The 100526-nt window shown below is 42.0% G+C and carries 82 protein-coding genes and 1 pseudogene; 52 read left to right on the forward strand and 31 right to left on the reverse strand.

From position 1 onward, the window contains the following. Positions 1-87: 87 nt before the first annotated feature. Together F0227_RS11190 and F0227_RS11195 are read right to left on the reverse strand one after the other, a co-directional pair. Positions 88-369: a LysE family transporter gene (locus F0227_RS11190; protein WP_253822082.1), complete on the reverse strand. Its 282-nt coding sequence runs from the start codon at positions 367-369 to the stop codon at positions 88-90. Positions 370-449: 80 nt separating this feature from the next. Beyond that, positions 450-1649, reverse strand: a complete 1200-nt coding sequence (locus F0227_RS11195) for an NADH:flavin oxidoreductase/NADH oxidase family protein (RefSeq protein WP_171753291.1) — start codon at positions 1647-1649, stop codon at positions 450-452. Between the two features lie 123 nt (positions 1650-1772). On the opposite strand from F0227_RS11195, the gene F0227_RS11200 reads away from it, so the two are divergent. Next, positions 1773-2690, forward strand: a complete 918-nt coding sequence (locus F0227_RS11200) for a LysR family transcriptional regulator (protein WP_171753292.1) — start codon at positions 1773-1775, stop codon at positions 2688-2690. Positions 2691-2697: 7 nt separating this feature from the next. Here F0227_RS11200 and F0227_RS11205 read toward each other — a convergent pair whose 3' ends face one another. Further along, positions 2698-3366: a hypothetical protein gene (locus tag F0227_RS11205; protein ID WP_171753293.1), complete on the reverse strand. Its 669-nt coding sequence runs from the start codon at positions 3364-3366 to the stop codon at positions 2698-2700. Positions 3367-3383: 17 nt separating this feature from the next. Continuing rightward, the gene (locus tag F0227_RS11210) at positions 3384-4262 is read right to left on the reverse strand and encodes an ArgP/LysG family DNA-binding transcriptional regulator (RefSeq protein ID WP_171753294.1); all 879 of its coding nucleotides are present in this window, start codon (positions 4260-4262) and stop codon (positions 3384-3386) included. 149 nt (positions 4263-4411) lie between these two features. On the opposite strand from F0227_RS11210, the gene F0227_RS11215 reads away from it, so the two are divergent. Then, a complete protein-coding gene (locus F0227_RS11215; RefSeq protein ID WP_171753295.1) occupies positions 4412-5377 on the forward strand; it encodes an arginase family protein in 966 nt (321 codons plus the stop codon). Between the two features lie 170 nt (positions 5378-5547). Here F0227_RS11215 and F0227_RS11220 read toward each other — a convergent pair whose 3' ends face one another. The 7 genes from F0227_RS11220 to F0227_RS11250 form a co-directional block, all read right to left on the reverse strand. After that, a complete protein-coding gene (locus F0227_RS11220; protein WP_171753296.1) occupies positions 5548-5892 on the reverse strand; it encodes a RidA family protein in 345 nt (114 codons plus the stop codon). Positions 5893-6022: 130 nt separating this feature from the next. After that, entirely contained in the window at positions 6023-7129 is a 1107-nt protein-coding gene (locus F0227_RS11225; protein WP_171753297.1) for a GGDEF domain-containing protein, read from the reverse strand. Further along, complete coding sequence (locus F0227_RS11230) at positions 7122-7589, reverse strand: oxidoreductase (RefSeq protein ID WP_171753298.1); 468 nt, start codon at positions 7587-7589, stop codon at positions 7122-7124. The genes F0227_RS11225 and F0227_RS11230 overlap by 8 nt, the downstream gene beginning before the upstream one ends. Before the next feature lie 164 nt (positions 7590-7753). Further along, positions 7754-9052 carry a TRAP transporter large permease gene (locus tag F0227_RS11235; protein WP_171753299.1) on the reverse strand — a complete coding sequence of 433 codons (1299 nt, stop codon included), beginning with the start codon at positions 9050-9052 and terminating at the stop codon, positions 7754-7756. Next, positions 9049-9573, reverse strand: coding sequence for a TRAP transporter small permease (locus tag F0227_RS11240; protein WP_171753300.1), 525 nt, complete (start codon positions 9571-9573; stop codon positions 9049-9051). Before F0227_RS11240 ends, F0227_RS11235 begins: the two co-directional genes overlap by 4 nt. Before the next feature lie 5 nt (positions 9574-9578). Further along, a complete protein-coding gene (locus tag F0227_RS11245) occupies positions 9579-10604 on the reverse strand; it encodes a TRAP transporter substrate-binding protein (RefSeq protein ID WP_171753301.1) in 1026 nt (341 codons plus the stop codon). A 257-nt stretch (positions 10605-10861) separates the two neighbouring features. After that, the gene (locus F0227_RS11250) at positions 10862-12031 is read right to left on the reverse strand and encodes a p-hydroxyphenylacetate 3-hydroxylase oxygenase component (protein ID WP_171753302.1); all 1170 of its coding nucleotides are present in this window, start codon (positions 12029-12031) and stop codon (positions 10862-10864) included. A gap of 230 nt (positions 12032-12261) precedes the next feature. Between F0227_RS11250 and hpaA the strand changes: the two genes are divergently transcribed. The 10 genes from hpaA to nhaD all read left to right on the forward strand — a co-directional run bounded on the left by hpaA (position 12262) and on the right by nhaD (position 24228). Then, the gene (gene hpaA, locus F0227_RS11255; RefSeq protein ID WP_171753303.1) at positions 12262-13158 is read left to right on the forward strand and encodes a 4-hydroxyphenylacetate catabolism regulatory protein HpaA; all 897 of its coding nucleotides are present in this window, start codon (positions 12262-12264) and stop codon (positions 13156-13158) included. Positions 13159-13198: 40 nt separating this feature from the next. Beyond that, on the forward strand, positions 13199-13624 hold the full coding sequence (gene hpaR, locus F0227_RS11260; protein ID WP_171753304.1) for a homoprotocatechuate degradation operon regulator HpaR: 426 nt from the start codon (positions 13199-13201) through the stop codon (positions 13622-13624). A 433-nt stretch (positions 13625-14057) separates the two neighbouring features. Beyond that, on the forward strand, positions 14058-14768 hold the full coding sequence (gene deoD / locus F0227_RS11265; RefSeq protein ID WP_171753305.1) for a purine-nucleoside phosphorylase: 711 nt from the start codon (positions 14058-14060) through the stop codon (positions 14766-14768). A gap of 57 nt (positions 14769-14825) precedes the next feature. After that, positions 14826-16295 carry a lactate dehydrogenase gene (locus F0227_RS11270; protein ID WP_171753306.1) on the forward strand — a complete coding sequence of 490 codons (1470 nt, stop codon included), beginning with the start codon at positions 14826-14828 and terminating at the stop codon, positions 16293-16295. Positions 16296-16436: 141 nt separating this feature from the next. Continuing rightward, positions 16437-17918, forward strand: coding sequence for a hypothetical protein (locus tag F0227_RS11275; protein ID WP_171753307.1), 1482 nt, complete (start codon positions 16437-16439; stop codon positions 17916-17918). Continuing rightward, positions 17911-19494 (forward strand): GGDEF domain-containing protein, encoded by a 1584-nt coding sequence (locus F0227_RS11280; protein ID WP_171753308.1) that lies wholly within the window; start codon positions 17911-17913, stop codon positions 19492-19494. The genes F0227_RS11275 and F0227_RS11280 overlap by 8 nt, the downstream gene beginning before the upstream one ends. Before the next feature lie 208 nt (positions 19495-19702). Continuing rightward, positions 19703-20089, forward strand: a complete 387-nt coding sequence (locus tag F0227_RS11285) for a DUF3302 domain-containing protein (protein WP_171753309.1) — start codon at positions 19703-19705, stop codon at positions 20087-20089. Then, on the forward strand, positions 20089-21219 hold the full coding sequence (locus tag F0227_RS11290) for an HlyD family secretion protein (protein ID WP_171753310.1): 1131 nt from the start codon (positions 20089-20091) through the stop codon (positions 21217-21219). The genes F0227_RS11285 and F0227_RS11290 overlap by 1 nt, the downstream gene beginning before the upstream one ends. Before the next feature lie 234 nt (positions 21220-21453). Further along, positions 21454-22476 (forward strand): diguanylate cyclase, encoded by a 1023-nt coding sequence (locus F0227_RS11295; protein ID WP_171753311.1) that lies wholly within the window; start codon positions 21454-21456, stop codon positions 22474-22476. A 309-nt stretch (positions 22477-22785) separates the two neighbouring features. Beyond that, the gene (gene nhaD / locus F0227_RS11300; protein WP_171753312.1) at positions 22786-24228 is read left to right on the forward strand and encodes a sodium:proton antiporter NhaD; all 1443 of its coding nucleotides are present in this window, start codon (positions 22786-22788) and stop codon (positions 24226-24228) included. Positions 24229-24305: 77 nt separating this feature from the next. On the opposite strand, the gene F0227_RS11305 is transcribed toward nhaD, so the two are convergent. Next, positions 24306-24557: a DUF3081 domain-containing protein gene (locus F0227_RS11305; protein ID WP_171753313.1), complete on the reverse strand. Its 252-nt coding sequence runs from the start codon at positions 24555-24557 to the stop codon at positions 24306-24308. Positions 24558-24848: 291 nt separating this feature from the next. On the opposite strand from F0227_RS11305, the gene F0227_RS11310 reads away from it, so the two are divergent. After that, positions 24849-25706 carry a glycerol kinase gene (locus F0227_RS11310; RefSeq protein WP_171753314.1) on the forward strand — a complete coding sequence of 286 codons (858 nt, stop codon included), beginning with the start codon at positions 24849-24851 and terminating at the stop codon, positions 25704-25706. Between the two features lie 103 nt (positions 25707-25809). Here F0227_RS11310 and F0227_RS11315 read toward each other — a convergent pair whose 3' ends face one another. After that, a complete protein-coding gene (locus tag F0227_RS11315; protein ID WP_171753315.1) occupies positions 25810-26166 on the reverse strand; it encodes a YibL family ribosome-associated protein in 357 nt (118 codons plus the stop codon). Between the two features lie 272 nt (positions 26167-26438). Here F0227_RS11315 and F0227_RS11320 point away from each other — a divergent pair, with 272 nt between their 5' ends. Then, positions 26439-28103, forward strand: coding sequence for a methyl-accepting chemotaxis protein (locus tag F0227_RS11320; RefSeq protein ID WP_171753316.1), 1665 nt, complete (start codon positions 26439-26441; stop codon positions 28101-28103). Positions 28104-28824: 721 nt separating this feature from the next. Here F0227_RS11320 and putP read toward each other — a convergent pair. The 4 genes from putP to F0227_RS11340 all read right to left on the reverse strand — a co-directional run bounded on the left by putP (position 28825) and on the right by F0227_RS11340 (position 35185). After that, complete coding sequence (gene putP / locus F0227_RS11325; protein ID WP_171753317.1) at positions 28825-30318, reverse strand: sodium/proline symporter PutP; 1494 nt, start codon at positions 30316-30318, stop codon at positions 28825-28827. A 65-nt stretch (positions 30319-30383) separates the two neighbouring features. Beyond that, entirely contained in the window at positions 30384-31073 is a 690-nt protein-coding gene (locus F0227_RS11330; RefSeq protein ID WP_171753318.1) for a 1-pyrroline-5-carboxylate dehydrogenase, read from the reverse strand. Beyond that, positions 31073-34201 (reverse strand): bifunctional proline dehydrogenase/L-glutamate gamma-semialdehyde dehydrogenase PutA, encoded by a 3129-nt coding sequence (gene putA, locus F0227_RS11335; protein ID WP_171753319.1) that lies wholly within the window; start codon positions 34199-34201, stop codon positions 31073-31075. The genes F0227_RS11330 and putA overlap by 1 nt, the downstream gene beginning before the upstream one ends. A 174-nt stretch (positions 34202-34375) precedes the next feature. Beyond that, entirely contained in the window at positions 34376-35185 is an 810-nt protein-coding gene (locus F0227_RS11340) for an AraC family transcriptional regulator (protein WP_171753370.1), read from the reverse strand. A 341-nt stretch (positions 35186-35526) separates the two neighbouring features. On the opposite strand from F0227_RS11340, the gene F0227_RS11345 reads away from it, so the two are divergent. After that, positions 35527-36627 carry a PEGA domain-containing protein gene (locus F0227_RS11345; protein ID WP_171753320.1) on the forward strand — a complete coding sequence of 367 codons (1101 nt, stop codon included), beginning with the start codon at positions 35527-35529 and terminating at the stop codon, positions 36625-36627. A gap of 161 nt (positions 36628-36788) precedes the next feature. Further along, the gene (locus F0227_RS11350; protein WP_171753321.1) at positions 36789-38612 is read left to right on the forward strand and encodes an SUMF1/EgtB/PvdO family nonheme iron enzyme; all 1824 of its coding nucleotides are present in this window, start codon (positions 36789-36791) and stop codon (positions 38610-38612) included. Between the two features lie 66 nt (positions 38613-38678). Here F0227_RS11350 and pdxH read toward each other — a convergent pair whose 3' ends face one another. Beyond that, the gene (gene pdxH / locus F0227_RS11355) at positions 38679-39314 is read right to left on the reverse strand and encodes a pyridoxamine 5'-phosphate oxidase (protein WP_171753322.1); all 636 of its coding nucleotides are present in this window, start codon (positions 39312-39314) and stop codon (positions 38679-38681) included. Positions 39315-39891: 577 nt separating this feature from the next. Here pdxH and F0227_RS11360 point away from each other — a divergent pair. The 4 genes from F0227_RS11360 to F0227_RS11375 are packed head-to-tail and all read left to right on the forward strand — an operon-like array spanning position 39892 to position 46033. Then, on the forward strand, positions 39892-41283 hold the full coding sequence (locus tag F0227_RS11360; protein ID WP_171753323.1) for an HlyD family type I secretion periplasmic adaptor subunit: 1392 nt from the start codon (positions 39892-39894) through the stop codon (positions 41281-41283). Positions 41284-41325: 42 nt separating this feature from the next. Further along, complete coding sequence (locus tag F0227_RS11365) at positions 41326-41988, forward strand: transglutaminase-like cysteine peptidase (RefSeq protein WP_171753371.1); 663 nt, start codon at positions 41326-41328, stop codon at positions 41986-41988. Positions 41989-41993: 5 nt separating this feature from the next. Then, on the forward strand, positions 41994-43904 hold the full coding sequence (locus F0227_RS11370; RefSeq protein ID WP_171753324.1) for an EAL domain-containing protein: 1911 nt from the start codon (positions 41994-41996) through the stop codon (positions 43902-43904). Positions 43905-43918: 14 nt separating this feature from the next. After that, complete coding sequence (locus F0227_RS11375; protein WP_171753325.1) at positions 43919-46033, forward strand: type I secretion system permease/ATPase; 2115 nt, start codon at positions 43919-43921, stop codon at positions 46031-46033. A 112-nt stretch (positions 46034-46145) separates the two neighbouring features. Here the strand turns inward: F0227_RS11375 and F0227_RS11380 are convergent, their stop codons facing one another. From F0227_RS11380 to F0227_RS11395, 4 genes are all read right to left on the reverse strand, one after another. Continuing rightward, positions 46146-47837 (reverse strand): FapA family protein, encoded by a 1692-nt coding sequence (locus F0227_RS11380; protein WP_171753326.1) that lies wholly within the window; start codon positions 47835-47837, stop codon positions 46146-46148. A 183-nt stretch (positions 47838-48020) separates the two neighbouring features. Then, positions 48021-50066: a GNAT family N-acetyltransferase gene (locus F0227_RS11385; RefSeq protein WP_171753327.1), complete on the reverse strand. Its 2046-nt coding sequence runs from the start codon at positions 50064-50066 to the stop codon at positions 48021-48023. Between the two features lie 94 nt (positions 50067-50160). Continuing rightward, the gene (locus tag F0227_RS11390) at positions 50161-51132 is read right to left on the reverse strand and encodes a ParB/RepB/Spo0J family partition protein (protein ID WP_171753328.1); all 972 of its coding nucleotides are present in this window, start codon (positions 51130-51132) and stop codon (positions 50161-50163) included. Positions 51133-51138: 6 nt separating this feature from the next. Next, positions 51139-52356: a ParA family protein gene (locus tag F0227_RS11395; RefSeq protein ID WP_171753329.1), complete on the reverse strand. Its 1218-nt coding sequence runs from the start codon at positions 52354-52356 to the stop codon at positions 51139-51141. A 1166-nt stretch (positions 52357-53522) separates the two neighbouring features. Here F0227_RS11395 and F0227_RS11400 point away from each other — a divergent pair. The 5 genes from F0227_RS11400 to F0227_RS11420 all read left to right on the forward strand — a co-directional run bounded on the left by F0227_RS11400 (position 53523) and on the right by F0227_RS11420 (position 58467). Then, entirely contained in the window at positions 53523-55499 is a 1977-nt protein-coding gene (locus tag F0227_RS11400) for a replication initiator protein RctB domain-containing protein (protein WP_171753330.1), read from the forward strand. Between the two features lie 553 nt (positions 55500-56052). Next, positions 56053-56247, forward strand: a complete 195-nt coding sequence (locus F0227_RS11405) for a hypothetical protein (RefSeq protein WP_171753331.1) — start codon at positions 56053-56055, stop codon at positions 56245-56247. Between the two features lie 182 nt (positions 56248-56429). After that, positions 56430-56639 (forward strand): DUF3283 family protein, encoded by a 210-nt coding sequence (locus F0227_RS11410; protein ID WP_171753332.1) that lies wholly within the window; start codon positions 56430-56432, stop codon positions 56637-56639. Between the two features lie 82 nt (positions 56640-56721). After that, a complete protein-coding gene (locus F0227_RS11415; RefSeq protein ID WP_171753333.1) occupies positions 56722-57438 on the forward strand; it encodes a YebC/PmpR family DNA-binding transcriptional regulator in 717 nt (238 codons plus the stop codon). 153 nt (positions 57439-57591) lie between these two features. Continuing rightward, on the forward strand, positions 57592-58467 hold the full coding sequence (locus F0227_RS11420; protein ID WP_171753334.1) for an NAD(P)-dependent oxidoreductase: 876 nt from the start codon (positions 57592-57594) through the stop codon (positions 58465-58467). Between the two features lie 99 nt (positions 58468-58566). On the opposite strand, the gene F0227_RS11425 is transcribed toward F0227_RS11420, so the two are convergent. Continuing rightward, positions 58567-59451, reverse strand: coding sequence for a dihydrodipicolinate synthase (locus tag F0227_RS11425; protein WP_171753335.1), 885 nt, complete (start codon positions 59449-59451; stop codon positions 58567-58569). A 185-nt stretch (positions 59452-59636) separates the two neighbouring features. On the opposite strand from F0227_RS11425, the gene F0227_RS11430 reads away from it, so the two are divergent. After that, positions 59637-60512 (forward strand): AraC family transcriptional regulator, encoded by an 876-nt coding sequence (locus tag F0227_RS11430; RefSeq protein WP_171753336.1) that lies wholly within the window; start codon positions 59637-59639, stop codon positions 60510-60512. A gap of 159 nt (positions 60513-60671) precedes the next feature. Here F0227_RS11430 and F0227_RS11435 read toward each other — a convergent pair whose 3' ends face one another. Continuing rightward, positions 60672-61553: a LysR family transcriptional regulator gene (locus F0227_RS11435; protein WP_171753337.1), complete on the reverse strand. Its 882-nt coding sequence runs from the start codon at positions 61551-61553 to the stop codon at positions 60672-60674. A 380-nt stretch (positions 61554-61933) separates the two neighbouring features. On the opposite strand from F0227_RS11435, the gene F0227_RS11440 reads away from it, so the two are divergent. From F0227_RS11440 to F0227_RS11505, 14 genes are all read left to right on the forward strand, one after another. Further along, positions 61934-63031: an alkene reductase gene (locus tag F0227_RS11440; RefSeq protein ID WP_171753338.1), complete on the forward strand. Its 1098-nt coding sequence runs from the start codon at positions 61934-61936 to the stop codon at positions 63029-63031. 16 nt (positions 63032-63047) lie between these two features. Further along, on the forward strand, positions 63048-64139 hold the full coding sequence (locus tag F0227_RS11445; RefSeq protein WP_171753339.1) for an alkene reductase: 1092 nt from the start codon (positions 63048-63050) through the stop codon (positions 64137-64139). A gap of 223 nt (positions 64140-64362) precedes the next feature. After that, the gene (locus F0227_RS11450) at positions 64363-66060 is read left to right on the forward strand and encodes an EAL domain-containing protein (protein ID WP_171753340.1); all 1698 of its coding nucleotides are present in this window, start codon (positions 64363-64365) and stop codon (positions 66058-66060) included. Between the two features lie 170 nt (positions 66061-66230). Further along, positions 66231-67118 carry a metal ABC transporter substrate-binding protein gene (locus F0227_RS11455; RefSeq protein WP_171753341.1) on the forward strand — a complete coding sequence of 296 codons (888 nt, stop codon included), beginning with the start codon at positions 66231-66233 and terminating at the stop codon, positions 67116-67118. Continuing rightward, positions 67115-67996: a metal ABC transporter ATP-binding protein gene (locus F0227_RS11460; protein ID WP_171753342.1), complete on the forward strand. Its 882-nt coding sequence runs from the start codon at positions 67115-67117 to the stop codon at positions 67994-67996. The genes F0227_RS11455 and F0227_RS11460 overlap by 4 nt, the downstream gene beginning before the upstream one ends. Positions 67997-68001: 5 nt before the next feature. Then, positions 68002-68874, forward strand: a complete 873-nt coding sequence (locus F0227_RS11465) for a metal ABC transporter permease (protein WP_171753343.1) — start codon at positions 68002-68004, stop codon at positions 68872-68874. Beyond that, positions 68874-69719 (forward strand): metal ABC transporter permease, encoded by an 846-nt coding sequence (locus F0227_RS11470; RefSeq protein WP_171753344.1) that lies wholly within the window; start codon positions 68874-68876, stop codon positions 69717-69719. Before F0227_RS11465 ends, F0227_RS11470 begins: the two co-directional genes overlap by 1 nt. A 70-nt stretch (positions 69720-69789) precedes the next feature. Next, complete coding sequence (locus F0227_RS11475; protein WP_171753345.1) at positions 69790-70137, forward strand: ribosome recycling factor family protein; 348 nt, start codon at positions 69790-69792, stop codon at positions 70135-70137. Positions 70138-70203: 66 nt separating this feature from the next. Beyond that, positions 70204-70557, forward strand: coding sequence for a tRNA-binding protein (locus F0227_RS11480; protein ID WP_171753346.1), 354 nt, complete (start codon positions 70204-70206; stop codon positions 70555-70557). A 272-nt stretch (positions 70558-70829) separates the two neighbouring features. Next, positions 70830-71651, forward strand: coding sequence for a phosphate ABC transporter substrate-binding protein (locus tag F0227_RS11485; RefSeq protein ID WP_171753347.1), 822 nt, complete (start codon positions 70830-70832; stop codon positions 71649-71651). 85 nt (positions 71652-71736) lie between these two features. Then, entirely contained in the window at positions 71737-72657 is a 921-nt protein-coding gene (gene pstC, locus F0227_RS11490; RefSeq protein ID WP_171753348.1) for a phosphate ABC transporter permease subunit PstC, read from the forward strand. Between the two features lies 1 nt (position 72658). Further along, complete coding sequence (gene pstA, locus F0227_RS11495) at positions 72659-73522, forward strand: phosphate ABC transporter permease PstA (RefSeq protein ID WP_171753349.1); 864 nt, start codon at positions 72659-72661, stop codon at positions 73520-73522. Positions 73523-73563: 41 nt separating this feature from the next. Further along, positions 73564-74313, forward strand: a complete 750-nt coding sequence (gene pstB / locus F0227_RS11500) for a phosphate ABC transporter ATP-binding protein PstB (protein ID WP_216613398.1) — start codon at positions 73564-73566, stop codon at positions 74311-74313. Positions 74314-74574: 261 nt separating this feature from the next. Then, positions 74575-74778, forward strand: coding sequence for a hypothetical protein (locus F0227_RS11505; protein ID WP_171753350.1), 204 nt, complete (start codon positions 74575-74577; stop codon positions 74776-74778). Positions 74779-74845: 67 nt separating this feature from the next. On the opposite strand, the gene ulaR is transcribed toward F0227_RS11505, so the two are convergent. Next, positions 74846-75622, reverse strand: a complete 777-nt coding sequence (gene ulaR / locus F0227_RS11510; protein WP_171753351.1) for an HTH-type transcriptional regulator UlaR — start codon at positions 75620-75622, stop codon at positions 74846-74848. A 215-nt stretch (positions 75623-75837) separates the two neighbouring features. Between ulaR and F0227_RS11515 the strand changes: the two genes are divergently transcribed. From F0227_RS11515 to F0227_RS11555, 9 genes are all read left to right on the forward strand, one after another. Continuing rightward, a complete protein-coding gene (locus F0227_RS11515; protein ID WP_171753352.1) occupies positions 75838-76674 on the forward strand; it encodes an HAD family hydrolase in 837 nt (278 codons plus the stop codon). A gap of 16 nt (positions 76675-76690) precedes the next feature. Beyond that, positions 76691-77404, forward strand: coding sequence for a pentose-5-phosphate 3-epimerase (locus tag F0227_RS11520; RefSeq protein ID WP_171753353.1), 714 nt, complete (start codon positions 76691-76693; stop codon positions 77402-77404). Positions 77405-77696: 292 nt separating this feature from the next. Next, positions 77697-78854 carry an iron-containing alcohol dehydrogenase gene (locus F0227_RS11525; protein WP_171753354.1) on the forward strand — a complete coding sequence of 386 codons (1158 nt, stop codon included), beginning with the start codon at positions 77697-77699 and terminating at the stop codon, positions 78852-78854. Between the two features lie 25 nt (positions 78855-78879). Beyond that, complete coding sequence (locus F0227_RS11530; protein ID WP_171753355.1) at positions 78880-79623, forward strand: HAD family phosphatase; 744 nt, start codon at positions 78880-78882, stop codon at positions 79621-79623. Next, positions 79620-80573: a transaldolase gene (gene tal / locus F0227_RS11535; protein ID WP_171753356.1), complete on the forward strand. Its 954-nt coding sequence runs from the start codon at positions 79620-79622 to the stop codon at positions 80571-80573. The genes F0227_RS11530 and tal overlap by 4 nt, the downstream gene beginning before the upstream one ends. Before the next feature lie 8 nt (positions 80574-80581). Continuing rightward, on the forward strand, positions 80582-82591 hold the full coding sequence (tkt, locus tag F0227_RS11540) for a transketolase (protein ID WP_171753357.1): 2010 nt from the start codon (positions 80582-80584) through the stop codon (positions 82589-82591). Continuing rightward, positions 82584-83288, forward strand: coding sequence for a ribose-5-phosphate isomerase RpiA (gene rpiA, locus F0227_RS11545; RefSeq protein ID WP_171753358.1), 705 nt, complete (start codon positions 82584-82586; stop codon positions 83286-83288). Before tkt ends, rpiA begins: the two co-directional genes overlap by 8 nt. Before the next feature lie 32 nt (positions 83289-83320). Continuing rightward, positions 83321-84724: a Sapep family Mn(2+)-dependent dipeptidase gene (locus F0227_RS11550; RefSeq protein ID WP_171753359.1), complete on the forward strand. Its 1404-nt coding sequence runs from the start codon at positions 83321-83323 to the stop codon at positions 84722-84724. 9 nt (positions 84725-84733) lie between these two features. Then, complete coding sequence (locus F0227_RS11555) at positions 84734-86314, forward strand: PTS transporter subunit EIIC (protein ID WP_171753360.1); 1581 nt, start codon at positions 84734-84736, stop codon at positions 86312-86314. 89 nt (positions 86315-86403) lie between these two features. On the opposite strand, the gene F0227_RS11560 is transcribed toward F0227_RS11555, so the two are convergent. Beyond that, positions 86404-87123: a GntR family transcriptional regulator gene (locus F0227_RS11560; protein WP_171753361.1), complete on the reverse strand. Its 720-nt coding sequence runs from the start codon at positions 87121-87123 to the stop codon at positions 86404-86406. A gap of 655 nt (positions 87124-87778) precedes the next feature. Between F0227_RS11560 and F0227_RS11565 the strand changes: the two genes are divergently transcribed. The 3 genes and pseudogenes from F0227_RS11565 to mngB all read left to right on the forward strand — a co-directional run bounded on the left by F0227_RS11565 (position 87779) and on the right by mngB (position 93236). Further along, positions 87779-89416, forward strand: coding sequence for a fructose-specific PTS transporter subunit EIIC (locus F0227_RS11565; protein WP_171753362.1), 1638 nt, complete (start codon positions 87779-87781; stop codon positions 89414-89416). A 363-nt stretch (positions 89417-89779) separates the two neighbouring features. Beyond that, positions 89780-90235, forward strand: a pseudogene (locus F0227_RS11570) (fructose PTS transporter subunit IIA); the annotation flags it as partial. Positions 90236-90581: 346 nt separating this feature from the next. Next, positions 90582-93236, forward strand: coding sequence for a mannosylglycerate hydrolase (gene mngB / locus F0227_RS11575; RefSeq protein WP_171753364.1), 2655 nt, complete (start codon positions 90582-90584; stop codon positions 93234-93236). 119 nt (positions 93237-93355) lie between these two features. Here the strand turns inward: mngB and F0227_RS11580 are convergent, their stop codons facing one another. From F0227_RS11580 to F0227_RS11600, 5 genes are all read right to left on the reverse strand, one after another. Then, positions 93356-95260 (reverse strand): methyl-accepting chemotaxis protein, encoded by a 1905-nt coding sequence (locus tag F0227_RS11580; RefSeq protein ID WP_171753365.1) that lies wholly within the window; start codon positions 95258-95260, stop codon positions 93356-93358. 409 nt (positions 95261-95669) lie between these two features. Further along, the gene (locus F0227_RS11585; protein WP_171753366.1) at positions 95670-97625 is read right to left on the reverse strand and encodes a methyl-accepting chemotaxis protein; all 1956 of its coding nucleotides are present in this window, start codon (positions 97623-97625) and stop codon (positions 95670-95672) included. Positions 97626-97750: 125 nt separating this feature from the next. After that, complete coding sequence (gene dpaL / locus F0227_RS11590; RefSeq protein WP_171753367.1) at positions 97751-98935, reverse strand: diaminopropionate ammonia-lyase; 1185 nt, start codon at positions 98933-98935, stop codon at positions 97751-97753. 61 nt (positions 98936-98996) lie between these two features. Then, positions 98997-99383 carry a RidA family protein gene (locus F0227_RS11595; protein WP_171753368.1) on the reverse strand — a complete coding sequence of 129 codons (387 nt, stop codon included), beginning with the start codon at positions 99381-99383 and terminating at the stop codon, positions 98997-98999. A gap of 24 nt (positions 99384-99407) precedes the next feature. Continuing rightward, positions 99408-100088: a PAS domain-containing protein gene (locus F0227_RS11600; protein ID WP_171753369.1), complete on the reverse strand. Its 681-nt coding sequence runs from the start codon at positions 100086-100088 to the stop codon at positions 99408-99410. Positions 100089-100526: the final 438 nt, after the last annotated feature.

Below are 100526 nucleotides of genomic sequence, written 5' to 3' on the forward strand. Positions count from 1 at the left end.
GCTTCACGAGCAAATGCTTCTAGAGCTTTCTTATCCATGTTGCTTATCCTTAGCCATGACTGGCTTAATTATAAGCAGATACACAAATTAAATTACAGTCTCTTTAAAGCCAATACCTAAATAAATCAAGTAACTGGCTCCAATTAACTGCACAACATTCATCAAACTTGAGTAGTTCTGCACTGCTTGACCTAAACCAAAGCCGATGATTAATGACTTGATAATAAAAACAAGATCGATTCCAGCCAAAAGTGGTAATGACTTTCTCACCCCAACTCTGGCACCTGATGCAGCAAAAACGATGTTTGCAGGGCCCGGACTGAATACCAGAGGAAACATCACACTTAACCAAATTAAAAACAGACTCATAGCTAACTCCTAATCAGTACTGGAGAAAGAGTGACTTATTAGTATTAAAGTTTCTTGCACAATATTGCATCCCATCAAAATCATTGATACTTAGCCAGCCACTTGCTAATACGAGCCTTATCGCGCTTATCGTAAGCCACCATTGCTGACAATAGATCTAGCGGAAATTCGCCTTCGCTGTCATTCGCTATTGCGGTGAGCAGCATGGTGTACCAAGCGGTGACACCACCTTGAGGCGGTGCGTCAAATTTAGGAAACTCAGGGACAACGTCCTGTCCACTTAGCCAGCTTTGTGCTAAGTCCGGATTGAGTGCCAATGCACGTCCCAACCCAATGAAATCAACTATCCCAGTAGATAAGTTCTCCACGGCCTGATCTCGGGTTTTAAATCCCCCCGTAACCACCAGCGGAATGCGAGTTAATGCCTTAGCCTTGTTGGCAAAATCAACGAAATATGGGCCACTTGACGCGCTGTCAGAACTCGGGGTCGCTCCCGGAAAATACGAACCTCCGCTTATCTCAATCAAATCAAGCGAAGTTTTATTCAAAATACCAATCACTTCTAAGGCTTCTTCTTGACTTAAGCCTCCCTCTAACTGATCAGAAGAATTGATCTTAATTCCGATAGGAAACGCACAGCCAACCGCACACCGAACTCTCTCAATAATATTTACAATGATTCGGCTACGAGCTTCTATAGAACCACCGTACGGATCTTTTCGACGATTAAATAACGGAGACAAAAACTGACTAAGAAGAAAGCCATGGCCGGCATGTATCTGCACACCAGTAAACCGAGCTTGCTTTGCCACTATTGCGGCTTTAGCGTATCTGTCTGTTAACTTAAGTATTTCTCCCACTGACATTTCCGAACATTGAAAGCTGCCGATATTTAACGCCGATGGTCCTGTAGGGTTGCTTAATGGCAAATAAGAGAGTCCACCTGCATGGCCGAGCTGAGGCCATATGTGAGCACCATTAACCGATGCCCGAGAGGTTAATCGCTGCAAATCCTTCAAGTTTGAATGAGCACCTAAAACTAAGTTTCCAGGTTTTTCTGGAAATCTGGGGTCAACTTGTACTTCGCCCACTACCGATAATCCAACGCCTCCTTCAGCCCATCGTTCATAAAGCCGAACCTGAGCATCAGTAGGATTTCCTGCACCATCCGCCAGTGAATCCGACATGGCTGATTTTACCAGTCGATTGTTAATAACAGCACCACATGGAAGCGTTAGTGGATGGTTAAGTATCTGAGCGGGAGCTTGCTGTTCAATCATATCTACCTCTTAAATATTGATATTTTTACGCGCAGTAACAAAAAGCGGTAGAGACATTATCGTTACTTTTTACTAAACTAAAAACACACTAATAATTTAAATACTATTAAAAATAATTTAATAATGAACATATCTGATCTAAAACTATTCATTCGCATTATAGAAACAGGAAGCATTACAGAAACGGCTAAGCAATTAAGTCTCACTCCTGCGGCAGTAAGCTCTGCCCTCAAAAGACTAGAACATCAGTTAGATGTACAACTGATTATCAGAACAACCAGACAGTTAAGGATCACCCCACAAGGGGAGCAGTTCTTGTTTCATTGTCGCCAAGCGTTAGAGAGTTTGGAACAAGGTCGAATAGCCGCTCATCAAACTCAAGGAACCGTCAGTGGAAAACTGCGTTTATCAGTGTCGTCCGACTTAGGGCGCAATACGCTTCTGCCTTGGATCGAAGAGTTGCTCGATCTGCATCCTTTACTGTCAATCGAGTTAACTGTTGGTGATTCCCTCTCTGACTTTTTTTTAGATCAAGTTGATATGGCGTTGCGCTATGGAAAGCCTGAAGACTCAACCATGATTTCATTTCATATTGCAACGATGAGTAGAATCACCTGTGCGTCTCCCGCCTATCTCTCTAAGTTCGGAGCACCTACACACCCTGAAGACTTAGTAGAACACAACTGCTTACTTCACCGATTAGCAGGGCGTTTATTTAACCATTGGCAGTACATGGATAGTTCAGAAACATACAAGATTAAAGTGGAGAGCAATCGAGTATGTAATGATACCGATATTGTTAGACGCTGGGCGGTTAATGGAAAAGGGATTGCGTACCGATCTCAGATAGACGTCTTTTCAGATCTAGCTAGCGGCAAACTGGTGCAAATTTTACCAGACTATCAATCCCCTCCTGTTGAGCTGCATTTAATTTGCCCGAGCAGAGAGCAAGTTAGCCCAGCAGTAATAGCATTTCGGGAGCTATTAAGGGAAAAAACCGCACAAATCGTGTCAAGTGAGAATAACGGCCAACCAATATGACTGGCAATTAATGATCAGCCATGGTTAAGCTCGTTGCAGACACCTTAATAAGCTGGTCAACGGCTTTATTCGCCCGTTCAGCCATACTCTGCCCTTCGCCATGCTCCAGATATCGCAAAGACAAACGAGAAGAGACATCAAAAGGTTCATCCGTTGCTAATGATTCAATGATAACTCTGTCACCGATAAACAGAGTGTCTAGCTGCTCCATACGCCATTGCTTGGTATTGAGATTAAACAGCCCCAAATAGTAGAAAACACCACTTCCCTGATTAGACACAGTAAAGGGCACCACAAACACCATCTGGTCATCACGGTTGCTCAAATTAAGTGGGGTTATTTTGCTATAGTCCACAGCGACCTGACCAACTTCTTCTCCATCTCGATAGTTTCCAATCGCAACAGGCAGCGCACTATCCTGACGAATATCCGTTAATGTAACCGCCACTTGAGATTGCGCTTGATAAGAATGCGGCAGCGTAATTCGCCATTGATTGTCTGTTTCGACACCAAATAACGTCAGCATCACCTTTTTATTATCAATGGCATCATACTTCACCACTTGACCGTCTGATTGCTCAACATAGATATCGTCATTGGTTACATTAAATCGATAAATGCCAGCGAGCACGACCGTTATCAATAATAGCAATACCAGCAAACCGAGCTTCTTCATAACACACCTTTATTTTTCTACGCTAGCAACTTTTCGGCTGCAACAGACAACAAAACATTCTCAACATCAGCAATAATATCAGACACTTGATCCCATGTGTTCCAATATAAATCAACATATAAAGGGGACTCTTCCATGACCACCAGTGAGCTACTATGTTTATTAAGTAGCCCACGAGGCAACATTGTCCAACCCAACCCCTTTATTGCCGCGTCCATCAACACATGAGAACTCGGGATATAGTGCGTTTTTTCAGGCTGAGCATCAATATTCCGCGAGGCAAGATAACGTTCAATTAAATGGTCGTCTCTATCATAAACCACCACAGGGGCCTTACTATATTGCGCCTTAGCCATACTTGAGTTGAAATAACGTTGATAGAACGAACGCGAGCAGACTGCCACATATTCCAGTTTACCCAGATAGCGCGTTTTGCATCCCGCTACTTGGCTATTACACGAGGTTATAGCGGCAACGACATCACCATTTTTTAACTGTTTTTGTGTATCCACCGTGTTAGACGTACGAACATCAAAAGAGAGGTGGGTGTTATCTTTCAGCCTATTTATTACCTCCAAAAACCAACAACTTAAAGAGTCATGGTTAACGGCGATAGTTAGCGGCAACGTACCTTCTTGCGCGTGGTGATGCAGAGCGATATCCATTTCGTTATAAATTAACAGCAAACGACGTGCGTAACTCAATACTTGCAAGCCTGTCGTCGTAGGCTTAGGAGGCGTACTCCGAATCAATACCGCACTGCCGATGCGGTTTTCTAATGATTTTATCCGTTGCGATACGGCCCCAGCAGAGACATTTAACTGACGAGCGGCATGGTCAAAACTCTGGCCATCAACAATTGCGACCAAGGTTTCCAGCTCTTTATGATCAAACATTTTCAATCCATGTTTAGTTTACCTAAAGATAGTTTAGTTTTTTTAGTTTTATTTAACAGCATTAGTTTCTTACTCTTTGAACCACTTCTTATTGCAACCATGGCTTCAACCTCTGCAAATCCACTACAACTATATTATTAGGATCAGATATGAGTAACCCTTTAACCCAAGCCCCGACAGCAACTCCTCAAACATTTCTTAACTTTCCATTACTGGACAACGTCGACAATCTGTCTGCTGACATCGCGATTTTAGGTGTGCCTTTTGGTATGTCTTATAGTGTTGATGGCCAAGCTAACGATCAAAGCACTGCACCTGATCATATAAGAAATTGGTCCACTTTCAGTGAAATAGAGATGACGCTCAATCATTACGATTTTGATTTGGGAGGCACTCTGCTAGACGGCAAAGAAATTCGAGTTGTTGATTGTGGCAATGTTAAAGCTAATTTGGCCAATCCAGAACAACATTATGATGATGCGGAGAAAATCGCTCGGTCTGTCTTTGCTTCTAACGCGACCTTAATTACCTTAGGAGGCGATCACGGTGTTCCCATTCCAATAATGAAAGCCCTAGACGTTCTACAAAAAGATATTGTGCTTATTCACATAGATGCCCACTTAGATTGGCGGGATAGTATCAACGGCGAAAAGAATGGCTACTCAAGTGTCATACGTCGAGCCTCAGAGCTTGATCACATCACTGCTATTCATCAAATTGGTTTACGCGGTATTGGCAGCGCCAAAACGGAAGAAGTGAATGATGCGATTGCGCACGGCTGTTCGATTACAACGGCTTATCAGCTACACGATCTCGGGATGGACGAAGTTCTTAAGTCCATACCTGATAACGCAACCTACTATCTCACGATTGATGCGGACGGTATTGACCCTACCATCATGCCTGCGGTTCTCGCGCAAACTCCGGGAGGTCTTAACTGGATTCAGCTGCACAAGTTAATACATGGCTTGGTAAACAAAGGACATGTCGTCGGTATGGATCTGGTTGAAATCACCCCGAGCTGCGACGTTGGGAATATCTCGATGATTCATGCAGAGCGACTTCTGTGTAACTTTATCGGGGCCACCGTTCGCGCCGGCTATTACCAAAAGTAACAGATACTTGCTTAATGGTACTCAAAAAGGCCGTTGTTGATTTAATTAGCAATTAGCACGACAGGACTTAAATTAACAACCCGCTATAAAAAAGCCTATCCAGTTATGGGATAGGCTCATTAAGCTTAGTACTGAGGAGTTATCCCCCAAAGCTGTTCTTGCTGCTTAATTTAAACCGCAGCAACGACTGAAATTTCGACTAACAGCTCTTCTCTCGCCATTTGTGCTTGTACACAAGCACGAGCAGGAGCGTGACCTTCTGGAACCCAGTTGTCCCACACTTCATTCATACCTGCAAAATCATCCATTGTTTTTACATAGATGGTTGCAGACAATAGTTTTTCGCGAGATGAACCAACACTTTCAAGTAGCTCGTCTACTTTCTCAAGCATGGTTTCAGTCTGCTCTTTAATGCCTTTGGTAGAATCTTTTGCAACCTGACCGCAAAAATAAACAGTGTTGTTATGAATAACAGCACGGCTCATGCGCTGTTTTGTTTCTCTTCTTTCAATCATTTTACTATTCCGTATTATCATGCACCCATTGATGCACTAAGGATCAAAGTGGCAAGCCACTGGTTTTGGCGGAATTTTAACGGTTAAGTCGCGTGGTTACCAGCATACTTTTGTGTGTTAATCGCTATTTTTAAGCTTGTTGAGATTCACGTTTCATTTGGTACATTCTTCTATCCGCTATCTGCACTAAATCATCGATGTTTTTACTGTCTTGAGGGAAGTTTGCACAACCGATACTGGCAGAAAAAGAGAGGTCAACATCATTGTGGTTAAATGACAGGCCAAACTGGTTGAGCACGTCGCAGCAAAACTGATCAATTTCTCCTTGCTGGCACACCGACTTTTTCAATACAAGTGCAAACTCATCACCGCCGATTCTAAACACCAAACACTGCTGCTGAAAATGGGACTGTAACCGACGAGCAACTTCAATAAGCACGGCATCACCCGCTTGATGACCAAAGTCATCATTGATCTGTTTAAAGCCATTAAGATCAAGTAAACATAGGGTGTAATCCTGAGCGTCGTTGTCATAGTTTTCTAGTAAGCTAAACAGTGCCAGACGATTAAATAAGCCTGTAAGCGGGTCGGTAAGTGCTAACTTCTTTATGTAAACAGACTCTTTATAGAGCACATAAAACAGTAAACATATGCACACCACAATACCCAACACTAAATAGAAGTCTGCGGTTGCTAATGCCCGCGCTTTTTTCCTCTGCTCTTCATACAATGGGCTGGCTACACGAAAGTTTTGATTAATATAATCGATCATTGAGATGTGCAAAGCATCTGCTCGTTGGTAAAATTCTTGAATCACTTGTTGGTTGCCATTAGCCACTTGCTCCATCATGGGTTCTAACTCTTGAAACTGAGTAAACAACTGACTAAAAAATTGTTTTGCATCGGCAATTTTCATAAAACTATCCGACTCTCGGTTATTTACCAACAGATCGAATCGGCTCCACGTTAACTCATACTTGAGCAGCACTTCATTAATATGGCTAGCGTCTTCATCCATATGATCCGAATGAGCCACCAGCTCAGAAAACTCCTTACTTAATTGAAATAGAAACCAAGTCGCTTGATTTTGTTGCTCTGTATAGGTTTTGGCGAGGCGATCCGTTTGAAAGTAGAGCATGATATCCAACACAAATAACACCACTGCAAATATCAACAGCAATGTTTTGGAGACTCTCAGATAAGGATGAGTCAGTTTGATTTTCTCAATATCAGTCATTATCAACTATTTTTATTGTCTCTATCTGCCATACCATTTGAGAATGATAATTGCTGTTATCAATAGATGGATGATCCTTTAATGAGTAAATCAACCAGTAGGGGCCTTTATCCCGAATTTTCATTCGTTTACCATCTTTTAAGTAGGCCAGTATAGGTTGATAAACCGTAATATCTTCCCCCTTAATATCGATGGCATAGTCGTTGAGTGCCCTAACGTTAACAGTCTTAGGCATACCTTGATTATGGTAACTCAAGATCAAGCTCTCTAAGCTCACCCCAGTAAACGTCTCTTCGCCAGTAAACCATGGCAAATGTGTCTTTACCGACTTACTCGGCAATGAGGAAATATACTCGAATGAGAGCTCATTTCGCTCTCCATTGGGCAATTCAATGACTAAGTTGCTGCCATAACAAAAAGTGGAAAACAGGGCAAACAACACCAAGAGGTAACGTCTCATCTACTCTCTCTACTTCAAATGTTAAATTATTGTTAATTTACATAAGTATAGTAAATATTTATATCCACGTCATAGTAAGGGATATAAAAAATGAGAGAGCAAAAACAAAAAAAGCTTTGGACCGAAGTCCAAAGCAACACTCAAACACGAACAAAGGGAATCATTTAATACATAAGACTCGGTAACAATAACGCCACCGCGGGGAATAGAACGACAATGGCTAAGCGCACCATATCCGCAACCCAAAATGGCAAGATACCTTTAAAAATAGTCCCTGTACTAATGTCCTTAACAAGTCCAGACAATACAAATACATTTAAGCCTACTGGCGGGGTAATCAAACTGATCTCTGTTACTACCACCACCACAATACCAAACCAAATCGGGTCAAAACCGAGTTCAACCACAACAGGGAAAAAGATTGGCACTGTTAATAGCATCATAGACATACTTTCAAATACACATCCTAAAATGATGTAAATAAGAAGAATAATGCCCATTGCCATCATAGGCGAAATATCACCAACTTGAATCAGTTCAATCAGTGCGGTTGGCAACCCTGCACGGTTAACAAAGTTCGACAGGATTAACGCACATATTACAACGGCAAATAGTGAAGCGGAGGTCTTCGCCGTATCGACTAAAATATCGCGTAACACATCGTAATTGAGTTTTCTTCGATATAAAGCGAGGAAAAATGCACCAGACGCGCCGATACCGGCCGCTTCTGTTGGTGTAAATACACCAGCATAGATACCACCCATCACCAAAACAAACAGCATTAATGTAGAGAAGATACCTTTTAGAGCAACAAAGCGCTCTTTCCAGTCCGCTCTCTCTCCCGGAGGCGCACTCTCAGGTGAACGAAATACAACCCAGCGAACCGTCAACAGATACAAGGTAATACCAAGTAATCCCGGTAAAAATCCAGCAGCGAACAGTTCACGAATACTGCTCTCGGTGAGTAGACCGTAAATTACCAGCATAACGCTTGGCGGAATTAAGATACCTAATGTTCCTCCCGCTGCAATGGAAGCGGCAGCCAGACCATCAGAGTAACCATATTTACGCATCGGCGGCATAGCCACTTTTGACATGGTCGCTGATGTCGCTAAGCTAGATCCACAGATAGCAGAAAAACCACCACAGGCTAAAATAGTCGACATTGATAGACCACCCCGACGGTGCCCCACAAACGCATTACACGCCCTATATAGCTCCGCGGATAAACCTGCTCTGGTAACAAAGTTACCCATCAAAATAAACAGTGGAATAACTGACAGACCATAGTCTTGTCCGGTATCTATAATTCGACGTGCAGCCATAGACATGGCCGCAGTCCAGTTATAATCATTGATATACCAAAACCCGACAAAGCCGACTACACCCATAGCAAACGCGAGTGGTAGTCGTAAGAACACCATTATGATCAGGACAGTAAAACCAATTATTGATTCAATCATTTACTACCCCTTTCTTCTGAAATTGGTGTTGCAGCGCGAAAAATTGGCAATCTTGCGCAATACACTATGGCGTTCATCAAGGTTAAGAAACCACCGGCAAAACCAGTAATAGAAATTAGATAGGTGACATAACCTAACGGAATTTCGAGGATCTCAGACACTTCTTCATATTCAAGTGAGCGGCCAGCTAACTTCCAGTTCATCATGGCCACTAAAACTAATGATACAGCACAAATAAGGTTGATAACTGCTTGGCGGAGGTCTATCCAACGATCAGGAAAATAGGCATCGAGTAAGTCTACGCAGATGTTTTCTTCTTTCCACGATACTAAAGGAAAAGCCATAAACACCATGACAGCAAGGAGAACCTCTATCATCTCTGTTGAACCATCAATCGGTGAATTTAGAAAATAGCGTCCGAAAACATCGATAAATGTAATACCCATCATTAAAAACAAGCTGAGCGCAGCAAGGGTCTCCAACCCTCGCCTCACAGCTATCGAAACATTCTCAGCTATCATAATAATTACAAGCCTTTATTGATTTGCTCTTGGTAATAATCAAACGCAGCAGGACCATCGACTTTGCGCTTCTTCGCAGTTTTATACCAATCTTCGATAATGCCCTTTGTCATTCCCTTCACTTCTGCAACTAACTCTGGAGAAGCATCGGTAAATACGTGACCATTCGCTTTTGCTTTGTTGTAAGCGTTGGTATCGTAATCATCCATCATTTTTCCGAATAAACGAGATAGTTTCTCACCAGATACGGCTTTAATCGCTTCTTGGTCTTTCTTAGAAAGGTCAGCTAGTGCATCGCGGTTCATTACAATCGCGAAGCTTCCGCGGTACAGACCACCAGGGAACATTAAGGTGTTGTTGGCCACTTCAGCTAAACGGAAGCTACTTAGTGATTCAACGGGTAAGTAGGTTCCTTCTACTACCCCTTGCGACAATGATTCGTACACTTTAGGCGTAGAAATAAACACAGGCGTTACTTTCATCCCTTTAGCGATATCAGAAATAACACCACCACCTACACGGATTTTTGTGCCTTTAACGTCACTTAACGTTTCAACTTTCTTTTTTGTTATCAACTGACCAGGACCATGCACACCAACCGCCATCACTTCAACACCGCGGTGCTCTTTACCTTGTTTTAGGTATTTTTCGTAGGTATTCCAGTACGCTTTTGAAGCTAACTCGGAGCTTACACCACCCTGGAATGTCGGGATTTCAGGCAGTTGAGTTAATTTAAAACGACCCGCTTTATGACCATGGAAAATCCAAGTAACATCGCCAATGCCATCAGTAACAACATCTATTTGAGATGGAGGTGGTGCCAAATCGTACTCAATTTTTACTTCAACACGACCTTCGGTGGCTTCTTTTATCCACTCACCCCACGTCGGCCATACAACTTTGTTAATACCGTGGTTTGGTGAAGCCCATGAGCTGATTTTTAGGACCTTCTCTGGCGCGGCATTAGCACTAGTAGAAGCAAGGAGAAGCAACCCGGCGCTAACAACCATAGAGATTTTTGATTTAATCATGACACATCCTTGTATTGCTGGTTTAATAATTGTTTATTTTGTTATGTTCCAGTTAAAACCGATAACATATTAACAATCTACCATTATCAATTTAGTTAATATGTTAAGAAGATCAAGTTTGTAACAATTCCATTACTTTTCTTTATTAGACATTAGTCTATAACCATGTCCATCGATGCAGTTAACCTATTAAAAAAGCTCTACTTTTTTAAAGAAGAGCTGTTCATGTTACCGCAAATAAATTGCTGTTCGCCCTACTAAACCATCGTTGGGTCAGGTTCTAATCCCATTAGACTACGGCCTAAAATCTGCTTACAAATATCATAATCGGTATAAGCATGAGCACCCGTCATGTGGGAATCACGGAACAGTCGTTGAGCTTCGTTGGTAGAGAACCAGCAGTTTCCGCCAATGGCGTCAAACAGACGGTCAACAGAGTCAATACACATCTTCACTGCATACGCTTGATTGGTTCGCCAGTAAGCCAATGTTTCCGCTGTTGGGTACTCTTTACGCTCGCCGTGCTCTTTATGATCTTGCCATGTTTTTTCTAACATCGCTCTGGCGGCAAATACCTGATGGGTTGATTCAGCCAGTCGCATCAATGCGGGTGTCGCAGCGCCAACGCGTGCGCCGGTATAAGCACGAACACGGTTTTGAGTAATGGTTTTGTATACCTCAAGCATACGCTCAGCGATACCCAAACCAATAGCCGCGAAACCACAGGCGAAATAAGGGCGGTAAGGTGTGTAAAAAATATCGCTGTCTGGATAGAGACCAAAACCAGCGGATTTACCTTCCATCATGCCTTTTGCTGTTTCAATACGGTGTTCTGGAATGAAAACATCTTTAATTGATAGGGTTTTTGTACCACTCGATTTCATACCAGCGGCATACCAATCATCAACAATTGTGTATTCATCTCTTGATACCACGCCAAAACAGTAGGTTTTGTTTCCATCTGCATCTTCGCGGTTGAATCCAAGGATGGCCCAGTCTCCATGGTCGCATCCACTACTCCATCGCATATCTCCGTTAAAGATAACGCCGCCTTCAGTCTCTTCTGTTTTTCCGAATGGTGCGATACTGCTGCTTGCTGTTGCATCTGGATTGTCTCCCCAAAATTCTTCTTGAGCTTGTTCTGAGAACATTGCCATTTGGTGACTATGAGTGGCCAACAGGCTTGCACCCCATGCTGTCCCCCCGCAAGCTCCTGCTAGTGCAGCAACACAGTCTGTAAATTCAGGTAGTGAAATCTCTAGACCACCATATTTTTTTGGTTGGAAAGCACGAAAGAATTTAATCTCTCTTAATAAACGGATGTTTTCTTCAGGTGGCATTCTATCGATTTCAGCTTGTGCAGCATTAGCAGCAATCGTAGGCAAAATTTCCTGTAACTTTTCTAATAGAGGGTTTGCTTGTTTCATGGTTACTTCCTTTTAATCATACGATCCTAGCCCTTATTGTTAACAGTATTGCTGGGGCTACCGAATGATTGTTATTATCATGTTAACATTCGGGCAATTAAATGGATTAAGCACGAGAACAATTGCACTTTTCACAGGATTCGTTAATATGTTAACTGTTTTGTGAAAATATTGTGAAGTTAGGCATATTTTTACATTAATGTTAACAAACCTGTGTAAAACAAGGAGCAATGCGGGTGGTTACGAAAATTCCAAACATCAATATTGGTCAAGTGTACGATCAGCGCTATGCTAATTCTGAGCTGCATTTTGAATACTTGGACAATCTAGCGAATTTTTTTGGTCGAAATATGCCAGTGCATTACCATGATCGATTTTATCAGATACATATAATACTTGATGGTAGCACTCACGTTCACTTAGATGAAAAACACTATACTAATGAAGGGATTACACTGTTTTTCACCCCTCCAGCAGTGCCTCACTCATTTGTCACTGAATCGAGCTCGTCAGGTTATGTGTTAACGATTCAGCAACAACTTGTTTGGCGATTATTGGACATGGAGTGCGGATTAAATAATATAATGGTCGATCAAATGAAGCCATTTTGTACTCAATTAGTACAAGATTGCCCTATTCTTTCATTAATACAGCACCTAAAAAGGGAGCTAGATTCGAGCGGTATGATGCAAGAAAAGGCAACCCAATCATTGCTGCAACTGGTGCTCATTGAAGTGATGCGATTAGGGATTCGAAATAAGTCGGAAAAAACCAATCGCAGTGTGGATATCACTCTTTTTCACAACTTCAACCACTTAGTGGAAACGCACTATATCGAGCACTGGGCATTAGGAGAATACGCGGAGAAGATAGGTATTTCTGTTTCACGACTGAATGATATATGCCGCAGGGTCAGTGGCCTATCATCGAAAAAGATCATAATAGATCGACAAATGCAGGAAGCACGCCGCTCACTTCAGTTTACCTCTAAGAGTGTCTCTGAAATCGGCTATGACCTTGGCTTTAGAGATCCTGCATATTTTGCTCGATTTTTTAGAAAGTATTCAGACATGACAGCATCAGAATACCGAAGTAAAGTCACCAAAAATGTAGAAAATAATTATTGATTTATCTCATCGCAAAAAGGAAAGGAAGGCGAAGGTATTTATGACGAAATTTAAAGACTCACTACCATTACAACTCATTAAAGCTAGAGACGTCACTCTTGATTTCTTTCGTCCAGTATTATCAGAATATGAAGTGACGGTACAACAATGGCGAGTAATGAGACTAATCCATGCTTATGATGAAATCGATTTTACAACGCTTTCCAAAGAGAGCTGCATCTTAAGCCCTAGCTTAACGGGCATAATTAACCGCCTAGAGAAACAAGATTATGTCTGCAAAATTAAATCTGACGTTGATCAACGACGAGTCAATATTCGGCTAACAGAGAAAGCAGAACTGCTGGTAAAAGAGATGCGTGTTGATATTGATAAACAGTACGAAAAACTAAAAGCAAGGTTTGGTGAAGATCGATACAACCAGTTATCCGAGTTACTTGAAGAGTTAATCGATATTCGAGATTTATAACTGCCAACACCTCTACTATACCCAAGTGACCTCTAAATCTTGATCCTGCATCTTGAGGTCACTTGAGTATACACACCTCTATTTAAGTTTTTTTTGCCTGTTAGAATCTTTATTTATTAAAAACATTTCGTTCGAGAGGTAAATTTATGTGATTTACCTCTCTTTTTTTGTGTCACTATTTTTTATTTCTTAGCAAAATATTTAACGCAATCTATTGCGTACATTTGGCAAATCGATTGCTTTCTCCGTTTAAACAGAAACAGTTATTAACAATTCCATAAAACAAGATCCAGAGTAATTTTGTGATCTTGATCTCTTAGTAACCGCAAAATAGCGACTAATATTGCCATTAAGCCCGTATAACCACATCAACATAATTGGTTATCGTTAGGCGTATACTTATCAAATTTGATACAACATTGGAGATATCAAAATGGCAACCCCTCATATTAATGCTCAACCAGGTGACTTCGCTGAAACTGTTTTAATGCCAGGTGACCCACTACGTGCTAAATATATTGCTGAGACATTCTTAGATGACGTTAAGCAAGTGTGTGATGTGAGAAATATGTTCGGTTACACAGGTACTTATAAAGGTAAAAAAGTATCCGTTATGGGCCACGGCATGGGTATCCCTTCTTGTTGTATCTATGTACATGAGCTTATTGCTGAGTACGGCGTTAAGAACGTTATCCGTGTTGGTAGCTGTGGCGCAGTACGTGACGACGTAAAACTAATGGACGTTGTTATTGGCATGGGTGCATCGACTGACTCTAAAGTAAACCGTATCCGCTTTAATGATCATGATTTCGCTGCTATCGCCGATTACGGCCTTCTTGAAGAAGCGGTTAAACAAGCTCGCATTCAAGATGTTCCTGTAAAAGTAGGTAACGTATTCTCTGCAGATCTTTTCTACACTCCTGAAGCTGACATTTTCGAAAAAATGGAAAAACTAGGCATTTTAGGTGTTGATATGGAAGCGGCTGGTATCTATGGCGTAGCGGCAGACCTAGGTGCTAAAGCACTGACTATCTTAACGGTATCTGACCACATCATTCGTGGTGAGAAACTGAGTTCAGAAGACCGCCAAAAATCATTCAATGACATGATGAAAGTTTCTTTAGAAACGGCTATTAACTTATAAGATTTTTGCAGCCAATAGCGATATTGGCTGCTCATATAAATTCCCGAGGGGGCGATCGTGTCAAATGGCAAATTGCCGAAGGACGTAGATGGATTACAACTCAACTTTTGTAAAACATTGGCGTGTGACAACTTTGGATTGAGCGATGCAGAACGTTATGTTCTTCAACACGTAAACCCTAAGCGTCCAGCGATGGTCTGCCGAGAGTGTGGTGCTTTCCCCCCCTTACTTAACAACCAAGAAGTTATAAACGAACTACATCGTTTACGTCGCGTGCATAGCGACGGTCTACCAACTTGTCGCAATACTGAGTGTGACAATTTTGGCCTATCGGTTCATACCCATAAAAACCTATACCATGCATTTGGTTACAGTGGTGATCGCCAGAGATACCGCTGCAAAAAATGCCAATCCACCTTTGTGGATAAATGGTCTGGTGCGAACAAAAAACTCAACTTTCAAGAAAACCTATTAGGATTGCTTTTTATGAGCTTCTCGGTACGAGAAGTGTGTCGAAAACTAGAGATCAATCCCAAGACGTTTTACGATCACGTCGATCATATCGCCAGTCGCTGCCGTCGTAAGCTTGCCATGTTTGATGCCCGCTGGGTTAACCATGAACATCATTATCATTTGGCTTCACACTTTATGCCGCTGCAGCCAAAAAGTAATAACGGGGTGCTATGGTTCGCTACTGGTGAAGCAAACTCCGGCTATATCTTGTCGCAACATATCAATTACTCTATTGATGAAGAGGCGCAAGGCTCTCTCGATCATGACCCCTACCAAACTCCTTCACGCTATGTTTCACGTCATTATCAGCCTGAAGCAAACAATGATATTTCGGTACAATCGTCCGATTTAAGAGAAAGAATTGATGAGAAATACCAAGTTATTCTCGCCAGAGGAAATGTTGAAGATCCTATGGGTAATATGACCTGCTTTAATTACCCATCTAAAGGCGCATTGATCCGAGCACCTTATACCTCATACGCCCATTTTCTGCATGTACTAGAAATGTGCGATATTGATAAACAGGTATCCATCTATTTACCTCAAGATCCCGTCTTACGTTCAGCGGCTTTAACTATCTGCTTGCCTAGAATTAAACGTCAAAATATTGACCTAATGTATGTCGAAGAAGATGCAGGTTGGGACAATAGTCAATTACCTGAAAAAGTTGATATTGTTCATATGGGATGGTGGAAAGATCGTTGGGCTATTTCTGAGCAACAAAATGTCAGCAAAGGCATCTGCTATCTAGCAGGCAATAACTCTTCTACAAAGCAGTGGTTACAGCAGGCAAGCGTACAAAACACCAAATTCTACCAAGATCGTTTTCAGCTCCTTTTCGGCAGCTTTATTAACGAACCTCGCCGAAAACTCAGACCAAGCGGAATCCTTCCTATGTTGGATATATTTCGAGCTTGGCACAATTTATGCTACCAAGATAAAGATGGGCTTACTCCGGCGCAGAGCTTAGGGTTAACAGACCAACCACTTACGCTTAAACAGCTATTGTCATAACGGATAATCCCACAGACTTTGTGAGTCGACACTAACTTTTATTGCTCTATATTCAATTTAGCTAATTATAGTTGGTGCTCTCAACGAAACTATTCATATAATGAATTGTTTGTTTATATGTCAACATCATGGACTTAGCCTTTGGACAAAGCTCACACATTACTCGAAAATGAATTAGAGCAGCTCGCTTCCCGTTATGAAGTGGAGCCTGAAACTGTTTTGGTTATTGCCAAGCAATGTTTAGGTAAAGCCGACCAAATACTTTATCCCGAAGGCGGAATTAAAGCCTGCATTATTATGTCTCGCTGTTACTGGCATATGATGGATTACTCTCAAGGGTTAAAATCCATCAAAGAAGCTCTAATTCGCCTCAACCGGTTAGACACCGATCTTTTTCTTCCTGAGATTTTGCATGTGCATGCGATGCAGTTTTGGGGACAAGCAAAATACTATTCCGCACAACAATTTTGGATCAATGCCCTTGAACAAGCTGCGCTTGTTGGCGAAACCATTATTGAAATTGAATGTTTGATTGGCCTTGGTAATGTTTGGCGAGTCACTCAGCAGCACAAATTGGCGATGTCCACACACAGCTTGGCCGTCAATGTTGCCAATAATGCCCGTATCGATTGGCTAGAAGGTAAAGCAAGTATCTACCTTGCTAAAGATTATTATCTTCTCAATAACTACATTGAAATGTACTCCACGTTAGACAGCGCAGAAGAAGTACTAAAACACAATTCCCATAAACAGTGGAAAGCGGAGATATGGGATCTTCGAGGTTTAGCATTACTCGGTTTAGAGCGTCTAGATGACGCAGAGATTGCCACCGTTAAAGCGTATAATCTGGCGATTGATAACGACCTGACTTGGATTAAGACACAAGCATTTATTAGCCGAGCTCGGTTAGAGCTTATCCGCAACAATCTCGACAACGCCAAACAGTTTTTAAGTGATGCGGAAGCTGCTGCAAAGACATTTAACGATGATGACCTACTGTCTCAAATCTGTTTCCAACAGTCAGCAGTGGCAGAAAAACAGGGCAACTTTGAAGGCGCACTCAAAGCGTTTAAAAAATACCGTCATCATTCCATTACCCAATTGAAAGAACAGACCAACAGATTAAGCCTAGATAAAGCACGAGCTTCAAAACGTCAACTTGATCAACGCGCCCGTAAGCTGATTAACCGCATACGTCGCCAAGTAGAATTTCATCACGGCGATATTGGTTACTCTAACCTTGTTTCTGAAACCTATTGGTGGGAACAGTTGGTTCTGTTCAAGAGTGAATTAACGGCATCTACACATGCTGTTATCTTGATTAAACATGCCAATCCAGCCTATTTAGAGGTCTGTTTGGAGCTCTCTCAATGCTTGTGTAATAGGGAAGATTTAATTTCGCGTATAAGTGAAGATAGAGTGGGACTATTGGTGGCGGTTAAAGATGAAAAAGCCAAACAGTTATACCAATTTATCAATCAAACGCTCAACAACTACCCATGGGAAAGACGTGGCTTAGCACAAGATAGACCGCTGGTTGAACTGCACGATATTCTTACTTTCCCATTCACTCTAGAGCAACTCGATGAGTTAAATCAACACGTGGATAGCGAACATGGATAAACTTCTCAGTAAAGTATCTGATGCGGGTCTCGACCCTTCTTCGGTTTCTGGAGAAGAAGCCATTATATTCTGGGATCACATACTGCAACACATTGCCACTTCACAGCGTGAGAAGGCATATTGTTACCTCATCAGTGCCGAATACCGCAGCCAACTAAACCAAAACAGCCAGTCCATCGATGAACTTAAAAAAGCGTTGGATTTACTTATACTGCCGGACAACGTAGAAGAGATTATTACTATACGTAGTAGCTTAAGCGCCCGACTGGTGGAGTCAGGACTCTACACCGAGGCGCTACAAGAGTTCGTTGATCTCTCTTCTTTAGCGGTAGAGTACAGCTTAATTGATGAATACGCCCAAGCGGTACTAGGTATGGGGAGTCTTTGCGATGCCTACGGTGACCATGCGAAAGCACTGCGCTACTATCAAAAAATTGACGGTATTGATCACGCTTTAACCAGCCGTTCTCTACGTCTCAACTACAAGTTAAATATGGTGGCGTGTCTCATCTCTTTAAATAGAGTGAATGCAGCCAGAGAACTGTTAGCTGAGTGCGAAGAGTTGAGTATTCTGGTCAGTGACAAAATTCTGGCAGGACAAATTGTTCTCTATCAAGCGCAGTTAGAACGACGAGAGAAAAATTACCATCAAGCATTAGTGACACTGACCAAAACCCACTATTTGGTCAACCGCCACCACGCTTATTGGCTTGCAAATATGCTGCGCTTAGAGCAAGCAAGAAACCTAACTGAAATTGGTAAAGTTGAGCTCGCCAGTATTATTTTACAGAGCACGACTAAGAAAATCCGTACCACTTCATCACCACTGCTGTTACAAAAACTGTACGATTCATTAAGCCGTGTGTTTATGAATCAAGGTCAGTTTCAGCAGGCTCTTACCTTTGAAAAAATGGGTTACAGAGTCTCAACGGATCTGATCAAGAGCATTCCTATTAGTGACCTCGGCGCTCATCAATTACGTAGACTTTCTAGATTTGAGTTACAACTTAAACTCATTATGTCTGAGCAAGAGAACAAAGAGCTAAAAGAGACCACAGAAAATCAAAAAGATACCGTGGCCAAACTGCAACAAGATGTCTTCACCGATCCTTTAACCTCACTACACAACCGTCGTTGGATGGAGGTGAAGCTAAAAGATCTGCTGTTGCATGATACGCCTTTTGCTTTCTTGGTTATCGATATTGACCACTTTAAATCCATCAATGACGAGCTTAGCCACTTGGTAGGAGATAAGGCGATTGTTAATGTCTCCCAAGAGCTGAAATCTCACTTCAAATTCAAAGGCGCATCCTGTGTCCGATTTGGTGGGGAAGAGTTCTTAGTGATACTGGAAAATGCCAACCTCGATCGAGCTCAAATGCACGCCGAACACTATCGGGAACGTATTTATCAATATGGCTGGAAAGAGGTGCTTGGTGAACGTGGATTAACCGTAAGTATTGGCGTAACAATGCATATGGACGGTGAAAATACTCAGCGTACCTTCTACCGGGCAGATAAAGCCTTATATCGCGCCAAAGCCAACGGACGAAATCAAGTCTGCGTTGAAGAGTAACGCTTCCCTAATCAGCTAAACAGCACTGAAAAGAACAACCGACACCACTCGTGCGGCAGACGACTTTATACCACTTGGCTATATTGTTTGCTAAACTGAAAATCATGGTTCGATTTAACGTGCTGTTTTAACATCACTCTTTCACCTTTATTTGTGAAATTGTCTTTGCTTTAGCGCACGCCCATCTACTTTAAGCAAGGATATGCTTATGTTTCTAGATTACGTTGCGCTTGGCCTTCTCATCTTTGTCGCACTGGTTATGTTTTATGGCATCATTGTTATACATGACATCCCATATGAAATATCTAAAGAACGCAATCACCCTCACCAAGACGCCATTCATGTTGCTGGATGGGTCAGCTTATTTACTTTACATGTATTGTGGCCATTTCTTTGGATTTGGGCGACTCTTTGGCGCTCAGACAGAGGTTGGGGGTTTCATAAGTTAGAAGAAGAACAGCTGGATACAAACCATAAAATCACGCTACTTTCAGAGCAAGTTTTGCAGTTGGAAAAAGAGGTGAACGCGTTAAAGTATCAAGTCAGCAAGCCATCAGATAACCGCGCTGAACCTTCAACAGAAGGAGACGCATAATGGAAACATTACTTGTCTTAACCTACACCGCGTTTTGTGTCGCCATTTTCAAAGTTTTTAAGATACCACTAAACAAATGGACGGTTCCTACCGCCGTACTTGGGGGAGTAGCTCTGGTTGGCTCAATGGTGCTTGTGATGAACTATAACCACCCTTTTACCCATATTGGTGGACAGATCTTTAACACCACTCCTATCGTCAGTAGTGTTAGGGGGAAAGTGGTTGAGGTTAATGTCGTTGCTAACCAGCCTTTAAAAAAGGGAGAGGTACTTTTCAAAATAGATCCCACCCCATTCGAAGCAGAAGTGGTCAACAGAACAGCGGCACTGGTTGCCTCGCAACAAAATGTATTACAGCTTGAGTCCGTTTATAAAGCCGCACAAGCTACCGCAATTAAAGCAACCGCGGAGAGAGACAAAGCTCAGCGAGAATATCAAAGGTACCAAAAAGGCTTTTCTAGAGGGGCATTTACTGAACAACAAGTCGATACCAAACAACAAAGTTACAAAGCCGCACAAGCCTCTTTGGAGGCAGCGCTTGCTAATCAAAATCAAGCTGAATTGGCGTATACATCAGAAATTAATGGTGAAAACACCTCTGTTGCTCGTGCCAAAGCGGCACTTACACAAGCGCAGTTCAACTTAGACGAAACTACCGTCTATGCGCCTACAGACGGTTACGTCTCTCAATTGGCTTTAAGGCCTGGGATGATGGCGGTTCCTTTGCCTTTGGCCCCAGTGATGACCTTTGTTCATACCGAAGACAAGTACTATGTGGGCGCATTTAGACAAAATGCCTCCCAGCGACTTAAACCTGGATTTGAGGCGGATTTCATCTTTCGTGCATTACCCGGTAAAACGTTTAAAGGAGAAGTGGTCGAGTTAATTCCAGCCATTGCAGAAGGACAAATACAAGCACGAGGAACCTTATTAGGAACTAACGCGCTTAACACTCAAGGTCGACTAATGGTTAAGTTACGTATCCTCGATGATATCTCATCATTTAACTTACCACTGGGTAGCGCAGCTGAAATCGCAGTGTACTCTCCGCATTTTGAACATGTTTCTGTCATGAGAAAAATACTTATTCGAATGAAAAGCTGGCAAAACTACCTTTATGTCGATCATTAATGCGACTAAGTAGTGAGCGAAAATGATGTTTCTAACGGCAGCCATGGCTGCCGTTGTTTAAAGCACCAGCAATCGGCTGCAAAAAAGGCCGCGAAAGGCCAACAGACCCTAGCAGTACCGAGCCAAATCAAAAAATATGCAAATTAATTGAAAACTAATAGGAAACTCTAGAATAAATTCGCTACCATTAAACAAGCACATAAAAAAACCATACACATAGACTCTGGTTACGTAATGACAAACGAAGATTTTCAGAAAGCAGCAGAAAACTTACGCAAAGCTGTTCCCCTAATGATAAAAAATCAGGTGCCAACGACGCCTGAAAATTATGCATTGTGGTACACCTACGTTGCAGAAACTCAACCTGAACTGAATCAAGAACTCAACAAAATTATCGAAGAGTATGGTTTGTGCCTGCCTAGTCATAGCGAAGGTTTATACAAAACCTACATAGCAAGCCAAACCGAAGCAGATGTTCAGGAACTACGAAATAATCTCGAGATCCTGATAAACGAAATTTTCATGTCAATGAAAGACACGTTGGCAGACACCAGTACTTTTCAGAACAATATTGAGAAAAGTCTTACCAATTTAGAAGCCATGGAAGAAGAAGGCATTACGTTTGATGAGCTGCTTTCACTGGTGAGAGGCTTTGTTGCACAATCAAAAGAGATTAAACACTCAACACAGTATTTTAATAACCAGCTAAGTACCGCCAGTGAAGAGATTTCAACGCTGAAAAAAGAGTTGGAAAAAGTGCAGCGTGATGCTCTGTACGATAGTTTATCTAGCTTATTAAACCGAGGAGCTTTTGATAGAGATATCGCTTCGTTTTGCAGCTCTGGTGAGTCCCACCCACTCTGTTTGATTTTAATTGATATCGATAGATTTAAAAATTTAAATGATCAGTATGGCCATGTATTTGGAGATATGGTGATCAAAGCTATTGCAAGAAGACTTCAGTTACACTGCCGAGATGGCATCGCAGCTTATCGTTACGGTGGCGAAGAGTTTGCATTGTTGGTTCCCAATAAATCACTTCGTATTGCACGCCAATTTGCCGAAACAGTACGTCGCTCCATTGAAAAAATTTCCGTTAAAGATAAGCGATCAGGAAAACAGGTAGAAAATATTTCAGCCTCTTTGGGTGTCGCTGAGTTTGTTGAGGAACAGAACCCTATTGCTCTTATTGATAGTGCCGATAAGCAACTATATAAAGCGAAGAGCTTAGGTCGAAATCGCGTCATGCCTTTATAGGACAACGCAACTTGATAGTTAATTAACGAGCGGCTTGCCGCTCGTTTTTATTTTCCCTTTCGTTTTTTTGCGTCAGATGCCCCATAAACCGATCATCAATTTTACAAATTATCAACAAATCTGCTCTACTATTAGCCAACAAGATAATAATGACCCGTTTTAAAATGAGCCCACCAAGCGTCAATGCCGCTGTCTGTTTACTAACATTTAAGCAAAGATATTAGCGTTACTTGGTGTAGTTCACACAACTTATAAATCGGGTTTACTAAAATAATGTTAAACGTCTATTTTCGAAGGATTGAAAATTACATGAAACTAACACGCTGTTTTTTAGCAATATTACTCAGTTTATTCTCTACTACCGTTTTTTCCTCAACCATTGACAATCTGCCCATCCCCGGACTGACTCAATCTACCATTGGTTACGCTTCTTTATTGGTCTTTACCCTGGCATACGGACTCGTTATGGCAGAAGAGTACCTCCAGTTAAGAAAGTCCAAACCGGTACTATTGGCCGCCGGCATTATTTGGATAATGATTGGCTATGTATACCAGCAACATGGTCAGACAGAAGTCGCCAAACAAGCTATCGAACACAATTTATTAGAATATGCAGAACTGTTGCTCTTCTTGCTGGTGGCAATGACTTACATCAGTGCTATGGAAGAGAGGCGAATCTTCGACTGTCTTAGAGCTTGGATGGTCGGTAAAGGGTTTAACCTTCGTTCACTATTTTGGATTACCGGCATTCTTTCATTTTTTATCTCTCCTATTGCTGACAATCTAACCACGGCACTATTGATGTGTGCGGTAGTTCTCAAGGTAGGAGGCAATAACGCCAAGTTTATTAATTTAGCCTGCATCAATATTGTTGTAGCGGCAAATGCGGGTGGGGCTTTCAGTCCATTTGGAGATATTACAACGCTAATGGTTTGGCAGGCAGGCTTAGTCTCATTTTCTCAATTTCTCTCCCTATTCGTGCCCTCTGTTGCTAACTATATTGTGCCAGCGATTATTATGTCGTTCTTTGTACCAAAAACTCAGCCAGAAGCCATACATGAGTACGTAGAAATGAAACGCGGTGGTAAGCGCATTATAGGGTTGTTTTTGTTAACCATCGCCACTGCGGTCTGCTTCCACGGCTACCTGCACTTCCCACCGGTTATCGGCATGATGATGGGATTGGCCTACTTGCAGTTTTTCGGCTTTTTCTTGCGTAAAACATTACCCGCATCTATTGCACGCAAAAGAGCAAAAGCTGTTGCCGCACACGATGAAGCGGCCCTAAAACGATTAGGGTCTATCATACCTTTTGATGTGTTTAGACGAGTCTCTCACGCGGAGTGGGATACCTTACTGTTCTTCTACGGCGTCGTTATGTGCGTAGGGGGGTTGAGTTTACTTGGCTATTTAAATCTAGTCTCTGAAGTGATGTACACACAATGGGATCCTATCTGGGCGAATATCGTTGTTGGTGTCCTTTCTGCCATTGTCGATAACATTCCGGTGATGTTTGCGGTACTCACTATGCAACCAGAGATGTCATTAGGTAACTGGCTACTGGTGACCTTAACGGCAGGTGTAGGGGGTAGCTTGCTCTCTATCGGTTCAGCCGCCGGAGTGGCATTGATGGGCGCAGCTCACGGCAAATACACCTTCTTTGGCCACCTAAAATGGATGCCAGTGATTGCGCTAGGTTACGCGCTCAGTATCGTTGTCCATCTGCTATTGAATCAGACGGCTTTTTTGTAGCGACAGGTCTTCCTTTCACAACGGAACATAAGTACTCATTCAATTGAGCTGGCACAGCCACAAAAAGTAGAGGTCGGTTATTTACTTAACGCCTCTACTTTTTTTAGAAAGCTATCCCGTAGATGTTCTTGGTCATACTCAAGGTGATAGGTGTTATGAAAACCCACTGTTAACTCCACACCATTGCCACGCATAAACACATTGTAGCCATCATAATCTGAGCACGCTTCTACACCTTCGTAGATCTTACCAAACTCTGTCGGTGTACCGTTATCCATCACCATTTCATAGGCTTTAAGGACTTTGCTTGGATCCAGTTCGTTCTTCATAATAGGCACCTTAGATGTATAATCTCACTATAAGTATGGTAACTATTAGCCAGTTGGCAAATGTAGCCTGACCATTGTTAAACGACAAATGGTAAAGTTATTCAAATAGCATCAAGGATGCGTGCTCAGGGAAGATTGCGAAATTCAATATAATCTGTGCTAGATTGGCGGTTAGGGTCAAATGATCATACTGCTAGCACACTTGTTCAGAGTCCCTTAAAAGCAACGTTTGTGAATGAATAGTCACCATATGCAATAGACTTCCGTATAGATAACAAAGAGCAAAACTCAATGACGGACAAAATTTCCACCACAGCATTAGCAAAGCAGAAAAACACCGATTCAAAAACTCTGTTTAGTCAACTCAATCAGTTGGGCTACATTGTTCGTCATAATGATAAGTGGCAACTGACCAATACAGGACTACGCTTTGGTGGTGATTATGTCGACCACAAAGAGTTTGGCTCCTTCATTGTTTGGCCAAGTAATTTGTTAATTGATACAAGCATCAGCGCAGGAGTGCGGTTAACTGCAACTCAAATTGGCGATAAATTGGGGTTAAATGCTAAAAAAATCAATCAAATACTCAATGAACTGGGCTGGATGAACAAAGAAGAGGATGGCTGGCACTTAACGGATCTTGGCGTGCAGGCAGGGGGAGAACCAAGAGAGCCCAAAAACGCCTCAAGCCAGTTTATAGTTTGGCATGACACCATTTTGCGTGACAAAAATTTTCGTCGTTCAGTCAGCGAATTTCTTGGTACAGATTCAGACACTGTATCCACAGATAAGTCATTTTCTAGTTTCCAGCAAAAATTCTCAGCGAAGCACCGAACTTCAGATGGTCATTATGTTTGTACTAAAGAAGAGATGCTCATCGATAACTGGTTATATATGGCGGGGTTAGTGCATGCTTACCAACGAAAACTCCCCATTGAAGAAGAGTTATACTGTAATTTTTATTTACCCTCTGGCCGTGTCTACATTCAACTATGGGACAAAACACAAACAGAGATAAGTAGAGAAGCGGTTTTAGCCATCTATCATCGCTATAACTTCAATATTATTGAACTAGAAAAGCATGATACCGACAACCTAGATAATATATTACCAAGCGCACTACGAACGTTTGGTGTTAAGGCATATTAATAAAAACTGAGCTGAGAGAGGGCTTCCTGCCCTATTTCACCTATTAGCCAGTGTCTCTCATCATGCTTATTGGTTTACATTACCCAAGCTAAGATAAATAGAATTAAAACGATTTTTCTGCGAAGCCTGTTACCACTTCTATCCGCAGTTCTTTACCCAGTTTAGTTAAAGGGTGAACCACAACCAATCCTTTTACTCTCTTTTTCAACTTACCTAAATCTGCTTGCTCTTCTTTAGTTAACGCTCTTTGGAACGCCATATCGGACAAGTTTTTGCGATCTTTATTTAGCTCATACTGCTGTTTGTGCTTTAGCTGATTGCGCTTTTTAGTTAGAGACTCAATCTCTTTTTCAAACTGACTAATAATAGCTCTGTCGTTTCTCGACATTGCTGCCGCCAACTTGCGCTGGTACTTGTCCAGACGATTATTAATCTGTTGAATCTCTTTGCTTATACTCATTATTTTTCACCTTATCAATTTGCCCCACATATCTACCATCAATTGCCAATAATTAACACTAATAATTGCAAATAACTGCAACAGCCGTTGAATAAATTGCAAAATCGCTCAGTGCACGCGATTCCGACCTCCACTCACAAAAACAGTAAAGATCTTATTGAAAATGCCGATACATATACATGCGATTAGTATAATGTACTAATTTTATAATCATTGTTTATTTATTGACTAAACTGATAATAAGATAACAAGTTAACTGTAGGTAAGATGTAATGAATTTAACAATAAAAGCAAGGCTCTATATTTTAGCCATACTCCCCCTACTGATTATTGCTGTAGGTACTATGTATTTCACTAATGCCGAGTTAAAAAGCTTAAACAATGCGCATATGAACTCGTCTCGTGACGGTATGATGCAGTCCAAGAAAGACGAGCTTAAATCTTATCTTGATATCGTTGATACTGTATTAACTCCTTTAAAAGCATCGAACGCTTCAAAAGAGAAAGTAATTGCTGAACTGGCAAACATCAAGTTTGGTGCCAACGGTTATATCTTTGGGTATGACTCACAAGGGGTTCGTGTATTGCTGGGGCAAAGTGATAGTGGTATCGGCAACAACTACTGGACACTTAAAGATGTAAACGGCTTCTTGTTAATTCAAGATATTGTTAAACAAGGTAAAAATGGCGGCGGCTATACGACCTATTACTTCCCTAAACCGGGCGAGGATGAGCCTTCACCTAAACTTGCTTACTCCATCTATTTGTCTCAATGGGATATTGTTGTCGGTACCGGTTTTTATATCGATGATGTAGAAACCACCCTATCAGCGATGGAAGCGGAATCGCGCTCTCTTGCAGATGGTGCGTTAGTTACTATCGCCATTGCTACCTTAGTTATTGTTATTATTGTTGCGATCTTTGCGGTAATCGTTAACCAAAGCATTATTCGTCCATTGAACGCTTTTGACCGCTCAATCGCTTCATTCGCTTCCGGTGATGCCGATCTAACTGCGCGTATGGAGGAGTTTTCTGTTCCTGAATTTACTAAGCTGGGGCACAACTTTAATCAGTTTGTAGCCAGCCTACAGTCTATTATCAAGAACGTCTCTCAAGTGAGTAGCGAAGTGGCCAATGAGACCACCAATATGTCAAGTAGAGCAGGTCAAGTAGACGGATTAGCATCTCAGCAGCGAGAAGAGACTGAGCAAGTTGCGACAGCGATGACAGAGATGACCACCACTGCGCATGAGATATCTAGCAATGCCACTCAAGCCGCAGAATCTGCCAAAGATGCTGAAGACAACTCTTCGGACGCTATGCGAATTGTTAACGCCGCGGCAAGCTCTGTTGAAGCACTTGCCGGTGATGTAGAGCAAGCCAACGAAGTGGTGTCACAGCTGGAAGGTGATGTTCAAAACATTTCCACCTCTCTTGAAGTGATTCAAGACATTGCAGAGCAAACCAACTTACTTGCTTTGAATGCAGCGATTGAAGCCGCTCGTGCCGGAGAGCAAGGGCGTGGATTTGCCGTTGTAGCAGATGAAGTTCGTAAACTGGCCAGCCGGACACAAGAGAGCACTCTTGAAATTCATAAGATGATCGAACAGTTGAAAGCGGCGTCAGACGCGGCGGTAAGCACAATGGATAAGAGTAAGTCCCGTAGTGTTCAAACCGTAGAAGAAGCAAACGCAGCAGCAACCGCTCTGGTTCAAATTCAAGAATCAATTAACGTGATTATGGATATGAACTCACTCATCGCAACCGCAACCGAAGAACAAAGCCAAGTGGGCAAAGAGATATCTGAAAGAATTGTGGTTATTTCTGATAAGAGTAGCGAATCTGCTGAGTTGGCAAATGAGAACCGTAATGGCAGTAAACAACTGAACAGTAAAGCTCAAGAGTTATCTGAACTGGTAGGTCGCTTTACAGTGTAAACCCGTATTAAGGAGTGTCTGAAAAGGCACTCCTTACATTCTCTATAGCCGTTTCGACCCTTCAGCTCTTTTCCCTTTACTTCACTAAATCTCACATCGTCATTGGCTATTAGGCTGGCACGCTTATTCTATCTAACACATCTATCCGTCTCTATTCGACCATTAACAATGGATTAGCAGTAATACGTTTTTGATAGCCTAAATGTAAAAAATCCAGATATAAATATCTGGATTTTAAAAGAGAGAATAATAAATAATAGTGTTTTTAAACGACGCCGATCTGAGTAGAGGTCGTCATTGGTTTCACGGGAGCTTCCTGCTTTATGTTCTGAGAGTTGCAACCTCGGCAAAAATACCTAGGTTCCATATCATAGTAATGATTCCCTTTGGCCACGTGACTGAAAAACTGACTGAATTTTTGCACAATTGAACTAGGAACGTCTTGGCGTCGGCACATAAGTGACTTATGTGGTGTCATCTTTTTACAATTGTCGCAAAATATATCTGGCATAAGAAATCCCTTATCACTCACTACACTATTTAGACGATTTGTCGAAAATCTGGCCAATAATAATATGATTTACATAAAAGTCTGCTATCGATCCCAAATAACCCAATAAAACTTTAACACTATTTTTCAAATATCCGAGTAACCTCACAAAAAAAGGGTGCGGCTTACGCCAACACCCTAATTTATAAGACAGTTTCTTTGACAGAACTATCAGTCTAATTCAACAAGCAGTTTCTCATACTTCTTATGTTGTTCTGCCACTTTCGTATCAACATCTTTAGAAAGTAAGCTAATGCCAACAATTGCAATGGTAGAGAAAATGATTCCCGGTACGATTTCGTAAACGTCGAACCAACCACCAGAGAGTTGTTTCCAAACAACAATGGTAATGCCACCGACCACAATACCCGCTAAAGCACCGTTACGGGTCATACGTGACCAGTACAGACTCAACAGGATTGCAGGGCCAAATGCCGCACCAAACCCAGCCCATGCATAAGAAACCAATCCTAGAACTGAACTGTCAGGATTAATCGCTAGTACCAAGGCAAAAATAGAGATCAGTACCACACCGATACGACCAATCTTAACCACCTCTTCTGATGATGCATCAGGTCTGAAGACTTGTTTATAGAAATCCTCAGCCAACGCAGACGAAGAGACCAGAAGCTGAGAATCAGCCGTACTCATGATTGCAGCCAGAATCGCCGCTAACAAAATACCGGCGATAACTGGGTGGAACATCGCGTTAACCAGCACCATAAAGATCTTCTCACCATCAGCAAGTTGACCACCTTGAGTATTGGTTACGTAAACTAAACCGACCAAACCGACTAGCATCGCACCTGCCATAGAAAGTGCAGACCAGATTACCGCGATACGACGTGCGGTTGCTAAATCTTTATTGCTTCTTGACGCTTTGAAACGAGCTAATATATGAGGTTGACCAAAATAGCCTAATCCCCACGCCACTAAGGAGATAATGGCAATAGCAGACAATGGCTCACCTTTTGAATCATCCCAAAATGTCATCAAATCAGGGTTGATAGCAATAAGATCAGATTCTAGTTGGCTAAAGCCTCCATTCATAGCAGCAATTGGTACTATCATTAGCGCCGCAGCCATTAATAGACCTTGCACTAAATCCGTCCAAGATACCGCTAAAAAGCCACCAAATAAGGTATAGGAAACCACACATACTGCGCCAATAATCACCGCAATGCTGTAGTCTAAGCCAAACACTGTTTCGAACAATTTACCGCCTGCAACTAGACCAGAACTGGTATAGAAAAGGAAGAACAACAATATGAAGAAAGCAGAGATTGTTTGAATTAGCTTAGAGTTGTCATTAAATCGACGAGCTAAAAATTCAGGAATGGTTAGCGAGTCCGTAGCGATACTGTACGTTCTTAAACGCTTAGCACTAAATAACCAGTTAGCCCATGTTCCAATTAGCAATCCACCAGCTAACCAAAATGCTTCAATACCTGCCGCATAAGCGTAACCTGGAAGTCCAAGTAATAGCCAACCACTCATATCCGACGCACCAGCAGATAACGCTGAAGGCCATGGACCTAGTGAACGGCCACCAAGAAAATAATCACTAGAACTCGACGTCCTTAAAAATGCGACATATCCAATTGCCAGCATCATGATTAGATAAGCAACAAACGTTGCTGTAATAGCAAAGCTATTCTCGATCATTAAAAATATCCTCTATATTTATCATTTTCCTTTCCCCAAATCCTTTGAGGAAAGGAATATATGGCTTAGTGCCCATCACTACCCAATTCGAGCAGAGTGGCATTTCCACCTACCGCAGTAATATTAATGGTGCGGGTACGTTCCGTAATAAAACGAAGCACCAACTTAGGGTCTTGAGATTGCGGTAACGCCTCAAGATCCGTTTCAGAAACCAGCGCAGTAATTGCACCAGAACGTAATGCAAGCTTCTTGTTATAACCAAGAACATCTTGCTCACTACCAACAAAGGCAAAGTTACGAATATCTTCTTCCAGCAAATCATTTCCGCATTCAAAAGAAACACATTGCACTAAGTTAGTTGGTAAATTTGCTTGATCTAATGCCGTCGACAGAGTCTCAAGTAAAGAGGGGTTGTCGCAGCAAACAATAATACTGTTTCCCGCGGCCAACATAGCAGCAAGCAGAGCGCCGACCGCTTTCTCACTGTTTTCGTGCTCAGAGTCAACAACCAATACCGCAACGCCTCGACCTGCGGTATACAGTTCATTTGTCTCCCCGGTAGGGCCGGGCAAGTTATGTACATAACCTACTGTTTGCTTACTGCACACCATCTGATATTGAAATGCATCTTGAAAGCCACCCTTCAATTTGGATTCCAGAGAAAGTAAATACTCACTTTTTTCATCAAATGACAAAAGATTCCACTCTTCCCATACAGAAAAAGCGTTAGAGAAATAAGGTTTAGTCATGCTCATTACGCTTGTCCTCTTTGATAACTAGCTTGAGTAAATCTATACAGATAGTGTGGTCCGCCTGCTTTTGGCCCGGTACCAGATAAACCCTGTCCACCGAATGGTTGAACACCTACAACAGCACCAACTTGATCTCGGTTGATATAGCAGTTACCAACTCGGGCTGTTTTTTCGATCTGACGGTAGGTCGTTTCGTTTCGGCTATGAACGCCCATCGTTAACCCATAGCCAGTACGATTAATTTGCTCGATCACATCAGATAATTGTGAAGCTTTGAATCTCACGATGTGCAATATCGGCCCAAAATGCTCTTGCTCAAGAACCGAAATATCACTTATTTCAAATGCCGTTGGTGGAACAAAGTCCCCCTTCTGACACTCTTCATCTAGCGGCAATGTTTTTATTAATGTCTGACTTGAACTCATCCGTTCAATATGAGCCAGCAACTTCTGCTTTGCAGCCTTGTCAATGACTGGCCCAACATCGGTTTTATGCAAATAAGGTAAACCAACCGATAGCTCGCTCATTGCCCCATCAATTAAAGCGATAATTCTTTCTGCAATGTCTTCTTGTACAAAAAGAACTCGAAGAGCAGAACATCGTTGGCCGGCAGAGGCAAATGCAGAGCGAATAACATCTCGAACAACCTGTTCAGGTAAGGCAGTGCTGTCAACAATCATGGCATTTTGCCCGCCTGTTTCAGCAATAAATGGCACAGGAGCAGCGTTACGCTCAGCAAGTGATCGATTTACTCGATGAGCAGTCTCGGTTGAGCCGGTAAATGCCACACCAGCAATGGAAGGATGAGAAGTTAATGCCGCGCCAATCTCTGCTCCTTTACCCGGCAGCAATTGCACTACACCGTCAGGGAATTTCGCTTGCTTAATTAGCTCGAACACTCGAGCGGCAATTAAACAGGTCTGTTCAGCAGGTTTAGCTATAACCGTATTGCCAGCCATCAATGCTGCACTTATCTGTCCAAGGAAAATCGCCAATGGGAAGTTCCAAGGGCTAATGCAAACAAAGACACCTCTGCCCTGTCGCGTAACACGGTAAGAACCACCAGAAAAGCCTTGAATATCTTGGCTGGCAAATAGCTCGCTCTGGCTAGCGTAGTATCGACAAAAGTCCACCGCTTCTCGAACTTCGTCAATACCATCATGAATTGTTTTTCCAGCCTCTTTATGGCAAATCGCCACAAATTCCGCCAGATTTTCCTCCAGTAAGTCGGCCAAAGTGTTGAGATAATGACTTCTCTCACCAGCCGGCAGCCCTTGCCAGTTACCGAAAGCATGCTCAGCGACGTCAATTGCTTCGGAAACATGATCAAGGCGAGCAAACATGACATTTCCCACCTCGATGCTTCTGTCATACGGAGCAGTAATGCGTTCGGCTGTCTGCTCTTGCTTGATCATGCTTTGGTAGAGTGGCTGACCATTTATTACAGGGCCAGCGGTCCAGATACGCTCTAAGTGAGTGTTTACTTCTGTTTCAAAGCTTTCTAACTCACTATCTATATCGACATTGATGCCATAGGAGTTTTTTCGGTCTGAAAAGATATCAAGAGGTAACGGGATCTTATTATTATGCAGCGATTCACAATTGAGCAGCATGTCAACTGGGTGCTCAGTTAGAGTCTCGACAGGACATCTAGCATCCACCAATCGATGGACAAACGAGCTGTTTGCACCATTCTCAAGTAATCGACGCACAAGATACGGAAGCAAATCTTTATGGTTACCAACCGGCGCATAGATACGAACATTGGCTTTATAGGCTTCCATGGCATGGTTATATAAAGACTCTCCCATACCATGCAGACGCTGGAACTCGAAATCATTATGGCTGCTCATTACCGCGATGGAGGTAACGGTTTGAGCATTGTGGCTAGCAAATTGAGGATAGATGTTGCCACGAACCGACTGGCTTAATAGAAACCTTGCACAAGCAAGATAAGCGACATCTGTCGCCTCTTTACGAGTAAAGACCGAATAGTTGTGGTAACCGCTCTGTTGCGCCCACTTGATTTCACTATCCCAGTAAGCGCCTTTCACTAAGCGTAAAGGGATCAAATCCCCCTGCTGTTTCGCTAATGCCGTCAGCCATACCAACACAGGTAATGCTCGTTTTGAATACGACTGCACTACCAAACCAAATTTTCCCCAGCCTTTTATTTCTGGGCTTTGATAAAGCTTTTTAAATAGACGTAAAGAGAGTTCAAGTCTATCCATCTCTTCGGCATCTATAGTAATCGCAACATCTAACTCTCTTGCTCTCTTGGCTAGACCAATCAAAGTGGCATACAGCTCAGACATCACTCTCTGCTCATTCGCCACTTCATACCGAGGATGCAATGCGGAAAGTTTTATTGAAATCGACGAGGTTGCAAGATCTTTGTCGCGATTCTGGCTACCTATCGCTTCAATAGCAGTAAGGTAGTCGCGATAGTATTTTTTTGCATCAGCCGTCGTCAGCGCCGCTTCACCCAACATATCAAAGGAGTAGTCATAGCCTTTTTCTTGCTGAGAACTGCCGTTCTTCTGTGCTTCTTCAATGGTGCGTCCGAGAACAAACTGGTGCCCCATTATTTTCATCGCTTGATGCATCGCTTGACGAATAACTGGCTCGGACATCTTATTTACTAAGCGAGACACCGCTTGGTTAGGGGTGGGTTTTTCTTGATCTGAAAGACCGACAACTTTCCCCGTTAACATTAATCCCCACGTAGAGGCATTGACAAAAACAGAGTCTGAATTTTTTAAATGAGATTTCCAATCCGCGACACTTAACTTATCTCGAATAAGCGCGTCGGCAGTTGCACTATCAGGAATACGCATTAACGCTTCAGCTAAGCACATTAACAAGATACCTTCTTGAGTATCTAGGCTATATTCCAGAAGCAAGGCATCTATCATTTGGATAGATTTTTTATCTGCTCGAATAGATTGAATTAGACTGGTGGTCTTTTTTTCAATTTCAGTCTTTTCCATTACCGAAGGTGTAGCTAATGGAATAAGTTGATTTAACCATTTCGATTCATCGACCATATACAATGGCGAGATCAGTGACCAAAGCTCATCGAGAGGCTTCTCAATAAAGTCTGGTCTAAGCACATCTGATGCTGTGAACATGCGTTTTCCTCAATCTCAATTCCTGATCAATTCAGGATTCCCTTACAATGGCGAGCAGTGTATTTTGAGCCTGAGAAGGATAGTTGTCAAAAACTCCTGTTTTTTTGTGAAAAACTTGGTTTTGTAACAATTTTCAAACAATATCACGCAATAGTTTTAATATGGATTAACGTTTTATTTCGAAAAATAACGTTTTTTATACTGAGAAGGGGATAAACCTTGAAGGCGAGAAAAAGCGTGGGTAAACGTACTTTGACCTGTAAATCCGGTTAAATCGGCGATATGGCTTAAACTCAATTTACCTTGTTCGATGAGCGTTTTCGCCATATCAATTCTTTTGGTCAATACATACTGATGGGGCGTAATACCCGATTGTTCTTTAAACAGAGTATGAAACTGGCTCTCACCCAAGAAAACACTTCCCGCCAGTTGTAAAACGGAAATCTTCTTACTGATGTGGGTTTCAATATAACGGTCAATAACGTCCAAATCGATTCTCTGCTCTCGACAATCAGAAGAGAATGAAGAGATATGGCGGTGCAGTAACGCCAAAATAGTGTCATTACAGGCACGACTAAGCAGCAGATCATCAGGACTGGTTTGCATCTCCATCACTAACATCTGAATTAACTGACGAATTTGAGAATCTAACTGAAAATAGATATCGGTATGAGCGAGCTCATTTAATTTGGTTAACAGCAATGGACTATCATCGGTCACTTGTGGCAGGTTCAGTACCAAAATGTCTGAAGAACCAATCACACCACCAAAAGCGTGATCGGTAAAGGCAGTCACAACACAACCTTGCCCCGGTCCAATCAAGTTCCCTACACCACTTACATCAAACTCAGCTTGCCCTTTTAAACCAATCACAATTTGTGTGTAACTGTGATCATGACAATCCATATGTGATGGCAAAGTAATCAACTCAGCGGGTTTGGGTAGCAATACGCCATTTATCGTCGATTGTTTTGTTGCAGCCATAAGCGGTGATAAACCATAGTTTAGGAAAAACAGAACCATTTTACTTCTGCTTGTCTATTGGAGTCAAAAAGCGGCTAAGGTGTTAAAAGTAAACGGAACAATGATCAAGTGCACATAAATTACGGTCAATGCTTGCCCAATTACCTCGATAAGCGTTAATTGGTATCTTAATGAAATTTGTTTCTCTACAGCTCAAAATGAGATATTTTTTTCAAACTTAAATGGTGAATGATGGTATGCTCACTGTTTAAAATTTTTGTCACTCTATCTTTTTACTGAGTGATTCACGGATTATTAATATAATTCTTTGAGTATCAAATAAAATATTATTGCAGGGACCTATGATCACAAGCCGTATCCCAGCGCTTTTGCTTGCGCTAACTCCCTTTTGGTCGACTGCATCATTTGCAACTGAGGAAGTACAACAGATCGATCCTGTTGTTGCAATTGATGAGAAGATTGATCAAAAGAAGGCCGATATAGACGCAGTGAATCAAGAATATGATTCTGAATCGGCGAATCTAAAACAGCTTCAACTGGACGCAACTAACTTAACAAGGCAAGGGGCGGAATTGGAAGCAAAACGCAACCGTTCTAAAGCGGCTCTTGATAAGCAGTTTTCTCGTCTTCTTGATGATCCAGAAACCGATTTATCCAGCTTTCAAGATGAATATCGTTCATCGTGGGAGTCCGTTAAAGAGAACCAAGCGAACCAGTTAAGCATTAGTCAGCAAATTACCGAGAGTGAAGTTCGTCTCTCACAGACTAAGCAAAAGAAAGCGCGTTTTTCTAATGAGTATGAGAACTTAAAAGAGTCTCATATTGAAGCAAGAGTGAAACGTATTGCTGCAGAGCTTCGTGAAAGTAGCGTACTAGAAACCAGTTACACCACAACATGTTCGACAACCATGACGTTGGGTGAGTGTGCTAACCAAGGCAAATATCTCACCAAACAGAAAGCGGTTAAAACCTTTAAAGGTAATCTGTTGTCTAGCTTAACTGAAGCGACATTGGCTAAACAGAACTTGGACGGTGTTCAACTGAACATTCACGTACAAGAAAGCCAGCTTATTAAGAGTGGCTTCTCTGGTAGCAATGCATTCCACACACAAATGCAAGCACAATTACAAGCCAAACCCGAAGCGGTTGCCGCATGTAAATTGCTAAGTGTTGAATCTCGCTACTGCTTAAAAGGCAAATCGACTGCAAAATCGAAAAATGATAAGCAGTGGGCAAACGTCACTGTTCGCTCGGATCAATATAATGACTCAGTCACTATCAATGGTGTTAAGTACGGAAGTACACCGGTAGAAATCGTTCTTCCTGCAGGTCGTCACCAAGTAACTGTTTCAAAAGAAGGTTATGAAACCTATAACCGAGTTATCTCAATTAACGGTAACGATACAGTTTGGGTGAAACTTCTTCCAAGCAAAGAAAGCTAAGAAATCACTCAGAAACGCTTTGAATTTTCTGATTGATTTCACAAAGCTGATTGTTAAGCGCCATTTTGTCGACTATCACACAATGATAACTCCTGACAAAGTGGCGTTTTCGTATAGAATGGGTGAATTGCCCAATTAATCAATAAAGTAGTATTAGAACTATGCGCCAAGGTTTACCTGCATTATTGCTTGCACTCTCTCCTTGTCTGATACCGACAACCAGCTTCGCTATCGATGCAACGGTTGCTTCAGTACAGGATGTTGAAAGTTCGCTTAGAGCAAAACAGATTGAAATGGATGCTTCCGCAAAATTGGTAGCAGAACAGAAAGCGAAGATTAGGCAAGCTCAAGAAGAGCAGTCTCGTCTAGAAAATCAATCTGCACAGTTAGATAAGAAACTAGCTCAGAGTAAAAAAGCCCTCGATAGAGATTTTGCTCGTATTTCTGATGAGCCCGATTTTGACATCAGGCCAAGTCAAGGTGCATATCAATCAGCATGGGCAGACGTAAAACAAAACCAAAAAACTCGCTTAGAAGCGGAGCATAAACTGCAAGAGTTGTATGCCGATCTTTCTCTATTTGAGTTGGATCAGAAACGCTTAAAGCAAGAGCTGGAAAGTATTACTGAAAATAGAATCAGAGCGAGAGTTGAAAGGCTACGTCAAGAACTCACACCGAGTCGACAAGTCGACGTAACTTATACAAATGCCTGTAAAACGGATATGACCATTGCTCAATGTACTGAGCAAACCAAAAACCTGACGCTACAAAAAGCGGTTAACAAATTTCAGTCTCAGCTCATCAATGCCACAACTGAGTCAAAGCTAGTAAAACAGCACCTTGCTCAAACCTCTTTAAGTATTCATGTTATTGGCAGCAATACAAACAAAGCTAGCTTTTCGGATAAGATGAGCTACACCATGGCATTGGATGTCAACCTTGAAGCCAGACCTGCCAAAAATACACCGTGTAAACTGCTGAACGTTGCGTCAAACTACTGCTTTGACCAAGGAGAAGACCAAAACAACTCCGAGCAGCAGAAAGAAGTACAGTGGGTATCGCTAACAGTACGTTCAAATCAGTACCAAGATCGAGTTTCTATTGATGGCGTGAGTTACGGCAGCACACCTCTAGACATCATGATCCCTGTTGGTCCACACATGATTAGCATTGAGAAAGAAGGCTACCGCTCGTTTCATCAAGAGTTAAAAGTGACTGGAGATCAAACTTTAAGAGCCGTACTACGAGAAACCGAAAACCTTCCTCATTCAGGTCGAGTCTTTGCGGATTCACTTGGTAGTAACACCAAGGCACCGGAAATGGTAGTTGTAGGCTCTGGGCAATATCTGATCGGTGAGAACGGTGCTAAGCAAGTTAGCATCGATAATGCTTACTCAATCTCATCGACACCTATTACTGTTGGTGAGTTTGAACTATTTGTTAGCTCAACGGGTTATCAAACCGATGCGGAATTAAAAAATATCTGCACCACGGTAGAAGAGTCTCAAATTATTCCAATTAGTGGCAGCTATTGGCGCAACCCGGGCTTTAAACAGTCGGCAAATTATCCTGCAGTTTGTATAAGCCAAGCCGATGCGATTGCCTATACGCGATGGTTATCTAAAGAGACAGGTTATCACTACCGTCTGCCAAATGAGACGGAGTGGGAAGTCGCCGCACTTGCCGGAGCACACACCGATTTTTGGTGGGGTGACTCATTCGGAGCAGGTCAAGCGAATACCGGCTGGGGTGGCACCAAATGGTCTAACGTAAGTGCTTCTCCGGTAAAAACATTTGCACCTAATGGCTTTGGTTTCTATGACGTAGTAGGAAATGTTTGGGAATGGACCAATGACAGCCGAGGCGTAACAAAAGGGGGCGCTTGGAGCTTCTCACCAAATCAAGCCACTGCGTACAGTCGACTGTTCTTAGCTCCTAATACCGCATCTAACTATGTTGGCTTTAGAATACTAAGACAGCTTTAATTAAACCGACAACCACTAAAAAGACCGGGCATCACTACCCGGTCTTTTTATTAGAAAGCGATAAAATTAAGGCGCTAACCTTTCAATATCCCACTCTTCATCATGTTTCTGAAATAAAAATCTATCGTGCAAACGGTGTTCACCACCTTGCCAAAACTCAATAGACTCAGGGCGAATACGGTATCCTCCCCAAAATGAAGGGATAGGTATCTCTCCATTAGCAAATTTCTGCTTAAGCTCAAGGTACTTTCCTTCTAACAGCCCTCGAGCAGAAAGACGACTACTCTGTTTACTCGCCCAAGCCGCAATTTGACTCTCTTTTGGTCGAGAAGAAAAATACTTCATATTCTCCACTGCGCTGAGCTTCTCAGCAACACCTGTAATATGAACCTGTCTTTCTATTGGGTGCCACGGAAAATGCAAACTCACTTTTGCATTATCTTCAATTTGTTGTGCTTTTCGGCTGGCCAAGTTGGTATAAAACACAAAGCCCGTATTATCAACATCTTTTAATAACACGATGCGCTGAAAAGGCTGCCCAGTTTTATCAACGGTTGCAACTGTCATTGCGGTAGGGTCCGTTAACTTGGCATCAACCGCTTGTTGTAACCAGAGATTAAACTGTTCCACTGGATTTTCATTGATATCTTTGCGGCGTAGACCGCCTTTTATATATTCGCGGCGAATATCTGACAGTTCCATTTTTAATCCTTACTCTTTTTTTTCGATTTTGCGCTTATATTCAACTAACCTCAAGAGGCTTATTCAGCGAGAATTCATTGGCTTGTGATCAAAACACTGATTTGAAGACATAGTCACTCTACGACAAGAATCCGTAACACAGAGCAGGAGCCAATAAAACTCGCCCTTTGGGAGCTCATCAACCTCCCCATTTCTGCGTCAGATAACCTTGAAAGGGGGATGCCATTGCTTCGATTATCTCTTTTTGAACTGAGCCTGTTGATGCAGATCTGACTCCTGAATCTTGAGGTCAAATGAGTATATACCTTACAACAAGCAAGACAGATCAATCACTGATTAATCGTTGTTTGCGGCAATAGCAGCAAACAATACCGTCAATATACCAAACCTAACTATTTGAGAGCCAAATAAAAGTCTCTGAACCTTAACATTTATCTTAACAAAGAATAAAATTGATTATTAATATATACTCAAGTAACTCCGCTCAACGGCAACAGCTGTGCTATCAGCCTTTTAAAATGCTTGAGTTCTCCGTCTTCATCAAATAACTGGTGTTATAAATCTCTAGGGATAGCGAATGAGTAGTAAGAATTATCAAAAGCTAACAGATAATGAATTAGATTATATCGATGATAAAACCGCAGCACTGCTACTCAATACACCAAGTAGTGCAAGGTTACTACTTTGGATCATGGTACTGTTTTTTATTGCCGCTATTGCTTGGGCTGGCTGGGCACAAATAGATAAAGTCACCGTCGGACAAGGGAAAGTCATTCCTTCCTCTCAACTTCAGATCGTACAGAACCTAGAAGGCGGATTAGTTAAACGCCTATTAGTTAAAGAAGGTGAAATGGTCGAAGAGGGACAACAGCTCATATTAATTGATGACACACGTTTTCGATCTGATTTTAGAGAACGCGAACAACAAGTCGCAAACCTTACCGCCAGTGTTTTACAATTATCCGCGTCAATTACCAGTGTTGTGGTAATGGAAAATTTTGACAACAGCAACTGGCAAGAGAGTGTAAAAATCAACTCGAGTAAACTCGCTTTTCCTCCGGTGTTGTCTGAGGGGCAACCCGCTCTAGTAAAACGACAGTTTGCAGAGTACAAACAAGACCTCGAGAACTTAAACAATCGGGTATCCGTTTTGGCGCAACAGGTGAACCAGAAACAACAAGAGCTGGTGGAGCTAAGAGCAAGAGCGAGAAACCTAAAGACCAGTTATAACTTTGCCAAAAGAGAGCTCGATATAACAGAACCTCTAGCCATCGAAGGGGTGGTTCCTAAAATTGAACTGCTGAAACTGCAACGTCAATTAAATGATACTCGACGAGAGTTAACCTCTACTGAACTCAAAATTCCGACTTTAATATCGGCTATCCGTGAAGCAACATTGAGCCGAGTTGATGCTGCCCTTAAATTTCGTTCCGAGCAGCAAGAGAAGCTCAATCAGGCTCAAGATAAGTTGTCAGCCATCACTGAGTCTGCTGTCGGGCTAGAAGACAGAGTGAATCGTACCGTCGTTATCTCGCCTGTCACAGGGACAGTTAAGAAGCTTTATATCAACACCGTTGGTGGTGTTATCCAACCGGGCATGGACCTAATTGAAATTGTACCTTCCGAGGACACGCTTTTAGTTGAAGCTAAAATTGCCCCGCAAGATATCGCATTTTTGCGCCCGGGCTTGCAAGCCATTGTTAAGTTTAGCGCCTATGATTTTACTCGATACGGTGGCTTAGAAGGCGTTCTGGAACACATTAGTGCCGATACCATTCAAGATGAAGAGGGAAACAGCTTCTACTTAGTTCGAGTGCGAACTGACGAGCATAAGTTTGGGGCTATGGGAGAACTGCCCATCATTCCAGGAATGACCACTTCCGTAGATATTATTACCGGTAAGCGTACGGTTTTAGACTATCTGTTGAAACCTATTCTTTCGGCAAAACAGACCGCACTCAGAGAATAAACAGCCTATGTATTATTTCAAATTAGGTGATATTACGCCGTGATGATTCGCCTAGTACTGCTCTCCCTACTCATGTTCTCAGTAACCTCACTGGCTCTCAATAGTCAGGAACAGCGCTGGGTTGACGCAGTATCAAATACATATGGCCCTCGGGCAGGCAAACGAGTCGATGCTTGGCGGAAAACAATGGCGTCACTTAAGTCTCAAAGTGAATCGCAACAGATGAGCAAGATAAATCAGTTTTTTAATCAGCTCTACTTTGTCAATGATATCGATTTATGGGGAAAGAACGATTACTGGGCAACACCATTAGAGTTTTTGGGAAGCAACGCCGGCGATTGTGAGGACTTCACCATCGCCAAGTATTTTTCACTACTAGAACTGGGTATATCCGATAAGAAACTGAGATTGGTTTATGTTAAGTCACTAACACTTAACCAGTTCCATATGGTTTTGGCCTATTACTCGACCCCAAATGCTGTACCCGTTCTACTGGATAATATTGATCCAGAAATAAAACCGGCCACTAAACGCCGTGACTTACTGCCTATCTATAGCTTTAACGGTAAGAACTTGTGGCTCATGAAAGAAAAAGCAAGCGGAAAACTGGCCGGTAAAGCGTCCAGATTAAGCTTATGGAATGACCTACGTTCCCGCAATAAATCGCTGGAATTCAATAAACCAATAATTAACTACGATGAGTAACCACCATGACATTATATAAACAACTTGTCGCGGGTATGTTAGCTGTATTTTTGATACTGATTGGCTCAGTAATGGCTGTCGAGTTCAAAACCACTCGCAACTTCTTAATGCAGCAACAACGTTCAGAGATGAACAATACCATTAATACCGTAGGATTAGCTTTAGCACCCTATCTTGAACAAAAAGATAGCGTTGCTGTTGAATCGGTAATCAACGCTCTTTTCGACGGAAGTTCATACTCCGTTGTTCGATTGACCTTTTTAGATACCGATGAAGAGATTGTCCGTTCTTATCCCGTAGTCGCCAATGGTGTACCTAAGTGGTTTACTGAGCTTAACTTCCTCAATAAGTTACATGATCGTCGAGTGGTAACCAGTGGTTGGATGCAGCTTGCTGAAATTGAGATCGTTAGCCACCCCGGTGACGCCTACGAGCAACTCTGGGCCGCTCTTGTTAATCTGGCCACCGCCTTTTTAGGTATGTTCCTGATTGGTATTGTTCTTGTGTCATTGATGCTTACACGTGCACTTAAGCCACTAAAGCTGATCACTCGGAAAATGGAAGATATTGCGAAAAACCATTTTGGAGAGCCATTAGAAAAACCGAGAACAAAAGATCTCATTGCTGTGGTTGAAGGCATCAACTCCATGTCAAAGCAGGTAGAAAAGAGTTTTAGAGCACAAGCTAAAGAAGCGGAACAGTTACGTAAACGCGCTTATATGGACCCTGTCTCTCAACTAGGAAACCGTTCATTCTTCATGGGACAGTTAACTCAGTGGTTGAATGAGTCTGGCAAAGGAGGGGTTGCTCTCCTTCAAGCTCAGTTTATTAAAGATGCTTACGATGAGTCCGGCTATGAGACTGGCGATCAACTCGTCAAGGAGCTTTCTGACCATCTCAAAGTTACCATGAACTCCCCAGCGGTCACCATTGCAAGAATCAACACCGAAGAGTTTGGCTTTATTCTGCCTAATGTCAGCGAAGAAGAGCTAAAACTGTTGGCGAATAATATAGTAGATAATGCACAAAACATGCGGCCTGACCCAACAGGTACTGCGCCAATGGAGCTATCGCTAGGTCTGGTGTATAACGAAGAACGCAAATCCACTACCGATATTCTCTCTTTAGTGGATAACGCACTCTCTTTAGCGCATTCACATCCAGAGCAGAGCTATGGCTTGGTCTCTAATAGCAATGATCAAATGATGCTGGGTAAACAGCAGTGGAAAGCACTGGTGGAAGAGGCGATTAACAACCAATCTATCGAGTTTAAGTTCCAGTCAGCAAACCAAGCAAATGGTGAAAGTTTCCACAAAGAAGTCTTCTCGTCCATTGAGAAAGATGGCACTCGCTATACTGCAAACCAGTACCTATTTGCTCTTGAGCAACTGAATGCCGGTTACATCTTTGATGAGTATGTTATCGAAAGCATGATCAAGGGACTAGAAGAAGGAAGCATCGAAGGAACCATAGCGATTAACTTAACGGTTAGCAGTATTTCTGAACCGAGCTTTATCCGCTGGTTAACCAAAGTACTATCAAAACATCACTCTGTCGCCAATAGACTGCATTTTGAAATTCCTGAGATCTGCTTTGTGAATAACCAACACCATACCGCCCTACTGTGCCACGCAATTCGCAGCAGTGGTTCAGAGTTTGGCGTTGATAATTACGGTCGAAACTTCCACTCACTTGATTACATCAATGAGTTTAGACCTACATATGTGAAACTGGATTATCTATATACCCATCAAATTGAAGATGAGAAACAGCGTTATACGTTAACCTCTATTTCAAGAACCGCACACGATCTTGGTGTGACAACCATTGCTTCAAGGGTAGAAACACAAGCTCAATTAGATTTTCTGTCTGAGCACTTTATAGAAGTGTTCCAAGGCTTCATCGTCGATAAATAAAGGGCCGTAGCACAATGCATGATCCACTATTGAATTCTCTTATCTATATCAGTAGATATTATGGACTAGCGAATTCCCCTGACGCATTAATCAATGGTTTGCCTTTGTCTGACGGTAGGCTTACTCCATTCCTATTTCCTCGCTCTGCAGAGCGAGCAGGGTTAGTCGCCAAAGAGAATCGCGCCAAGTTATCTGCTATCTCTGATTTAATTCTACCTGCGGTGTTACTGCTTAAAGACGGCGATGCTTGTGTCCTCGTTAGCGTTAACAGTGAAAGCGGTGAAGCGGAAGTTGTCACAGCAGAATCCGACACCATGCCAGTATCTATTCCATTGGAGGAACTAGAACAGCAGTATATTGGACGATACTTTTTAGTTAAAAAGCAGTTTCGTTATGACGAGCGCTCTCCAGAGATATTGAAAACCCGTGATGGACATTGGTTTTGGGGAACTTTATTTGAGTCTAAACATATCTATAGAGATGTATTAATTGCCTCTCTTTTGGTGAATATCTTTGCTATTGCGGCTCCGATGTTTACCCGTCTAGTATACGATAAAGTTGTACCAAATCTCGCATTTGAATCATTGTGGGTGTTAGCGTCAGGTATTTTTGTTGTTTTCATATTCGATTTTATATTGAAGTTATTGCGAAGCTATTTTATTGATGTCGCAGGGAAAAAATCGGATGTGATCATCTCATCAAAACTGTTTAGCAAGGTAATGGGCATCCGCATGGAATCGAAGCCCCCTTCTGTCGGTGCCTTTGCCAGACACCTTCAAGAGTTTGAGTCGATCCGAGAATTCTTTACTTCCGCCACTATCTCAGCACTGATCGATCTGCCCTTTGCTCTGCTCTTCTTAGTGGTTATATGGCTGCTGGCTGGCAATTTGGTCATTATCCCTATCATCGGTGTATTAATACTGGCAATCCACTCTCTGTTGATTCAGGGGCCTTTACGCAAGAGTATCGAAGAAGGCTCTCGGTTAGCTTCTCAAAAATACGCCAACCTAATTGAGAGCTTAGCGGGTTTAGAGTCAGTAAAACTGTTTGGTGCACAAAGTCAGTTTCAGTACCGATGGGAAGAAGCTGTGGCTCACATGGCTAACTGGAACATCAAAACCCGTCGCATTACCGACACCATCCAAAATATGGCCGGCTTAGTTCAGCAATCTTGTAACGTTGGTATGATCATACTCGGCGTTTATCTTATTGCCGATGGTGAACTGACCATGGGGGGATTAATCGCGGCTACCATGTTGAGTGGGCGTGCTATTGGTCCTTTGGTCCAGTTGTCATTACTCTCTACTCGTTACAATCAGGCCAAGTCATCAATGACGATTATTGAACAAGTGATGTCAATGCCTGACGAACAGGAAGAAGGAAAACGCTATATCCACCGCCCGATTATCCAAGGGAAAATTGAGCTGGATAAGGTGACTTTCCATTACCCTGATGCCCCCATTGCTGCAATTCGTGATTTATCAATCCGTATTAATCCGGGCGAAAAAGTAGCAATTATTGGACGAATTGGCTCAGGTAAAACCACCCTAGAAAGACTTATTATGGGGTTGTACCAACCGACAGAAGGTCATGTACGTATCGACGGTACAGACATCAACCAGCTGCATCATGTGGATGTAAGGCGTAACATTGGTTGCGTGCCGCAAGAGAGTACCCTGTTTTTTGGCAGCATTAGAGATAACATAACGTTAGGTCAAACGCTGGTGGATGATAGAGAAGTATTGGATGCTGCAAACCGAGCGGGTGTTACCGTATTTACTCAGCAAGATCCCGCAGGGCTCGAAAGACAAGTCGGCGAAGGCGGCTTACTGCTTTCCGGTGGACAACGTCAATCGGTCTCCATTGCTCGTGCATTGCTTGGCCGTCCGCCGGTTCTTCTTATGGATGAACCGACCAGTGCCATGGATAATCGTACTGAGATGCATATTAAGAATCAACTTGCTCAACTGCGTAAGAACGAGACATTAATTCTTATTACTCATAAAACATCGATGTTGGATATCGTCGATCGAATCATCGTCATGGAGAAAGGCGCCGTGATCGCGGATGGGCCTAAGCATCAAGTTCTCGACGACTTAAAACATGGCAGAGTACGAGCCGTAAGTTAACAGATTGGTTCTACACAGCTTTATTTGCAATGTTGCGTGTTCAAAATAGCCCTCAATTTGAGGGCTATTTTTTATTCTACTTAGAAAGTGACCGGTTAAGGCTTGTTTGCTTTTATAGCTCTTCTTCTCCCTCGCCTTCCTCTGCACCTTCAACCATGGAGCGACATTTAATCTCATATTGATTAAAGGAGAACACACTGGAACCATGCTCTCGTTTTGTAATAACAGATTCGTCTCCATACAAGACAGTGACACGAGTAAAGACATGATTTCTAGCCGTCACCGTATTTTCAGAAAGTAATCGTTCTAACTCAGATTCTGCTCTTTCAAGCTTTGTCTTCGCCTCTTCCATTAATTTACTCAGCTCAGACTTTTTCGTTTCTAAATCAGTAACATCTTTCTCGCTGCGCTCAGATTTAGGGGTTTTCTTTAACTCAATTTCAGCACGGACAGCATCCATGGTATTGTTCTGCGCAACACGATATCTCTCTTTCAGCTCATTAATACCTTGCTTATACTTATTGTAACGGACGAACGCTTGTACCTGAGTTGCCGTATCCCCCTCAACACCCAAGTTTGCACAGAGGATTTTCCCCCCTGCTTTTGTTAAACCGCCGCTTAAGGTCCCTTTCTTTTCACTGGGGTCTATAACAGAAAAATCTCTCGCACACATAATTGTGTTATTCATACTATGCAGCTCTAAACTGATGTCTTTTGTCGCTTGCAAAAATGCATATTGCGCATACTTGGATTTAATACTGCCGTTGGTTTTCACCACACACGCTTTATCTTCACCATCATCGACAGCGTGGCCAATGATGCCTTTACCGACAATAATATCTTCTTGGGCCTGAACATCCGCCGATTCGATGAAACCGCCTACCGTCAATGAACCAGTCGCTCTAACGACCATACCCGGTTCAATATTACCGGATACAACAACGCTTCCTTTAAACTTAACGTGACCTGTCGTTACATCGACTTTCGTTAGGCTTAACGCCGGATCCACATCGACAGAGTTTTTCTTGATGATCGGCATACCGGGGTTACTTGAACGGAGTAAGTTAGGATCGTCTCTATCGTAGGCAGAACCCTTGCCTTCTTTTAGTGGGGTATCTTTACCAGCTTTTGGCTGCAATACATTACCGAGTACGGTAAAACCAGGTTTACCTGATGTGGCAGGGACACGCTTCATCAAGGCTTCTCCTGCAGCAACAGTAATGGTTTCGCCCAAATCTCGCATATCAACTTTGTGGGTTTTAGCATTGGTTTCTTGCGGAGCTAATACTCTGTTATCGACATCTTCAACTAAAGGGACAAATTTGGCATCTTTCCCATGTTTAGCTGCTGTGCCAACGGCAACAGGCTGTTCAAATACTTCTCCCGGAGATAACGTGCTGCTGACGGAGAGAACTTTCTTCAGAGCCAGTTTATTGATGCCTTTCGTCACATGAGCTTCTGCCAGCACTTTAAGTACATCAGGGCCTCTTAATGCCTTGCCTCCATATGCTCCAGTCACTTTCATTGTCGCGACCATATCGTGGTCAGTAATATCCACAATTACTTCTGCGTCTTTCTCTAGAGCAACAACCACCCCTTCATAGGCTGATTTTTTATTTTCTTTTGCAGCTCTTACAAAACGGTTTGCTTCTTCGTCATCATAGAAGAATGCCGCCGCACCCAATGAATTAAGTACGGTATCTAAACCTTGGACGCTAAAAGTAGGCCCAACTTCATCGCCTTTCGGCAGTTGAGCAATAACACTTTTCTTATCATCAGCTAATCGAGTGATCTCTTTCCACATTTCACATAAAGCTCATATCAAGTTTCAGAACCAGTCTAACTAAAGAATGAAACAATTTGTAAAAGTTTAGACAAAAATTAGCATTCCATCACTGTAAAATGTGCATTTTTTTAACCATTGATTTACTTTTGCAGTTTACAGTGTAAATCACACAAAGAGTTTACACTGTAAAACACCCCCACTTTACAGTGTAAATTCCAGCAATAACTGAATATGCTGTCGCAATTCTCTCTCGGTCTGTTTACGACCAGAGTAACCATATAATCTGGCGCAATCCGACCATGTCCGCTTTTGTAACACTTTGCTTATCAATAAATTCGACAGATGTTCGTTGGTGCTGAGCAGTTGCTGCTCAACAAAATCACTTAATAGAAACAGAACACTTTCATAAGAACTTCCACCGCTTGCGTATAAACTTAGTAATTGCAGCTCTGAAGAACTCAACTTATGCGCTGCGACATTATCCGAAGCAAGCATAGATTTAATCAGACTTGTATCTAAACTAGTAAAACTGTCCGCCAATAGTGATAACAAATTACGAGGGAAATAACTCAATGCCGTATCAAGCCATGGCATAGCTTTAACTTGTTTGGCCATTAATAGAGAGTGAGTACCGCTGGCTTTGTCATAACTTGAGCCAAGCCTAACGGGCATGAAATCACTCTTTTGCCAAAAATGCAGTAAATCGCCACTCACACCATAGCTCGTTGCAAAATAACTGGCCGCAAAATCATTACGAGTGATTAACTCATCCAGCATACTCGTTCCGATACCACTATTTTGTAATATTGGTGATACCGCTATGCGCATAATCCGGACACACGGCTCATACAGTGCTTCCTTTAAGCCGTATTGGCTAGCAATCAAAGATGGCGCTAAATGCCCTTTTGGTCTTCTTGAACCAGCCACAATAGCGTTAGCAAGCTCCCCTTCAATATCACCTTCTTGCTTTACGACCAAACAGCCCAAAACAGATTCCTTACAACGCAGCGTATATAAGTGAAGCGACGGGTCATCAAGAATCTGCAACAAATCGTTAGGCGAAGTTTGATAGTGAGCATTAACCAAAAGAGAAAAACAGCGGCTAAATAGCTCTGAGGATTGAAGCAACTCATTTTTGTCGACTAAAGAAAACGACCTGCTATCACTTGAAGATAAAACCGCCTTGTCAGTATCAAGATCATGATTTAACAAAAACAGCTTAAATATCCACTCTTCTAAAGGATCATTTTTGTTCCAGCGTATTGCTTCATTGATATGATAGTGTTTCCATCCCGGCCTATTATCTTGTAACCAAGGATAAAACTTGAGAGTAAATCCTCTTCCACACCCTTCATAACCGTGAATAGTGGTGGAGAGTACAACACGAGGATAACGGCTAACTAACGCTTTAAGCATCGTTATTGGAATCGCAGATGCTTCATCAATCAGCAATAAGTCGCAACAGACTTCTCCCGATAACAGTTCATCAGCAGCAACATAGATCAGTTGGGACTGCTTCCACTGAATAGTGTTTTGCTCAACTAACTCGGCATTAGCCAGATTTAACCTTGCATGTTCAAACAGTGGTGATAATGATTTTCGGGCGGGCGCCGTTACCGCAATAACCATATCTTTTTGCATCATCAATTGCGCAGATGCAATACCGAGAGCGGAACTTTTGCCTCTTCCTCGATCCGCTGTTATAACTAAAGGACGCTTACTGTGTCCTAAGACGACATTATGTATTTGGGCTATCGCGCAATTTTGCTCGTCATAACTTCGCTGCCCCTCGCTCTTTACCCATTGCTGTTTACTATTATCTGCATAAGGTAACTCTGGACAGGGTTGTGCCTGATCCAAAGTAATGCCGTTTTCTAAATGATCAGCAATCCAGCGAGAGGAGTTATTGTCTGACTCTACAAAATGAAAGAAAAACAGTCCGCCACCTTTTAGACAGCCAGACGCCGCAGCCAGGCTATTACCATCGAAGCCGTTAACAGAATCATAGAAAATACAGTCACACTCTTTTCCTAGTAAACTCCTCCCCTGTCGATAAGTTAAATTGGAGATCCCTTCAATCGAACTACCGTCCAATTTAATGACTTCTGAATATCTTTTTTGCCGGATGAAAGAGGTAAAGAGCTGCTCTTTCCACTGCTTGCTCCCTTTCAAACGGACTAAATATCGATGATTCTGTTTTTCAGCCAATTGGGATAGCGAGAGTAGAAACGGTAAGAAAGGCAACATGTGGCATCTAATAATGTAGTGACTAGAAAGCTAATGGTATCACAGAGAAAAAAAAAAGCCGCTAATGCGACTTTTTACTGATTGAGAACAGGGTTTAGTTCAACTTAGATTCAATATAGGCGAGAATATCTGCCACTGTATCATCATCTATTTTTTTCAGTTGTAGAGCCAAATTAGCTCCTTTCCTTGTGTACTGAACTCGCCCTTCTAATAACTCTTTCTTAGCGGTTGTCTCTGTTTTCTTTGGCTGTAACTTTTCGATCCACTCTTCTAACTGCTCAGATACTTCCTTGGTAATTCGAGCAACACCTTGGGCATCACTTTGTTGCCAAATAAAACCACCATTACTATCGCACTTATCGAGTAATGCTTGTTTAGCAGAGTCACCCAACTCATTATATTGTTTATGCAGTCTTACCATTGTTGGTCGACCGAGCTCTGCAACATTAGGGTATGATTGCAACAGAGGCAGAGGCAATGAAGCGGCTTTTAACGCGCCACTCACCAAAGCTTCACTACATTGGAATATCTGAGCTAAGGCTTTTTGATCTTCAGCTTCTCCGCTATCCAATTTTGCTTGCATCTCCTTTCCCTTTTCATAAAGAGATAAAGGCTTATGCGCATTAGCAACATCAGATAAAAACTTAGCTTCTTCGACTCCAATACCATCGGCAACATATATTAGAAAATCTTTCTCAGCCAAGATGCAAGACATACGACGACGGCTACCATCAAGTACTTCAATTTTTCCATTTTTATCACGTCGACCTACTGCCGGATACTGCTGCCCTCTCTCTTTTAGCGTTGCCAATACGTCAGATAGTGCATGCTCATTTAAAAATGACTGCTCACGAGAGTTTTGTTCAAAAACACAAGTATCAGAGGCCACTTTATCCGCAGGTATAGTCATTAGCTCAAATTGAACTAACTCTTTTCCAGCAACAGCAAGTTCTATGACTTGAGCTTTATCTTTCGCTGCTGTCTGCGCTTGCTGCGGAGTTGTTGCTCTGCGCTTATTCGCTTTTCCAAATAACTTAGCATTAAGTTCAGAAGTTTTAATTGCCATCTTTCTTTACTCTTGGTTTAGTGAATTCCAATAACTGTGTAATACTCGCTCAAGTTCCAACGCACTCTTTTGAATTGCGTCTTGAGCTGTAGCTAACGTTTTTTTGCCACCTTCAAAGTCACCAACCGTTAGATCAAAAACAGTACTATACGTATCCGCACAGGTTTCAAAGGCCCGACTTCGAGGAATCGTCGCCATCATAACCTGATCATTCAATAAATAGTTCATTTCCGTCAACACAGAAACTTGCTTTTTATTATCATCTTCAAACATTGTTGGCATGAGTCGAACAAACTCTAAGCCCTTCCAATCCTCAGGGAACATCTCATATACAGTAGGCAAATGCTGGAAAAAGTTTACTGTCGAGGCCCAATCCAAACGTTTGGCGGCACAAGGGATTAACAAAGCATTGGATGCATACATTGCATTCCATACCAGCGGATCAACGTGTGGCCCTGTATCTATCATTATAATATCGAAATCATCAGATATCTTTTCGATCAAATTTTCTTTCAACAAACGAACAATATCAAGAGACTGGTTTTCTGATAAATACTGCCAAGCTTCAGCATTAAACATCGCATCTTCAGGAAATGCAGAGATAGTTTTTAGATTTGGATACTGTGTTGGTAGCAGTACATTTTTATTTAAGAACTCACGGTCAACAACCGTCCCCTCAGGTACATTCTCAAGCATCACATCTACGGCAGAGTAAATATTATCATGCTCTTCCATGCTTATCTGAGGGTTAAGGAAAAGTCTCAGTGAGCCTTGTGGGTCTAAGTCGATTAAACAGATACGATAACGCTTATCAAGATTCAGTGCTAAACAGGCAGCAAGATGAACCGCAGACATAGATTTGCCCGTTCCACCTTTCTGATTTTGAACATTAATAACCCAAGGTTTGTTATTCTCACTCTGCTTTCTTTGATGGAAAGCCGGGACCTTCGCCGCATCCATTAGCATATGAGCTTCAGCTAACGAAATAGAATAGTGGTTAGCATTATTTTTAGTAAACTGATGACCATTTTCTTCCAGCTTACTAATCGCATCATCCAACTTTCTACGAGTAAGACCAGAACGTGTTTCCATTAGCGCTTTAGACATAGGAGGAAAATGATCTTCACTGCGCTCTTCTAATACAATCTCAATACGGTCTGCTTGAACTTGTTTTGTTTGCTCTGCCAACTGATATAGATTATCAATGGTTTTTTCACGTTTCATCAGCTTATACCTTAACTTAAATGCATGGACATGATTGTACAACATTAAAAGAACATTTCAATAAATAGCTGAACATTCATTTTAGAGCAACATCACAAGCATAGAATATATTTTCCTCTAAAAGCCTCTTAGTTTTGATGAAAATTTGCTAAATTTAATTCAAGTAAAGCTACTCAAATTCCCTCAGAATTAAAATGTCACAGCGTCACTTATTTACAGTGTAAAATTGATTTTTTTACGGAACGATAACAAATAGTAGATAAACTACGGGAGATGTGTGTTGAACTGTAAATACTGCCACATACTCTCGCTAACTTGCCACCCATTAGGGAAGAATGATCAAGGGAGCACCTTGATCATTCTTTCGCTTCAACTATAAACAGCCGAAACGATGATCAAGAGTAAAAGTGTATATTTACTAAGCAAATAAAATAAAGATAAAGAGATCAATAATCGGATCAATGATCAAGGGGATGTATCGTTACGGAAGCATGTAAAAAACACGGTAAATTACGGCGAGTGCTTATTGAATGAGGGATCTGACATTGTTTTCCTGCTCCATCGCCAACTGGATTTGCCATAAAGTGAAATCAATACGGTTAATAAATCTCTTGATCATGCTTCCCGATATTGTGCATATCCCTTTGCAACAAGGTGTTACCTGCTATTTTGCATTCCAATACTTGAGTAACAACCAAACCAAAGCAATAGGCCAATCTTTCATACCTTGATCATGCTTCTAGAACATAAAACTCAAACAAACTAACCGTTCGAGATAAATATGATTAACAATAATCCATATTTCTGTGGATAAAGTGTGTAAAGTTCTTGATCATGCTTTCATACAAACAGTGATCATTTATTCGAAGATCGTTTGATCATTGTTTCAAGAAGTAATGATCATTCTTGCAGGCTTTCCTTGATCACTATCCCGAAATCACCATGATCATGCGTCCGAATATGGCTAATTTTTTTTCATTAAGATACAAAGAGTTAAAGATAATTTTACGCCCGGATCATTAGATCACTATATCAATATAGATCATATTAATCATTATGATCAGTTATAAACCAACAAACAAAATTTCTCTTTATTTATGATCTAATTTTATTTACTCTTTGGAACTATAACCTTTTTACGGCATATGAAAAATGGATTGTCTTAAATGAAGTCTGAAGAAAAAATATTAATTCGTTTACCAAGAAATCATAAAGATGGCCATCTATTTGCCGTTTCACAAAACGCAGTTGATTGGATCGAACAATATCAACACTTTAAAGGCGTCACTAAAAGTATTTTAGAATTGTTGAATCTAATCTCTTTAAGAGGGTTAAGCAGTAAAGATGGTTATGTCTCTACAACAGAAATAGTTGAAGCAACGGATAGACACCTTACGCGAGCAGCCATTCAACAAAGATTAAGAGCCGCGGTAAGTATCGGACTATTTACTCAAACGCCGGTTAAGTTCGAAGAAGGGTTGGCAGGAAAAACGATGCTGCATAGCTTTGTTAATCCAAGCCAATTGGTGTCTGTATTAGGCGCCTCAAGTTTGATGACGGAAACGTCTAAACAGACCGAGAAACAGAAACGATCAAAAGCGCTCGCTCAAACACAAGTGAACCGACGTTTATTAACAGAATACGGCCTGCAAACGCCACCAGCAATGAAGGATGAAGCGGATCAATTTATTGTTTCCCCTACAAACTGGGCAGGGATCATTGATCAAGCATTAGCGCCACCAAGAACAAGAAAAAGCTATCAAAAATCGATGGTCTCTATTTCAGGATCAAGAGCCATCATTGAGACACGATCATCAAAAAATATCATGACCGTTGATGATCTAATGACTCTGTTTGCTCTGTTTACATTAACGGTGCAATACCATGAGCACCACCAAGACGACTATCATATCAACGCTCAGCAGACCCCCAACAAAACGCCTCTGTATATAACCGACATCCTATCAATGAGAGGTAAAAAAGACAGTGGCCCTGCGAGAGACTCGATCCGGGAAAGTATCGATCGTATTGAATTTACCGACTTTCAATTGCATGAACTTGCCGGACGTTGGTTAAGTGAAAATATGCCCGAAGGGTTTAAAAGTGATCGTTTCCGTTTTTTAGCTCGTACCATCACTGCGTCAGAAGAAGCGCCATCTGAAGATGCATCTGGTGAAATCCGAATTAAACCCAATTTGTATATTTTAGTTTGGGAGCCATCATTTTATGAAGAGTTGCTAACAAAAGATTACTTCTTCTTGTTTCCACCAGAGATATTGAAACAACATACATTAGTGTTTCAACTGTACTCATTTTTCCGTAGCCGAATGTCACGAAGATTTACGGATTCACTGTTATTAAGTGAGTTAAATCAAAAGCTCGCAAGAAATATTGAGTGGCGTAAGTTCTCATCTGAGTTGATTCGAGAGCTGAAGAAATTATCTAAAGATGACAGTACAGATACGCTGTTTACCGTTAACCTGTGGGGTTATCACTTAGTGATATCTGAGATTGAAACAAAAGGTAAGATCTCTGATTACCTGTTGGATATAAAATGTAATGTGGAAGAGGTACTACGTTACTCTAGAGCAAGAACCACCAATGCCGGTAAACGCAATATGGCGCCAACGTTACCGAACCCTCTTCGTAACGAATTGGTTTCAAAGCAGAAATTGGATGAACTGGCTGAAATTATTGATGGTGAGTTTGAACCGATTCAACGTAAACCCTCTAAATCAGGGGGCCGTTTGGGGCGAAGAGTTAAGTTACGTAAGCACCTTGTTGAGATCAATGCCGATGAACTAACCATTACTTTATCGAAATATACCTCAAATGAAGCTCTAGAAAGAGCTGTAACGGCTCTTTCTGCAATGACCGGGCATTCACCTTCCTCGATTCAAACAGAGTGTCAGGAGCTCATAGAGAAGCTGGACTGGTTAAAAGTGGGCGATGATATTATCGATTATGAAATTCTTAGTAAGACAATCGAGTTATTTAACGCTCAATCTACCAATAAGCACCTTTCAATTGAAAGGTTGATATCCGGCCTTGCGGTAAGGCGTAAAGTCTCTAAGTCCATTTTACAGGGACATCTGGATGAAGAAGTCTTTAGGACTTTAGATGATGTTGCGATAGGAATTTAGTCAACTACGGACAGAATACTAACATAACCCTGACACTCGGTTTTGGTTGCCAAGTAAACTTAACGACGAATAGACAACCCTTTATCCATATCTAATTATAGATTGGCTCATGTAGTTACATTTATTTATGATTTTTAGCGAGTACTTGTACTCGCTTTTTTTTTGCCTGTTCAAAATTGAATGCCTTGATCATCGTTCCAGAAAATTAGACATTATTGACGTTTGATATGATGCCATCGACAAAAGTTTGTTGTAAAAAGTATTCGAGAAAGGTCAACAAACTCTGGTTTGATATTGAAATTTACCGTCAGGAGTTTGGTTTAGCTCAATTGAGAGGATGCAATAGCGAGACCTAGCTCTCATTACATTTATTGCGCGGAATCTTTTAAGAATATGACTGAAATTTCTTTTAAGCAAAGCCTTAATGACAGATTTATAAACTTCATTATAGAAGTTATGCCTAGTTCACATTCTTAACCAGATTCTCTTAACAAAGAAATGGCACTTTGCTAAATAAGCAGTGTCCCTAATGGGGTTTTGAACGGAGGTATGTATGTCTATCAACTCAATTGATCATGACGAAATGACAAACATTGCATCTAATTGGGACTTCACGGAAGAAGACACCAAGCAATCAAAGAAGAACGTTAAGTCAGCTGAAGCTCGTCGTCGTATTGAAGCGATGCGCGAAATTCGCGAAAGCGGCTTAACATTAGAGGAAGCCGAGGAGATGGGCTTACTTCATTGATAGCAATTAAGATTGCAAGTTTCGCTATGGGCGACCAAATGGTCGCCCTTGTCATTTGTCTCAGCCTAGTGGCGAAGCTCGGAAAAGCGTAAAAATAACCATTTCGTTAACGTTCTAGTATTCACTAGTTTCTTACCTCTGTGTTATATTGCTCGCCTCAGAAATAATCGATGAATAAACCCATGTCTGTAAATCTATCTTTGTTAGCTGCCAATGAAAAACAGCTCATAGAGCTTGATAAACAAGCGTCATTTTTAGTTTGGAAATTAAAACAAGCAAAAGTGGGCCCAGAAGAAATTATTGCCCAATCTGCTAAGCTAAAAAGTGATGAAGAGAGAGCATGTTTTGAACAGTCGATCGAGAAATACAAGAGAGTAATGGGCGTAATGTAACGCTGGTTGCTCTTACAAATTGAATTGATTTTGCTTTTTGCTAAAATCTGCCCGAATAATTTGAATCAGAGAGAACATCCCGATGGGAAGAAGTTTTGAAGTGCGCAAGGCCTCAATGGCTAAAACTCAAGGCGCAAAAATTAAAGTCTATTCCAAATACGGTAAAGAAATTTACATGTCAGCTAAAAATGGTGGCGCGGACCCTGACATGAACCTTTCGCTTAAGCATTTGATCGCGAAAGCTAAAAAAGACCAAGTACCTGCACACGTTATTGATAAAGCGCTAGATAAAGCGACAGGTGGTGGCGGTGAAGATTACCAACCCGCTCGTTATGAAGGATTCGCTCCAGGTGGCGCAAGTGTGATAGTGGATTGTTTAACCGATAATGGCAATCGTACCTTCCAAGATGTTCGTCAATGCTTTGTTAAAACGGGTGCAAAAATAGGCAGCCCAGGTACTACCGCACATATGTTTGACCACCAAGCTGTTTTGCAGTTTAAAGGAGAAGACGAAGAAGCGGTACTAGAAGCCTTAATGATGGAAGATGTGGATGTTACTGATATAGAGCTAGAAGATGGTGTTATCACGGTTTTTGCTCCGCATACTGAATTCTTTAAAGCGAAAACAACACTGAACGCTGAATTTCCAGATGTCACTTTAGATGTTGAAGAAATTACTTTTGTGCCGCAAACCAACACGCCAATTAATGGTGATGACGCGGAAAGGTTCCAAAAGTTCTTAGATCTTCTTGATGAGTGTGATGATGTTCAGCAGGTTTACCACAACGCTGAGCTGTAATTCCCCTTTGATACAAAGATTAAACCGGGCAGCTCGCCCGGTTTTTTTATGTTCATATGTTGTGGTATTTATGTTCATATATCGTAATGAACAACAAAGCTTCACGCATTAAAGCTGTCGCAGTGATGCACAAGTCGAATAAAGGAATAGATAATGAAAATTAGTTTTATTGGCCTAGGTGTCATGGGTTATCCAATGGCTGGCCATCTGCAGAACGCAGGGTTTGAGGTCACGGTTTATAACCGCACCACGGAGAAAGCGGCTAAATGGGCTAAACAGTATGGTGGATCCTATTGTGAGACCGTTGCAGAGAGCGTACAGGATGCCGATATTGTTGTTTGCTGTGTTGGTAATGATAATGATGTACGAAGCGTGACAACGCATTCTGACGGCGCTATTACTGCGATGAAGAGTGGGACGATACTGGTGGATCACACTACGACATCTGCGGAATTAGCGGAAGAGCTATCTGTTGCTTGTCAAGAAAGCGGGATTCGCTTTATGGATGCGCCTGTTTCTGGTGGACAAAGCGGAGCAGAAAATGGCTTGTTAACCATTATGTGTGGCGGTTCAGAACAGGACTTTGATAGGTTGCAGACCGTATTTGATGCGTATGGTAAGTCATCAGTATTAATGGGCGGTGTAGGGCAGGGGCAACGTGCTAAAATGGTCAATCAAATATGCATTGCCGGAACGCTGGCTGGTCTCTCTGAAGGGCTGATATTGGCAGAGAAGTCCGGTTTAGATATCTCGTCGTTAATTTCCTGCTTAAAAAATGGCGCCGCTGGTTCATGGCAGATGGAGAACCGAGCTGACACCATGGCCAAAGACAGCTTTGATTTTGGTTTTGCCATCGACTGGATGATAAAAGATCTCGGGTTCTGTTTAGATGAAGCCAAGCGACAAGGTCTTCAATTACCACAAACCGAAAAAGCGACAAATCAATATAAGCAGTTATCTGAGCAAGGTTTCGGCCGTATGGACACGTCGGTTCTGATTAAAGCAATTCGAGAAGAGACGGAAAAATAAATATTGTCTGCATTTATCCGATAAAAATAAAGCCAGCATATTGCTGGCTTTATTGATTTTTCGGCCAGATTCTAGCCACCGACGACCTTGTGTTGGTCACTAACGTCGGTTGGCCATCCTCTTATATTGGTGGCGTCGGCCTCGTAATGTTATCCCCAAACGCATGATATTTTCTGGTATCGCCAAGCCGGAATAACCACTGTCACCAATGTGCACAATGTCTGCGCCAGCAGCCTTCGATTCCATGGCCACTTTTTCAATATAACTTTCACAACTTCCCTCTTGCGAGGTGCCAATTGCGAGCATGCCGAGTAGCCCTGCTTTGTGAACTTCATTCATCATCTGCTGCGCAAGCGCGGCATTGACACCGGGAGTGGTATAAGGTGCCGGAAACATGACAATATCTGCTCCTGCCGATGCAAAATCCGCGACAATATCTAAGTTGTAATCATTTCCAACGCCTGAGCCATGCATTTTTCCTGCGATGATGATGATCTCTTTGGAGACACTCCGGACTAACTTAATGCCGTCAAGGATGGTTTGTTGGGTTACCTTCATGCCGGGATTGCCCGTTAACATGATGTAGTTCATGCCCAACTCTATGGCGTTATTAATGGTCTCTTTAGAGAGCGTTCTGCCTGCTTCTATATTGACGTCAACCTCGTTAGGAACAGGTTCTAGGTTACACCCCAAAAGACGGCCAGTGCATTGCTTAACTTGCTCAATGTTCATCTCTTGCGCTGTGTCATGAAGGTTAATTTTTACTGATGGGTTATATAGATTCAATAAATTGAGTGTGATCATATCTGCACCAAACGCAGCAGCAAGCTCAGCATTACTAACGACATCAACCGTTGGAATGGCAGAAGCAATGGTTTCTACCATCATTGTTCGCCCTTCCGAGAGTCGAATAGAATCGAGTAGCTGTTGTCTTGTCGCTGTGGTTATATCTTGATGAGTTAAATCAAATATTCGTTTGTTCATTGTTACTCCCAACATGTTAGAAGGTGGATAGTGTCTATTTGCTTAACCGTACTTTATCGCTGCGCCGGACGGTAATTCAGTACATTACTGTCAATGATCAGTACTATTTTATCTGCTGCTGTTTATTTGTGGATTTTTAGTACTATATTGTCATTTATGAATCGTATATTGCTATCGTTAAGTAGATGAAAAGCCCTTTAGATAAAGTTCCAACACGGCCTGGTATGTCGTGGCGTTATAAACACTGCCAATACCAATCGTTACAGCAGCCGTATCATCATCATAGTGAGTTTGAGATCGCCTTGCATATTGGTGCCGAAGGGGTATTGCAACTGAACCAACAACAGTTTGTGATCGAGAGTAACTGTCTATTGCTGTTACCGCCAAGAACTTCCCATTGTTATGATCAAACCGCTAAAGATGGCGTTGAAGCGAACAGTCATTTTATTTGGTTTCGAGCTGATTGGTTGGGCAATATGGCATTCAGTTGTGAAGAGTTTCGACATTTGAATGATAGGCTGAAGAGCGCTCGCTATGGGCTTCGTTTTAGTGAGGAGACTGCACAACAAGCTGTGAAACTTTTAAGTGAGCTTGATTGTGGTAAGGCTAAACTGGCTCAGTTAGCGGCCTTTATTGAGCTGCTGAGTTTGCTTTGTCAGGATACGAGTACGGTTCCTTTATTAGTGAGTCAGCCTATGTTGCCAACAGCTAAGGAGACTGATGAGGTAAGTAAAATAGAAAAACTTGCCAGATTTATTGATAGTCATTTCGCATATCCGCTTACCTTGTCACAACTGGCGGATCATATGTGCATGAGCCAGAGTAGCGTACACCGGTTTTTTATACTTCATTTTGGCGAAACCTTTACGCAACGACTAAAGAAAACCAGATTAAGTTACTCTGCTCAATGGTTAGTTGATACCGATGATAGTATTGCGGTGATCAGCCAAAAGTCGGGTTACCAGAATCAGGCTAATTTTAATCGTCAATTTAAGCAATATCATGGCCTCACTCCCCGTGAATATCGACATAAGTTTAAGTTGGGTTTGCAGTTACCATAATTTTAGTTTAACAAAGCTAGTTCATTTACAGTGTAAATACACTTTGCCTAGCTTTACCGCTTCGTTAAATTGACTTTTTTCTCTTCACCAATTCGTAAGCCATGCGTTTTTTATGGGCAATGCGCCCTCGGCTATCTCATGGGCTGACTTTATATATCACTATAAATTGAGATGCTTTTTGAGAAAGTCTATAAAAACCGAGACTCTGCAAGCTACTGATGAAGATTTATAATAAACCGCGTTTATCTGTTCTCGATCTGGCATAGTAACCCTGTCTGTTATTAATAACGGAACCAGAGCTCCTTGCTCTATATCTTTATGCACCATAAAGTTCGATAAACAAGCAATACCAATGCCGGAGAGCGCCAACTGGCGAACGGCTTCGCCATTACTGGCAGATATAGAAGGCTCTATATATTCACACCCTTTTAGCCCCCACTGATTTAACACTTTTGGGCCACTGAATCCAATAAGTGAATGGTGGTTGAGTTCTTCTACCGAGTTAGGGGTGCCATGATTTGCCAAGTAATCCTTGGAAGCGACGATATGAAGAGGGCTGTGCCCCAAGCTTCTCGCGCTTAATGTGGAGTCGGGCATTTTCCCGATTCTGATGGCAATGTCTGTTTTGTTTTCAAGCAAATCGACAAACTCTTCATTAGAAGTGAGATCCAGCGTGATCTGAGGGTATTCAGATTTGAATTTTTCAACTAAAGGAATGATCTGATGGATAATAAATGGACTTGCTGCGTCAATTCTTAGTTTACCTTTTGGAGCCTCTCCTAGAATTAGTAAGGACTCTTCGACCTGTTCAATCTCTTGTAGGGACTTTCTGATAGAAGAAACAAAGTAATGACCTTCATCTGTGAGGTTAAGTCGTCGTGTTGTTCTATTGAGTAAGGTCACTCCTAACTTTTTCTCCAGCTTGTTTACCACTCGAGAAACCTTAGCAACCTGAACATTCAAAGCGACTGCCGCAGCTGAAAAGCTTCCGTGATCAACAACAGCGACAAAGATTTCCAGTTCATCGGAGCGAGTAAGCATACCTTCTTCCTTACGTTACATAGCGATTACGTTTATTTATGACAATAATAGCATCCGCATAGACAAGGCAAGCACTATCACTTATACAAAAGAGTATGGTTTATTTTGCAATAATCCAGATTGATAAAATTTCGCTAGCAGTTAGGGGCGAACTCAGTTGATACGCCGTATCAGAAGAAGCTATTGGTTATTTATACCGACATAACTAAAGATTAATTCGCCACCTGTAACTGACTTTTTCCGCAAAATTCATTTATCAAAATTGCCGTTTTATCTGTTTATTTTTGTCGTTACAGCAAAATTGAATTGTATTTTCTGGTCTAAATAGCCATCAAGCAACTTGTTATCATGCCTTCACTCTACATTAGAAGGTTTTTACTATGACTACATCTCTGTTTCAGCCATTGCAGTTAGGAAACATCACGCTAAAAAATCGCATTGTCATGCCTCCGATGACTCGTTCTCGTGCCAGTCGACCCGGAGATGTTGCGAATGAAATGATGGCCGCTTATTACGCACAGCGTGCGACAGCAGGCCTAATCGTATCTGAAGGCACACAAATATCAGAAATGGGTAAAGGTTATGCGTGGACTCCCGGTATCTATAGCGCGCAACAGATTTCTGGTTGGAAAAAAGTAACAGATGCAGTGCACGCTAATGATGGAGTTATTTTTGCGCAGCTTTGGCATGTTGGCCGTGTCACTCATCCAGAAAACATTGGCGGCCAACAACCTATCTCATCATCAGCCATCAAGGCTGAAAATGTTAAAGTTTTCCTTGATAACGGCACTGATGAGCCGGGTTTTGTTGATGTCGTTGAACCTCGCGCAATGACAATTGAGGAGATTAAGCAGGTGGTTTCTGACTATCGTCAAGCCGCTCTTAATGCCATTGAAGCTGGATTTGACGGCATTGAACTGCATGCCGCGAATGGATATCTGATTAACCAATTTATTGATTCTGAAGCGAACAGTCGCACGGATGAATACGGTGGTAGCCTCGAAAACCGGCTGCGTTTTCTTGATGAAGTAGTCGCAGCAATGGTTAATGCCATTGGGGCGGAGCGTGTCGGTGTTCGTTTGGCTCCATTAACAACGCTTAATGGGACGGTTGACGCAAATCCTATCAAGACTTATACCGCTGCGGCTTCATTGCTGAATAAACACAATATTGTTTATTTACATATTGCTGAGGTTGACTGGGATGATGCTCCGGATACGCCTATATCATTTAAACAAGCACTTCGTGAAGTTTATCAGGGGGTACTTATCTATGCAGGTCGTTATAACGGTGACAAAGCGCTACACGCCATTGATTCAGGTTTGGCAGATATGATCGGTTTCGGTCGGCCGTTTGTTTCAAACCCTGATTTACCAGAACGTATCGAAAAAGGTTACCCGCTGGCAGTGCATGATCCAAGCACACTGTTTGGTGGAGCTGAAAAAGGCCTGATTGACTATCCAACTTATTCGAAATAATAGGAGAACAGTAAAAATGTTGTTTGATTCATTTAAGTCCGGAGATTTCTCCGTTGAAAACCGTATTGCAATGGCACCAATGACTCGCTCTCGTACTAGTCAGCCTGGTGATGTACCAAATGATTTAATGGCAACTTACTATGGGCAAAGAGCCACGGCAGGATTGATCATTACGGAAGGTGCGCCTATTTCTGATGTTGGTCGAGGTTATTCGATGACACCGGGTATCTATACCAAACAACATATTGAAGGCTGGAAAAAAGTAACCAGAGCCGTTCATGATAAAGGGAGCAAGATTTTTATTCAGCTATGGCACGTTGGCCGTAGAAGCCACTCTTCTATATCGGGTGAACAACCAGTGTCTGCTTCAGCCATTAAGGTCGCGGATCAAGTCTTTGGCCCAATTGCTGGTGGCTTTGGTATGGTAGAAACTGAAGTCCCACGTGAGATGACGGTAATGGATATTCAAAACACCATTTCTGATTTTGTTCAAGCCGCCAATAACGCCATGGAAGCTGGATTTGATGGTGTTGAGATTCATGCTGCACATGGTTATCTGCTTGATGCTTTTATGCGTAAGGAGAGTAATCAACGTCAGGATCAATATGGTGGTAGCCAAGAGAACCGAATGAGATTTATGCTGGAGACCCTTCAGGCAGTGTCTGACGCAATTGGGGGGGATAAAGTTGCGGTGCGTGTATCGCCTCATGTGATTGAAGGGTTCGCTGAAGAGGATCCTGAAATTGTGGATGTCACTTTGAAAGCGTTAGAAAAAATGCTGGCTAATGATCTCGCCTATGTGCATTTCTCTGAGCGAATTTCACGTTATGTTGATGTTCCGGAATCCTTCCGTAAACAGGTGCGAGAGGTATACCCGAATCCAATTATGATCGCAGGTAAACTTACCGTTGAAGATGCACAAGATCTTATCAAAAAAGGTTATTGTGACTTTGCTGCTTTCGGTACACCTTATGTGACTAACCCTGATTTGGTCGAGCGTTTTAAAAATGATTGGCCACTGATGGACTTTGATGCTGATGCTCGTTTAACACTCTATGGTGGTAGCGAAAGAGGTTACATCGACTATCCAACTTATCAAGAGTCTTAATTAGAGCTTCCTATCTAGCCGTTGTTCGGTATCAATGGCTAGGTATTGTTTTACTTATTACTGCTATATCACTTTTATTTACAGTGTAAATTTTTATATGATCAACAAAGGATCCTTCCTGTCTGTTAATTAATCGATTTCCCCGTTAGTTCTGCTACTTTTAATTGTATAAAGATAAAAAATAACAAAATAAAAATGTCAGCTTGGATCGGGAAGGTAGAGATTGAAAAATGATAAAGAGTTATTAGAGCAGGACGAACGTAGATTTATACAATTAATAGGAAGCTTATCCAAGGTCGCGGTACAAGGCTACAGTGTGGATAGAGAGGTGATCTATTGGAATGCAGCCAGCACACAATTATATGGTTACAGTCAACAAGAGGCACTAGGTAAACGTTTAGAAGAGTTGATTATCCCTGAACCAATGCGGGATGCGGTGGTGGGGTTTCATACCGACTGGGTTACCAATGGTAACGCTATTCCAGCTGCTGAGCTTAAGCTACTGCATAAAAATGGTTATCTCGTTCCTGTTTTTTCTATGCATATTATGCTCAAAGAGTGGACAGACGTGCCTGAGATGTTTTGTATCGATATTGATATGACTGAACAGCATAAGGCGGTAACTGAGTTAGAACGGCTTGCGATATCAGATACTCTCACCAAACTGCCTAATCGACGGTTTCTTGAAGAAGAACTTGAGAGGCGAATAACTGAAGCAAAGCGCTTTGAACAAAAAGTGGCTGTCTTGTTTATAGATTTAGATCTCTTCAAAGAGGTGAATGACACCATGGGTCATGCTTTTGGTGATCAACTATTGATCCAAGTGTCAGATCGACTTCGGAATAAGCTCAGAAAATACGATACCTTATCAAGATTTGGTGGTGATGAGTTTGTGGTGATATTGCCAAATATTGGTGATAAAGCAGATGTCGAAGCGGCCGCCAATAAGCTTTTAAATCAGTTTACTAAGAGCTTCCTTGTGGCGGAACAAAATATCTATAGTTCCGCCAGTATCGGTATCAGCATATTTCCGGATGATGCCACTACTACTGAACGTCTATTACAGCATTCAGATACCGCTATGTACCAAGCTAAAATGGCGGGTCGAAATCGATTTCTGTTTTTTAATAAAGAGATGAATGACCGCATGCTGTTTGAGCGAGAGGTGGCTAATCAACTAAAAGAGTCGCTGGTGGCAGGGGGATTCGAGTTAGTTTATCAACCCAAAGTGGATCTGTTAGACAATAAAGTGACAGCCTGTGAAGCTCTGTTACGTTGGCATCGTTCTCCTACATTAGAGAGTGCTTCCCCTGCGGTATTTATCCCGATTGCTGAACGATCCGATTTGATTATATTGATCGGTAACTGGGTGCTTAAAGAGGCGTGTAGACAACTTTCGGTTTGGAGAAAGCAGGGTTATCATCAGATAAAAGTCGATATTAATGTTTCAAGTAAGCAACTCGTAAACAGTGATTTTTTCGACCTGTTTTATGAAACGCTAGAATTTTTCGACTTATCAGAAAAAGACATCGGTATTGAAATAACGGAACATACATTGTTGAAAGCCAACGACGAGTTACTGGCGCGTTTAAACGAGCTTAGAGCACGAGGAACAGAAATATCCATCGATGACTTTGGCACCGGTTATTCGTCGCTTAGCTATTTAACCACGTTTCCGGCAACGCACTTAAAAATAGATCGTTCATTTATTTCTGGTCCCGCCAATAGCCGAGAGAATCGAATTATTATTGAAGCCATTACTGATGTTGGAAAAAAATTGAATTTTCAAATGGTTGCCGAAGGTATTGAAACATTAGATCAGGCTAGATTTTGTGAACAACTAGGCTGTGAAATTGCACAAGGCTATTGGTTTTATAGGCCTCTCAATGCCGGTGATATGACAGATCTTCTGCAGAACTAGTCTGTATTAAGTTTGCGGTTAAATTCATCATTTTATGCTCAACGGTTTGTTTGCCTCCCTTGGTATAGCCGCCGTGATTGTCAATAAGAGGCAATATTTACAGAAACTACTTGCAAATGATAATTATTATCATCTAGTATTAAGAGGTAAATAACTACTAGCGAACCAATATGAACACTCTATCTCGATTTATCCACGGGTTCATTTTACTGATTGCATTGGTCTCATATTCAGCGAATGCAAAAATTAAGGTGGTGACTACTTTTACCATTATTCAGGATATTGCCCAAAATGTCGCGGGTGATGCAGCTGATGTTGTCTCAATCACGAAAGCTGGTGCAGAGATTCATGATTATCAACCGACACCCAAAGACATTGTTAAAGCTCAATCTGCCGATCTGATTTTGTGGAATGGTATGAATTTGGAGCGATGGTTTAAGAAGTTTTTCCAAAATATGTCACATATTCCCTCTGTTACTGTCACTGAGGGCATCTCGCCGTTATCTATCTACTCTGGCCCTTACCAAGGTAAACCGAATCCACATGCATGGATGTCGGCAGACAATGGGTTAATTTATGTGGAAAACATCAGAAAGGCGCTGGTTGATATCGATCCGAATAATGCTGATACATACAACCGGAATGCGCGGGATTATTCAGCCCGAATCTCTCAGTTATCTCTGCTCGTTAAACAAGGTTTTTCGTCATTACCAGACGAAAAAAGATGGCTGGTCACTAGTGAAGGTGCATTTAGCTACTTAGCCCGGGATTTTGGTCTGTCAGAAGCTTATCTATGGCCGATTAATGCCGAACAGCAGGGCTCGCCGAAACAAGTAAAAAAACTGATTGATAAGATCAATACTCATGCTATGCCGGTAATTTTTAGTGAAAGTACCATTTCGGACCGTGCCGCCAAGCAGGTTGCGAAAGAAACCGGTATTACCTATGGCGGAGTACTATTTGTTGATTCGTTATCAGACAGCAATGGCCCTGTGCCGACTTATCTCGATATGCTGAAAGTGACGACGGATACCATCATGCGAGGGTTAGAACAGTGATTAATTCTCAAGTGAGTATTGAGGCAAAAGAGGTGAGTGTTGTGTATAACAATAGCTTCACCGCCATAGAGAACGTTGACTTTTCACTCTCGGCAGGAAGCATATGCGCGTTGGTGGGTATAAACGGTGGTGGCAAATCTACGCTTTTCAAAAGTATTATGGGGCAAGTGAAACTGAGTACTGGGGGAATACTTTTGTCCGGAATGCCGGTTCATCAGGCGTTGAAATCTAACCTAGTTGCTTATGTACCGCAAAGTGAAGATATCGATTGGGACTTTCCTATTTTGGTTAAAGACGTCGTTATGCAGGGACGTTATGGCTATATGGGCATATTAAAACGTCCAAGCCAGCAAGATAAAAACATGGTACAGCAGGCGATGGAAAAAATGGCGATTGCTCATCTGTCAGAGAGGCAGATAGGTGAACTCTCTGGTGGACAGAAAAAACGCGTCTTTCTCGCCAGAGCTCTGAGCCAGCAGAGTAAAATAATTTTATTGGATGAGCCTTTTACCGGGGTCGACTTTACTACGGAAGCGAGCATTATGGACTTGCTTCAATCCTTAAGAGATCAAGGCCATTTGATCTTAGTATCCACTCATAACTTAGGTCGGGTTCCAGACTACTGCGATGAGGTCATATTAATCAATAAAACGGTTATCGCCAGCGGCAGTATAGCGTCGACCTATACGCAAAAAAATTTGGAATCTACCTTTGGAGGAGAGTTAACTCAGGTAGGGATTTCAGGAAAAACGCTGCATAAAGATGATGATGATCGAACGGTTGTTATATTGTCGGATCATGATAAACCTGCGGTATTTTATGGTAAAGAAAAGCAACACGCTCAGTTAATTAAAGAACCTCAAGATCAACAGGGGTAAAGAGAATGGATTATCTGATTGAACCCTTTCATTATGAGTATATGCGCAATGCGATGTTTGTGAGTGCGCTTGTTGGAACGGTCTGTGCCTTGCTATCAAGTTATCTGGTGCTTAAAGGTTGGTCATTAATTGGTGATGCACTTTCTCATTCTGTTGTTCCCGGTGTCGCGGTGGCGTATAGCATAGGCTTACCACTTTCGGTGGGGGCTTTTTTTGCAGGCTTTCTGGCTGCGGGCAGCATGGCTATTATCAATAAGCTCTCTCATTTAAAAGAGGATGCCATTATAGGCTTGGTGTTTACTAGCTTTTTCGCGTTAGGCCTATTGATCATCTCTTTAAACCCCACATCAATCAATATTCAGTCGGTTATCTTTGGCAATGTTTTGATGATCAGCTCGAATGAGCTGTATCAAATTGTGGCTATATCCGTGGTGACCTTGTTAACGTTGAGTTTTATCTGGAAACCATTGCTGCTGGTGTTTTTTGATGAGAATCAGGCATCGGCAACGGGGCTGAACGTGAATGGCTATAAAGGAATTTTCTTTATTTTATTGAGTGCCAGTACTGTCGCTTCGCTGCAGGCCGTGGGAGCGCTGCTGGTGATTGCTATGGTCATTATTCCTGGAGCAACGGCCTATCTGTTAACGGATCGATTTGGCTATATGCTTTGGTATTCGGCGGTAATAGGATTTACTAGCAGCTTACTCGGTGTTTATTTAAGTTATTTTCTTGATAGTTCAACGGGTGGACTTATTGTGCTGAACCAAGTGATCTGCTTTAGCTTGGTATTTTTATTTGCCCCTAAATATGGCCTGATCAAAGCCAAGCAGTACCGCATAGCTCCTATTTTACAGCGGCAGAAAGGGAGTTATAGCTAATGAGTTATATTATCGAACCTCTTCAATACGCTTTTATGCAACATGCACTGTTGACGGGACTTGCCGTCAGTTTAGTCTGTGCGCTTTTATCGTGTTATCTGGTTTTAAAAGGCTGGTCTCTAATGGGAGATGCCATTTCACATGCAGTACTGCCTGGTGTGGTGTTGGCGCACGTATTTGCTGTTCCTCTGTTCATTGGTGCGTTTATCTCAGGTTTTGGTAGTGCCTTGTTGACTGGATATATAAAAAATCACAGCCGAATCAAAGAGGATACAGTTCTTGGTATTGTGTTTGCGGGTATGTTTGCCATCGGTTTGATCTTGTTTACGCACGTAGAGACGGATCAGCATTTAATGCATATTTTATTTGGCAACATTCTTGGTATTTCAGTGGAATTGATGTGGCAGACGACGGCTATATGCCTGCTTGTAGCGGCTGTGACGCTTTTTTTCTATAAAGATCTTCTGCTTTACTGTTTTGATAAAAGCCATGCACGAGTAGTGGGGTTAAACACTAACTTTTTACACTACTTATTGCTGATTCTTATTGCTTTAACCACAGTTGCAGCAATACAGGTGGTCGGTGTAGTTCTGGTTGTCGCGATGCTTGTGGGGCCTGGTGTTATTGCCTTGATGCTAAGTAATAAGTTTGAAGTTATGTTGCTGATAGCGTTAGCAGTATCATTGTTGTCTACCGTTTGTGGCGTGATCATCAGTTATCATATTGATGGTGCAACCAGTGCATGTATTGTGCTGTTTCAGTCGGGGCTATTTGTATTTGCGTTGATATATAATCATCTAAGTAAGCCTAACCTTAGAGCAGGACTGCTACAGAAAGCGAGCTGAGAGAAATCATCAGAGCTTTTTGTTATACTCAAGCAACCTGAACAGTAGACGTTTAATGCCAAATTTATAGATGATTTCGATTCAACTGAACAGTTTTGTAAGACGTGTCGACGACAAAGAACGAATACTAGCGTTGGCATTAAAGGAAGAGTGTCGCTTAAAACGAATTAGGCGCTCCAGACATTGGCAACTGTCAGGAACGGAGCTGCAACTGAATCACTTTAAAGCGGGATTAATTGATATCGCCGACTACTGGATTAAACAGGCAGTAGAAAAGGCGTTGCCCAAGAAACAGTTATCTCTGCAAGAGTGTTTACTTAACCAGCCAAATATAACGGTCAATCAGCTAGTGGCTGAAACAGAATGTACCGTAGCCGAAGCCCGACAAGCTATTGACCAATTTGAACAGTTAGATTAGAAGCGATGGGTATTAGCGCGCTGATTGTCTGAAATTGTCCGCACCGATTAAAAATAAGAGGATCATATGAAACCTGCAGCAATAAAAGATCTCATCACATTTGATGATTTTGCTAAGTTAGATATTAGAGTTGGAACCATTGTAAGTGTTACCGAAGTAGAGAAATCGGATAAGTTAATGAAGCTAATGGTCGATTTTGGTGATCATCAACGTTCGATTCTAGCGGGGATCAAACAAGAGAGAGAGAACCCTCAAGAGATAGAAGGTAAACAGGCTCTTTTTGTGGTAAATCTGCCAGAAAGAAAAATGGCAGGGGAGTTGTCTCAAGGGATGCTGTTTGACATTGGTTATGAAGATAAAGTGACGCCAGTTCTGGCTATGCCTGAAGCTGCTGTTCCTAATGGATCAAGAGCGGGCTAATGAGCCATTGCATTTTTATATAATGGAATCGATGTTACGGTCTCTGCCGTATTAGATGACATAAATGTGACAGTCACTTTTCATCCTTTCTCCAAACTTAAACAAAATAAGCCATTTTAAATCAATGGCTTATTTTGTTTTTGTCCGTTTTTAAGAAATAATTCCACTGTCATAGAGTATTCAATATTATGAAACACAACTGTCATAAATAAATTCTAAAGTTATCCCGTCTGGTAAACAAAGTCGGCAATGAAGCCATAAAGGATAATGAAATGAAAAAGACAGTAATCGGTACTATCGCACTGCTAGGAGCATTAGCGGTAAACCCTGTTTCAGCAAAAGAAACAATCTCAGCGGTAGGTTCTTCAAGTGTTACACCATTGATGGAAGTTTTTGCTGAAACTTACATGAAGCAAAACAGCAGTGTATTCATTGAAGTACAAGGCCCTGGTTCATCTGCTGGTGTTAAAGCTGCAAAAAATGGCTCTGCTGATTTAGGTATGTCATCTCGTAACCTAAAGTCTTCAGAGGAAGAACCAAGTCTCAAGAAAGAAGTGATTGCTCGTGATGGCATCGCTGTTGTTGTTAACCCGAAAAATAGCTTAAAAGCGCTTACTGCAGAGCAAGTAACTGCTATCTACAAAGGTGAAATCACGAACTGGAAAGACGTTGGTGGTGAAGATAAGCCAATCGTTGCGATTACTCGTGATACGGCTTCAGGTACACGTGGTGCATTTGAAGACATCATGAAGCTGAAAAAGAAAATTTCAGGTAAGAAAGTCTCTGCTATATCACCAAGAGCACAAGTTGCAAGTGGTAATGGTGCACTTAAAACCAATGTTGCATCAAACCCTTACGCTATTGGCTACATCTCTCTAGGTACTGTTGACTCATCTGTTACCGCTTTGTCCATTGATGGTACACCTGCAACGGTGGATAACGTGAAAAACGGTAGCTACAAAGTCGCTCGTCCTTTCCTTGTTCTTTTCAAAGAAGGTAAGCCTTCTGCGGAAACACAAAAATTCCTTGACTGGATGTTAAGCAAAGAAGCGCAAAAACTGGTTTCTAATAAAGGCTACATCTCAGTTGATTAAATTCAATCATCAATAAAATATTGCTCAGTTCGCCTATTTAGAACTGAGCTTTTTCAATACCACGATATTAAATTGTGAGATTGCTATGACCATCGCAACGAATAGTGAAAGTTCAGCTAACATGGAAAAGCCCAACGGCTTACGCACCCATAGGGGCGTAGACTGGCGAGAGCGTATTTTTCATGGATTATTTTTGTGCAGTGCTGTTATAGGGATATTGTCCCTATCAATCATTGCTTACTATATAGTGAAAGAGAGTATTCCTGCTTTTCAAGAAGCGGGAGTTTCTAACATCGTATTAGGTCGAGACTGGTTGCCACCAGCGCTTTACGGTGTATATACCATGATTGTGGCTTCTATTGTCTCCACATTTGGTGCTGTGCTGGTGGGGGTTCCCATCGGTGTATTAACGGCTATTTTTATTGCAGAGATCGCCCCGAAACGACTTGCAGATATCATTCGCCCTGCGGTTGAACTATTGGCGGGAATCCCTTCCGTTGTCTATGGTTTCTTCGGTTTAGTCATTATTGTTCCTCTAATTCAAAATATCTTTTCAGTGCCGGCAGGGAATACCATTCTGGCGGGAATTATTGTTTTAGGTGTGATGATTTTACCAACGGTCATTACCGTTTCAGAAACCTCGATACGTGCTGTTCCTCGTTCTTATAAAGAAGGCTCATTAGCACTCGGTGCCTCACAAATCTTCACCATATTTAAGTTGCTCGTTCCCGCTGCTCGCTCAGGTATTATGACTGGCGTGATTTTAGGCATTGGTCGTGCGCTAGGTGAGACGATGGCTATTATTATGGTCATGGGGAACGCTCCAGCTATGCCTGAAGGCATTTTGGATTCAGCTCGTACCTTAACCGCGAACATTGCTATTGAGATGTCATATGCCAGTGGAGTCCATGCAAATGCGCTTTACGCCACAGGGGTGGTCTTGCTGGTATTTATCATGATGTTAAATGCCGCGTTGTTATATTTAAACCGACAGAAGGCGAGATAATATGGACACAGTAAAGTTGAAACAAGCTCGCCAGTTTAAAGACTCGATATTAAAGGGACTTATCTGGTTGGCTGCTGGATTAACCGTGGGTTTCCTATTCTGGATAATTTGGTACATTTTATCGAACGGGCTGAAGTTCGTTGACTGGAATTTTATTACTGACAATTACACGGCTACAGGCAAAGAGAAGGGCATTTTCCCTATGATAGTGGCAACCATTTATATGGTCATCGCCTCTATCGCGGTTGCCGCGCCACTTGGAATTATGACGGCCATCTACCTCACTGAATATGCCAAAGTCGGCAGTCGCTTTGTTAAGGTGATTCGTTTTTGTACTGAGTCGCTGGCGGGCATACCTTCGATTATTTTTGGTTTGTTTGGTATGACCTTTTTTGTCGCCATTCTTGGCTTAGGTTTCTCGATATTATCGGGTGCATTGACATTAAGTATTTTGATCTTACCTGTCATCATAAGAACGACAGAAGAAGCGTTGATGGCTGTCCCACCCAGCTATCGTGAAGGGTCGTATGCGCTTGGGTCATCAAAAATATACACTATCTGGCGTTTAATCTTGCCAAGTGCAATGCCGGGAATTATTACCTCGATCATCTTAAGTATTGGTCGTGTTATTGGAGAGTCTGCGCCGGTCTTCCTAACTGCTGGTATGGTGGCTCGAGTGCCAGAATCATTGCTTGATTCAGGTCGAACTTTGACGGTTCATTTGTATAAATTGACCACAGAGTTGTTCACCATTGATGAGTGGAACCAAGCATATGGAACCGCCACCGTGCTTATTGTCGTGGTGTTATTGATCAATATGACCACAAAATTAATTGCTAGACGATTTAATACCGCAACGTATTAATGCTGATGTTGCACGATAACAAGAATGCAGAGATGAAGAATATGAACAAATTTAATATTGAAAACTTAGATCTTTTTTACGGTGACAATCAAGCATTAAAGTCGATTAACTTACCAATACCAACACGTCAGGTCACGGCGTTAATTGGCCCGTCGGGTTGTGGAAAATCGACATTGCTACGCTGTTTAAATCGTATGAATGATCTCATTGAAGGTGTAAAGATTAACGGCACCTTAGAGATGGATGGAACGGATGTCTATGGCAATATCGATGTTGCCGATCTGCGCATCAAAGTTGGTATGGTTTTTCAAAAACCGAATCCGTTTCCTATGAGTATTTACGAAAATGTGGCTTACGGTTTAAGAGCACAAGGCATAAAGGACAAAAAGCATATTGATTCAGTGGTAGAGAAATCACTCCGTGGAGCCGCGTTGTGGGACGAAGTCAAAGATCGTTTAAAATCACATGCCTTCGGACTATCTGGTGGACAACAGCAGCGACTGTGTATTGCTAGAACTATCGCAATGGAGCCAGACGTGATCTTAATGGATGAGCCTACATCGGCACTGGATCCTATCGCAACACACAAAATTGAAGAGTTAATGGAAGAGTTAAAGAAAGACTACACCATTGTGATAGTCACCCACTCAATGCAGCAAGCACGCCGTATATCTGATCGTACAGCATTCTTTCTCATGGGAGAGTTGGTCGAGCATAATGATACCCATCATATATTTACCAATCCTCAAGATGACAGAACGCAAGGCTATGTGAATGGTGACTTTGGTTAACTTCGTCACCTTAACGAGTTTACTGGCATCTAACTATAATAACTAGCGATGGTACTTTGCCCCTCTTCTTCGAGGGGCTTTTTTTGTTTAGTGAGACAGAAAAAGGTCACTTGAGTATATATTGTTTGAATCACACATTACTCTTGCGATTATGTTCGATCTCGTTAAAATAAACCGTACGGTATAAAACGGCGTTTTATTTAACTCAAATGGATGCCTTGTTAATGTTATTTGGTGTACTTTCATTTTTGGGATTGAATCATGAGAAATAAAGCCTGTCCTTTTTGCGGCTCTGAAAAATTGTCCTATGAATTACTAAAGCCGGTATGGGGAAATGAAGGAGAAGAGTTGCACATTGTTTGTGATGAATGTGCCAGTTCTGCGCCTGCTTATATTTGGAATTTGAGAAACGGTTCTCAAGCGGGATCAAAAAAGCAGCCTGTTCAGCTGCAATTTAGTGATTGAGGGATAGGTTTTAATCTACAGAAGCTTAGGGGTAAACCTTAACAGACTAAAAATAACGTCATAACTTCTACTGAGTAATAATGATCTTAACGCCTTTCTCTTTTAGAGCATTGAGCACATCTGGATCTGCGCTTGAGTCAGTAATTAATGTGTCCAACTGTTCAGTTGGTACCAATAACTTTCCTCCATGTTTACCTATTTTAGAGCCTTCTGCCACAGCCACCAGCCTATCGCCATACTGCAGTAGTTTTCGCTCTGCCATATACACTAAGAGATCCGATGTATGAACTCCGGCGTTGGATATACCTGTTCCTGTAAAAAAGACAAATCGACTTTTTAGATCATCAGCGGCTTCTTTATCTGGTGAAATGGTAATTTGTCGCTCACCGATGTATTGCCCTCCCAAAATAATAATATTTTGGTGCCCTTGCTGAATAAGCTGATAAGCCAAAGGCATGAAGTTAGTGATTACCTGAATATCCCTATTGGCAAGAAACTCACTCATGAGAAACGTGGTGTTACTGCCACTGACCACAATACTATCTTGCTCATCGCATAATCCTGCTGCTGCTTGAGCAATTCTTTTTTTAGCTGAGTAATTTTCAATATCAGTAATAAGCGGAATAAATGTCGTTGGAGTATGAGATTCAAACGTGCTCTTATCATCACTAGAACGCGCACCATTACGTAACTTTATTAACCGGCCTTCACCTGCAAGTTTAGTTATGTCTCTACGAGCAGTAGATAAAGAAATATTGAGCATATCTACATATTCAGAAGTAGATATAAATTGATTACTGCTTAAATAATCCAGTAGCGTTTCTTGGCGCTGTACTTCGTTCATCTATTAAACCTGACACCTATGAAAATTCTTGACCTATTTTGACCTCTTTTGACTTTTTTGGCAAATATATTTGTTTTTTGACTTATTATGAATCTTTTTGGCGATAAAAGTGTGATTAATGACACATTAAGTGTCATTCGTGGAGTGATTTGACTTTACATGACGCCTTGTGACCATTTAATATCAATAACAGGTCACTAAGAGGGCGGAATGAGATGGACTACCAAGCATTTGTATTTGACTTAGATGGAACACTGCTAAGCGATGACGATCAAATTAATGAAGTGAATACGATTGCTATTCGTTCTGCGATTGATGATGGCTACAAAATTGCTCTAGCCAGTGGCAGGCCTCACACTCTAATGCAGCCTTATGCAACATCATTAGGTATTACAGAGCCGCTTATATGTTGTAACGGTGCTTATGTCTATGACCCTATCAAAGAGCAAGTGATTGATTCTCACCCTATTGAGATTGATCTGTTGTGTCTTTTGTTGCAAGACCTTGATGCAAAGAAGGTAGGATTCACCATCTACTCTAGTCGCGGCGTTTTTTCCTACGCTGAATCAAACCACCTTAACTACTTGAGAGAGAAAGCCTCTGCAGTACAGGCTGATATTTCAATTGAAGTGATTGCAGATTTAACGGAATTGCTCACGCAAGTCGGTGATGTTTATAAAGTACTGGCATTTAGTGATGACAAAGCACAACTCTGCTCATTAAGAGATGGCTTACAGCAGCATCTTCAGGCAGATCTTTCTACACCAAATAAACTCGATATTACTTCAGTACAGGCATCTAAAGGTAGAGCTGTTGGGATTTGGCTACAGCAAATCGCCATACCGGCTACCCAAGTTGTTGCTTTTGGTGACGGTGACAACGACATATCTATGTTTGATGCTGTTGGAGAGCCAGTGGCGATGAAAAACGCCAGCCCGTCTCTTAAACGAAAAGCAAATCTTATTGTTACAGATAACAACGGTTGTGGCATTGGTCAGTATCTACGCTATATCACGCTAGAGAACACCAGAACGTATCAACCATCCTATTAATTATTAAGGAAATACCATGAAAAAAGTAAAAATTGCAGCGGGTCTAGCGCATGTTGATTATGGCCACATCGCTGATGTTGTGAAAGAAGTGTCAGATGCTGGTGCGGATTATATCCACTGTGATGCGGCAGATATGCATGACTTGAAAAACCTGCAATTGATGGGTGGTCACCAAATCGTTGAAGGCATTCGTCCATATACTAAGAAGCCGATTGAAGTACACGCATACTTTAAAGATTGTGATCGCCTATTCGTTGAGAAAATTGCAGCTGCGGGTGCGGATATGCTGATTCTTCCAGCTGAACACTTTATCGGTGCTCCTCTTGCTTACATGATGAAGTATTGCCGTGACTACAACATGAAATTTGGTCTAACCGTTGGTTGCTTTACGCCAGTTTCATTCATCAAAGAAGCGATCTACTACTTGGACAGACTGCATTTAGTTATCCACGGTGTAAATAATGATGAGTGGTTATGGCGTGAATCAGCGATCACTATGATTCGTGAAGCAAGAGAGTTGATCAATGAGCGCAACCCTGATTGTGAGTTGTGTGTTGACGGCGGCATTCGTAACTACAACCTTGAGCCACTGCTAAAAGAAGATATCGATGTAATGGTTGCATCAACCAATATCTTTGGCCATGAAGATGGCATTACTGCGGGTGTTCGTGATTTCCGTGCAGCACTGGACGAAGCAGAAGAGAAAGTAGCCGCTGAGCAAGGTGCTTAATTCTCTTATTAGGGTCTGTTGATCTTTCGCGACTATTTTTGCAACAAACGCTGCCCGAAGGGTTCATCTGAAAACGCCTTGAGCTGTGTTATGAGTCGTTTACATAGAATAACTATGCTGCTCTCCTCATGCCTTGCTCAAACCGCTTTCAGATTGAACAAAATTTGTTCTCGAAAGATCAACAGACCCTAGTTACTGACCTATAGGGTCATTGATTTGTACACAATCATCAACGCTAATTCTAACTGTTGTAACAACCAGCTGGATTAGCGTTAAAAAAACAGGAAAGAACATGACAGGATTTAATCATCATCAACCTACCATTTTGCATTTTGGTGCAGGAGAAATTAATAACATTGGCCAAGTTGTTGCTCAGTGGGGAAGCCGATGCCTTGTTGTCTCTGAACCTGTATTTTCGGCTGTAAAACCAGCTTATGATGGCATCTTTCACAACTTAACTCAGCAAGGGATAGAGATAACGCATTTTGATGGTGTTGTTCCTAACCCTCCTACAGAAGTCGTTGAAGCTGGGTGCAAGATGGCGAGAGAGGCACAGTGTGATGTGGTATTAGCTATCGGGGGAGGATCCTCGATAGATACTGCAAAAATCATTTCAGCCGCGACTAATCTCGACCAGATCGAGTGGTCATTTTGGTTTGAAAATTTTGATAAGCCATTTGGTGAGATTAAAACGTTACCAGCAGATGTTCTGCCTTTAATCGCCGTACCGACAACATCGGGAACAGGGTCGCAAGTCACTCATGCGGCAGTGATTACTGACACTGAACAGCACGCAAAGCTGACGTTATTTCACCCATCATTCTTTCCAAAACAAGCCATTATCGATCCTGAATTAATGCTAACACTGCCAGCCAGAATGACGGCTATGACCGGATTCGACGCATTTTCTCATGCCTTTGAGTCATTCGTGGGCAATAGACCGTCTCCATTTGTCGATAGCATGGCTCTGCAAGCGATGAAGCTTATCGTCGAGACACTGCCTGCTGTTGTTGAAAATGGTGCAGACATAGAAGGTCGCAACAAACTGGCAATGGCAGACACTTATGCTGGTATCTCACTAGCGAATGGTGGTGCCGGAGCACCGCATCCAATGGGTGAAATACTAGGCAGCGTTAAAACACAATTGCCTCACGGGCTTACTCTAGCGGTGGTCTACCCTGCGTATCTATCTGAGCAATGGCGTAAACAACCAGAGCGTTTCGCCAAAGTAGCGGAACTATTTGGTGCCACTGGCAGCGTTGAAGAGAAAGCAGAATCACTCTCCGGTTATGTTTCGCAATTCCTGCAATCATTTGGTTTAGAGACCAGCTTGAGTCAGGTTGGTGTGACAGAACAAGAACTTGATGCGCTTCTGCCTATTTTTGCTTTTGATCTTCCGACAACAAGTGGGATAGAGATGCAAGCAATGTTAAAAGCCAGTTTTGCCTAGTCAGATTCAATCATAGGATCAAGCCATGAAAAGCAGAGTGAACGTCGATTATCCAGAGATCAATGAGTCAGGTAGAGAGGGGCTTTTGAACACGGATATTCAAGGATTGATCTTTGATTTTGATGGCCTTGTAGTCGATACCGAAACTTGTATGTTTAGAGCCTGGGAAGCTCTGTTGTCACCATACAATATTGAGGTGTCGCCGCTTATGGTAGCTGGCCTGGTTGGAAATTCAGTGCCAGCTACCGATCTTTATGCATCGTATCGTCAAGCAACGGCGAGTGACATATCGGATCAAGACATTACCGCATTGCTTTTAGATAAAGCCTATCAACTTATTGCGCAATCAGAGGCGAGAGAAGGGGTTCGAGATTACCTTACTTTTGCCAAACAGCAAGGCTGGAAGATTGCATTAGCGACCAGCTCCGAAGAAGAGCACTACCTACCAATACTGGATCGCTTAGGGTTGTGTGGTTTTTTTGATTGCTTTGTAGGTGCGGATCAAATTGAGCTGCAAAGAAGAAAACCGCAACCTGATGTCTATATTGAAGCACTTAATCAGTTAGGAATCGATGCCGATCGCGCTCTAGCATTCGAAGATTCACCCGCGGGAATTACGGCAGCGAAGTCCGCGAAAATTACCACAGTAGCAGTCAGCAACTTCTTAACTCGCCATTTAGATCTTTCTGCGGCGGATAAAGTATTAGGCTCAATGGCTGAGCTAACGTTGACGGAACTAGTAACAGAATTTAACGAGAGAAAAAAATGAACAAACTGCAACAGCTTAAAGCATATACAACCGTCGTCGCTGATACCGGTGACATTGATGCTATTTCAGCTTTTACACCAGAAGATGCAACAACTAACCCTTCTTTGGTACTAAAAGCGGCAGAGATGCCTCAGTATGATCATCTTATTGAACAAGCAGTAGGATGGGCTAAAGAACAGAGTGACAAGCCAGAACAACAAGTTATCGATGCAGCAGACAAGTTGGCAGTAAACATTGGGTTAGAAATTTTAAAGCTAGTACCGGGTCGAATTTCAACAGAAGTGGACGCGCGTTTATCATTTGATAAAGAGCAAAGCCTTACCAAAGCACGTAAATTGATTGCTATGTACAACAAAGCTGGCATCAGCAATGACCGTATTCTGATTAAACTTGCGGCAACGTGGGAAGGGATTTGTGCAGCAAAAGAGTTAGAGAAAGAAGGCATTAACTGTAACTTAACTTTACTGTTTAATTTCGCTCAAGCAAAAGCGTGTGCAGAAGCCGGCGTGTTTTTAATTTCGCCATTTGTTGGACGAATTCTTGACTGGTACTGTGCAAATACAGAAAACAAATCTTACCCAGCGGATCAAGATCCTGGCGTGGTATCGGTAAGCGAAATCTACAATTATTACAAAGATCATGGTTACCAAACCGTGGTGATGGGTGCAAGCTTCCGTAACATTGATGAAGTACTAGCGTTAGCTGGTTGTGACCGTTTGACCATAGGTCCGGCACTACTAGACCAACTAGCTGAGTCCGAAGGTCAAGTGGATCTTAAGTTGGACGGCAAACGCGAGAACATTCTCGCAGCACCTGCGGCAATGACTGAGCCAGAATTCCGCTGGCAGATGAATCAAGACCCTATGGCAACAGAAAAACTGTCAGAAGGCATTCGTAACTTCGCTGTGGATCAGGGCAAGCTTGAAGCCATGATCGCTGATCGTCTGTAGGAGTTATCATGATGAATCGTTCTAAATTAGCCAATGCTATTCGCGTACTGAGCATGGATGCGGTTGAAAAAGCCGCTTCTGGTCACCCTGGCGCTCCTATGGGAATGGCAGATATCGCTGAAGTATTATGGCGTGATTTCTTAAAGCACAATCCAACTAATCCTGAATGGCCTAACAGAGATAGATTTATCTTATCTAATGGTCACGGCTCAATGCTGATTTACAGCTTATTGCATCTGTCCGGTTATGAGCTCTCCATTGATGATATTAAATCTTTCCGTCAACTGCACAGCAAAACAGCGGGTCATCCTGAGTATGGTTATGCTCCGGGTATTGAAACAACAACAGGTCCACTAGGCCAAGGTATTACCAACGGTGTTGGTATGGCATTGGCTGAGAAGGTTCTGGCTGAGCAGTTTAACCGCGAAACCTACAACATTGTTGATCACCATACTTATGTCTTTATGGGTGATGGTTGCATGATGGAAGGTATTTCGCATGAAGCTTGCTCACTCGCAGGAACACTAGGTTTAGGTAAACTGATCGCCTTTTGGGATGACAACGGTATCTCTATCGACGGCGAAGTAGATGGTTGGTTCTCTGACGATACCCCTAAACGATTTGAAGCGTACGGTTGGCAAGTACTTGCCAACGTAGATGGCCATGACGCTAATGCGATATCTGAAGCTATTGCAACGGCTAAGCTAGATGAAAATCGACCTACCTTGATCTGTTGTAAAACAGTGATTGGTTATGGCTCTCCAAATAAATCAGGCAGCCATGACTGTCACGGAGCTCCGCTAGGGGCAGATGAAGTTAAGTTGGTTCGTCAGCAGCTAGAATGGCCGCATGCCGAATTTGAAATTCCTGCTGAGGTATACAGCGAGTGGGATGCTAAGGAACAAGGGGCGCAATCTGAAAGCGAATGGCAAGAGCTGTTTACCGCTTATCAACAAGCATTCCCTGAGTTAGCAAAAGAGTTTACCCGCCGAACCAATAAATCGTTACCGGAAGAGTGGTCAAGCATCAGTGAAAAAGTGATTGCTGATTTACAACAAAATCCACAAAACATTGCTAGCAGAAAAGCGTCGCAAAATGCTTTAGAAGCTTTTGCACCTATGCTTCCTGAGTTTTTTGGTGGCTCTGCAGATTTAACACCGTCCAACTTAACTAACTGGACCGGCTCAAAAGCGATTACTACTGCTGATGCATCAGGTAATTACCTTAGCTATGGTGTACGTGAGTTCGCGATGTCAGCAATGATGAATGGTATGGCGTTGCATGGTGGGTTTATCCCTTACGGCGGAACATTCCTGATGTTCATGGAGTACGCAAAAAATGCTTTGCGTATGGCGTCTTTGATGAAGCAAAGAGCCATCTTTGTTTACACTCATGACTCCATCGGACTCGGTGAAGATGGCCCAACGCATCAGCCTATTGAGCAAATCTCTTCACTACGACTAACGCCAAACATGAGCACATGGCGACCTTGTGACCAAGTAGAAACCGCGGTTGCTTGGAAATACGCTGTAGAGCGCGTAGATGGCCCGACATCGCTTATTTTCTCTCGTCAAAATCTGCCTCAGTTCGGCCGAGATCAACAGACATTAAGTAACGTTGCCCGAGGGGGATATGTTCTATCTGACTGTGGTGGTGAACCTGAGCTTATTATTATCGCCACAGGTTCTGAAGTGAACTTAGCGATGCAAGCGAAACAAGTACTCGCTGAGAAAGGTATTGAGGTGAGAGTGGTTTCTATGCCTTGTACTGATGCCTTTGATAAGCAGAGCGCAGAATATAAAGAGTCGGTATTACCTTCTGGCGTACATTGTCGTTTGGCGATTGAAGCAGGCATTAAAGATTACTGGTACAAGTACGTTGGTTTGGATGGTGACATCGTGGCAATGACCACTTTTGGTGAGTCTGCTCCGGCGGATCAACTGTTCGAACTATACGGCTTTACCGTTGATAATGTTGTATCTAAAGCGCAGGCAGTATTGGATAAAAATAATGGCTAAATCACACTATTTTTCTAATGTAACCACGACGTGTTTACGCGAAAAGTCCGCCACAGTGGCATTAGACTATTTGCTTGATCACTTAACCCCATCGAGTGTCATTGGTGTGGGTACCGGAGCCACGGTGGAAGTGTTCTTAACCTTGTTAGTAGAGAGTCGAGCGGATTTTGCTTATTGCGTTTCAAGTTCGGAGCGTTCAAGCAAAGCGATACAAGCTTTGGCTCTTAATGAACAGCCTTTATCTGAGTGCAGTTCTGTTGACTTCTACATCGATGGTATTGATGAAGGAACAATGGAAGGTGCGACGATTAAAGGTGGTGGTGCAGCATTGGCTAGAGAGAAAATTCTAGCCACGCAATCTAACGTGTTTATTACCATCGCAGATCAAGGCCGTAAGGTTGAGAAACTGGGTACATTCCCTCTGCCAATTGAGGTTCTTCCAGCAGGTCGTGCATCAGCTGTTGAAGCCTTGCAACAACTTGGTGGTAACCCTGTACAGCGTGCGGATTGTGTGACGGATAATGGTAATATCATCTTAGACACATCAGGTTTACCATTTGGTAATAGCGCCGACTTGGAGTGGCAACTTAATACCATTCCGGGTGTTGTTGAAAACGGCATTTTTGCTCATCGAAAAGCAGATTTTATGGCTTTTTCTGATGACAACGGTGTGGAATGGGTTTCTGTGACTGAGTAATGACACAGATTAACGAGCATAATGAGTAGATGATGGTTATGGATGAATTCACACAATTGAGTCAACACTATTTTGAAAAGAATAGAGACAATATTGTTAACGATATTTCCACTCTTGTCGCCGTTGCTTCGGTACGAGAAGAGTCTACTCGTTGTGACTTGGCCCCATTTGGAAAACCCATTCGTCAAGCATTCGACAAACTGATTGCGATGGCTTCAGCGATGGGTTTTCAGGTTGAAGACCATAATGGCTATGCTATTGATATTAGTTATGGAGAGGGTGAGCAAGAGATCGCCATACTTCACCATATTGATGTAGTTTCCGCTGAGGATCACTCCCTATGGAACACTCCTCCGTATCAAGTAGTAGAAAAACAGGGCTTCATTTATGGTCGAGGAACCACAGACAATAAAGGTCCTCTGATTGCTAGTTTATATCTGCTTAAGTTGTTTAAAGAGCAGCAGTTACCGCTAGACAAAAAAATCAGAATTATTGTTGGTGGTGCTGAAGAGACCACTTGGGAATGTATCGAGCATTACTTCAAGACACAGCCCCAACCTGATTATGCATTTTCTCCCGATGGCGACTTCCCAATCGTTAACGGAGAATCTGGCATCTTATACTCTTCATTCTCTGGGCAGTGTAGCAAGCCTAGTGAAGAAGCATTATGCAGAATCATAAGCATTACTAGCGAACGTGACAGAACATCCACCTGTCACAAGTTAGAGTTGATTCTTGCAGGCAGTATGGCCGAGGACGTGGCCAAACTATTTCCGAACGGTGTTATTGATATGCACACTTTAGATAATACGGTCTCGGTAAGTTTAAAAACGCCATGGGAGAAATCCCGAAATCCACAAAATACGTCAAATTGTATGGATAAAATGGTTAACGTATTGCGTGGGGTTGAGTATTTAGACCATAACGCCAAAAATTTAATCTCACTGTTAGATGATCTATTTGCAGCATCATCGAATGGGTCAAAGTTAGGTTTAAATCATATTGACGATGAGATGGGTTCGACAACCTGTTGTGTCTCAGCCATCAATATGGATCAACAAACATTTAGTGTGGATTTTGACTTTCGGTATCCTAAAGGCCTGACGATTGAGTCGATTCGATCCCAACTTCAATTATTGTCTAAACAGTATGAAGTGAATTGGACTGAACATCAGTACTTACCTCTATCTTACCTCTCTCCCGAAAGTTCACTTATCCGATCAATGGAAAAAGCCTACTTGGATGTTATGGGTGTTGAAGCACACTGTTTTAGTAAGCGAGCGGCCTCTTATGCTCGTTCGTTACAGAATGGTGTTGCATTTGGCCCTACTTTTTCCGGCGACAAAACAAACGTACATGAGCCAAACGAACGGCTTCGTATTGAGTCATTAAAAAAAGCATTTTCAATATACGTGAAAGTTCTCATATCACTTTAGGAGTAAATTATGAGAGATAAGGTTCAAGCACTTGCTGGCGGTATGATGGTATCAATCATCGTATTGGTTATCGCGGGGATATTTATTGGGGTTGGAGCAGGTATTATTAACCAGATGTCATCATCTGACTCGGTTATATGGGCATTCTTTAAGCTAATGCTCGATTTAGGTCTAATGGTAATGAGAAACTTACCTCCTTTCTTTGCCATTGGCTTGGCATTTGCTCTCGCAAAATCGGAGAAGGGTTGGGCGGCATTTACCGGCTTCACCATGTTTATGTGTTTTAACGTAGCTATAGGCTCCATTGCGGCATTTAATGGCTGGACTCAAGAAACAACAAGTGTTCAATCTTTAGTTGCTGATTTTGGTATGGAAACGCCAGATGCACAGAACTTTAACTCTCTATGGGGTGAAAGCTTAGGTGTATTCAGTTACAACATGGGTATCTTTAGCGGTATCTTAATGGGTTGTATTACGGCGTGGCTACACAACCGTTTTTACAAATTTGAAATGCCGACTATGCTGAGCTTTTTCTCAGGCCCGCGTGCTGTTGTGATCTTTGGTTACTTTGCCGTTATGCCAATTAGCTTAGTGGTTTACTACGCATGGCCTCCAATCGCTGGTGCGCTTCAGTCAGTAACAGGGTTAATTACCAGTTCTGGTCTATTTGGTTCATTCCTATTTGGTGTGTTTGACAAAGGGTTACTACCTGTTGGTCTGCACCACCTTATTGCCTTCCCTATCGAGTACACTCGTGTTGGTGGTGTAATGGAAATTGATGGTGTGGTATACGAAGGTGTTCGTAACATCATGAACGGCCAAATGAGCTCGCCTGATGCATTGGGTTACATTACTCATAACTTTACCAGCGGACGTATTCTTATTCAGTCTGGTGGCCTAGTTGGTGCGGCCTACGCGATGTATGTTACTTCTCGACCTGAGAACCGTAAGAAAGTCGCTGCGATTATGATCCCAGCAGTATTTACTGCCGCGGTAATTGGTATTACTGAACCGTTAGAGTATACCTTCTTGTTTGTTCAGCCTTTCTTGTACTTTGCTGTGCACGTGCCTCTAAATGGTTTGGCGTATGTTCTAACTGAAATGACCAATGTTTCCATTCATGGTAACCAGTGGTTGTTTATGGTGCCTAACTTGCTGCAACCGCAAAAAGTCCATGCTTGGTCACTGCTGTGGTTAGTACCTCTTTACTTTGTTGTGTACTTTTTCACCTTCAAGTACTTTATCTTGAAGTTCAAGTCAAAAACTCCAGGTCGTGAAGATGAAGGTGAAGATGTAACCTTGTACTCAAAGAGTGACTTTAAAGCGAAAGATCAAAATGATAAATCCAAGCTAGCGACAGACATAATTGAAGCTCTTGGTGGTGAAGCAAATATCGAAAATGTCGCCAACTGCGCCACTCGATTGAGAGTCTCCTTGATTGATGATTCTTTAACAGCGTCTGATGATGTTTGGAAGAAGCAACTCGGAGCAATGGGTGTCGTGCGGATGGAAAAAGGCATTCAAGTTATATTTGGACCAAAAGTAATTACTCTGGCCAGTGAACTAAAAGAGCAACTCAACTTTAGTTAATGGGCATTAAATTTAGATAGTGATGAGTTACTTCTAAATATGATAAAAAAGACCAACATGATGTTGGTCTTTTTTGTGTTTAATTTGTATTAGTTATTGTGCCGCTTAGCAATTAAGGTGAACTTGTAATCTGTCGACTTAAAGAAATTGCGGCTATATTCAAAGACAGTACCATCAGCAAGATAACCACGGGTCCGTTTCTCTATTATGGGTTGTGACGCATCGATACCCAATAAGGAGGCGATACTGCTATCGGGTAAAATAGGCACGATTTCTTGCTCACTTCTGTCAATGACTAACCCTTTTTGTTTCTCAATATAGTCATACTTTGAGTTTCGCATTACTTCATAGCTAAGATCAGGAAACAGGTTTAGTGGCATCCATGTCTCTTCAACCGTGATAGGGTTGTCGGCGATAAAACGCACTCGCTTGATGTAAAATATACGCTCACTTTCATCGATATTTAGGTGTTCTGCGATGGTTAAGCTAGGTAGAGTGATCTCAAAGGCGAGCACGTCACTATGGGTGGCAACATTAAGGTGCGCCCATTTTTCGTTGAAACTCGATTGTTGATAGATATCGTAATTGATTTTGCTCGACTTTACATAGGTCCCACTTCCTTGGACACTTTCTAGTTCATCATTTTCTATCAGCAGTTTTAGTGCTTGCCTTACGGTAACTCGACTAACGGAAAATACTTCCCTTAATTGAGCTTCGGTAGGCAGTGCTTCACCTACTTTGTACTCACCTTCAGTGATTTTTTCTCTAATGGCATCGGCAATCTGGCGATACATCGGAAGTCTTGCCATGGTTACCTCTTTCATTGTGGCAGGTTACTTGAGCGGTCTAATTGGTAATCAGTAGACATAATACAAATTAATGGTAATAACACAACTTAAATTAAATCATTTAGTTAAAAAGTCTCAATGCATAGTCGTGAGCGCCATTTATCTAGCATGTGATCGGATGTTTACTGTTTTCATAGTTGTCTACTATTTGTTACTACAAAACGTTATGATCAAGAAGATTAGAGGTTGAATTTCGGTAATTTTGTTTTGATCTCCTCTGAATAGATTAAAACTGCTAAGCATGGTCGCTGGCTTTTTCTATCTTTATAGAAAGGAAATGAAGGCTTTTCTGTTGGTGTGCTTATATAATCTTATATATTACAATTGGTTATGCGTGGCCATGATGTTTTGCTGAATTGTTTTAATATTGTTTTCTTTTTCTGGTATTGTTGTATTCATATTAATTAATACAAATTTAATACAAAAGATCCGTTTGTGTGAGTGTTGTCACGGATGATTAGAAAAAATGGTGCGATTATATATTCAATGAGTAAGAAAACACCGACTCATATTATTCCGAAATAAATGTGTGGCCTTGGAAAGAAGAGTTGAAAGGATGATCAATGACTGCACATTTACTTCTAGACTGTAGAGAGATGAGATAAAGGATAACAAGATGAAAATCTTAGCCATTACTGCATGTACCGCTGGGGTCGCTCATACTTATATGGCGGCCAAAACCTTAGAGAAAAAGGCAAAAGCACGCGGTTATGAAATCAAAGTAGAAAAGCAAGGTGCAAACGGTATTGATGATCGTATTACTGCACAAGATATTGCTGAAGCCTCGGGCATTATTTTCGCAACGGATGTTGGAGTGGCGGAAGTGGAGCGTTTTGAAGGTCTAACTTCTGTTCAAGGTAAAGTGAAAGACGGGATTAAAAAAGCTGACCAGATGATCGATGCGTTAGAGCAAAAAATTCAAGCGGATGGCGGGGAGAAAAAAGCTCCGGCAGCGTCGGCGACTAACGAATTTACTCAACAAGAAGAAGACAATGACAACATGGTTGTTAAGTTCTTGAAAAGTTGGTACAAAGGCGCACTTTCAGGCGTATCTCACATCATCCCTCTTGTCATAATCGGTGGTCTTTGTGTAGGTCTATTAAACCTATTCTTTGGCTACGATTATACTCACCTTTATGATGAAGCGATTCTCACTGAATACACTGGCAAAACTTATGCTGACCTAGGCATTCTTAATGCGGCAGAAGGGTTAGCAAATAGCGAAATTGGTGCCATTAAGAAAGAAGTTTATGCTGCGATTGCAGAGCCTGCAGCAAAGGCTGAGTTTGAAGCTTCTTTTCAAGGCATTGTTCACTTCCTGTACTACAGTACGTTAAAAGCATTTAACCCCTTATTAATCTGTGTACTGGCAGCATTTACCGCTTACGGTATGGTTGGTAAACCCGGTCTTGCCCCTGGTTTTGTAGGTGGTTTCGTCGCTGTTGGTGGTAGTTTCGGTAAAATCTCCATTATGACGGGGGGATTTCTTGGGGGGTTAGTCGCGGGTGCAGCAGCAGCGTTATTCGTTATGCTTGTTCGTCAGATAAAAGTTCCCGCAGTGCTGGAGTCGGTTAAGATGATTATCATCACACCACTGCTAGCGGGTGTGTTAACTCTCATCTTCATGTATGCAGGTCCTGGTAAGTTTTTCGCAACGCTAAACTCTGGTTTAGTGGAGTGGTTGACATCAATGGGCACCAACAACCTTCTGATTCTGGGCTTCATCCTTGGTGCAATGGCTTGTTTCGATATGGGTGGGCCAGTTAACAAAGCGGCTTACATGTTCTGTATCGGTGTTGGTACAAGTGGCAGCTTTGCTGGTGATGCATCTATTTTCTACGCAGCATTTACTGCAGCGAAATGTATCCCAGGTATGTCATTAGGTATTATGTCATTTGTCTTTAAACGCTTTTTCGACGAGGAAGACCGTCTTGCCGGCCCATCTACAGCAATCTTAGGTTTCTGTGGAATTACGGAAGGTGCAATCCCTTACGCAGTTAAAGATCCAATGCGTATCATCCCGGCTCATATGATTGGTGGTGGTGTTGCATCTGGCCTTATCCTGTCATCAAAAATTACCATAGGTACAGTAGCGGGTGGTGCGGTATTTATGTTGCCAGTCATCAGTGAACCTTTGACATGGTTGGCTTACTTCGCAATAGGTATTGCTGTCTCAATGATTATCACTATTGGCCTGAAGATGATGAGCAAAGAGGGTAAAAAAGTTCAAAAACAAGTTCAAAGCCAAGCTTAAACAAAGATGTTCTTCGGTTAAGTAAGAGATTCAACCTTTGGCTGCGGGTTCTACTTTTCAGAAAGATATCAATCCAAGTACTTTCAAAGTACTTGGATTTTTTTAGTTCTATAGATCATAGAACGACAGCGTTTGTGAATAACAAATCCTTTTACAAAGGGAATCAATCGTTGCTGCGGTGACAGGCGTAGCAAAATAAATCAATACAAAAGCAATACAAATTAGAGTCAATTTGAGGCGTCGATCACAATTAATTTGTATTAATGGTTGTATTATTAATTCATTGCTGATGATAAGCTTGGTTTAAACTAACGAGTGACCAACGCGTCATCATACTTATTTCCATGACGGTGAGACAAGGCCATGAAACTAACCACAATTACTGATGCATCGCTTATCAACATTAAAATGACATTTAACTGTCGAGATGAGGCGATCAGAGCACTTGCAGAACAACTTAATCAACAAGGTAAGCTGCACGATCTGGACGAGTACTTAGAAGCGGTATATGCACGTGAAGCGCATGGCGCTACCGCTTTAGGTGAAGGGTTGGCAGTTCCGCACGGTAAAACTGACGCAGTGAAAGAAGCCGCGTTTGCTGTTGCCACGTTAGCAGAAGATGTTAAGTGGCCGGGTATCGATGAAGATGATGATGAAGAAGATGTGAATCTTATTTTCCTGATTGCCATTCCAAACGCAGAAGCAGGTTCAACTCATATGCACTTGCTTACCGCACTAACGTCTACTTTGGTTGATGATGATGTACGTGAAGCTGTTCTTAACGCCTCTAGCGCAGACGAAATCTTAACGATTTTTGATGAGCAGAGTGAAGATGAAGAGCCGACATCGCAAGCGACTCCCGCACCACAAACAGCATCCTCGGTAAACGAACCGGCGGTAAAAAGTGAACCAACCTCTTTGCTAGGAAAAGTCGCGGGTTGGTTTAAATCCTGAGTTTCCTAGCGTGGTACTGATCATCATCAACGGATTAATGGTTATCCGTTAAAGCAATCAGTACCAGCATAAGATTTTTAGTTTAAACATTTAATTTTCGTACACGGACCTATGTCGTGTTGTTGATAAAGATTTTTCGTTTAATCGAAAATCTATCTATCAACAAAATGAGCGGTCAATAATGTTGTGCGACAACATCAGGTATTCAAAAATGACGACATCTCGCGTTCATATTACTCCTCACATGCACTGGGATCGTGAATGGTATTTCACCACAGAAGAGTCTCGTATTCTGTTGGTCAATAATATGGAAGAAATAATCAATCGTCTGGAAAGGGATCCAGATTACAAGTATTACGTTTTGGATGGACAGACAGCAGTATTAGAAGACTATTTTGCCATTAAGCCTGAGCATAGTGACCGAGTTAAAGCATTAGTTGAAGCGGGTAAGTTGATCATTGGGCCCTGGTACTCTCAAACCGATACGATGCAAGTCTCTGGAGAGTCAATTGTTCGTAACATGATGTATGGTATTCGAGACTGTTTGCAGTTCGGCGATGCGATGAAAATAGGCTATTTGCCCGATTCATTTAGCATGAGCTCACAGTTGCCGATGATTTATAACGGATTTGGTATAGATAGAGCAATGTTTTGGCGGGGGTGCTCAGAGCGCCATGGTACAAACAAAACAGAGTTCTTATGGCAAAGTAATGATGGTAGTGAAGTGACCGCTCAAGTATTGCCACTCGGTTATGCTATTGGTAAATACCTTCCTCAAGATGAACAGGGGCTACGAGCGCGTTTAGATAAGTATTTCCCTGTGCTGGAAAATGCCTCAGTAACCAAAGATATTTTACTGCCTAATGGGCATGACCAAATGCCTATTCAAAACGATATTTTCGAGGTAATGGATAAGTTACGTGAAGTCTATCCAGATCGTGAGTTTCATATGAGTCGTTTTGAACAGGTATTCGAGAAAATCGAGGCCAACAGAGAAAAACTGGATACGGTTAGCGGTGAGTTTAACGATGGAAAATATATGCGTGTCCACCGCTCCATCTCTTCAACTCGTATGGATATTAAGTTAATTCATGCTGAAATTGAGAATAAAATTGTCAATATTTTGGAGCCTTTGGCGTCAATCGCTTGGTCATTGGGCTTTGAGTACCATCACGGCTTAATTGAGAAAATGTGGAAGGAGAGCATGAAGAACCATGCTCACGACAGTATCGGTTGCTGCTGTAGTGACAAGGTTCATGCCGAGATTTTAAATCGTTATATTCTCGCCGATGACATGGCAAGTAATCTGATCCACTTTTATAAGCGAAAAATTGTTGATCACATGCCGGAAAAAGAGGGCTGTGACAAGTTGGCTCTATTTAACCTGCTGCCTTATGAAAGAGAAGACGTCGTTAATACGACCATAACTATACGTGCGCAGCAGTTCTCAATTTATGACCAAAACGGCAACGCGGTTGATTACTTTATTAATGACAAGCGTCAAATTGATCCGGGTAAAGTGGATCGCCAAATTGTTCACTATGGTAATTATGATCCGTTTATGGAGTTTGATATTCAGTTAAATATCACCGTTCCGGCAATGGGTTATACAACACTTCATATTGAAGCTAATGAGCAAGGGACGCTAAAAGTTCCAACGCAGAAAAACGGTGTTTTAGAGAATGATTATTACCGCGTGACTGTAAACGGTAATGGTACACTAACCATCTTTGACAAACAGACAGAGCAAAGTTTTGATCAAGTGCTTAGGTTAGAAGATGGCTCCGATGATGGTGACGAGTATGACTATTCACCTTCTCGTCAGGAGTGGCTACTCTATTCTGATCAGTTTGAGGTTGATACGCGAATCGAACATCAAGGGTTTCAATCCGTTGCTCATATCTCGTTTAGAATGCAGCTTCCAGAAAATCTTGAACAACGAGAGTCTAGAGCAACAACAGATGGCTACTTGGATGTGAACTGTCAGGTAACGTTGCCGCAGAACTCACGTCGCATAGATGTGCGCATGGAACTTGATAATCAAGCCGATGATCATAGAGTTAGAGTGCTGATCCCTACGCCATTTGCTTGTGATACCGTGGTTGCTGATAACCAGTTTGGTTGCATCACTCGCCCGGTTGTTGACCCCGAAATGGCGAATTGGCAACAAGAGGGTTGGAAAGAAGCGCCAGTCGCCATTTATCAATTAATGAACTTTGCCGCATTGCAGAATGGTAAGGCTGGTTTGGCTCTGTTCACCAATGGTCTGCGTGAGTTTGAAGCGATTTCCTTAAATGACAATAGTGACAAAAAAGAGACTCTGGCATTGACGCTGTTCCGCTCAGTGGGTGTGTTGGGTAAAGAGGAGCTTTTGTTGAGACCGGGTCGCCCGTCAGGAATCAAGATACCAACGCCTGATTCACAAATGCGCGGCAAATTAGTGTGTGAGTTCTCTTTAGCCGGTTTTGCTGGTGATCATATTTCTGCCAACGTGATGGCTCAAGCTCGTGAGTATGTAACGCCAATTCACTGCTACAACAAGATTCCATATAACGCCATGAAATTGAATGTTGCTGAGCAAAACCTGCCGTTAACTTATAGCCTGCTAGAAAAGAGCATAGACGGAGCGGTGCTGAGTGTGTTGAAGAAAGCGGAAGACGCTGATGCGCTGATACTGCGTATGTATAACCCTTGTGAGTCTGACCCGATTAACGACAATATTCGCTTTAATGGTCATCTCTCTCAGTGGACAGAAGTGATGTTAGATGAAAGTGAAGTACAAAACGGCCAACGATTAGAAAGTGGCGAGATGGGAAGCTTCGCTCAATGCCAAGCGAAATCCTTTAAAGTCGTGTTTGAAAAGTAATTACCTTCGATTCCTGAAAATAGCTGTCACTGAAAATAACAAGCCCTGCCATTTTGGCAGGGCTTAATTTTGTCTACTCTTTACCAACTCTTCATTGGTTTGATAGAGAGTGAAATGACTTAAATAGTAAAGCGTTTAACTATTGCGACTAACTGTTCATTAATCTTCGCGATATCTTGCGCATCAGAAAGGGCTTGTTGTCCATTCGCATCCAGTTCCGTCACGATACCGCTGATCGCCGTCATGTTTTGACTGACTTCTTTGGTCACGCTACTTTGCTCTTCTGCTGCGGTGGCAACTTGAGTGCTTAAGCTATTAATCTCTTCAACAAAGTCATTCATAGTGGCTAAGCTACCGGCGACTTCTCCGGCGTTATTTGCTGTCTCTTCACAACGAAGTTTAGTGGTATCCATTGATTCCACAACGTTATGAGTACGAGAAACTAAGTTCTCTAGCGCTTGCTCTACTTCAGAGGTGCTGTCTTTGGTTCTACTTGCAAGGTTACGAACCTCATCCGCTACGACAGCAAAGCCACGACCTTGCTCTCCGGCACGAGCCGCTTCAATTGCCGCATTCAATGCCAGTAAGTTAGTCTGTTCAGCAATATCTCCAATAACATTTAGAATGCTGTTGATGTTTTGCGTTTCACTGCTCATCTGCTGAACATTTTCTGACGATTGTGAGACTTCTGAGATCAAAGAGGCGACGGTCGATTGAGCCAGTTCTGTAATTGCTCGAGATTGAGCTCCCGTGTCATTGGCTTGTCGAGTAATGTCTGCGGTGTGATTAATATCAGAGGCCATAGATTCTGCAGTGGCATTCATCTCTTCAATTGCCGCGACCACTTGTTCTGTTTCTGCTAAGTGATTTTGCAAAAACTGAGCGTTTTCTGCAGAACGGTCACGCAGTCGGTTCATGTTGTCTTGCATCTGTACCGAAGCGTCCTGAATATCACGCATCATCTCTTGGAAGTTGGCGATAAACTGGTTAACACCTTTGGCGATATCGGCTAGGTCATCATCCCCTTTAATCTCTAATCGCTGAGTCAAATCAATGGTGCCTTGCGATAAACCGTTAATGGTCTTTTTAAGCAGAGGAATAGGACGATAAACGTAGTTTAGAAGTAAGGTATAAATGATCAGTGAAACAATCAGTGACACCAAAGTACTAATGATGGCGTTGTTTCGCGCTTCAGAAAGCTTGGCAAAAGCAATGGATTTGTCTAACTCGATTGATAGATACCATGTTTTATCACCGATATTGATTTGGTGAGAAAACAAGGCTTTATCTACATCATCAATGGTGTATTCCGTCGCGAGGGTGTTATTGCTAATAATATTTTGAGCCAGAGCTTGGAAATCGCTGTTTTCCGACAGAATAGAGGTGTTTTCAATCGCCGGGTGGTTAGAGGCTAGAACCGCGCTGTTTTGGTCAAGAATAAAGGCTTTTGCCCCTTCAATATCCACAGAGTCAACAATTTCGTTTAACTTCTCTAGAGTAATATCGGCGATAAGCGCACCGTTGGGGATTTTTTCCGCCACGCTGACCATGGTGGTGTTTGTCGTTTCATCTACATAGATGTCGGTAAATATAGGGCCAGATGCTCTTTGGGCATCTTTATACCAAAAACTGTCAGCAGGCTTATAGCTCTCAGGACCTTTGCCGTTATCCCAGCCATCAACATTGAGATCGTTGGTATAAGCGCTATTGTCACTATACCCTGAGGTAAGAATTTCAATACCACTCGCTCGACCATAAGAGATAAGGCGGTAAACCTCTCCCCCTTGGTAATCTTGGTTTTGGCGATAATCTTCTGCCATACCGTGGACAGAGTCAGCGATGGATTGCATAAAGTCTTTTACTTTCGCACTTTCTGATTTCGCTCTTTTTGCAGTAGATTCCGAGATGGCTTCTTTTAAAGAATCCCTTTCATTGCTGTAAGAGACATAGTTTGCTGTACCCACCGATAGTGTAAGTAGTACAGAAGAGGAGACAAGCAGCGCTTTTTTAAATCCTAATTTCATTATGATACCGTCGAATTTTTAGCGTGATAGAAAGCGAACGCATGAACTGCTAAGTTTCGCCCGAAGAATTTTCTGGAGTGTAACGTAAATGGCAATAGATTCTGTTATATGACTCGCATAAGATGAGATATGTGGCCCAGCTAGTATGTGAGAATTGTGATCAAAATTACAGTTCCTCGAAAAACATCTAAATCTTACACAACTGTCTGTTTTAAATGAAAGCTCATTGTTTTCTCACTGGCTCATCCCTTTATAGGTAGTTTATTATTCTATTTAGAAAATTCGCTACATTGGTGGCCGTGGGCTGCTGAATCAATCATTCTGAGATCAATTTGTCGGGAAAATAAAAAAGAGGCCAGTAATAAATACTGACCTCTACGGTGTTTTTACATTGGATTATAGTGAAGGTTTACGTTCGAAAACGCGCAACAATGGTATTGAGTTGCGAAGCGATTCCACCTAACTCTTCAGAGTTTCCTTTAGCTCTTTTAGACATATCTTCTACCGCAACGGCATCTTGATGTATCTGATGAATATGGTTGTTAATATCTTCCGCCACTTGGTGCTGCTCCTCGGCGGCGGTCGCAATTTGTGTGTTCATTTGATGGATAACATCCACTGACTCAGAGATACCTTGGAAACTGCCTTGAACCGATGAGGTGATCTCTACGGTTGTCTGAGAGGACTCCAAGCTTCGATTCATGTGAAGTGCCACGCCTTTCGTCTGTTGTTGCAGACGTTTTACCAGCTCATCAATCTCTTGTGTAGAGTCAGATGTGCGTTTCGCTAATGCTCTAACTTCATCGGCAACCACTGCGAATCCACGTCCTTGCTCTCCTGCTCGCGCAGCTTCTATTGCAGCATTAAGAGCAAGTAAGTTTGTTTGATCGGCGATTTCACGAATAGTATCTAAGATAACGGTAATACTTTGGCTATCTTGCTCTAGGTTTTTAATTTCCAGAGATGATTGGCTTAGTACTTCAGCTAACTCATTTACGCTATCAACCGCTCGATTGATATGTTGCTGTCCTTGGTCAACCAAATGTTGTCCTTCGTTAGCAGAATTTGCGGCAGCTGTACATGAGTTAGAGACTTCATTTGCGGTGGCAACCATTTCATTGAAGGCGGTAGAGACCAGTTCAACAGCCTGATTTTGTCGCTCAGAGGTGTCTGACATTTCTTGGGCGATAGAGATCGCTTGTTCTGATGCTTGAGACATCTGCTGACCTGATTGACTGATCTGCAATACGATTTGTTTAATCGCGTCTAAGAACTGATTGAAATATAGGGCTAACTTTCCGGTCTCATCTTTTGAGTTTACCACGATGGTTTTAGTCAGATCCCCTTCACCGGATGCGATATCTTGCAAGCTACCGGAAACGACTTGCAAAGGCCCTGCAATACGGTTGGCAAAGAGTATTGCACCAACAATAAATAGCGCAGTCATAATGACGACCGTTATTATGATCAGCTGTATCATGTCATTACGTGACTGCATCACTTCATCGACGCTGATTAAACCGATAAATTTCCAGCCCAGTTTTTCTGACTTATAGATATTGGCCAGATAGTTCTGGTTGTTAATATTAACCTCAACCAATCCTGCATTCGTGTTGTTAAGCAGTTGGTAACTGTCGTTTAAATCGGACAGTTTCTTAAAGTTATTATCGGGTTGACCTACATCCACCAAAATGTTGCCTGACTCTTCAACCATCATTAAGTAACCATTTTGGCCGAGTTTAATTTCTTTAATGATATCGGTAAGGGTATTTAGTGAAACATCAATGGCAATAACACCATTGCTTTGACCATTTCGATCGCTAAAAGTCGTCGTGGTGCTTAAGATAACGGCATCATCTGGTTCCCAGTAATAAGCTTCACCGCGCTTAATGGAGCCAAAATTATTGAGTGCATCTTTGTAGAATGGTCTGGTGCGAGGATCGTAATTTGCCGGACTTGAACCTGTTGGCCACTGCACAAATCCACCATGTTTTGTGCCCATGTAGATGTAAGCATAATCAGGGTGCGTTTGACCCATTTTATTGAATAATGAGTAGATATCTTGTTCAAGACCCCCATTTCTCTCTGGTGTCATTTGAACACTATCTTTATCCATATAATCGGTGATGCTGTTGTCTGCATCCAGCATAGAAGATTGTTCGGTAAGATAGGTTAAGTTCTCTTCTATGCCTTTAAAATAGAGAGCAATAGCGTTATCTACTTGGCGAATCTCGTTTCGGCTGCTGTTGGTAAAATTATCAAGTGCTTGGTTTCTTAAAACGTTAACAACAAAAGACGAAACAACAAGGATCGGAATAATACTGGCTGCAATAAGTGCAAGCAGGAGTTTTTTCTTAATATTCATATAGCCTTCTAATTATTCTAATAATTGGGATGGGACACATTAAGTGGTGGTGAAAGAAAAAATTCCCCTTAGTGTCGAAACAAAAAGGGGAATTTAAGGGCGTTTGTTACATTACTGCTGAGCGATTATTGCTCTAGCGGTAATTTGCCTTCCCACACTATTTGACGGTAGCGCTCAGGGTTGGTGTCACCTTCGGTGTTAAACACCATAACAATGGCGTTCTCGTCTAAACCAATCTCTTTTGCCGCTTTAATCCCATCTGGGTGTGTGGCTAATAGATAGAGTAAGCCGGTTGTTATTGCTCCTGATTCACCACTGACTATTGCTGGGTCACCCGCAAGAGGGTTACCCAACATTCTCATACCTGTTGCCGACACTTTGTCGTCTACAGAAGCGAATTGTTGTGTACAGTCTTTTAGGATTGGCCAAGTGACAGGGTTTGGTTCACCACATGCTAGACCCGCCATAATCGAGTTTAGATCGCCAGTAACATTCACCATCTCACCGGCTTCGCTGGTGCCTGATCGGTAGATGCAGTCTGCGGCACTAGGTTCTGCAATAATGGTTTTAAATGTGTCGGAACCAAGTTTGTCTGCAAGGTAACCTAAAACACCACCAGCCATAGCGCCAACACCAGCTTGTAGTGCAACGTGAGTCGGCAATAATTCAAGCGCTTGTGCTTGTTCGACCGCTTCAGTGGCCATGGTCATATAACCTTGTGAAATCCATGTTGGGATCTTATCGTAACCTTCCCAAGCGGTATCTTGCACAAGCATCCAACCATTTTCGTTGGCAGTTTGGTTAGCTAGACGTACAGTATCGTCATAGTTAACATCAGTGACGATACAATCTGCACCCAAGCCTTTAATTCGCTTAACGCTTGCTTGAGAAGAGCCTTTTGGCATGTAGACAACGGCTTTTTGACCCATTTCACGAGCAGCCCAAGCGACACCCGTACCATGGTTACCCGCGGTTGCTGTAGTGAACACGAGTGGTTTGTCTAATTTCGAAGAGACGGTTTTTAGATTGATTTCGGAGATATCTTCCCCAAGGTGCTCTGCAAGCACTTTGCCTAGCGCGTAAGAGCCGCCAAGTACTTTAAAAGCATTCAATCCAAAACGCTTAGATTCATCTTTTACTAGAATCGCTTTTACGCCAAGTTTTTCTGCCAATTTTGGAAGAGAAACTAACGGAGTTGCTTGATAACCTTCAATTTGTTTATGGAAATCACGTACTTCTTGAGCAATTGCTTCATCAAAAAGTGGTGATGTTTTACCGGTATAAAAGGTGTTGTTTGATATTTTCAGCATAGTGAGTACTTTTAAAGAGTGGAGATAAAAGGGCCACTTTTCGTCGTGACCCAATCAGAAATTATTTGTTGATGTAAGCGATAGCTTCAACTTCAACAAGCGCGTCTTTTGGTAGGCGTGCAGCTTGAACACAAGAACGTGCTGGTGCATTCTCAGTACCAAATACTTCTGTGTATACTTCATTAAATGCAACAAAGTCTTCCATGTCAGATAGGAAACATGTGGTCTTTAATACGGTATTTAGAGAAGCGCCGCTTTGCTCAAGAATGGCTTTTAGATTTTCAAGTGATTGACGAGCCTGCTCTTTAATTCCACCTTCAGGAAACGCCATTGTCTCTGGAACTAAAGGAAGTTGTCCTGAAGTAAATACAAGTTCCTGAAACGCAAGTGCCTGAGAATATGGGCCAATTGCTGCTGGAGCGGAATCTGTGTGAATTTTAGTTTTCATTGCATTTCTCTCTGGTTTTAATTACTACGATCTGAACTCGCGGTTGTACTTGTAGATAGCATGGCGAGTTATTCCAAGGCGCTCAGAAACTAGAGCTGTTGCCTCTTTTAATTCAAATATGCCGTTATCAAACAGAAGTTTAGTAATGGCCTTATTTTTACCTTTTAAGTTGATCGTTGCATCGTTTTCAATTTCGAGAATTGCATTTTCAAGTGCATTCTCAATCACCTCAGACGGTGATGAGCTAAAGTTCTCATGAACACCTACATGAGTGCTCGTTGACATATCTGGCATCAATGTTTTGATGATGTCAGGAAATGGATGAGACAGGTTCATGTTGATACAGAACAGTCCAATAGCTTTGCCATTTTCACCCGCAAGCACACAAGTTGTTGATTTTAATAAAGCGCCATCTTTAGCGTTGGTAAAGTAACTTTTTGGCGTTACGTTCCCAGTCTTCTCGAAAGCGTTGAGCATTTTTAATCCCATATCGGTAATAGGGGAGCCGACTTCTCGTCCGGTATGGTGACCGTTAACGATTTTCACTACAGATTTTTCAAAGCTTTCGAATGAATGGATCACCACTTCACAGTGGGGACCAATAAACTCTGCAATGGTCTCTGCGAGACGAAAATTGGACTCTAAATACTCTCTATCTCCATCTGTAAAAACAATATTGAATGATTTATATGCGGAAGCGTTCATTTCAGGCCACTAATGTTAACTGTATCTGATGAGCATTGTCTTAATTTCACGCTCAAATTGCAACTAAACGATCAACTCTTTAGAGCTATATCACTACACTTCCGGATTCAGATCAAGATCAAAGTTACCTAAATGGAACTGAATGTGACAAATGTCATTCTTTTAAGCACTGAAATTGTATTTCCGTCAACTAATGGTAACTTTAAGGGGTTGGTCACATTAATTGGGTGAATTATCAGTAAGAATGTTCACCGTAGCGTAAACAAAATTTAACTAAAAAGCTTTTTTGCTTATTAGCTGAGCCAAATAATATAGATAAGAGGTTTCAATGGATTTTCTAAACAGAGGCTTTGAACAAGCCGAATTTGAAAACAGAACACAAAGAGCTCAAAAAATCATGCACGAGCAGAAGCTAGATGCGATGATTTTTACCACTGA

Origin of the sequence: Vibrio sp. 99-8-1, assembly GCF_013114595.1 — a bacterium.
GTDB lineage: Bacteria > Pseudomonadota > Gammaproteobacteria > Enterobacterales > Vibrionaceae > Vibrio.

What these genes read in the sequence shown, in the direction of transcription:
- F0227_RS11400 (WP_171753330.1), top strand. Translation starts at nt 53,523, where the DNA reads ATGAAGTCTGAAGAAAAAATATTAATTCGTTTACCAAGAAATCATAAA.
- F0227_RS11580 (WP_171753365.1), bottom strand. Translation starts at nt 95,260, where the DNA reads ATGAAATTAGGATTTAAAAAAGCGCTGCTTGTCTCCTCTTCTGTACTA.
- F0227_RS11320 (WP_171753316.1), top strand. Translation starts at nt 26,439, where the DNA reads ATGAATTTAACAATAAAAGCAAGGCTCTATATTTTAGCCATACTCCCC.
- F0227_RS11530 (WP_171753355.1), top strand. Translation starts at nt 78,880, where the DNA reads ATGAAAAGCAGAGTGAACGTCGATTATCCAGAGATCAATGAGTCAGGT.
- F0227_RS11550 (WP_171753359.1), top strand. Translation starts at nt 83,321, where the DNA reads ATGGTTATGGATGAATTCACACAATTGAGTCAACACTATTTTGAAAAG.
- F0227_RS11280 (WP_171753308.1), top strand. Translation starts at nt 17,911, where the DNA reads ATGGATAAACTTCTCAGTAAAGTATCTGATGCGGGTCTCGACCCTTCT.
- F0227_RS11595 (WP_171753368.1), bottom strand. Translation starts at nt 99,383, where the DNA reads ATGAAAACTAAAATTCACACAGATTCCGCTCCAGCAGCAATTGGCCCA.
- F0227_RS11190 (WP_253822082.1), bottom strand. Translation starts at nt 369, where the DNA reads ATGAGTCTGTTTTTAATTTGGTTAAGTGTGATGTTTCCTCTGGTATTC.
- rpiA (WP_171753358.1), top strand. Translation starts at nt 82,584, where the DNA reads ATGGCTAAATCACACTATTTTTCTAATGTAACCACGACGTGTTTACGC.
- F0227_RS11370 (WP_171753324.1), top strand. Translation starts at nt 41,994, where the DNA reads ATGACATTATATAAACAACTTGTCGCGGGTATGTTAGCTGTATTTTTG.
- F0227_RS11385 (WP_171753327.1), bottom strand. Translation starts at nt 50,066, where the DNA reads ATGTTGCCTTTCTTACCGTTTCTACTCTCGCTATCCCAATTGGCTGAA.
- dpaL (WP_171753367.1), bottom strand. Translation starts at nt 98,935, where the DNA reads ATGCTGAAAATATCAAACAACACCTTTTATACCGGTAAAACATCACCA.
- pstA (WP_171753349.1), top strand. Translation starts at nt 72,659, where the DNA reads ATGGACACAGTAAAGTTGAAACAAGCTCGCCAGTTTAAAGACTCGATA.
- putP (WP_171753317.1), bottom strand. Translation starts at nt 30,318, where the DNA reads ATGATCGAGAATAGCTTTGCTATTACAGCAACGTTTGTTGCTTATCTA.
- F0227_RS11600 (WP_171753369.1), bottom strand. Translation starts at nt 100,088, where the DNA reads ATGAACGCTTCCGCATATAAATCATTCAATATTGTTTTTACAGATGGA.
- F0227_RS11505 (WP_171753350.1), top strand. Translation starts at nt 74,575, where the DNA reads ATGAGAAATAAAGCCTGTCCTTTTTGCGGCTCTGAAAAATTGTCCTAT.
- F0227_RS11310 (WP_171753314.1), top strand. Translation starts at nt 24,849, where the DNA reads ATGACGGACAAAATTTCCACCACAGCATTAGCAAAGCAGAAAAACACC.
- F0227_RS11410 (WP_171753332.1), top strand. Translation starts at nt 56,430, where the DNA reads ATGTCTGTAAATCTATCTTTGTTAGCTGCCAATGAAAAACAGCTCATA.
- F0227_RS11390 (WP_171753328.1), bottom strand. Translation starts at nt 51,132, where the DNA reads ATGGCAATTAAAACTTCTGAACTTAATGCTAAGTTATTTGGAAAAGCG.
- F0227_RS11555 (WP_171753360.1), top strand. Translation starts at nt 84,734, where the DNA reads ATGAGAGATAAGGTTCAAGCACTTGCTGGCGGTATGATGGTATCAATC.
- F0227_RS11405 (WP_171753331.1), top strand. Translation starts at nt 56,053, where the DNA reads ATGTCTATCAACTCAATTGATCATGACGAAATGACAAACATTGCATCT.
- F0227_RS11200 (WP_171753292.1), top strand. Translation starts at nt 1,773, where the DNA reads ATGAACATATCTGATCTAAAACTATTCATTCGCATTATAGAAACAGGA.
- F0227_RS11365 (WP_171753371.1), top strand. Translation starts at nt 41,326, where the DNA reads ATGATTCGCCTAGTACTGCTCTCCCTACTCATGTTCTCAGTAACCTCA.
- F0227_RS11470 (WP_171753344.1), top strand. Translation starts at nt 68,874, where the DNA reads ATGAGTTATATTATCGAACCTCTTCAATACGCTTTTATGCAACATGCA.
- tkt (WP_171753357.1), top strand. Translation starts at nt 80,582, where the DNA reads ATGATGAATCGTTCTAAATTAGCCAATGCTATTCGCGTACTGAGCATG.
- mngB (WP_171753364.1), top strand. Translation starts at nt 90,582, where the DNA reads ATGACGACATCTCGCGTTCATATTACTCCTCACATGCACTGGGATCGT.
- F0227_RS11345 (WP_171753320.1), top strand. Translation starts at nt 35,527, where the DNA reads ATGATCACAAGCCGTATCCCAGCGCTTTTGCTTGCGCTAACTCCCTTT.
- F0227_RS11240 (WP_171753300.1), bottom strand. Translation starts at nt 9,573, where the DNA reads ATGATAGCTGAGAATGTTTCGATAGCTGTGAGGCGAGGGTTGGAGACC.
- F0227_RS11560 (WP_171753361.1), bottom strand. Translation starts at nt 87,123, where the DNA reads ATGGCAAGACTTCCGATGTATCGCCAGATTGCCGATGCCATTAGAGAA.
- F0227_RS11440 (WP_171753338.1), top strand. Translation starts at nt 61,934, where the DNA reads ATGACTACATCTCTGTTTCAGCCATTGCAGTTAGGAAACATCACGCTA.
- F0227_RS11360 (WP_171753323.1), top strand. Translation starts at nt 39,892, where the DNA reads ATGAGTAGTAAGAATTATCAAAAGCTAACAGATAATGAATTAGATTAT.
- F0227_RS11305 (WP_171753313.1), bottom strand. Translation starts at nt 24,557, where the DNA reads ATGAAGAACGAACTGGATCCAAGCAAAGTCCTTAAAGCCTATGAAATG.
- F0227_RS11210 (WP_171753294.1), bottom strand. Translation starts at nt 4,262, where the DNA reads ATGTTTGATCATAAAGAGCTGGAAACCTTGGTCGCAATTGTTGATGGC.
- F0227_RS11520 (WP_171753353.1), top strand. Translation starts at nt 76,691, where the DNA reads ATGAAAAAAGTAAAAATTGCAGCGGGTCTAGCGCATGTTGATTATGGC.
- F0227_RS11465 (WP_171753343.1), top strand. Translation starts at nt 68,002, where the DNA reads ATGGATTATCTGATTGAACCCTTTCATTATGAGTATATGCGCAATGCG.
- F0227_RS11435 (WP_171753337.1), bottom strand. Translation starts at nt 61,553, where the DNA reads ATGCTTACTCGCTCCGATGAACTGGAAATCTTTGTCGCTGTTGTTGAT.
- F0227_RS11525 (WP_171753354.1), top strand. Translation starts at nt 77,697, where the DNA reads ATGACAGGATTTAATCATCATCAACCTACCATTTTGCATTTTGGTGCA.
- F0227_RS11480 (WP_171753346.1), top strand. Translation starts at nt 70,204, where the DNA reads ATGAAACCTGCAGCAATAAAAGATCTCATCACATTTGATGATTTTGCT.
- F0227_RS11205 (WP_171753293.1), bottom strand. Translation starts at nt 3,366, where the DNA reads ATGAAGAAGCTCGGTTTGCTGGTATTGCTATTATTGATAACGGTCGTG.
- pdxH (WP_171753322.1), bottom strand. Translation starts at nt 39,314, where the DNA reads ATGGAACTGTCAGATATTCGCCGCGAATATATAAAAGGCGGTCTACGC.
- tal (WP_171753356.1), top strand. Translation starts at nt 79,620, where the DNA reads ATGAACAAACTGCAACAGCTTAAAGCATATACAACCGTCGTCGCTGAT.
- deoD (WP_171753305.1), top strand. Translation starts at nt 14,058, where the DNA reads ATGGCAACCCCTCATATTAATGCTCAACCAGGTGACTTCGCTGAAACT.
- F0227_RS11380 (WP_171753326.1), bottom strand. Translation starts at nt 47,837, where the DNA reads ATGTGGAAAGAGATCACTCGATTAGCTGATGATAAGAAAAGTGTTATT.
- F0227_RS11230 (WP_171753298.1), bottom strand. Translation starts at nt 7,589, where the DNA reads ATGAGACGTTACCTCTTGGTGTTGTTTGCCCTGTTTTCCACTTTTTGT.
- nhaD (WP_171753312.1), top strand. Translation starts at nt 22,786, where the DNA reads ATGAAACTAACACGCTGTTTTTTAGCAATATTACTCAGTTTATTCTCT.
- F0227_RS11285 (WP_171753309.1), top strand. Translation starts at nt 19,703, where the DNA reads ATGTTTCTAGATTACGTTGCGCTTGGCCTTCTCATCTTTGTCGCACTG.
- F0227_RS11340 (WP_171753370.1), bottom strand. Translation starts at nt 35,185, where the DNA reads ATGGCTGCAACAAAACAATCGACGATAAATGGCGTATTGCTACCCAAA.
- F0227_RS11245 (WP_171753301.1), bottom strand. Translation starts at nt 10,604, where the DNA reads ATGATTAAATCAAAAATCTCTATGGTTGTTAGCGCCGGGTTGCTTCTC.
- F0227_RS11195 (WP_171753291.1), bottom strand. Translation starts at nt 1,649, where the DNA reads ATGATTGAACAGCAAGCTCCCGCTCAGATACTTAACCATCCACTAACG.
- F0227_RS11250 (WP_171753302.1), bottom strand. Translation starts at nt 12,031, where the DNA reads ATGAAACAAGCAAACCCTCTATTAGAAAAGTTACAGGAAATTTTGCCT.
- F0227_RS11455 (WP_171753341.1), top strand. Translation starts at nt 66,231, where the DNA reads ATGAACACTCTATCTCGATTTATCCACGGGTTCATTTTACTGATTGCA.
- F0227_RS11395 (WP_171753329.1), bottom strand. Translation starts at nt 52,356, where the DNA reads ATGAAACGTGAAAAAACCATTGATAATCTATATCAGTTGGCAGAGCAA.
- pstC (WP_171753348.1), top strand. Translation starts at nt 71,737, where the DNA reads ATGACCATCGCAACGAATAGTGAAAGTTCAGCTAACATGGAAAAGCCC.
- F0227_RS11235 (WP_171753299.1), bottom strand. Translation starts at nt 9,052, where the DNA reads ATGATTGAATCAATAATTGGTTTTACTGTCCTGATCATAATGGTGTTC.
- F0227_RS11375 (WP_171753325.1), top strand. Translation starts at nt 43,919, where the DNA reads ATGCATGATCCACTATTGAATTCTCTTATCTATATCAGTAGATATTAT.
- ulaR (WP_171753351.1), bottom strand. Translation starts at nt 75,622, where the DNA reads ATGAACGAAGTACAGCGCCAAGAAACGCTACTGGATTATTTAAGCAGT.
- hpaA (WP_171753303.1), top strand. Translation starts at nt 12,262, where the DNA reads ATGCGGGTGGTTACGAAAATTCCAAACATCAATATTGGTCAAGTGTAC.
- F0227_RS11565 (WP_171753362.1), top strand. Translation starts at nt 87,779, where the DNA reads ATGAAAATCTTAGCCATTACTGCATGTACCGCTGGGGTCGCTCATACT.
- F0227_RS11290 (WP_171753310.1), top strand. Translation starts at nt 20,089, where the DNA reads ATGGAAACATTACTTGTCTTAACCTACACCGCGTTTTGTGTCGCCATT.
- F0227_RS11515 (WP_171753352.1), top strand. Translation starts at nt 75,838, where the DNA reads ATGGACTACCAAGCATTTGTATTTGACTTAGATGGAACACTGCTAAGC.
- F0227_RS11295 (WP_171753311.1), top strand. Translation starts at nt 21,454, where the DNA reads ATGACAAACGAAGATTTTCAGAAAGCAGCAGAAAACTTACGCAAAGCT.
- F0227_RS11485 (WP_171753347.1), top strand. Translation starts at nt 70,830, where the DNA reads ATGAAAAAGACAGTAATCGGTACTATCGCACTGCTAGGAGCATTAGCG.
- pstB (WP_216613398.1), top strand. Translation starts at nt 73,564, where the DNA reads ATGAACAAATTTAATATTGAAAACTTAGATCTTTTTTACGGTGACAAT.
- F0227_RS11430 (WP_171753336.1), top strand. Translation starts at nt 59,637, where the DNA reads ATGAAAAGCCCTTTAGATAAAGTTCCAACACGGCCTGGTATGTCGTGG.
- F0227_RS11585 (WP_171753366.1), bottom strand. Translation starts at nt 97,625, where the DNA reads ATGAATATTAAGAAAAAACTCCTGCTTGCACTTATTGCAGCCAGTATT.
- F0227_RS11350 (WP_171753321.1), top strand. Translation starts at nt 36,789, where the DNA reads ATGCGCCAAGGTTTACCTGCATTATTGCTTGCACTCTCTCCTTGTCTG.
- F0227_RS11415 (WP_171753333.1), top strand. Translation starts at nt 56,722, where the DNA reads ATGGGAAGAAGTTTTGAAGTGCGCAAGGCCTCAATGGCTAAAACTCAA.
- F0227_RS11475 (WP_171753345.1), top strand. Translation starts at nt 69,790, where the DNA reads ATGATTTCGATTCAACTGAACAGTTTTGTAAGACGTGTCGACGACAAA.
- F0227_RS11215 (WP_171753295.1), top strand. Translation starts at nt 4,412, where the DNA reads ATGAGTAACCCTTTAACCCAAGCCCCGACAGCAACTCCTCAAACATTT.
- F0227_RS11420 (WP_171753334.1), top strand. Translation starts at nt 57,592, where the DNA reads ATGAAAATTAGTTTTATTGGCCTAGGTGTCATGGGTTATCCAATGGCT.
- F0227_RS11315 (WP_171753315.1), bottom strand. Translation starts at nt 26,166, where the DNA reads ATGAGTATAAGCAAAGAGATTCAACAGATTAATAATCGTCTGGACAAG.
- F0227_RS11225 (WP_171753297.1), bottom strand. Translation starts at nt 7,129, where the DNA reads ATGACTGATATTGAGAAAATCAAACTGACTCATCCTTATCTGAGAGTC.
- F0227_RS11330 (WP_171753318.1), bottom strand. Translation starts at nt 31,073, where the DNA reads ATGAGCATGACTAAACCTTATTTCTCTAACGCTTTTTCTGTATGGGAA.
- hpaR (WP_171753304.1), top strand. Translation starts at nt 13,199, where the DNA reads ATGACGAAATTTAAAGACTCACTACCATTACAACTCATTAAAGCTAGA.
- putA (WP_171753319.1), bottom strand. Translation starts at nt 34,201, where the DNA reads ATGTTCACAGCATCAGATGTGCTTAGACCAGACTTTATTGAGAAGCCT.
- F0227_RS11220 (WP_171753296.1), bottom strand. Translation starts at nt 5,892, where the DNA reads ATGATTGAAAGAAGAGAAACAAAACAGCGCATGAGCCGTGCTGTTATT.
- F0227_RS11425 (WP_171753335.1), bottom strand. Translation starts at nt 59,451, where the DNA reads ATGAACAAACGAATATTTGATTTAACTCATCAAGATATAACCACAGCG.
- F0227_RS11445 (WP_171753339.1), top strand. Translation starts at nt 63,048, where the DNA reads ATGTTGTTTGATTCATTTAAGTCCGGAGATTTCTCCGTTGAAAACCGT.